This is a genomic window from Paenibacillus sp. HWE-109 (assembly GCF_022163125.1).
In the GTDB taxonomy this organism is placed as follows: Bacteria; Bacillota; Bacilli; order Paenibacillales; family NBRC-103111; genus Paenibacillus_E.
This window is the reverse complement of record NZ_CP091881.1, coordinates 5,879,142-5,993,419: the sequence shown is the minus strand read 5'-3', so window position 1 is coordinate 5,993,419 and position 114,278 is coordinate 5,879,142. Positions and strand designations below refer to the sequence as shown.

120 protein-coding genes (2 of these 120 cut by a window edge) are annotated in these 114,278 nt (G+C 46.7%); 90 read left to right on the top strand and 30 right to left on the bottom strand.

Annotated elements, in window-relative coordinates; all coding sequences use genetic code 11:
* Positions 1–1,720, top strand: the 3' end of a protein-coding gene (locus tag LOZ80_RS25510) for an endo-alpha-N-acetylgalactosaminidase family protein (protein WP_238167304.1). It extends 2,297 nt beyond the left edge of the window; the window shows 1,720 of its 4,017 coding nt (coding positions 2,298–4,017); the start codon falls outside the window, past its left edge; the stop codon is at positions 1,718–1,720.
* A gap of 493 nt (positions 1,721–2,213) precedes the next feature.
* Here LOZ80_RS25510 and LOZ80_RS25505 read toward each other — a convergent pair whose 3' ends face one another.
* Entirely contained in the window at positions 2,214–3,698 is a 1,485-nt protein-coding gene (locus tag LOZ80_RS25505) for an IS1182 family transposase (RefSeq protein WP_238166762.1), read from the bottom strand.
* Positions 3,699–4,513: 815 nt separating this feature from the next.
* Between LOZ80_RS25505 and LOZ80_RS25500 the strand changes: the two genes are divergently transcribed.
* Positions 4,514–4,747, top strand: a complete 234-nt coding sequence (locus tag LOZ80_RS25500) for a helix-turn-helix domain-containing protein (protein WP_238167303.1) — start codon at positions 4,514–4,516, stop codon at positions 4,745–4,747.
* Between the two features lie 40 nt (positions 4,748–4,787).
* Here LOZ80_RS25500 and LOZ80_RS25495 read toward each other — a convergent pair whose 3' ends face one another.
* Positions 4,788–5,366, bottom strand: coding sequence for a 50S ribosomal protein L25 (locus LOZ80_RS25495; RefSeq protein ID WP_238167302.1), 579 nt, complete (start codon positions 5,364–5,366; stop codon positions 4,788–4,790).
* 349 nt (positions 5,367–5,715) lie between these two features.
* On the opposite strand from LOZ80_RS25495, the gene LOZ80_RS25490 reads away from it, so the two are divergent.
* The 4 genes from LOZ80_RS25490 to LOZ80_RS25475 are packed head-to-tail and all read left to right on the top strand — an operon-like array spanning position 5,716 to position 10,042.
* On the top strand, positions 5,716–6,897 hold the full coding sequence (locus LOZ80_RS25490) for a glycosyltransferase family 4 protein (RefSeq protein WP_238167301.1): 1,182 nt from the start codon (positions 5,716–5,718) through the stop codon (positions 6,895–6,897).
* A complete protein-coding gene (locus LOZ80_RS25485) occupies positions 6,897–8,006 on the top strand; it encodes a glycosyltransferase (protein ID WP_238167300.1) in 1,110 nt (369 codons plus the stop codon). The genes LOZ80_RS25490 and LOZ80_RS25485 overlap by 1 nt, the downstream gene beginning before the upstream one ends.
* Complete coding sequence (locus LOZ80_RS25480; protein ID WP_238167299.1) at positions 7,999–9,078, top strand: mannose-1-phosphate guanylyltransferase; 1,080 nt, start codon at positions 7,999–8,001, stop codon at positions 9,076–9,078. Before LOZ80_RS25485 ends, LOZ80_RS25480 begins: the two co-directional genes overlap by 8 nt.
* Positions 9,079–9,097: 19 nt before the next feature.
* Positions 9,098–10,042 carry a DUF1861 family protein gene (locus LOZ80_RS25475; RefSeq protein WP_238173114.1) on the top strand — a complete coding sequence of 315 codons (945 nt, stop codon included), beginning with the start codon at positions 9,098–9,100 and terminating at the stop codon, positions 10,040–10,042.
* Positions 10,043–10,124: 82 nt separating this feature from the next.
* Here the strand turns inward: LOZ80_RS25475 and LOZ80_RS39570 are convergent, their stop codons facing one another.
* Positions 10,125–10,511 carry a collagen-like protein gene (locus LOZ80_RS39570; protein ID WP_443147082.1) on the bottom strand — a complete coding sequence of 129 codons (387 nt, stop codon included), beginning with the start codon at positions 10,509–10,511 and terminating at the stop codon, positions 10,125–10,127.
* 503 nt (positions 10,512–11,014) lie between these two features.
* On the opposite strand from LOZ80_RS39570, the gene LOZ80_RS25465 reads away from it, so the two are divergent.
* The 37 genes from LOZ80_RS25465 to LOZ80_RS25285 all read left to right on the top strand — a co-directional run bounded on the left by LOZ80_RS25465 (position 11,015) and on the right by LOZ80_RS25285 (position 48,973).
* The gene (locus tag LOZ80_RS25465) at positions 11,015–12,040 is read left to right on the top strand and encodes an HD-GYP domain-containing protein (RefSeq protein ID WP_238167297.1); all 1,026 of its coding nucleotides are present in this window, start codon (positions 11,015–11,017) and stop codon (positions 12,038–12,040) included.
* Positions 12,037–12,333, top strand: a complete 297-nt coding sequence (locus LOZ80_RS25460) for a helix-turn-helix domain-containing protein (protein WP_238167296.1) — start codon at positions 12,037–12,039, stop codon at positions 12,331–12,333. Before LOZ80_RS25465 ends, LOZ80_RS25460 begins: the two co-directional genes overlap by 4 nt.
* A gap of 207 nt (positions 12,334–12,540) precedes the next feature.
* Positions 12,541–13,308, top strand: a complete 768-nt coding sequence (locus tag LOZ80_RS25455; protein WP_238167295.1) for a YveK family protein — start codon at positions 12,541–12,543, stop codon at positions 13,306–13,308.
* Positions 13,289–13,954 (top strand): CpsD/CapB family tyrosine-protein kinase, encoded by a 666-nt coding sequence (locus tag LOZ80_RS25450; protein WP_238167294.1) that lies wholly within the window; start codon positions 13,289–13,291, stop codon positions 13,952–13,954. Before LOZ80_RS25455 ends, LOZ80_RS25450 begins: the two co-directional genes overlap by 20 nt.
* Positions 13,955–13,999: 45 nt before the next feature.
* Positions 14,000–15,283 carry an efflux RND transporter periplasmic adaptor subunit gene (locus tag LOZ80_RS25445; protein ID WP_238167293.1) on the top strand — a complete coding sequence of 428 codons (1,284 nt, stop codon included), beginning with the start codon at positions 14,000–14,002 and terminating at the stop codon, positions 15,281–15,283.
* A gap of 21 nt (positions 15,284–15,304) precedes the next feature.
* Positions 15,305–17,023 carry a hypothetical protein gene (locus LOZ80_RS25440; RefSeq protein WP_238167292.1) on the top strand — a complete coding sequence of 573 codons (1,719 nt, stop codon included), beginning with the start codon at positions 15,305–15,307 and terminating at the stop codon, positions 17,021–17,023.
* Between the two features lie 13 nt (positions 17,024–17,036).
* Positions 17,037–17,225 carry a hypothetical protein gene (locus LOZ80_RS25435; protein ID WP_238167291.1) on the top strand — a complete coding sequence of 63 codons (189 nt, stop codon included), beginning with the start codon at positions 17,037–17,039 and terminating at the stop codon, positions 17,223–17,225.
* A complete protein-coding gene (locus tag LOZ80_RS25430; RefSeq protein WP_238167290.1) occupies positions 17,222–17,491 on the top strand; it encodes a PqqD family protein in 270 nt (89 codons plus the stop codon). The genes LOZ80_RS25435 and LOZ80_RS25430 overlap by 4 nt, the downstream gene beginning before the upstream one ends.
* 211 nt (positions 17,492–17,702) lie before the next feature.
* Positions 17,703–19,643, top strand: a complete 1,941-nt coding sequence (locus LOZ80_RS25425; RefSeq protein WP_238167289.1) for an asparagine synthase-related protein — start codon at positions 17,703–17,705, stop codon at positions 19,641–19,643.
* Between the two features lie 14 nt (positions 19,644–19,657).
* Positions 19,658–19,792, top strand: a complete 135-nt coding sequence (locus tag LOZ80_RS25420; RefSeq protein WP_189009923.1) for a paeninodin family lasso peptide — start codon at positions 19,658–19,660, stop codon at positions 19,790–19,792.
* A 145-nt stretch (positions 19,793–19,937) separates the two neighbouring features.
* Positions 19,938–20,873, top strand: a complete 936-nt coding sequence (locus tag LOZ80_RS25415) for a phosphoenolpyruvate carboxykinase (ATP) (protein WP_238167288.1) — start codon at positions 19,938–19,940, stop codon at positions 20,871–20,873.
* Between the two features lie 2 nt (positions 20,874–20,875).
* Positions 20,876–21,190 carry a lasso peptide biosynthesis PqqD family chaperone gene (locus tag LOZ80_RS25410; protein WP_238167287.1) on the top strand — a complete coding sequence of 105 codons (315 nt, stop codon included), beginning with the start codon at positions 20,876–20,878 and terminating at the stop codon, positions 21,188–21,190.
* Positions 21,177–21,632 (top strand): lasso peptide biosynthesis B2 protein, encoded by a 456-nt coding sequence (locus LOZ80_RS25405; protein ID WP_238167286.1) that lies wholly within the window; start codon positions 21,177–21,179, stop codon positions 21,630–21,632. The genes LOZ80_RS25410 and LOZ80_RS25405 overlap by 14 nt, the downstream gene beginning before the upstream one ends.
* 18 nt (positions 21,633–21,650) lie before the next feature.
* On the top strand, positions 21,651–22,850 hold the full coding sequence (locus LOZ80_RS25400) for a nucleotidyltransferase domain-containing protein (RefSeq protein ID WP_238167285.1): 1,200 nt from the start codon (positions 21,651–21,653) through the stop codon (positions 22,848–22,850).
* Positions 22,850–24,646 (top strand): ABC transporter ATP-binding protein, encoded by a 1,797-nt coding sequence (locus LOZ80_RS25395; RefSeq protein ID WP_238167284.1) that lies wholly within the window; start codon positions 22,850–22,852, stop codon positions 24,644–24,646. Before LOZ80_RS25400 ends, LOZ80_RS25395 begins: the two co-directional genes overlap by 1 nt.
* Positions 24,647–24,813: 167 nt before the next feature.
* Positions 24,814–25,536 carry a glycosyltransferase family 32 protein gene (locus tag LOZ80_RS25390; protein WP_238167283.1) on the top strand — a complete coding sequence of 241 codons (723 nt, stop codon included), beginning with the start codon at positions 24,814–24,816 and terminating at the stop codon, positions 25,534–25,536.
* A 22-nt stretch (positions 25,537–25,558) separates the two neighbouring features.
* Positions 25,559–26,164 (top strand): acyltransferase, encoded by a 606-nt coding sequence (locus LOZ80_RS25385; RefSeq protein ID WP_238167282.1) that lies wholly within the window; start codon positions 25,559–25,561, stop codon positions 26,162–26,164.
* Complete coding sequence (locus LOZ80_RS25380; protein WP_238167281.1) at positions 26,157–27,392, top strand: glycosyltransferase; 1,236 nt, start codon at positions 26,157–26,159, stop codon at positions 27,390–27,392. Before LOZ80_RS25385 ends, LOZ80_RS25380 begins: the two co-directional genes overlap by 8 nt.
* Complete coding sequence (locus LOZ80_RS25375) at positions 27,389–28,501, top strand: polysaccharide pyruvyl transferase family protein (RefSeq protein ID WP_238167280.1); 1,113 nt, start codon at positions 27,389–27,391, stop codon at positions 28,499–28,501. Before LOZ80_RS25380 ends, LOZ80_RS25375 begins: the two co-directional genes overlap by 4 nt.
* A gap of 16 nt (positions 28,502–28,517) precedes the next feature.
* Positions 28,518–29,717, top strand: coding sequence for a glycosyltransferase (locus LOZ80_RS25370; RefSeq protein ID WP_238167279.1), 1,200 nt, complete (start codon positions 28,518–28,520; stop codon positions 29,715–29,717).
* A 2-nt stretch (positions 29,718–29,719) separates the two neighbouring features.
* Positions 29,720–31,273: a lipopolysaccharide biosynthesis protein gene (locus LOZ80_RS25365; protein WP_238167278.1), complete on the top strand. Its 1,554-nt coding sequence runs from the start codon at positions 29,720–29,722 to the stop codon at positions 31,271–31,273.
* Positions 31,274–31,304: 31 nt separating this feature from the next.
* A complete protein-coding gene (locus LOZ80_RS25360) occupies positions 31,305–32,420 on the top strand; it encodes an acyltransferase (RefSeq protein WP_238167277.1) in 1,116 nt (371 codons plus the stop codon).
* Positions 32,421–32,496: 76 nt separating this feature from the next.
* Positions 32,497–36,165: a fibronectin type III domain-containing protein gene (locus LOZ80_RS25355; RefSeq protein ID WP_238167276.1), complete on the top strand. Its 3,669-nt coding sequence runs from the start codon at positions 32,497–32,499 to the stop codon at positions 36,163–36,165.
* 340 nt (positions 36,166–36,505) lie between these two features.
* The gene (locus LOZ80_RS25350; RefSeq protein ID WP_238173113.1) at positions 36,506–38,335 is read left to right on the top strand and encodes a polysaccharide biosynthesis protein; all 1,830 of its coding nucleotides are present in this window, start codon (positions 36,506–36,508) and stop codon (positions 38,333–38,335) included.
* A gap of 13 nt (positions 38,336–38,348) precedes the next feature.
* Positions 38,349–39,224, top strand: coding sequence for a UTP--glucose-1-phosphate uridylyltransferase GalU (galU, locus tag LOZ80_RS25345; RefSeq protein WP_238167275.1), 876 nt, complete (start codon positions 38,349–38,351; stop codon positions 39,222–39,224).
* A gap of 9 nt (positions 39,225–39,233) precedes the next feature.
* A complete protein-coding gene (locus tag LOZ80_RS25340; RefSeq protein ID WP_238167274.1) occupies positions 39,234–40,388 on the top strand; it encodes a glycosyltransferase family 4 protein in 1,155 nt (384 codons plus the stop codon).
* Positions 40,373–41,482, top strand: coding sequence for a glycosyltransferase family 1 protein (locus tag LOZ80_RS25335; RefSeq protein ID WP_238167273.1), 1,110 nt, complete (start codon positions 40,373–40,375; stop codon positions 41,480–41,482). Before LOZ80_RS25340 ends, LOZ80_RS25335 begins: the two co-directional genes overlap by 16 nt.
* Before the next feature lie 4 nt (positions 41,483–41,486).
* Positions 41,487–42,371 carry a glycosyltransferase family 2 protein gene (locus tag LOZ80_RS25330; protein WP_238167272.1) on the top strand — a complete coding sequence of 295 codons (885 nt, stop codon included), beginning with the start codon at positions 41,487–41,489 and terminating at the stop codon, positions 42,369–42,371.
* 21 nt (positions 42,372–42,392) lie between these two features.
* The gene (locus tag LOZ80_RS25325) at positions 42,393–43,469 is read left to right on the top strand and encodes an EpsG family protein (protein ID WP_238167271.1); all 1,077 of its coding nucleotides are present in this window, start codon (positions 42,393–42,395) and stop codon (positions 43,467–43,469) included.
* 19 nt (positions 43,470–43,488) lie between these two features.
* Entirely contained in the window at positions 43,489–44,523 is a 1,035-nt protein-coding gene (galE, locus tag LOZ80_RS25320; protein ID WP_238167270.1) for a UDP-glucose 4-epimerase GalE, read from the top strand.
* Positions 44,524–44,547: 24 nt separating this feature from the next.
* Positions 44,548–44,694, top strand: a complete 147-nt coding sequence (locus LOZ80_RS25315; protein ID WP_189009887.1) for a YwzD family small protein — start codon at positions 44,548–44,550, stop codon at positions 44,692–44,694.
* 34 nt (positions 44,695–44,728) lie between these two features.
* Positions 44,729–45,661 (top strand): glucosamine inositolphosphorylceramide transferase family protein, encoded by a 933-nt coding sequence (locus LOZ80_RS25310; protein ID WP_238167269.1) that lies wholly within the window; start codon positions 44,729–44,731, stop codon positions 45,659–45,661.
* A 21-nt stretch (positions 45,662–45,682) separates the two neighbouring features.
* Positions 45,683–46,279 (top strand): sugar transferase, encoded by a 597-nt coding sequence (locus LOZ80_RS25305; RefSeq protein ID WP_238167268.1) that lies wholly within the window; start codon positions 45,683–45,685, stop codon positions 46,277–46,279.
* A gap of 16 nt (positions 46,280–46,295) precedes the next feature.
* Positions 46,296–46,946 carry an acetyltransferase gene (locus LOZ80_RS25300; RefSeq protein ID WP_238167267.1) on the top strand — a complete coding sequence of 217 codons (651 nt, stop codon included), beginning with the start codon at positions 46,296–46,298 and terminating at the stop codon, positions 46,944–46,946.
* Positions 46,946–48,112 carry a DegT/DnrJ/EryC1/StrS family aminotransferase gene (locus tag LOZ80_RS25295; protein WP_238167266.1) on the top strand — a complete coding sequence of 389 codons (1,167 nt, stop codon included), beginning with the start codon at positions 46,946–46,948 and terminating at the stop codon, positions 48,110–48,112. The genes LOZ80_RS25300 and LOZ80_RS25295 overlap by 1 nt, the downstream gene beginning before the upstream one ends.
* Before the next feature lie 30 nt (positions 48,113–48,142).
* Complete coding sequence (locus LOZ80_RS25290) at positions 48,143–48,493, top strand: helix-turn-helix domain-containing protein (RefSeq protein WP_238173112.1); 351 nt, start codon at positions 48,143–48,145, stop codon at positions 48,491–48,493.
* A 138-nt stretch (positions 48,494–48,631) separates the two neighbouring features.
* Complete coding sequence (locus LOZ80_RS25285; RefSeq protein ID WP_189009877.1) at positions 48,632–48,973, top strand: helix-turn-helix domain-containing protein; 342 nt, start codon at positions 48,632–48,634, stop codon at positions 48,971–48,973.
* Positions 48,974–48,994: 21 nt separating this feature from the next.
* On the opposite strand, the gene LOZ80_RS25280 is transcribed toward LOZ80_RS25285, so the two are convergent.
* Positions 48,995–49,174 (bottom strand): anti-repressor SinI family protein, encoded by a 180-nt coding sequence (locus tag LOZ80_RS25280; protein WP_229757509.1) that lies wholly within the window; start codon positions 49,172–49,174, stop codon positions 48,995–48,997.
* A gap of 199 nt (positions 49,175–49,373) precedes the next feature.
* Here LOZ80_RS25280 and LOZ80_RS25275 point away from each other — a divergent pair, with 199 nt between their 5' ends.
* Positions 49,374–50,240, top strand: coding sequence for a metallophosphoesterase (locus tag LOZ80_RS25275; protein ID WP_238167265.1), 867 nt, complete (start codon positions 49,374–49,376; stop codon positions 50,238–50,240).
* 44 nt (positions 50,241–50,284) lie between these two features.
* Here the strand turns inward: LOZ80_RS25275 and LOZ80_RS25270 are convergent, their stop codons facing one another.
* A complete protein-coding gene (locus tag LOZ80_RS25270) occupies positions 50,285–50,569 on the bottom strand; it encodes a hypothetical protein (RefSeq protein WP_238167264.1) in 285 nt (94 codons plus the stop codon).
* Between the two features lie 246 nt (positions 50,570–50,815).
* Here LOZ80_RS25270 and LOZ80_RS25265 point away from each other — a divergent pair, with 246 nt between their 5' ends.
* Positions 50,816–51,322 (top strand): tyrosine-type recombinase/integrase, encoded by a 507-nt coding sequence (locus tag LOZ80_RS25265; protein ID WP_238167263.1) that lies wholly within the window; start codon positions 50,816–50,818, stop codon positions 51,320–51,322.
* A gap of 152 nt (positions 51,323–51,474) precedes the next feature.
* Here LOZ80_RS25265 and LOZ80_RS25260 read toward each other — a convergent pair whose 3' ends face one another.
* Complete coding sequence (locus tag LOZ80_RS25260; protein WP_189009869.1) at positions 51,475–51,843, bottom strand: helix-turn-helix domain-containing protein; 369 nt, start codon at positions 51,841–51,843, stop codon at positions 51,475–51,477.
* A 138-nt stretch (positions 51,844–51,981) separates the two neighbouring features.
* On the opposite strand from LOZ80_RS25260, the gene LOZ80_RS25255 reads away from it, so the two are divergent.
* Positions 51,982–52,410, top strand: coding sequence for a hypothetical protein (locus LOZ80_RS25255; protein ID WP_238167262.1), 429 nt, complete (start codon positions 51,982–51,984; stop codon positions 52,408–52,410).
* A gap of 453 nt (positions 52,411–52,863) precedes the next feature.
* Here the strand turns inward: LOZ80_RS25255 and LOZ80_RS25250 are convergent, their stop codons facing one another.
* The gene (locus LOZ80_RS25250) at positions 52,864–53,292 is read right to left on the bottom strand and encodes a DUF2621 domain-containing protein (protein WP_238167261.1); all 429 of its coding nucleotides are present in this window, start codon (positions 53,290–53,292) and stop codon (positions 52,864–52,866) included.
* 122 nt (positions 53,293–53,414) lie between these two features.
* On the opposite strand from LOZ80_RS25250, the gene LOZ80_RS25245 reads away from it, so the two are divergent.
* The 4 genes from LOZ80_RS25245 to ppnP all read left to right on the top strand — a co-directional run bounded on the left by LOZ80_RS25245 (position 53,415) and on the right by ppnP (position 57,985).
* Complete coding sequence (locus LOZ80_RS25245; RefSeq protein ID WP_238167260.1) at positions 53,415–54,542, top strand: deoxyribonuclease IV; 1,128 nt, start codon at positions 53,415–53,417, stop codon at positions 54,540–54,542.
* 65 nt (positions 54,543–54,607) lie between these two features.
* A complete protein-coding gene (purU, locus tag LOZ80_RS25240) occupies positions 54,608–55,474 on the top strand; it encodes a formyltetrahydrofolate deformylase (protein ID WP_238167259.1) in 867 nt (288 codons plus the stop codon).
* A 93-nt stretch (positions 55,475–55,567) separates the two neighbouring features.
* Positions 55,568–57,589 carry a transketolase gene (gene tkt / locus LOZ80_RS25235; protein ID WP_238167258.1) on the top strand — a complete coding sequence of 674 codons (2,022 nt, stop codon included), beginning with the start codon at positions 55,568–55,570 and terminating at the stop codon, positions 57,587–57,589.
* Between the two features lie 78 nt (positions 57,590–57,667).
* Complete coding sequence (ppnP, locus tag LOZ80_RS25230) at positions 57,668–57,985, top strand: pyrimidine/purine nucleoside phosphorylase (protein ID WP_238167257.1); 318 nt, start codon at positions 57,668–57,670, stop codon at positions 57,983–57,985.
* Between the two features lie 883 nt (positions 57,986–58,868).
* Here ppnP and LOZ80_RS25225 read toward each other — a convergent pair.
* From LOZ80_RS25225 to LOZ80_RS25215, 3 genes are all read right to left on the bottom strand, one after another.
* Positions 58,869–59,243 carry a hypothetical protein gene (locus tag LOZ80_RS25225; protein WP_238173241.1) on the bottom strand — a complete coding sequence of 125 codons (375 nt, stop codon included), beginning with the start codon at positions 59,241–59,243 and terminating at the stop codon, positions 58,869–58,871.
* Positions 59,236–59,760 carry an ImmA/IrrE family metallo-endopeptidase gene (locus tag LOZ80_RS25220; protein WP_238167256.1) on the bottom strand — a complete coding sequence of 175 codons (525 nt, stop codon included), beginning with the start codon at positions 59,758–59,760 and terminating at the stop codon, positions 59,236–59,238. Before LOZ80_RS25220 ends, LOZ80_RS25225 begins: the two co-directional genes overlap by 8 nt.
* Before the next feature lie 180 nt (positions 59,761–59,940).
* On the bottom strand, positions 59,941–60,348 hold the full coding sequence (locus tag LOZ80_RS25215; protein WP_189009836.1) for a helix-turn-helix domain-containing protein: 408 nt from the start codon (positions 60,346–60,348) through the stop codon (positions 59,941–59,943).
* A gap of 163 nt (positions 60,349–60,511) precedes the next feature.
* Between LOZ80_RS25215 and LOZ80_RS25210 the strand changes: the two genes are divergently transcribed.
* The 18 genes from LOZ80_RS25210 (at position 60,512) to LOZ80_RS25125 (ending at position 75,633) form a co-directional block, all read left to right on the top strand.
* The gene (locus LOZ80_RS25210; protein ID WP_238167255.1) at positions 60,512–61,147 is read left to right on the top strand and encodes an ArpU family phage packaging/lysis transcriptional regulator; all 636 of its coding nucleotides are present in this window, start codon (positions 60,512–60,514) and stop codon (positions 61,145–61,147) included.
* Between the two features lie 262 nt (positions 61,148–61,409).
* The gene (locus LOZ80_RS25205; RefSeq protein WP_238167254.1) at positions 61,410–62,234 is read left to right on the top strand and encodes a minor capsid protein; all 825 of its coding nucleotides are present in this window, start codon (positions 61,410–61,412) and stop codon (positions 62,232–62,234) included.
* 11 nt (positions 62,235–62,245) lie between these two features.
* Positions 62,246–62,464 (top strand): YqzN/YkzM domain-containing protein, encoded by a 219-nt coding sequence (locus LOZ80_RS25200; protein ID WP_238167253.1) that lies wholly within the window; start codon positions 62,246–62,248, stop codon positions 62,462–62,464.
* Complete coding sequence (locus LOZ80_RS25195) at positions 62,464–63,927, top strand: phage tail sheath subtilisin-like domain-containing protein (RefSeq protein ID WP_238167252.1); 1,464 nt, start codon at positions 62,464–62,466, stop codon at positions 63,925–63,927. Before LOZ80_RS25200 ends, LOZ80_RS25195 begins: the two co-directional genes overlap by 1 nt.
* 12 nt (positions 63,928–63,939) lie before the next feature.
* A complete protein-coding gene (locus tag LOZ80_RS25190; protein WP_238167251.1) occupies positions 63,940–64,350 on the top strand; it encodes a phage tail tube protein in 411 nt (136 codons plus the stop codon).
* 18 nt (positions 64,351–64,368) lie between these two features.
* Positions 64,369–64,761, top strand: a complete 393-nt coding sequence (locus tag LOZ80_RS25185; RefSeq protein WP_079414104.1) for a phage tail assembly chaperone — start codon at positions 64,369–64,371, stop codon at positions 64,759–64,761.
* A gap of 35 nt (positions 64,762–64,796) precedes the next feature.
* Complete coding sequence (locus LOZ80_RS25180) at positions 64,797–64,937, top strand: hypothetical protein (protein WP_189010153.1); 141 nt, start codon at positions 64,797–64,799, stop codon at positions 64,935–64,937.
* Positions 64,938–64,942: 5 nt separating this feature from the next.
* Positions 64,943–66,376 (top strand): glycine zipper domain-containing protein, encoded by a 1,434-nt coding sequence (locus LOZ80_RS25175; RefSeq protein WP_238167250.1) that lies wholly within the window; start codon positions 64,943–64,945, stop codon positions 66,374–66,376.
* A 7-nt stretch (positions 66,377–66,383) separates the two neighbouring features.
* The gene (locus LOZ80_RS25170; RefSeq protein WP_238173111.1) at positions 66,384–67,016 is read left to right on the top strand and encodes a LysM peptidoglycan-binding domain-containing protein; all 633 of its coding nucleotides are present in this window, start codon (positions 66,384–66,386) and stop codon (positions 67,014–67,016) included.
* Positions 67,016–68,032, top strand: coding sequence for an XkdQ/YqbQ family protein (locus LOZ80_RS25165; RefSeq protein ID WP_238167249.1), 1,017 nt, complete (start codon positions 67,016–67,018; stop codon positions 68,030–68,032). Before LOZ80_RS25170 ends, LOZ80_RS25165 begins: the two co-directional genes overlap by 1 nt.
* Entirely contained in the window at positions 68,019–68,408 is a 390-nt protein-coding gene (locus LOZ80_RS25160) for a hypothetical protein (protein ID WP_238167248.1), read from the top strand. The genes LOZ80_RS25165 and LOZ80_RS25160 overlap by 14 nt, the downstream gene beginning before the upstream one ends.
* A complete protein-coding gene (locus LOZ80_RS25155) occupies positions 68,409–68,894 on the top strand; it encodes a DUF2634 domain-containing protein (RefSeq protein WP_238167247.1) in 486 nt (161 codons plus the stop codon). It begins immediately after the preceding gene.
* Position 68,895: 1 nt separating this feature from the next.
* Complete coding sequence (locus LOZ80_RS25150) at positions 68,896–70,002, top strand: baseplate J/gp47 family protein (RefSeq protein ID WP_238167246.1); 1,107 nt, start codon at positions 68,896–68,898, stop codon at positions 70,000–70,002.
* 149 nt (positions 70,003–70,151) lie between these two features.
* Positions 70,152–70,685: a YmfQ family protein gene (locus LOZ80_RS25145; protein WP_238167245.1), complete on the top strand. Its 534-nt coding sequence runs from the start codon at positions 70,152–70,154 to the stop codon at positions 70,683–70,685.
* 17 nt (positions 70,686–70,702) lie between these two features.
* The gene (locus LOZ80_RS25140; RefSeq protein ID WP_238167244.1) at positions 70,703–74,023 is read left to right on the top strand and encodes a right-handed parallel beta-helix repeat-containing protein; all 3,321 of its coding nucleotides are present in this window, start codon (positions 70,703–70,705) and stop codon (positions 74,021–74,023) included.
* A 14-nt stretch (positions 74,024–74,037) separates the two neighbouring features.
* Positions 74,038–74,574 carry an XkdW family protein gene (locus LOZ80_RS25135; RefSeq protein WP_238167243.1) on the top strand — a complete coding sequence of 179 codons (537 nt, stop codon included), beginning with the start codon at positions 74,038–74,040 and terminating at the stop codon, positions 74,572–74,574.
* Positions 74,575–74,650: 76 nt separating this feature from the next.
* Positions 74,651–75,049 (top strand): phage holin family protein, encoded by a 399-nt coding sequence (locus LOZ80_RS25130; protein WP_189009816.1) that lies wholly within the window; start codon positions 74,651–74,653, stop codon positions 75,047–75,049.
* Positions 75,046–75,633: a glycoside hydrolase family 73 protein gene (locus tag LOZ80_RS25125; protein WP_238167242.1), complete on the top strand. Its 588-nt coding sequence runs from the start codon at positions 75,046–75,048 to the stop codon at positions 75,631–75,633. The genes LOZ80_RS25130 and LOZ80_RS25125 overlap by 4 nt, the downstream gene beginning before the upstream one ends.
* Positions 75,634–75,670: 37 nt before the next feature.
* On the opposite strand, the gene LOZ80_RS25120 is transcribed toward LOZ80_RS25125, so the two are convergent.
* From LOZ80_RS25120 to LOZ80_RS25105, 3 genes are all read right to left on the bottom strand, one after another.
* Positions 75,671–76,462, bottom strand: a complete 792-nt coding sequence (locus tag LOZ80_RS25120; RefSeq protein ID WP_238167241.1) for a hypothetical protein — start codon at positions 76,460–76,462, stop codon at positions 75,671–75,673.
* Positions 76,463–76,932: 470 nt separating this feature from the next.
* Positions 76,933–77,607: a DNA-binding response regulator gene (locus tag LOZ80_RS25115; RefSeq protein ID WP_238167240.1), complete on the bottom strand. Its 675-nt coding sequence runs from the start codon at positions 77,605–77,607 to the stop codon at positions 76,933–76,935.
* A gap of 103 nt (positions 77,608–77,710) precedes the next feature.
* Complete coding sequence (locus LOZ80_RS25105) at positions 77,711–79,006, bottom strand: NAD(P)-binding domain-containing protein (RefSeq protein ID WP_337950974.1); 1,296 nt, start codon at positions 79,004–79,006, stop codon at positions 77,711–77,713.
* A gap of 126 nt (positions 79,007–79,132) precedes the next feature.
* On the opposite strand from LOZ80_RS25105, the gene LOZ80_RS25100 reads away from it, so the two are divergent.
* The 7 genes from LOZ80_RS25100 to LOZ80_RS25070 all read left to right on the top strand — a co-directional run bounded on the left by LOZ80_RS25100 (position 79,133) and on the right by LOZ80_RS25070 (position 83,724).
* A complete protein-coding gene (locus tag LOZ80_RS25100) occupies positions 79,133–80,488 on the top strand; it encodes a glucose-6-phosphate isomerase (protein WP_238167239.1) in 1,356 nt (451 codons plus the stop codon).
* Between the two features lie 166 nt (positions 80,489–80,654).
* Positions 80,655–81,296 (top strand): YigZ family protein, encoded by a 642-nt coding sequence (locus tag LOZ80_RS25095; RefSeq protein ID WP_238167238.1) that lies wholly within the window; start codon positions 80,655–80,657, stop codon positions 81,294–81,296.
* Between the two features lie 63 nt (positions 81,297–81,359).
* Positions 81,360–82,016: a TetR/AcrR family transcriptional regulator gene (locus LOZ80_RS25090; protein WP_238167237.1), complete on the top strand. Its 657-nt coding sequence runs from the start codon at positions 81,360–81,362 to the stop codon at positions 82,014–82,016.
* Between the two features lie 133 nt (positions 82,017–82,149).
* On the top strand, positions 82,150–82,374 hold the full coding sequence (locus tag LOZ80_RS25085) for a DUF1128 domain-containing protein (RefSeq protein ID WP_238167236.1): 225 nt from the start codon (positions 82,150–82,152) through the stop codon (positions 82,372–82,374).
* A 182-nt stretch (positions 82,375–82,556) separates the two neighbouring features.
* Positions 82,557–82,868 carry a hypothetical protein gene (locus tag LOZ80_RS25080; protein ID WP_238167235.1) on the top strand — a complete coding sequence of 104 codons (312 nt, stop codon included), beginning with the start codon at positions 82,557–82,559 and terminating at the stop codon, positions 82,866–82,868.
* Between the two features lie 332 nt (positions 82,869–83,200).
* Entirely contained in the window at positions 83,201–83,443 is a 243-nt protein-coding gene (locus tag LOZ80_RS25075) for a spore germination protein (protein ID WP_238167234.1), read from the top strand.
* Between the two features lie 23 nt (positions 83,444–83,466).
* Positions 83,467–83,724, top strand: a complete 258-nt coding sequence (locus LOZ80_RS25070) for a hypothetical protein (protein ID WP_238167233.1) — start codon at positions 83,467–83,469, stop codon at positions 83,722–83,724.
* 19 nt (positions 83,725–83,743) lie between these two features.
* Here the strand turns inward: LOZ80_RS25070 and LOZ80_RS25065 are convergent, their stop codons facing one another.
* The 9 genes from LOZ80_RS25065 to LOZ80_RS25025 form a co-directional block, all read right to left on the bottom strand.
* Entirely contained in the window at positions 83,744–84,094 is a 351-nt protein-coding gene (locus LOZ80_RS25065; RefSeq protein WP_189009785.1) for a hypothetical protein, read from the bottom strand.
* Between the two features lie 15 nt (positions 84,095–84,109).
* On the bottom strand, positions 84,110–84,577 hold the full coding sequence (locus LOZ80_RS25060) for a hypothetical protein (protein WP_238167232.1): 468 nt from the start codon (positions 84,575–84,577) through the stop codon (positions 84,110–84,112).
* Positions 84,578–84,585: 8 nt separating this feature from the next.
* Positions 84,586–84,804: a hypothetical protein gene (locus LOZ80_RS25055; RefSeq protein ID WP_238167231.1), complete on the bottom strand. Its 219-nt coding sequence runs from the start codon at positions 84,802–84,804 to the stop codon at positions 84,586–84,588.
* Positions 84,805–84,957: 153 nt separating this feature from the next.
* Positions 84,958–85,401 (bottom strand): Hsp20/alpha crystallin family protein, encoded by a 444-nt coding sequence (locus LOZ80_RS25050; RefSeq protein ID WP_238167230.1) that lies wholly within the window; start codon positions 85,399–85,401, stop codon positions 84,958–84,960.
* A 101-nt stretch (positions 85,402–85,502) separates the two neighbouring features.
* Complete coding sequence (locus tag LOZ80_RS25045) at positions 85,503–85,796, bottom strand: alpha/beta-type small acid-soluble spore protein (RefSeq protein WP_238167229.1); 294 nt, start codon at positions 85,794–85,796, stop codon at positions 85,503–85,505.
* Positions 85,797–85,817: 21 nt separating this feature from the next.
* Complete coding sequence (locus LOZ80_RS25040) at positions 85,818–86,264, bottom strand: GtrA family protein (protein ID WP_238167228.1); 447 nt, start codon at positions 86,262–86,264, stop codon at positions 85,818–85,820.
* Entirely contained in the window at positions 86,261–87,310 is a 1,050-nt protein-coding gene (locus tag LOZ80_RS25035; protein WP_238167227.1) for a glycosyltransferase family 2 protein, read from the bottom strand. Before LOZ80_RS25035 ends, LOZ80_RS25040 begins: the two co-directional genes overlap by 4 nt.
* Before the next feature lie 341 nt (positions 87,311–87,651).
* Positions 87,652–87,960, bottom strand: coding sequence for an ArsR/SmtB family transcription factor (locus tag LOZ80_RS25030; protein ID WP_189009771.1), 309 nt, complete (start codon positions 87,958–87,960; stop codon positions 87,652–87,654).
* Between the two features lie 98 nt (positions 87,961–88,058).
* The gene (locus LOZ80_RS25025) at positions 88,059–88,664 is read right to left on the bottom strand and encodes a DUF2087 domain-containing protein (RefSeq protein ID WP_238167226.1); all 606 of its coding nucleotides are present in this window, start codon (positions 88,662–88,664) and stop codon (positions 88,059–88,061) included.
* A 127-nt stretch (positions 88,665–88,791) separates the two neighbouring features.
* On the opposite strand from LOZ80_RS25025, the gene LOZ80_RS25020 reads away from it, so the two are divergent.
* Both LOZ80_RS25020 and LOZ80_RS25015 read left to right on the top strand, forming a co-directional pair.
* On the top strand, positions 88,792–89,430 hold the full coding sequence (locus LOZ80_RS25020; RefSeq protein WP_238167225.1) for a futalosine hydrolase: 639 nt from the start codon (positions 88,792–88,794) through the stop codon (positions 89,428–89,430).
* 1 nt (position 89,431) lies between these two features.
* Complete coding sequence (locus tag LOZ80_RS25015; RefSeq protein WP_238167224.1) at positions 89,432–90,277, top strand: 1,4-dihydroxy-6-naphtoate synthase; 846 nt, start codon at positions 89,432–89,434, stop codon at positions 90,275–90,277.
* 952 nt (positions 90,278–91,229) lie between these two features.
* Here the strand turns inward: LOZ80_RS25015 and LOZ80_RS25010 are convergent.
* From LOZ80_RS25010 to LOZ80_RS25000, 3 genes are all read right to left on the bottom strand, one after another.
* Positions 91,230–92,186 (bottom strand): D-2-hydroxyacid dehydrogenase, encoded by a 957-nt coding sequence (locus LOZ80_RS25010; protein WP_238167223.1) that lies wholly within the window; start codon positions 92,184–92,186, stop codon positions 91,230–91,232.
* A gap of 49 nt (positions 92,187–92,235) precedes the next feature.
* A complete protein-coding gene (locus LOZ80_RS25005; RefSeq protein ID WP_238167222.1) occupies positions 92,236–93,237 on the bottom strand; it encodes an RluA family pseudouridine synthase in 1,002 nt (333 codons plus the stop codon).
* A gap of 169 nt (positions 93,238–93,406) precedes the next feature.
* The gene (locus LOZ80_RS25000) at positions 93,407–94,450 is read right to left on the bottom strand and encodes a LacI family DNA-binding transcriptional regulator (protein ID WP_238167221.1); all 1,044 of its coding nucleotides are present in this window, start codon (positions 94,448–94,450) and stop codon (positions 93,407–93,409) included.
* A 139-nt stretch (positions 94,451–94,589) separates the two neighbouring features.
* On the opposite strand from LOZ80_RS25000, the gene LOZ80_RS24995 reads away from it, so the two are divergent.
* From LOZ80_RS24995 to LOZ80_RS24950, 10 genes are all read left to right on the top strand, one after another.
* Entirely contained in the window at positions 94,590–95,933 is a 1,344-nt protein-coding gene (locus LOZ80_RS24995; protein ID WP_238167220.1) for an FAD-dependent oxidoreductase, read from the top strand.
* Positions 95,934–96,071: 138 nt separating this feature from the next.
* On the top strand, positions 96,072–97,841 hold the full coding sequence (locus tag LOZ80_RS24990) for a sensor histidine kinase (protein ID WP_238167219.1): 1,770 nt from the start codon (positions 96,072–96,074) through the stop codon (positions 97,839–97,841).
* A complete protein-coding gene (locus LOZ80_RS24985) occupies positions 97,842–98,582 on the top strand; it encodes a response regulator transcription factor (RefSeq protein WP_238167218.1) in 741 nt (246 codons plus the stop codon). It abuts the gene before it with no gap.
* Positions 98,583–98,712: 130 nt separating this feature from the next.
* The gene (locus tag LOZ80_RS24980; RefSeq protein WP_238167217.1) at positions 98,713–100,038 is read left to right on the top strand and encodes an ABC transporter substrate-binding protein; all 1,326 of its coding nucleotides are present in this window, start codon (positions 98,713–98,715) and stop codon (positions 100,036–100,038) included.
* Between the two features lie 102 nt (positions 100,039–100,140).
* The gene (locus LOZ80_RS24975; protein WP_238167216.1) at positions 100,141–101,094 is read left to right on the top strand and encodes a carbohydrate ABC transporter permease; all 954 of its coding nucleotides are present in this window, start codon (positions 100,141–100,143) and stop codon (positions 101,092–101,094) included.
* Positions 101,084–101,926, top strand: coding sequence for a carbohydrate ABC transporter permease (locus tag LOZ80_RS24970; RefSeq protein ID WP_238167215.1), 843 nt, complete (start codon positions 101,084–101,086; stop codon positions 101,924–101,926). The genes LOZ80_RS24975 and LOZ80_RS24970 overlap by 11 nt, the downstream gene beginning before the upstream one ends.
* A 114-nt stretch (positions 101,927–102,040) precedes the next feature.
* Positions 102,041–102,268, top strand: a complete 228-nt coding sequence (locus LOZ80_RS24965; RefSeq protein ID WP_189009758.1) for a hypothetical protein — start codon at positions 102,041–102,043, stop codon at positions 102,266–102,268.
* 90 nt (positions 102,269–102,358) lie between these two features.
* The gene (locus tag LOZ80_RS24960) at positions 102,359–104,122 is read left to right on the top strand and encodes a B12-binding domain-containing radical SAM protein (RefSeq protein WP_238167214.1); all 1,764 of its coding nucleotides are present in this window, start codon (positions 102,359–102,361) and stop codon (positions 104,120–104,122) included.
* Between the two features lie 117 nt (positions 104,123–104,239).
* A complete protein-coding gene (locus tag LOZ80_RS24955; protein WP_238167213.1) occupies positions 104,240–104,665 on the top strand; it encodes a pyridoxamine 5'-phosphate oxidase family protein in 426 nt (141 codons plus the stop codon).
* 197 nt (positions 104,666–104,862) lie between these two features.
* Positions 104,863–106,362, top strand: coding sequence for an IMP dehydrogenase (locus LOZ80_RS24950; RefSeq protein ID WP_238167212.1), 1,500 nt, complete (start codon positions 104,863–104,865; stop codon positions 106,360–106,362).
* 141 nt (positions 106,363–106,503) lie between these two features.
* Here the strand turns inward: LOZ80_RS24950 and LOZ80_RS24945 are convergent, their stop codons facing one another.
* The 4 genes from LOZ80_RS24945 to LOZ80_RS24930 form a co-directional block, all read right to left on the bottom strand.
* Positions 106,504–107,469 carry a type I phosphomannose isomerase catalytic subunit gene (locus LOZ80_RS24945; RefSeq protein WP_238167211.1) on the bottom strand — a complete coding sequence of 322 codons (966 nt, stop codon included), beginning with the start codon at positions 107,467–107,469 and terminating at the stop codon, positions 106,504–106,506.
* A 71-nt stretch (positions 107,470–107,540) separates the two neighbouring features.
* On the bottom strand, positions 107,541–108,119 hold the full coding sequence (locus LOZ80_RS24940) for a tRNA 5-(aminomethyl)-2-thiouridylate-methyltransferase MnmM (protein ID WP_238167210.1): 579 nt from the start codon (positions 108,117–108,119) through the stop codon (positions 107,541–107,543).
* Between the two features lie 18 nt (positions 108,120–108,137).
* Positions 108,138–108,716: a c-type cytochrome gene (locus LOZ80_RS24935; RefSeq protein WP_238167209.1), complete on the bottom strand. Its 579-nt coding sequence runs from the start codon at positions 108,714–108,716 to the stop codon at positions 108,138–108,140.
* Positions 108,717–108,798: 82 nt separating this feature from the next.
* Positions 108,799–109,755, bottom strand: a complete 957-nt coding sequence (locus LOZ80_RS24930) for a tRNA modification radical SAM protein MnmL/YtqA (RefSeq protein WP_238167208.1) — start codon at positions 109,753–109,755, stop codon at positions 108,799–108,801.
* A 152-nt stretch (positions 109,756–109,907) separates the two neighbouring features.
* Between LOZ80_RS24930 and LOZ80_RS24925 the strand changes: the two genes are divergently transcribed.
* The 3 genes from LOZ80_RS24925 (at position 109,908) to trmB (ending at position 113,274) form a co-directional block, all read left to right on the top strand.
* Positions 109,908–110,546 (top strand): WGxxGxxG family protein, encoded by a 639-nt coding sequence (locus LOZ80_RS24925; protein WP_238167207.1) that lies wholly within the window; start codon positions 109,908–109,910, stop codon positions 110,544–110,546.
* A gap of 1,717 nt (positions 110,547–112,263) precedes the next feature.
* Positions 112,264–112,467: a hypothetical protein gene (locus LOZ80_RS24920; RefSeq protein ID WP_238167206.1), complete on the top strand. Its 204-nt coding sequence runs from the start codon at positions 112,264–112,266 to the stop codon at positions 112,465–112,467.
* A gap of 75 nt (positions 112,468–112,542) precedes the next feature.
* Positions 112,543–113,274, top strand: coding sequence for a tRNA (guanosine(46)-N7)-methyltransferase TrmB (trmB, locus tag LOZ80_RS24915; RefSeq protein ID WP_238167205.1), 732 nt, complete (start codon positions 112,543–112,545; stop codon positions 113,272–113,274).
* Positions 113,275–113,366: 92 nt separating this feature from the next.
* Here the strand turns inward: trmB and LOZ80_RS24910 are convergent, their stop codons facing one another.
* Positions 113,367–114,278: the 3' portion of an MGDG synthase family glycosyltransferase gene (locus LOZ80_RS24910; RefSeq protein WP_238167204.1), read on the bottom strand. 216 nt of this gene lie beyond the right edge of the window; only the last 912 of its 1,128 coding nucleotides appear in the window; its start codon lies off the right edge, out of view; its stop codon occupies positions 113,367–113,369.

The window sequence follows — 114,278 nt, the reverse complement described above, 5'->3', positions numbered from 1 at the left end:
TGTCTATGTGGCAACGGGCGGCAGCCGCAAAGCATACTTGGGCGTAAGCAACTACGGTGGTGCCGATGTTAGCACTTACGCGGACAGCTCGCTGTGGAAGAACTACATCGCAGCTGATTCCAAACATGATACGATGATGCAGCGCATGTATGTGTGGTTCGATGTTCCAGCAGGCGCGACAACAGCAACGCTGTATTTGAAAACGGACGCAGGCACGTCCACAGCGACGTTCGATGATGTACGCTTGGAGAAAATAACGAGAACAGCGAACCCGAATAATGATTATTTCGTTCAGGATTTCGAAAACGTGCCTGACGGCTGGTATCCCTTCGTCAAAGGCGCTGCGGGCGGTGTCAACGATCCCCGTACGCATCTGATGAAGCTGCATGCCCCTTTTTCACAAAAAGGATGGAATGGCAAAGCAATTGATGATGTATTAAGCGGCAATTGGTCACTCATGGCACACAAAGAATCGTCTGGTTTGTTGTACCAAACGATCCCGCAAATCTTGCGTTTCGCACCGGGAACGACGTATACGGTAACGTTCAGCTATGAGAATCAGGCAGCTGGCGATTATGCCTTCCTCGTGGGCGATGGCACCTCGATTGTATCGACAACGAGCTTGGGAACGGTAACTACGCCGACGACTTTCTCCAAGGTATTCACGGCAGGTGCTTCCGGCAATAGCTGGATCGGCATTCAGAAGGTGACGAGCAACGACACGGATTTCATCATGGACAATTTGAAAGTAACGGTGGGAGGCACTGTTCCTGTAGATCCAACAGTAATTCCCCAATCCCAGATGACGGCTGCGGCAACAAGCCAGGAGACTGTGAATGCGAGCAATGCTGCAGCGAATGTGCTGGATGGCAACATGTCGACCTTCTGGCATACCAAATGGGATTTATCCAACCCGCTTCCGCAGTCAATTACATTGAATCTAGGCGGCAGCTACACGGTTAATCAACTCAAACTGCTGCCAAGGCAAGATGGCGGAGCTAACGGGAACATTACGGGATACAAAGTTTACACAAGTACGAATGGAACAACCTTTACTCAGGCAGCTACAGGCACATGGGCCAATGATGCTTCAGAGAAAAGTGCAGCGTTCACAGCAACTACGGCAACATATGTACGATTGGAAGCTACGGCTGGAACAGGCGGCTGGGCTTCAGCAGCTGAGATTAATGTATACAAAGCAAGCGGCAGCGGTTCGGCGTATACGCAGGATTTTAACAGTGGAATCACAGGTTGGAATCGGGTTGTCGGTACGGGAACGGTCGGCGCACTCTCTGGTGGACTCAATATTAACGCAAATAGCAGCAGTACTGTTGCCATAGACAGCAACTCCCCAGCGAAATCCGACGGTGTCTACACGTTTAAAGTGACCCCGCAGAATGCCAATGGGCGCTTCCAGGCTGTGTTCCGGTACACGGGGACTAGCGCTTGGGCAGCGGTCGGTTATGATCTTGGCACTTCATGGGCCTGGTCGAATGGAGAGGGGCAATATGGCAATTTCACGGGACCTGCGCTAGCGAGCGGGACGACTTATTTGATCAAGTTACAGTTTACTGGTTCAACGGTTACCGTGTGGGTAGATGGCACACAAATATATACAGGCATAGTAGCCAACCTGCCAACGTCAGCAGGACAAATCGGTTTCCGCAGCTGGAATTCGGGCAATATGCTGTTTGACGATGTAAGCTACTCGGACAACTAAATTTGCGGAGAAGCCTCTAGACCACTTTTTTAAGTGGATGTAGAGGCTTTTTTTTGTTTGCGAAATCAATACAATTCGAACCAATTCTCGGAATGGCGACAGTAAGCGTCACTCAGCGGGTTTACGGAGGTCAGTGGAACTTGCTTGGCTCGTATCCTTTCGTGGGGGAACGGGCGGGAGCGTCACGGTTCGCACCGATGATACAGATGGGTTTGTAACGGTTGACGCGGTGAAGTTTGAGCTGATACCTTAGAGCGGACTCCTCATCTTTCAACTAGCTAGATTTTCCGCGTATGCACCACAGATAAGAGCCTCCAGAGGCTCTTATTCCCCGCCAACACCCACTTTCCGCGCAGATAGAAGTCTCCAAGAGTCTGTCCGACGAAAAGAATTAAAAGAGCACTCCATCGTGAAACTGAACGATGAGTGCTCTTTATGTGTAGCTTTGTAGCTTTTCCCTATTCAATCTGGTTTTTCCGTAGCCTACTCCCTCTCATCCAGCCACTCTTTGTTTACGGGCAGACCTCTCCCGTTTGTACAAAGTGGCTGGTTTGGGATACTTCGCCGCATGCAATTTGCGGATGTTGTGGCTTAGAGAGAGCAGTATGAACTCCCCAGATACTTTATCCTCGCCCCGCAAATGGAATTGACGAAATCCTTGAACCTCCTTCAACTGCCCCCATATCGGTTCAACGATCGCCTTACGCATTCGGTAAACGGCTGTTCCCTCATCACTTTGCACTTTCGTTCGCATTTCCTCTCGCAGGGGATCATGCTCGCTACGTGTGATGGAACGCTTCCCTGTTTTACTTTTTACACACTCGTCTCGAAAAGGACATTCGCTACAGACGCTGCATTCATAAACCCAAGTCGTTGGCTTATCTGCATCATTCGCATGCACGGTTCGTTTCCGTGTAAGCTCTTTGCCAGCAGGGCAGAGATAATAATCTAGCTCAGGTACATAAGTGAAGTTGGTCTTGTCGTAGGCATTATTCTTTTTTTTGTTTTCGCGATCGGCAGCAATGTAGGCATCCACTTCAGCCTCCAGCGCCGCTGCAATGTTGGACGCACTAAAATACCCTGCATCAGCACTCAGCTTCTGAGGCCTATCTCCTGTCATTGTTTTCATGGAATGAAGCACGTTTTCAAACTGCTGTTGATCGGTTGTTTGGTTACTCATTTGAAGTCCAACGATGAAGCCATGATCGCTGTCTACGGCAATTTGTGGATTGTAGCCTTGAATGACACCTTGGTTCCGCGTGCTCATGATGCGAGAGTCGGCATCGGTAAAATTAAATTGATCGCTCTGAGGAGATTCGGCCTGTTCCGCTGGCCGCTGTTCTTCCAAATTCTCCAGCGCAGATTTTATTTGCGCGATGCGGGCATAGCGTTCCTCCAACGATAGGGAAGGACTCGTCGGATGGGGTTCCTCCAACATTTCCTCGGTAGCAGAATACTCCAATGCTTGCCGGACTTCGTCTTCCAATTGAACGAGGCGTTTTTGCATACGCTCACGTGACATCGATTTATGTTTAGAGGCGCTTGCCTTTATTTTAGAACCGTCAATGCTCACATGCCCGAGCGAGATATAGCCCAGTTCCATAGCGATTTGTATGACTTGTTTGAATAAACCTGGAAGGGTATCCAGGTGGTTCTTCCGAAAGTCACTCAGCGTACGAAAATCTGGCAGGTATCCGCCACATAACCAGCGAAAAGGAATGCTTTCTTTCGTAGCTATTTGAAGTTTCCTAGACGTGAAGACGCCTGTCGCATACCCATAGAACCACAGTTTGAGCAGCATGGCAGGATGATAGGCTTCTTCTCCACGCTTGGAGTATTTGTTAGTAATGGCAGATAGGTCTAACTGCTCGACGATGTCGCTGACAAGTCTAACTTCATGATCATCTGTTACCCACTCGCTTAAATAGATAGGTAGAAGTTCACCTTGCTCTGTGGTATATGCTTTGAATTTAGCCATGCCTACGACACATCCTTTTACAGTCTTACTACTACTTATTCGGAATTGTTTGACTAATTCCTGTTTCGTCGGACAGACTCCCAAAGGCTCTTATTCCACATCACCCCCCACATTCCACACAGAGCAGCAAAGTTCAGCACCGCCAGGTCGTTGCCTAAGCATTCTGCATTCTAATGAACTGGATGATGCTTATAGACGGAAAATTGGCTGCTTTGGTGATCTAATGAACTGAATTGGGGTTATCGAGCAGTCTATAGGTGGAATGGTGGTCATTTGCTTGAAATAAGGTCTCGTGAATTCATTAAATTGTTAAAGTGAACCATTCTGATCGAATAGAGGTTATTGAGTTCGTAAGGGGAATAGCCTCAAAATTCCTTGTCTTGCAGCAGCCATATTCCACACCAACCCCCCGCATTCCCCGCAGATAGCAGTCTCCAGAGGCTCCTATTCCTGCAACTAGCTGGCTTTTCCGCACCAAACCACAGATAAGAGCCTTCAGAGGCTCTTATTCCCCGCCAACACCCACATTCCGCACAGATAGAAGTCTCCAAAGGCTCTTATTCTTTCAACTAGCTGGCTTTTCCGCACCAAAACCACAGATAAGAGCCTCCAGAGGCTCTTATTCCCCGCCAACCGCCACATTCCGCGCAGATAGAAGTCTCCAAAGGCTCGTATTCCTTCAACTAGCTTACTTTCCACCCTACGGAATACCGCGATCATGCGTCTGAAGTTTAATGACATAAGGAAACCTAGACAAGCCCAATGAATCAGGCTATTATTTTTACTATATCTGTTGATTAAATTGAGGTGTAGGCATGCCGGGGGTTCATAGCAATCTGAAAGAAATGATGAGAGAAAAAGATCCTAAGCTATCGATTCGTCAACTGGCCAAAGATATTGATTACCATTTTGATTCGGTTCGAAAGATGTACAAAGATGAGATGGTTCAGTATCCGAGGGACTTGGTATGGCGGCTTTGCAAGTATTTTAAGGTGACTCCAGGGCAGTTGATCGTTGTCGATTATGGAGAGGAAGACCAGTCAAATTAAAAAGGGAACCCTGCACAATGTGTAGGATTCCTATTTTTGTTTAGGCTGGAACGACGGCTGGTTCCTCTGCGTGGGCATGCGAGATTTTCACTAACATGGCCGTGGCGTCGGACAGGACTTCAATTCCTTCGTGAAAGGAAAGATCAGAAACGAGTAGATGATCGCCAATACCAAGTCCGCTAATATCAACTTCAAAAGCGCTAAGCAGCTTATCAGGCATGCAGCGAACTTGAACTTCGTACAACTCCACTTGAAGGATTCCTCCCTCTTTAACGCCAACAGGCTCACCAGAGAAATGAATGGTAACTTTGGAATCCATGCTTATATTCATATTCAGTTGATAGAAATCGACGTGAACAATCTTGTTGGAAATAGGATCTCTTTGAACATTTTGAAGGAGAACAGGCTTGCTGCCGTTTTGTGGAATAGCCGCATGAAGTATAGCTCGGGGATTCCGTTTCAAGGTGGAAAGGATGTCCTTTTCGCTTACTGTAACGGAGATACTGCCAACGTCAGTGCCATAAACAACGGCTGGAACCTGACCCTGTTTTCTCAATAGATTCATTTGTGACTTGCTTAGTTGGTCCCGTTCGCTTAACTGGATAGAATTGCTCATCATTGTGTTGCCTCCTAATCGAATGGGAAAAGATCATGCTTGTTTGCTGTCTTGCCTACAAATAAAAGACCGATTAACCATATCATGTTTAATCAGCCGAGGAAATGACCATATTTTCTTGTCATATGTTAATTTTATCACAAGTTTCCCGCTTGTCAAATTGCATGCCTGTTCATCGAGCCCGCATTGACAAGAAAATAAGGTCGTGCTAAGGTTTAAGCAGCAGATAGGAGCGGAACGGCAAGAGCAAGGGAAGCTAATTGGATAGCGATTTACGTAGGAAATAAAGTGATCTTTATTTCTTTTTTTCGTACTCATTTGTAATAATTTATAAAAAATAGGAGGAATTTCAATGATTTTAAAATCCATTAAACGCAATGTCGCTTTTTTGGGAACAAGCCTGCCAAGAGAGTGCGGGTTAGCTACATTTTCACAGGATTTGATGAACGAAATTGAACGGATTCATGATTTTAATTCACCACGAATGATCGCGGTTAACAATAACAAGTCGTATGTGTATGGCAACCAGGTAATGGGACAAATTAGCCAGCATCAACGAGCAGATTATAGCAAGACAGCACTGGATTTGAATCGTTCTGACATCGATATGCTTGTCATTCAGCACGAGTTTGGGATTTATGGCGGTGAAAGCGGCGAGTATGTGCTGGATTTGGCTGAGAAATTAAAGATTCCATTTGTTGTCATTTTCCATACGGTTCTATCGGAACCTAGTGATAAACAGCGATTGATCATGAAGCGGCTTGCCGAACTAAGCTCTAGAGTCATTACGATGGTTCAAAATAAAGTGCAGGATTTGCAGGACGTCTACGGCATCGAAAATGCGAAGATCACGATGTTTCATCATGGTGTTCCTTTCGTGGAGACGGCCTCAAGAGATGAGTTGAAAGACCGCTATGGGTATGCGAACAGGCAGATTCTATCGACTTTCGGATTTCTGAGCCCAGGCAAAGGGATTGAATATGCCATTGAAGCGATGCGCGGTGTAGTCGCGAAACATCCTGAAGCGCTCTACATCATTTGGGGCAAAACACATCCGGTCGTGCAGCAGGAAGTTGGAGAAGTCTACAGACAGAAGTTGATGGATCTAGTGTCGAAGCTTGGACTTGAGGCGCATGTCACTTTTGTAGATAAGCTTTTGACGCAGGAGGAAGTCGTTGAATCACTGGTCTTATCGGATATCTATATGACTCCTTATCTGGGCAAGGATCAAGCTGTAAGCGGAACGCTAGCCTATGGTATCGGTTATGGCAGAGTTATTATCTCCACCCCCTACCGCTATGCGGTGGAAATGTTGGCAGACGGCCGCGGATTGCTGGGCAATTTCCATGATTCAGCCTCGCTCGAGCAGCACATCGTGACTGTTCTGGATCATCCGGATTTGAAGCTGGAGATGGAGAACAGAACACAAGCGCTTGGAAGCACGATGATGTGGAGTGAAGTCGCCAAGTCTTACGCGGCGCTGTTTCGCGAAACGATTGCGAACCGGATTGTGATCAAAGGGAGTGCGGTTTGATGGGGAAGCTGGCGGTCAAGCCGTTCACAGCGGATTATTTGTATCGCTTAACGGATGATACCGGTATCTTCCAGCATACGAAATTTGGTATCCCTGATCGTTCCAAAGGGTACACGTCTGACGACAACGCAAGAGCTCTAATCGCTGCTGTTATGCTGTACAAGAACAGTCAAGAGAACAAGGTGCTGAATCTAATTTCGATTTATTCGGCCTTTCTTCATCATGCGCAAAATGAGGATGGCAGCTTTCGGAATTTCATGGATTATCAGCGGGTATTCATTGAACAGGTAGGCTCGGAGGATTGTTTGGGCCGTTGTTTATGGGCGCTCGGATTTACCTTGTCGGAAGTATCTGTCCCGGATAATATCCAGAATACTTGCCGATATATGATCAATCAGGCACTCTCGCATGTGAAGAGCTTATCGTCTCCGCGGGCTATGGCCTATGCGATGATTGGCTTGACGTATATGCTCGAAACGCCGCAATCTTTCACTTATCAATTCCCTTATCCGACTAAAGAACAAGGAAATTCCGCATTTCTTCCGCAAGCACAAATAGCTTCCTTGGTGGAGGAGCTGGCAATGCGGCTGCATACCCAATATCAAGCAAATAAAGGCGATGGCTGGTTGTGGTTTGAGGACAGTATAACCTATGGCAACGCGATGCTGCCTTGGGCGCTTTTCAAGGCCTCGCAGCTTACATCGCAGTTGCAGCACACGGAGCAATTCCGACTAACGGCTAAGGAAAGCTTGGACTATTTGGCGTCTGTTACCTTCGCTCAGGAAGGTTATTTCAAACCGATTGGCAGCCATGGTTGGCTGACGAGAGGTCAAGATGCAGCTCTGTTTGACGAGCAGCCGATTGAGGCATGCGAAATGCTGCTAGCTTGTATGGAAGCTTACAAGGCATTAGGAGAGACAACTTATTACGCCAAAGCGTTGCTCTGCTATGACTGGTTCCACGGACACAACTCACGTCAAGAATCATTGATTGATGCTCAGACCGGTGCCTGCTACGATGGCATTCATGCAACCGGCTTGAATCTCAACCAAGGCTCTGAAAATATCGTCTCCTACTGTATGGCTAGGTTGGTGATGCAGCATGAATAAATTCGCAACGATACTTGCCGGCGGCGGAGGAACCCGCTTCTGGCCGCTTTCCAGGCAGGAGCTGCCCAAACAGCTGCTGAATATCAGCGGCAATGATATTATGCTCAATGATACGATCCAGCGGTTCAATGGGGTGATCCCTATGGAGAATACGATCGTGGTTACGAATCGTTCTCAAGCTGTTTTGCTGGAAAGCATCATGCATACGAGTGTCCAGCCCGGCAATATTTTGGCGGAGCCTGTGGCCAAGAACACAGCGGCAAGCATTCTTCTCGCCGCCTTATTTATTGAAAAGCACCATGGCGATTCCCTTATGGTCGTTTTCCCTTCTGATCATCATATTACGGAAGAAGATAAATTCAAGAAAACGCTCGATCATGCCTGCCAAATTGCGATAGAAACCGGTAAGCTTGTGACGATCGGAATCAAACCTACGTTTCCCTCAACAGGCTATGGCTATATTTCATGTCAAAATGAAGCCTTCATGAGCAAGCCATGCAGTGTGTATGAGGTTGCTGAATTCGTAGAAAAGCCTAATTTTGCGAAGGCCCAGTCCTATCTTAGTTCAGGTCACTATTTGTGGAACAGTGGGATGTTCATTTGGAAAACGTCCAGCATTCTCGATAATTTCAAGCGATTTTTGCCGAGGCTCTACAAAACGATGCTGCCATTGATGGCCTACATGGGCACAAGTCAGGAAGTAAAAATGATTAACGCCATTTATCCTTCGCTGCAAAACATTTCTATTGATTACGGCATTTTGGAGCGCTGCGACGAGGTTGTCGTTATTGAAGGTGATTTTGGATGGAACGATATCGGAAGTTGGGATGCGCTCGGGGCTATTTTTCCTCCGGATGTAGACGGGAATATTGTGAAAGCGAACTACGTAGGGATTGAAACGCGAAATTCCATTATATATGGGGAAAAAAGATTAATTACCACGCTGGGTATTGATGGTTTGATTATTGCAGATACCAAGGACGCTCTGCTCATCTGTTCGAAGGAGAAAGCGCAGGATGTCAAGGAAATCGTTGCCATGTTGAAAGAAAAAGGCATGCTGGAATACACCTGAGAGAGGCTGAATGTCACCTATGATGAAATTGGAATGGCAAACGAAGACATGCAAAGAACTACTGCTTGACTATCAGCCTGCTCAGCACAAAGGCCGCAAACTCCATTTTGCCGGAGTCGGCGATCGGGATGTCTACAATATTACGGCTCCTTTCATGAATGAAGGGGAGCTTTATATCGCAGGCCGGGTCGAGGCACGGGATTCAGAGGAATCCGAAATCATCTTCTTTACCTGCCGGGATGAGGTCTGGACACCCAAGCTGGATCTGCCTAAATTTCAACTGCAAGATCCGTTCATTACCCAAATTAATGGCGAATGGATTTTCGGTGGCGTCGAGCTGTATTTCGACTCGGTGACGAAAAGAGCGATTATCGGTTGGAAAACTGTGCTCTACCGAGGGAAGAACCTGCATGAACTCAAACACGCTGCTTCGGGTCCGTGGAACATGAAAGATATCCGGCTGACGGCATTATCGGATGGACGGATTGGCGTATTTTCGAGGCCGTTCGGCATTGAGGGCACACGGGCTGTCATCGGATTCAGCATCCTCGACTCGTTCGATGACTTATCGGAAACTGCAATTATCCAGGCTCCCTTGTTCCGCGATCAATTCCTGAAGGACGAATGGGGCGGAGCCAATGAAATCCATTTGCTGACAAATGGGTTTCTTGGTGTGCTGGGCCATATCTCGTATACGGATGAAGAAGGACGGCTGCATTATCATGCCATGTCGTTCGTCCTTAATCCTTGGACGAGGGAGAAGTCGCCGGTCAAAATCATCGCAACCCGCAGCGACTTCCCGGACGGACCGGCGAAGCGGGCAGATCTGGCAGATGTGATCTTCAGTGGAGGCTTGGTCCGAAAGGCGAACAGTCGGGCGGATTTATATGTTGGAGCCAGCGATACCGAAGCCCATTATATGGAGATTGCGGATCCTTTTACAGAGTATGAGCAGATGGCTTAAATGCCTATCAGCCCCCGCCATGATGGTGGGGGCTGATGCGCTGAGAATAAGCTAGCGAACGTGCTTTTTCTGAACGGAAGATTTAACAAGTAAATGCGTCGATAAACCGCAAATCCATGCCAAAGTACATCCATGAGAAACCATTCCAACGGAAACCGCCTATGGACGTTGAGCCCACGAAGATAGGGAAGTACCAGAAGGACTGGCCATTGCGCAGCCACACGTATGTGAAATTAAACAAACAGCGAGCAATGCCGCCAGGATTAATGGCGAAGGCCTCGCCGCCAGCTGCAGTAAGCGGCTTTTGCGGGATGAAGGCTGGAGGCGGGGAGGTGGGAGCCTGCTGGTCGCCTCCTTGCGGTTGGCCTGGCACGGTTCCAGGTCCTGGCATGCCTGGACCTGGGAAACCGCCGCCAGGGAAGCCAGGTTGCCCCGGGAATCCGGGCTGCCCTGGGAATCCAGGCATCATCCCGCCACCGGGAAACCCGCCGCCGCCGCCGGGAAAGCCTGGGATGCCAATCATGCCGCCCAAGCCGCGCGGATCATAAACAGGCACCCAAGCGTAGGCTTGTGGTACAGGATAGCCGTATGGATAAGGCGCAGGTTGCGGATAGGCTTCATTAAAAGGCTGTTCCGTCTCAGGCTGTTGCACGCTTTGGGTATCTAGATCCAAGTCTCTGAGCTCTTGCTTTTTCTTTGCTGTCATAGTAAGTAAGTTCCTCCTTAGGTTAAAGCGGAATTGTCAATACTTACTCTATGCAGATGACTAGACGGATGTCACGGGGTGGGATAGAATGAATTTCATGTAATGACCAGATCAATAGTCCTAATATGGGTTATTGGTTTTTAGTCTATAGGCTCTTTATCCTAGTTTATACGTTTAAATACGGGCTATCTATCCCATAGATCCAAATAAAATTGTCGTATATAATTGAAATTGGTTATATTTTGAAATAATTGGGGCGAGCTTCTTTGAGAGAACTATTGGGTAAGAAGTTGAAATACGATGTCACAACAAGTTATGGACTTGTACTAGTACCAAGTCAATCCGTCCTCACGCAGGAACACCTGGATTTATTCCAGCAGCATCGTATTGACTTCATGGACATCATGACGACCATTGAAGAAGAAGAAGAAATTGAATCCGAATCATCCATTAATTCCTCCGAACACCTTGTCCAAAAAGCTTCTCAATATGCCAAGGATTTATTCGAGCGCATTCAATCACAGAAGAAAATCCCCTTGCTAGAAATCAAGAATGATTTGATTCCTATTGTTCAGCAAGCGGCAGAGAACCCCGATTTATACGAGTTGTTTCAAGCAGTCAAAGCGAAAGATGAATACACGCATCAGCACAATATTGGTGTTGGAATTCTGTCAACGCTGATTGGGAAATGGTTAAATCTCGATGATAAAGAAGTGGCGCTGCTATCTCTTGCTGCTACCATGCATGATGTAGGGAAGATTACGATAGCAGAAGAAATTCTGCTGAAGCCAGGTAAGCTGTCGAACGATGAATATGGCGAAATGAAGCAGCACACGGTTCGAGGCTACAATATGCTTAGAGAAACTGCGGGGATTCATTATAGGGTTGCCCTAGTCGCGCTGCAGCATCATGAACGGGCTGATGGCACGGGGTATCCGCTAGGTCTCAAGGATTCACAAGTAGATCGCATGAGCCGTATCGTAGCCGTTGCAGATGTCTTTCATGCTATGTCCTCGAAGCGCCCTTACCATGAGATGATGCCATTTTACGAAGTTGTTAATCGGATGAGGGAAGGCTTTTTCGGTGAATTAGACCCTCATATTGTCGCTGTTTTTCTGAATAATATGATCCAGAATTTAGTTGGCAGGAAAGTGAAGCTTACTGATGGTCGATGGGGAGAGGTCGTTTATATTAATCCTACGGATGATACGAACCCCCTTGTTAAGATTGATGATATTTTTGTAGATCTTAGTCGAGAACGACATATTCATATAAAGGAAGTTGTTGTATGAAGGAAATAATGGTAGAAGACAGCCAGCTATTGAATCAATTTTTTGCTAGTTATGGTTTAACCCAGCGTGAATCAGAGATTCTCGGTCTAATCGCTACACATGGCTACACGAATCGGGAAATTGCTGAAAGCTGTTGTATTAGCGAAAAGACGGTAAAAATTCATTTAGCGAATATCATGAGTAAAATTGGGATTGGATCGATGCGCAGATTGTTAGCCCTGCTCCTGCAACAGGCATTGACGCTCTCGAAACGATCAAATGAACTTAGTCGAATACAAGCCATAGGCAATTAAAACGATGAGAGAAGTCTCCGCAAGCGGAGAGCTTCTCTCTCTTTTTTTTACGTTGAATGCGTGATACGATTTGGAACTTAATCGCGAAAAATTGTATTGACATGATACAAAAAGTATCTTAAAGTATACCTATAACATGATACAAATAGTATCAAAGGTTAATTGAAACGGAACATCAAGCAAAGAAGACTTCTTTGGAGGGGAATCATGGAAATCAATGTGAAAGAGTACTTAATTATTATAAAAAAGCGTATGTGGCTAATTGCGATATGCGTGCTGGGGGTAACTATTCTCACAGCCCTGTATACCTCATCCAACTATCAACCTATCTATCAAGCATCCACGAAATTGATTGTAAATAAAACTGTTGAGCAGGATCAATTAGGCAAAGAACAAATTGATTATGGCGCCATAGGCGTTAATCTTGCTCTTATGAACACATTCAAGGAAATTATTAGAACTCCTGCTATTATGGATAAAGTCGTTCAACGTTACCCCGATTTAAATGTTTCCACGGATCAACTCATATCCATCGTTTATGTGTCTAACCTCAATGAAACGCAAGTAATGACCATCAGTGCTCGACACTTCTCGCATGAGAAGGCTGTGAAAATCGCCAATGCGGTTTCCGATGTCTTTCAACTGGAAATTCCCAAGATTATGAAGGTCGATAATGTCACGATTCTGAATAGGGCCAAAAGTCAGGATTATCCGATTCCTATCAATCAGAAGTCTAATCAATATATTATTCTAAGCTTTATTGTGTCCCTCGCTGGTATGGTTGGCTTAACGCTTCTCCTAGATGCCTTGGATGACACGATCAAAACGGATGAGGATGTCCGCGATATTTTCGCAGCACCAACAATGGCCTACATACCTAAGTTCAAAGACAAGGATAAAGAACCGCGTACCAAACGGAGTTATAAATCCAGTAAAAAAACAGGGGAAACGCCATATGCCAAAACCATCCACTAATGTTCCGATTATGATGCAAATCAACCCGCATTCTCCGGTATCAGAGGCCTATCGTTCTTTACGCTTTAATATTGAATGTTCGGCTTTGGGACAGGAAGTCAAAACCATTACGGTGACTTCGGCAAGTCGCGGTGAAGGTAAAACGACGACAGCGGTCAATTTGGCCGTTGCTTATGCACAGATTGGCAAGAAGGTCCTTTTGCTGGATGCCGATTTAAGAAATCCTTCCATTCATTCGGTGTTTAATAAGGAAAATACAGTGGGATTGACGACTTATTTAGGCAGCGAGACCTCTATGGAGGAAAGCATTCAGGAATCATTTATCGAAAATTTATGGATCATGACCTCGGGTGCTGGGCGGCAAAATCCTTCTGAGCTGTTAGCCTCCAAACGAATGGCTGCGCTTCTAACTGATTTCAAAGCCGGTTATGACTTGGTGATTGTAGATACGCCTTCGGTACTGACCTTAACGGATGCCAAGCTCTTGGCAGCGCAATGCGACGGGGTTCTTCTCGTTGTTGAATACGGCAAAGTGAAGCGCAATATGGCCAAGAAAGTGAAAGAAGAGCTAATGATGGCCAACGCCAAATTGATCGGTGTGGTCTTAAACGAAATCAAAGACTATCGTGCAGATGCTTATTTATAAAAGTCCGTTAACAAAATCAAAGTAAGGGGAGCGAGTTTATAGCTAATGAGACAAAAAAGATGTAAGCCGCGTAAAAAAACTGCAAGAACCTTCTGTATCTTGGCGCTAAGCATTGGCGTTTTGTCTGGATGCTCAGATACAGCTCCGATTAATTCCGATTCGAAATCTGTTTATAATGAACAAGGTCTGAAAAGTGTGAAAGCCTTTAAAGTCATTAAGCAAAAAATCGGCGATCCTCTCGAGCGTACCGCTGAAGTGCAATCCTCGGCTCAATTCGGCGTTGTGTCCAAAGCAGCTGGTGATGTGGAGCAAATTTTCAAGAAGCGCGGAGATATGGTACAAGAAGGCGAAGTTATCCTCAGACTCAAATCTGGAGATGTTGCCCTGCAAAGGCAAGTTGCTGAACTAACGGTTAAGACGGCGCAAGAAGCCATTGAAAAAGCAAGAGTGAAGGCCAAGAAAGAGACCGAAAATCAAAAGCTGGAAATGAGCAACTCGATTCAAAAAAAGGAATTAGGGATGACCAGCCTGCGCAGAAGCTATAACAAAATGAAGAATGATTATGATATTGGTTTAGTGACCAAAGCCCAGTTGTTCCAAATGGAAACTCAGATGATGGATGCTCAGATGGATCTGGATCAGCTCAAGAAGAAGTTGACGATGCTGGAGCCGATTGACATGACCTCGGAGCTGGAAACACAACTCAAGAATGATCAGATTGCCTTGCAGCAAATAGATCAAACACTCAAAAACTTTGAAATAAAGGCACAAGTCAGCGGTCTATTGACCGAGATGCCGCTGGAAGCCGGGATGTCGCTGCAGATGGGATCAGCGGTTGGGGTCATTATAAGACTGGATCCCATCAAGATCAAAGCGCAGCTGACGGAAGAAGAAACGAGACACTTGAGTGACAAGAAAGAATTGCCTTACTATTTAACGGGAACTACGCAGAAGTTCAAAGGGCCGATCAGTTATATCTCCAAGGTAATAGATCCCCAAACCAGAGCTTATGAAATCAATTTGGAAGTACCGAATAAGGATTTAGCCTTGAAGCCTGGTATGAAATTAATGATTCAAATGACGGAAGAGAAAGATCAGATCGTGCTCACCGTTCCTACGTATGCATTAGTTAAAGAAGGCGATGCCAACTATGTGTTCGTGGTTGCAGGCGATACGGTTGAGAAACGAAGTGTCCAGCTAGGTCGCTTGAATGAGCCTATTCAGGAAGTGATTTCCGGTCTTAAAGAGGGCGAACTTGTCGTAAAAACGAGCCCGAACCAATTAAGAGATAAAGAAAAAGTTCAAATGACGGCAGTTGAAGAGCAATAATGGAAAATGGAGTGACTTGAATTGAAAATAAACTGGAAACACACGATGGTCGTCCTTGTTTTGACAGCCTCCCTGGTTATACCTTCAGCATCTTTCCACGCGGCAGCCGATGAGAAGTATACCCAAACCTCTGTAGAGAAAACTTATCAGTTAACGGATGCTATTAAGGTGGAAGTGAAGGGGATTCTAAATGAATCCACTTCGGAGGGAACTCGAATTGCGGCAACGATTCGTTTATTTAATAATGGAGATCGATTGACCGGGGTGCCCGAGTACGAAGTTCGCGTCAAGACGCAAGAAGGACTGGAGTATATCATGCGTCCCAGTCAAGCGAATGCCAAGAATATTCAGCCCAAGGAGACCGTCGAACTTAGCTATATGAACGTCATAGACCGCTATGATAATTTCTCGCTGACCGAGCTTTCATGGCTGGATGTTAATGAATTCGTCTATCCCAAACAAGAAGAAAGAATTATTTCAATTCCTATTTCTTCCAATGAATGGAAGGGTGAGAAGGCTACACTTGCCAATCCCGCTGTGACGAAGAAATGGGAAGATACGTTCACAATTCCTGTGCTGTCCAGCACGTTGGAATTTAAGCCTGTTAGTTTAAATGAACAGAATACACCGGAAGGTCCGATGGTCATTGTAGGTTTACTTGTTACGAACCAAGGAGACAAGAAGACGACCATACCAGATTTCCGGATCAATGGCATTTCTGATAAGAAGGTCTACAATGGCAAAAGGCTGGAACAAGGCCCGCTCTCTCTGGAATACGGCGAACAGACGTATATTCATTATGCCATTCCTGCGAGAAACCGGTTAGAGATGAAGAGCTTATCGATTCTAACACCGGAGGATTTCGCGGGAGAAGACAAAACACATACGAATTATCTAATCGGTCGACTGACCATTACGCTGCCCGGGGCTAAGAGCACGATCGGTTATATTAATCAATTATCGCCGTATGAGTGGAATAAGCCGATCCACTTCGATCCCTTGTACAAGTTAATACGGCCTGAGGTTGACGTGTCGATGGTGGATCTTCGCTTGCAGGAAAGTGCTGGTGGTGGCTTCAAAGCGGCAGTCGCCAAATTCAAATTGCTTAATCATAGCGATACACCGATGCAGGTTCCACAATTTGATACGAAGTTAACCAGCTATAATGGCAATAGCTATATGGGAACCAGACAGAACACGCAAGTGGATACGCTGATTCCGAATATCAGTTATGTCATCTATTACTCCTTTATCATTCCGAGCTCGGAAACTGGCGAGCAATTAGTGATGGAAATTCTGGATGGCAAGAGTGTAGCACCGTATCATATTACGATGGCTGCGTTCAAGACGAAAGTGTTGGATACGAAGGAAGACAGTACCCTTGCCTTCTACCCTTTTCAGGCTACGCTGAATGATTGGTCGACCGCGGCTAATTATAATAACGGCAGTGGTTTGCCGTATTCGTATAAGCTTAATTTGGATTTTACGATCAAGCTTCAGGACGAAGTCGTTGTTGATCAAAGTTTTTCCAAGATGAGGCTTGAATTGGTTGATGCCAAAGAGCGAATCATGGTATCCAAGGTTCTTTCGTTTACTGGCGAGAACAAGCTGGTTAGCGGGGCCCAGACCATTAATTTTGACTTGGATCGATTCGAAACAACCGTCTTCCTGCGTATGTACGAAATTATTGATACCCCCTTCGGAGAAGCAAGAAGACTTATTCAAACGTGGAAAAGATAGGAGACGTACCTTTATGACAAAGGATACTCGCGTAAATACGAATGTGTATACACGTCCTATGGTGTTAAGTCAGCAGCCGGTTTATTTGGAGCCGGCTTATCGCTGGAACCAAGAGCAAGACAAGGTGAATCAACCTTTTAAGGGGGATGAGGCTATGAATCATCCCAATCTTGACCCAACATTTAGGGGGTTGCGTGTATGATTAGCCAGTATCTGCGTATGAATAACTATGAGACCATTCAGCTGGACATGGAATGGATTATCTTAAATACGGATGAATATACCCTAACGAAGTTAAACAGTGTGGGGGGATTCTGCTGGTCATTGCTGGGGGAAGTTCAGACGGTCAACTCAATTAGCGACGCGGTGCGTCAGAAATACGATTTCGTGGATGAGTCGGTCGAAGAGGATATTGCCTCCTTCTTGCATGATCTGATACGGCGTGGACTTGTGCAACGGGCTAGTTAGGGACTTGAAAAAAACATCGAAGAAATTGTTGACAGTGAAGAACATAGATGGTATTCTAAGGTTGTTCTCCATAAAGAACAAAAACGAATAGAATTTAGAATGAATTTCAAGTAATAGGATTAATGAGAAGAAATATAAATGGAAAACTAGGCTTTAATGTTCTTTAATGAGAACAACAATGTTTTCTAGCAGATCGTTTTGGAGGAAAATCATGAGTGCCATTACCGGGATCTTTCACTGTAATCAAGAGCCAGTTAGTACCGAGCATGGCCAAACCTTAATGCATGGACTAGCGAAATATCCATCGAACGATATCCGAACTTGGCACAACGATCATATTTTTCTTGGGTGTCATGCACAGTGGATTACACCTGAGTCTGTCCATGAACGCTTGCCATACCGTGACTCGCAAAGGGGATTAGTGATTACAGCCGATGCGATCATTGATAATCGAGATGAATTGTTTCAGCTCTTACAGGTAGAGCCGGGTCGCCGGAATCAAATGTCCGACAGTGAACTTATCTTACTTTCGTATCAGAGATGGAAAACGGACGCACCTAAGTATTTGGTCGGTGATTTCGCTTTTATGATCTGGGACGAAAGAAATCAGAAGCTTTTCGGTGCCAGAGATTTTTCCGGAAGTCGTACCTTGTATTACATCCACCATCGTGAACGGTTTGCTTTCTGTACGATTATTGAACCGCTTTTGACGCTGCCTTATATTCAGAAGAAGCTGAACGAACAATGGTTGGCGGAATATCTGGCCATATCGGCGCCAATCGACGGGGTAGACGGTTCCATCACACCGTACGAGAATATCGCGCAAATACCTCCCTCACATAGCATTACAGTAACACGTGAACATATTTCATTGCAAAGATACTGCACGATTGAAGCTAGTGAGCCCTTGAAACTGAAATCCAATGAAGAGTACGTCGAGGCTTTTCAAGAAGTTTTCCAGCAATCAGTGGATGCTCGGCTGCGCACGTTTCGTGGTGTTGGGGCACATCTAAGCGGGGGTCTGGATTCAGGTTCCGTCGTCAGTTTCGCTGTTAAATCGCTAAGTAAAGAGAACAAACGGCTGCAGACATTCAGCTACGTTCCCTCAAGTGATTTTAGAGATTATACAGCCAATCAGCTGATGGCTGACGAAAGCCCCTTTATTCAAATGACGGTGAAACATGTAGGCGGAATCGATGATCATTACCTGGATTTTAAAGGAAAGAATTCTTACTCAGATATTGACTCTCTGTTAGAAACAATGGAAATGCCGTACAAGTTTTTTGAGAACTCATTCTGGATACGGGGCATGTTTGAGAAGGCTCAGGAGCAAGATGTTGCCGTTCTCCTAAGTGGTGCTAGAGGGAATTTAAGCATTTCATGGGGATCCGCGTATGATCATTATGCAACTTTAATGAAGAAATTACGCTGGGTGCGGCTCTTGCAAGAACTTCAACAGTATAGTATTCATACTAGCGGAGCTCGACTGCGCAGCCTTCCAATTGTCGCAAGGGTGGCCTTTCCGTTCCTGGATCGTCTGCTTGAAAAGGGTGCCTCCAACCCATTTCCGATTTTAATTAATCAGGAATTCGCCAATAGGAGCCAAGTGTTTAATAAATTGAGCGGCTATGGCATAGACCGGTCAGGCTGGTTCTCAACTTCCAATATTTATGAACAAAGACATCGTCATTTTCATGATCTTTTTCACTGGAATGCCACCAATACACTGACTACCAAATTATCCTTGCGTCATTCACTGTGGCAGCGTGATCCAACCAATGATATCCGTGTCATTCGTTACTGCTTATCCGTGCCTGAAGATCAGTATGTTCAGAATGGCCTGGATCGCGCTCTGATTCGAAGATCAACGGAGAAACTACTGCCCGACACGATTCGGTTGAATCAACGGATTCGCGGCGTGCAGGGAGCCGATTGGGTTCATCGCATGGTGCCACATTGGGATTCTTTCCTCGATGAAGCACAGCAGCTAAGCACAGATTCGAACGTGCTCCGGTTTATGGACGGTGCGAAGATCAAGTCCGCATTGCTCAAAGTCAAGGCTGGAGCTCGACCTGAGCTGGCTACGGATTCAGAGTACAGATTATTAATGCGCAGCCTGATTGTGTATAGGTACATGAAAAAATTCGCTTGAGAGGAGGTGAAGATATGAAAAAAGAATGGAAAAAACCAGCGCTTGAGGTTCTTGAAGTAAGCATGACAATGGCTGATCCTAACAACGGAAACCATCTTGACTTTGCTTACCCATCAGGTACTCCGCGTGATCAATTAACTTATAGCTAATAGGAATGAAACTCGATCTGCTTGGATTTCAGTACATACGAAACCATGTGGGCAGCTGGTATTTTGGAGTTTATACGTAAAGGTCCTTATACAGCAAGTCGTATAAGGGCCTTTACCATAATTAGGGAAATGGTGGCGTGAATTGATGTTGGGAACGAAGCAGCATACGTGTTATCTGGCGTTTGGACTTACCATATCCAGCGAGTTGGATTTTCCGGAATTAAAACAACTGAATCAGGATATACCTGCTTATGATATGGACATTATTGTAGAAGATGAAGATAGAAATGGGCTGTATGCGGACGTATATGAGAAACCCAATACCTATCTCGTTGCGAATGATTCGGTCATGTTCTATGTCCCTGGTGTTGCCTTATTTGCTGCCCAGGCAGGCAAACGTATCGCTGTTACCCCGATGAAAGACGTGGAAGCGAGTAAATTGCGTTTGTATATCTTGGGAACTTGTATGGGCGCCATTCTGATGCAGCGAAGAGTGCTTCCCTTGCATGGCAGCGTTGTTGCAGTGGATGGAAAAGCCTATGCCATTGTAGGTCAGTCGGGGGCTGGGAAGTCTACGCTAGCTTCAGCTTTTATGCAGCAAGGGTTTCAGCTGCTTACCGATGATGTGATCGCCGTTGCATGTTCAGGTGAAACGCATGTTCCTTATGTCACTTCCTCCTACCCGCAGCAGAAACTGTGGCAAGAGAGTTTAACGAATTTTGGCATGGATGCTGGGGAATATCAGGCTATTTTCGGAAGAGAGACCAAGTATAACGTTCCCGTAGATTCACACTATTTCGCTGGAATGCTGCCGCTCGCCGGAATTATCGAATTGGTAAAGTCCGACCAGGATGAAAGCCAGATTCGCCCGATTGAACGGCTGGAACGATTTCAAATCCTTTTTGAACATACGTTTCGGAACTTTTTTATCCCGCAATTGGGGTTAACGGATTGGCACTTTCAGACCTCTGTGAACTTGGTGAAGCACATTGAGATGTATCGCTTACTAAGACCAACCACGGGTTTTACTGCTCCACAGCTGGTATCGACCATTCTGCAAGCCATAAACAAGGAGGAATAGCGATGATGAAGAACGACGTCGTTTCAGTTTCGCAGAAAAATGTTTTTGTTCAAAGCCAGGGGAATATTGTTAGTGATATGGGTGGCGAGAAGGTGATGCTGAGCATTCACAATGGGAAATATTATAACCTGGGTGAGATCGGCGGGAGAATCTGGGAATTATTAGCGGAACCATCCGAGGTTGCACAGATTGTTAGTTTGCTGATGGCGGAATACGAGGTTGAGCAACAGGAATGCGAGCAGGAGGTTATCACCTTTATTGAGCGGTTATCCAAAGAAGGATTGATCGAATTCGGAGAAGATCATGGGCATCTTTAGGAAAATCAATATCCTGTTTTCATTAAATTTTAGAACCATTGGTCTGTATGCAGAGGCTGCCTGTTATCTGGGTTGGGCGCGCATCCAAGTGGCAATTCCCTTCTCGAAGGTGGCTCCCAAGCTTGGAGTTCGGATGGAAGAAACATCGAATGATAGATTTGAGAAGCATCGCGCCGAGTTAATGAGCGTGCAAGATGCTATTCACTTGATAAGTCAACATACGATCTGGGAGAGCAAATGCTTGGTCAAAGCGATTGCCGCTTCGCGCATGTTGGAAAAGCGTCACATCGACAGCACGTTATATCTGGGAACGGCCCGCGATGAATCGGGCAAAATGATAGCTCATGCTTGGCTGCGCAGCGGTCCTTACTATATTACGGGAGCCGAAGGCATGGAACGGTTCGTCGTGATTGGTAAATTCGCCAAATATGCAGGTCAATAGAGGATGAAGGAGATTAAGATGACTACCCTTTCCCATTCGGATTCGACGCTCTTCTCCCAAGAATTAAATATGCTACTTTCCATTTTGAAAATGAAGATAGGCAAGAATGACCTGTCTGCTTATAGAGACTGTCCAAATGAGTTGAATTGGGATGAATTCCTGCAACTAGCCAGACATCATCGGGTTTTTCCTAATCTGTATGTCAAGCTAAAGCAAGCAGAAATAGCATGGATACCGCCGCATGTTAGTAAAGAACTGCAAATGTACTATCAGGACAATACCTTTGCGATGCTTCATTTAAGTGCAGAGATGGCCTATATTGCCAAAGTGTTCGCTGAGTCAGACATTCGTGCGATTATGTTGAAAGGTCCCATTCTGGCGAATGATTTGTATGGTGATATTTCCCTTCGGACTTCCGGTGATCTGGACGTCTTGGTGCCTATGGAAAGTGTGCAGCGAACCGAGGAACTTCTGAGCCGCCTAGGCTACGTGAAGGATGAGGAATATAAAAGCATTCTGAATGATTGGAAATGGCGGCATCATCACGTCACGTATGACCATGTGCAGAAGGGCATAAAGCTTGAAATTCATTGGCGACTTGGTCCCGGGCCTGCTAAGGAACCGGCTTTCGAAGAACTATGGGAACGCAGAAGAATCAGCTCCATTGTCAGCCATCCGATCTATTATTTGGGGAGCGAGGATTTGTTTCTATTCCTGGCAACTCACGGTGCTCGTCATGGTTGGTCACGACTCCGCTGGCTGCTTGATATCGACCAGTTAGCCAGGCAGAAGTTGGATGCTAGTAAGCTCCACGACTTGCTAAAGAAGAACCGTCAGCAGCATATTGGGGCGCAAGCACTGATACTGGCTGTGAAAGTTCTGCATACCCCGCTAACGGTAGACCTGGAGCGATTAACCTCGGTTAAACGAGCGGATCGCCTGGCAGAGGATGCCTATTTTTACATTCGGCAAAAGATCAACCTGCATACCTCCCCCGTTCCGGCCGATGTCTCCCGCTACCACAAACGTCATTTGTTTGCCCTAATGGCAACTTGGCAAAAGGTGCTATTCATCCTAAGTTTCCTGCATCCTTATCCAGAAGATGCGGAGACGTTGAAATTACCTGCGAAGCTGCACGTCCTCTATTTCCCGCTGCGTCCTCTTCTATGGGCTTGGAGAAAAACCAGAAAGAATGTTGTCACACAGGGAGAATTATAATGAAGCATCTATTGTATTTTACGAAGCAGCTGCATGCTTATGCAGGAAAGATTCTTTATATGAATTTGCTCGGTATGAGTTTCATAAGTTTACTGGAAGGGCTCGGGTTATTTCTAGTCATTCCGCTGCTTAGTATTTGTGGTATCCTGAACAGCAGCGCAGGAATAAGCTTGCCGCCAGCTTTCATGAATCTGTTGAATGGACTTCCTAAATCCGGAGCGTTGCTGCTGATTATGGGGGCATACCTGGTCCTGGTCTTTGCTCAAAGTCTCATTCAACGCAACCTCACACTGCGCGATGTTCGCATTCATACGGGCTTTATTAATTACGTTAGATTAGAGACGTACACGGCGATCATGCAGGCAAACTGGGATTTCTTCATCAAGAAGAGAAAATCAGATTTGATTAATTCTCTCACCGATGAACTAGGCCGTGTGACCAGCGGGACATATATGTTTCTTCAATTTGCAGCTTCAACCGTGTTTACATTGATTCAAGTGGGTATAGCTTTCTGGCTATCGCCGATGATGACCCTATTTGTAATTGCTTGTGGTCTGGCTGTGTCCTATTTCTCACGCATCTTCATTAAGAGATCCAAATTGCAGGGACAGCAAACCTCCGAGCTAGGAAGAAGTTATATCGGCGGGATGACCGATCATCTTAACGGGGTTAAAGATATTAAAAGCAATATGTTAGAAGAATCACGCATTTACTGGTTAATGACCTGGTGTCAGAAATTTGCGCAGGAGCGTTTGGCACAGGCCAAGATCAGTGCCAATTCGCAGCTCTATTTCAAATTATCCTCCTCACTCATCATCGTCATCTTCATCTGTGTATCGGTCCTGCTCTTTCAAACGCAGGGGCAGCAATTAATTCTGGTCGTTCTCATTTTCTCTCGCTTATGGCCAAGATTTGCGAGTATACAGTCGAATTTGGAACAAATTGCTGCAGCTGTTCCGGCGTTCAAAACGATGATGGAGCTTCAAAATGAATGCCGGGAGGCCAGAGAAATCAAAGACGCAGCCCGCTCCGTCTTACCGCTTCAACTCAAGCATCATCTAGAGTGTCGAGATGTCTCTTTTCAATACAACGCCGAGGAAGAACGCTTTGCTCTTCGTGACATTAATGTTCGTATACGATCCAAACAAATGACAGCTGTTATTGGGCGCTCTGGCGCCGGCAAGAGCACATTCATTGATATCTTAATGGGGCTGCTTCAGCCGCAGCGAGGACAAGTGTGGATAGATGGCGTGCCGCTTACCAGTGAGAATTTGTTATCCTTGAGGAAATCAATTAGCTATGTCCCGCAGGACCCTTTCTTGTTCAATGGAACCATCCGAGATAATTTATTGTTGATCGATGCGAATGCGACTGAAGCGCAGCTCTGGGAAGCCCTTGATTTTGCAGCATCCGCAGAGTTTGTAAGCAAGCTGCCGGAAGGTCTCGATACTGTTATCGGAGATCGCGGTGTCCGGTTATCTGGTGGCGAACGGCAGCGGATCGTGCTGGCTCGAGCCATCCTGCGCAAGCCATCGATTCTAATTCTGGATGAGGCGACCAGCGCCTTGGATCGCGAGAACGAAACCAAAATCCAACAAGCGTTAGAGCGACTGCAGGGGAAATTGACAATCATCGTGATCGCACACAGGCTGTCCACGATTCGCAAAGCTGATCAAGTTATCGTGATCGACAATGGCATTATCATTCAGAATGGCGGCTATGAACAATTGGCAAACGAACGTGGAGGACTATTTTCTAACTTATTAGGGAACCAAATAACGGCCATTCATTCCTAAATAGGCGATTTGGGCGTATTTACGAAAAATTATCTAATAATGTTCTCTATTGTGGTATCAATTCGTTGACAAGTTCTTTATAAAGAACTACTATGGAGAAAACGGATGTTCTTTATTAAGAATATTAGCTTTTGAGGCGTGAGCCGTCAAAAGAAGGAGATTGCGCGATGGGAATTCCCAAAATTATTCATTATTGTTGGTTTGGCAAGCAGGAGAAGCCTGAAATTGTTAAACGCTGTATAGCGAGTTGGTATCGTTATTTGCCCGGCTATCGTTTCATCGAGTGGAATGAGAACAATTTTGATCATACCTGTAATCCCTACGTTAAAGAAGCCTATGAGGCGGGGAAATATGCCTTTGTGAGCGATTATGCGCGGGTATTTGCCTTATATCATTTTGGCGGCATTTATTTAGATACGGATGTAGAAGTATTCAAATCGTTCAACGATTTGCTTCATCACGACTCCTTCTGGGGATTCGAACAAGAAAATTTCATTGCAACGAGCACGATCGGCGCAGCCAAGGAAAATAAGCTCATTCAAGCCTTTATGGATTCCTATCAAACCAAAAGTTTCCTCCTCGCGGACGGCACATTTAATTCCTTAACGAATGTCGCCATGATTACCGAAATCATCGGCGGCATGGGTATCATTCCCAATGGTAAATATCAGGAAATTAAAGGTCTCGGCACCTTTTATCCACAAACATATTTCTCGCCGTATGACTATATTAACTGCCAGAGCTTCAAAACTGACAAGACGTATGCGATGCATCACTTCTACAAAAGCTGGCTGCCGCGCAAAGCGCGATGGAAGGGACATATCAAGTTGCTGGCATCGAAAGTGATCGGTGGTCATAATATTGCTAGAATTCGCAAGCTGCTAAGCTAAATAATTCAATTGGGAGAACCGAATGATAAGTATTCTACGGAAAATAATGACCACACTGATTGCGGAAAGCCGCGGCAGAGGCTTGTATTACACCATCCTGATGAATCTATCCCATCTGATTGGCATTCTGAGAGCTGGATGTAATAAGCTTATTTATTTCAAAAATATTAAATCGTCCATCTTCTCACTCCAAGCGAATAGTAGAATTGAAGCCTTCAGCAAGCATGCCAGCATTCACATCGGGAAGTTCGTGTTTATACGCAAGAATGCCAGTATTCGTGTAGATCACTTTGGGGAGCTTCGCATTGCAGAAAAGGTTTTCATTAACGATAACTGCAACATTAATTGTGTGTATAAGATCACTATTGGCAAGCATACCAAGATTGCGCCTAATGTTAGTATCAATGATCATGATCACAACTATAAAAGCAGCACGGGTGATCACTTGATCAAAGGAGAAATTAGAATTGGAGAAAATGTCTGGGTGGGCTCCAATGTGGTTATTCTTAGGGATACAATCATTGGCGATAATGCCGTAATCGCAGCAGGCAGCGTTGTGAAAGGGAATGTGCCAGCCAATACGCTGTATCTAAATAAAAGAGAAAAGAGTTATATCCAATATGCCTAAAATCTTGATTACGGTCTTTGACATGGAAATTGGCGGTATAGAACGAAGCTTAATTAACATGCTGGAGAGCTTTGATTACGAGAATTATGAGGTGGATCTGTTTATCTGCCAGCATGCCGGTGACTTTCTCAGCTTAATACCCGAGCAAGTTCATGTGCTGCCTGAGCAAGCCCCATACACGGTTTTTCGTAAATCAATGCGCAGTTGTCTCAAAGAGGGGCATTTCTCAGCTTTCCTGATCCGACTAGCGAGCAAACTGATGGCAGGTTGGAAGGCGAAACGCCGAAAACTGAAAGAGGGCTCAGGCTACATTCAAATGCAGCTTGTGCTTAAGTTCACGTCTTATGTGCTGCCAAAGATAGACCAAGAATATGATTTAGCCATCAGTTACGCCTGGCCTCATGATATTGTTGCGAATAACGTAAAGGCAGCGAAGAAAATGGCTTGGATCCATACGGATTACAGCGAATTGGAAATAGACAATGAGATAGACCTTGCGCTCTGGAACAAATTCGATGCGATTGCCTCGATCTCAGACGCCTGCACGGAGGCATTTCTCAAGACTTACCCTTCGCTGCAATCGAAGATTATGCTAATCGAGAATATAACATCGCCTAAGTTTATTAAGCAAATGGCAGAAGAACCGCACCAAATCAATGGAGGTTTGGAAGAAACATTTTCCATCGTCTCTGTCGGGCGTTTGTCGTATGTAAAGGGATTCGATATGGCTGTTCAAGCATTGAGGCTGCTGCACGATAAGGGACTCACGGCTATCAAATGGTATATCGTTGGGTATGGCGGGTATGAGAACCAGCTTAAATCAATCATTGCCGAGAACAAGCTGGAGAACCACTTTATCCTCGCAGGCAAGCAAATGAACCCTTACCCTTATATGAAGCACTGTGATTTATACGTTCAGCCCTCCCGATATGAAGGCAAGGCTGTAACCGTTACGGAAGCCAAGATATTGGGCAAACCTGTCATGATAACGAATTATCCAACAGCCAGCAGTCAGATTGAGGATGGGGAGGAAGGCCTTATTTGTGAGTTAAGTGTAGAGGGTATCGCGGAAGGAATTGAGCGGTTGTATAAGGATGTCGTTCTAAGAGACAGGTTGGCAAGCCATTGCGCCAAGACAGATTACAGCAACACCGATGAGCTTAATAAAATTTATCACACAGTGGGGCATTCAGAACCGAATTTTGTAATGAAAGAAGTGACGGTATGAAGGTATGTACGATAACTTGTCATGATGTATATAATCATGGTGCATCTTTACAAGCTTACGGATTAATGAGATATCTCAAAACATGCGGACATGATGTAGAAATTATTGATTACAAGCCGGATTATCTAAGCAATCACTATAATATGTGGAGTATTAATCATCCTAAGTGGGAAAAGAATGCAGTAACCAAATTGTTGTATTTAACGCTCAAAATACCGACGAGAATTCGTGAACGTGCCAAGAAACGGGCGTTTGATAGATTCACGGCCAAGTATTTGCCCATAACGAATGTTAGGTATCGAACCAATGAAGAATTAAAGCAGGATATGCCAGATGCGGATGTTTACTTGTGTGGCAGTGATCAAATATGGAATTGCTTGCACAAGAATGGCAAGGATCCGGCGTTTTATTTGGATTTTGTTCCAGATAAAAAAGTAAAAGCAGCCTATGCGGCAAGTTTTGCCACAGACAGCATCTCTGACGAGTATCAGCCCGTGGTGAAGAAACGCGTAGAACGGTTAGATGCTGTAGGCGTAAGAGAGAAAAGTGCTGTGGATATCCTAAGCAGATTAAATATAACAAAAGCCAATCATGTTGTAGATCCGGTTTTCTTATTAGACTCAACAGATTGGGACCAAATTGGAAATCAAAGCTATCAAGAAAAATATATTCTAATCTATGATTTTGACAGCAGTGCATTGATCAAGAAGATAGCGATGGATGTTGCCAAGGAGAAAGGCTATAAGATCTATACGCTGCATTCAGGCAAGTTGAGGTATGCAGACAAATACTTTACATTGGACGGTCCTGAAACTTTCGTATCACTTGTGAGAAATGCTCAGTTTATTATATCGAACTCTTTCCATGCCGCTGTTTTTTCTATCCTGTATGAAAGATCGTTCGTTATTGTGAACAGGAACGAAGCTATTAACACAAGAATGAGAGATCTGTTAGATGATTTAGAGCTCAAGGATCGTTTAGTAACTGAAGATTATAGCCTGAAAGAAATCGTGAAGAAGATGGAATTTCAGCGAAGTAAGAAGCTTTTACAAGATAAAATCGACTTCTCTAAGAAATACTTGCAGGATGTACTTTCCATTCAGAAATAGGATGAGAGGACCGAAGATGAAAACGATATTATTCGTTATTGATTCCTTACATAGCGGCGGCGCAGAAAAAAGTTTGCTTTCCTTGCTTACATTATTTGATTACGAGAATTACAAAGTGGATTTGCTTCTGTTTTCACAGAAGGGACTCTATCTTCCTTTGCTTCCCAAAGAAGTTAATGTGCTGGAAGTGCCGCCGTTTCTCCAAAGACAGTCTGGTGGAATCAAGAGCTTAATTACCGCCAGAAGATTTAAGGACCTATATCTAAGCGTCAGAAGGTCAATATCGTTAAGACTTCCGGCTCAAACCAAGAGGCTGCACAGTGCTCAGATCAGTTGGGAATGGTTATCCAAAGGGATAGAACCTTTAGATGGCCATTACGATGTTGCTATTGCGTACAGTCAAGGTACACCGACCTATTTTGTTACGGAGAAAGTGAAGGCTGACAAAAAAATGTGTTGGGTGAATACGGATTATAAAATGGCTCCTTATAACAATGAATTTGATACAAAATTCTATGGACAATTCGATCACGTCGTCGCTGTCTCTGACTATAACAAAGACGTATTCACGGAAGAAATGCCCATAGCCAAAGAAAAAACGAGCGTCGTTTATGATATCGTCTCCCCAGGTCTCATTGTTTCTATGTCGGAGCAAGAGGGTGGGTTTCAAGATGATTTTGACGGAGTGAGGGTACTAACGATAGGCAGGTTAGTTGAGGCCAAGGGTTACGATCTAGCCTTAGAAGCTTGCAGCAAACTGATTCAAGAAGGATTTAAGCTTCGGTGGTATGTGATCGGGGAGGGGCAGTTGAAGGAGAAGTTAGTGAAGACGATACAATCGCTTCACCTGGAAGAGTATTTCATTTTCCTTGGCACCTTTCAGAATCCCTATACCTTTATCAAACAATGTGATCTCTATGTGCAGCCTTCCAGATTTGAGGGGTTTGGTTTAGCCATAGCAGAAGCGAAAATTTTGCAAAAGCCTGTCATTGCCACCAATTTCACCGTCGTTCACAATCAATTAACCGATGGCGAAAATGGTTTGATTGTTGACATGAATGCAAATGCGTTATACACGGGAATTAAGAAGTTGCTGTCTGAACAATCCTTAAAGGATAAAATACGCAGCCGTTTAGCCAAAGAGGAGCTTGGAACAGAACGGGAAATTGAGAAAGTATATGCAATGATTGAGTCCTACTCAAAGACGGTGAGCTAAACATGAGAGTCAAGAAGGCAAGTATCAATGTAGTTGTTAATTTATTGACCTTTCTATTAGGTCTAGTCCCTTCATTTATTCTAAGAAAAGTATTTCTGGATACATTGGGGAATGAACTGTTGGGGTTAACCTCTTTATACACGAACATAATCGGACTCCTGTCTATTGTGGAATTGGGCATAGGCAGCGCCATTATTTACTCCTTATATAAGCCGTTTGCTGAGGGCGATTATGTAAAGGTTAAAGGCTATTTAAATTACTATGCGAAGCTTTATAAGTTTGTCGGTTTTATTATTCTGGGATTAGGCCTAATCATGACTTTCTTTTTACATCTCTTTGTAAAAGATCAGGTCAACCTCGTCGATGCACAGCTATATTTTCTCTTGTTTTTGGTCTACACACTGACCAGCTACTTTTTCTCTTATAAGTTATGCATTTTAAATGTAGCGCAAGATGGATATAAGATATCTATTGCGACTACGTTGAGCAAATTACTTATTTCTATCCTTCAATTTATGATGTTAAAATTTCTTCCTGACTTATATGTCTATTTGTGGATTCAAATTATTATCAATTTTTTGTTTTACTTGTTTATGAACCTATACATAGGCAAAAAGTATCCATGGATAAGGAAAACACGGGGGCATATTACGACAGAGGAACGAACCTCTTTGATCAAAAACGTGAAAGCCCTGTTTTTACATAAGATAGGCGGCATTCTAGTTCTGGGAACAGACAACCTGGTGATTTCGTCTTTCATTAACTTAACGGTTGTTGGGGTGTTCAATAGCTACAGTATGATCGTAGGTGCCGCGCAGGGGCTTATTTCTACTTCCTTATCCGGAGTTGCAGCGAGTGTAGGAAACCTATTGGTGGATGGAAGCAAGGATGTCATTTACAAAATCCATAAAAAACTGTTCTTTTTAAGTTTTTGGATTGTCTCCTTTGCAACAATTTCTTTGATTAACACAATCCAGCAATTCGTCAGACTATGGTTGGGAGACAATCAAAGATTAGATAATTTAACAATTGTATTATTGTTGATCAACTTCTATTTTTTCCTGATGCGTGGATCTGTCGAGCGGTTTAAAGAAGGCGGAGGGATCTATCATCAAGATCGATTCGCGCCGTTGGTTGAGGCGTCCATTAATTTAATTGCTTCCATCATCTTTATTCAATTAATCGGGTTGCCAGGTGTACTGCTAGGTACCTTATTAAGCAATGTGACGGTCATATTCTGGATCAAACCCAAAATGGTGTATAAGTACATTTTCGAGAAGAAACTAAGGGAGTATTTCAAAATGTATGTGAAGTTTTTGGTTATTGGTCTTATTCCATTACTCATTACGTATTTGCTCACTTCTCAGTTAAAGCACATAAACAGTGTTTATGCACTTGCCGCGAACTGTATGGTTCATATCATTGTGATAAATCTTATTTATTACATCCTATTTAGAAAAAATGAAGAGTTCATCTATTTTAAGGGACTGCTTCTGGCTTTACTGGGGAAAATGAAGTTCAAATGGGGAACCCTGCGATTAAAAAAGGATATGTAAGTTTACTTTGTTCAATGTATGGGGGGATAATGTGGCGACAGAACCAATCAATAAAAGCAGATTTCCGGAATTAGACTTTATCAGAGCCATAGCAGTAATAGCCGTCATTGTCATTCATGTCACTAGTATTACACTAACAAAGACGGATCCAGATCAATTCACGCGACTATCAAGCGTACTCATCAATCAATTAAGCCGGTTTTGTGTGCCGGCATTTTTGTTCGTTTCCGGCATTCTTGCGTATCACAGCTTCCAAAGAAGGAGCACCTATTCAGGGCTTATCGTTAGCAAACTAAAAGCGCTGATTGTACCCTATATTGTTTGGACTACAATAGGGTTGCTTTTTTTTCTATCATTTTCAATTAATTATAAGGGAATCATCATGATCTTCCTGACAGGAAGCGGCCCCTTCTATCAGCTGTACTACATACCTTTATTGTTTCAACTGTTTGTTATTTTGCCTCTCATCATGAGAATAGAGTTAAATAAGCAGATGGTTGTACTCATATTCCTCATGACTTGTTTTCTGCTGGCTGGATATCAGGTCCTGTTGCTGAGTGAGTCAAGCCATGCAAGCGGTGTGATTGGTTATCTAAATACCCTGTTACAGTCGGCTTTTTTTAGTTGGTTTATTTATTTCTATTTAGGCTTGTTTGCAGCGAAATATTATGCTAATTTTCTTGAGTTTGTAAAATCGAAATCATTCGTATTTTTTGTAACTCTCTACGTCATATGTACCATCCTGCTTATAGCTGATGCGTATTATAGTACAATTATTCACAAGCAATCTGATTTAATGGGATACTTTAGAGTAACCGTTCTGTTCTATTCCTTAGCGACGATTCTTGTATTGATTAAATTAGGAATGATCATTCAATCACGTTTGTTGGAGAATATATATCGAAACTCTTTTGGTATTTATCTCATTCATGTAGCTGTTCTCAAACTCATCTATCTAGTCTCCAGCCATATGTTCGCTAATCCTGCAGCTATTGTTGCGAGCATTGTTTTAACTATGCTTATATCTTATGGGATGATTGAGGTCATACAAAGATCGCCTCTTTCTTGGTTATTGCTTGGGCAGAAAAGTATAAATGCAAGGAGAAGAACAAATATAGAGTCTACAGATCATAAATTAGTGCGCTAGCGGAGATGAATAGGCAAACGTTCGTAGCATAAGCACCTTCAAATGAATATCTTTTTAACATGGAGGTGTGTATATAATGGCAGATGGCGGTGATTACAAAGTTGAGTTGGATCGTTGGGGGATAAAGAATAATGGGACAGAAGCATTAAACACTAGCAAGGGGATCAACGATGCGTTGAAGTTTGCTTCTGATCAAGGTTACACAGAGGCCATACTTCCAAAAGGCTTATATCTGATTGATGAGAATACGCCTATTGAGCCTCAAAGTTACATGACATTAAACTTAAATGGATCTACACTAAAAATCCAGAGCAATGGTTTAGTGGGTTATGCCATCATCATGTTTCAACGAAATCAACAATTCTCAAGAGTTACAAATGGCATCATTCAAGGTGATAAGGATACTCATGATTACACGACCATTAAAAGTACCCATGAAGGCGGACATGGGATTTACGTAGATAATACCCCTGTAATTGGTTCTAATATTAGGTTCCTTACGCTTGATAACCTTGAAATTCTGAATTGCACAGGTGATGGGATCTCGCTTGGAAGTTTATACGGACAGATTGCTGGCTATACCTTTGATGGGAAATTTGAAAGTGGCAGAATCAGCCTCACAGATGGATCCTTGCAACCGGATAATAATCGAATTCGATCTTCGGTCAAAATCGACTTAAGTCAAGCGAATATCCTCAAGTGGGGTTACTTTGGACTCTATGGCGATAGTTACGGGGGACTTGGAGCAGGAATAACCTCTGACTTGTACGATGTCATTTTTTATAACAAAGATGATACATTTTATTCAGCCAAAGCGAACGTGCAATTTTATGATGAGGTTGAAGTCCCTAAAGGGCCAAGCTATGCGAAAATTGTTATTCATCAAGGTGCGGTACCAGCTGCAGGACAGACATCCATCACGCTGAAAGTGGTTGAGTTTGCCAAGAATGTATACATCGAAAAATGCCATATACATGATTGCAGAAGGTTAGGTATCTCAGTCAACGGAGCAAAGTATGTGTATATTAGAGGCAATGAGATTGACCATATTCAAGGAACTGCTCCGCAAGGGGCTATAGATATTGAGGATATGTATGATTTTAATCAATACATCTATATAGAGAATAACAACCTGCACGATAATAAATCTTATAATATCATTGCTGTCGCAGGTAGACATATTAATATAACGAACAACGCGATTAATGGGGGTACACTTGCAATTAATATTAGTGCGGATAAGGTGATTATGGAAGGCAATGATTTAAGAGATGTAGGTGCCCAGCTTGCCGGACAAATTAATTTCTCCAATAATCATCTCTATGGCACTAAACTCGTACTTAGTGCAGGAGATCGAGATATACTTATAAATGGATGTCTATTTCATAATAGTGTGCTCAACATAAATAGAGATAAGGCCTATAGTGTCGGCATTAATAATTGTAAGTTTAGCAATGACAAAGATTTCTTCAGCTCTTATGCAGGTTTAGGCGCTACGCTTAGTTTCTCTATCGAACCTCAAACCTTCTCTGATTGTGTGATTGAAGGCAGCGGCGTTATGGGCAGCGCTTTAACGTGGGTGGCTAATGAAACGAAGAATGGATGGATACTGAACAATATTACTTTTACCAACACCAAACATGATCAGAATATTATAACATGCTTGCCGCCAGGCAGGTATTCAGGTTGCAGGTTCTCTAATCCTGGTCCATTATCCATCGTTAGTAATCCTCAAGCAGAATATGTATTTGATGGATGCGGGTTTGATTGGGATACGTATACGTTATTTACAACCACTTCGGGTAAAAAAGTTGCCATGCTTCAGGTAAGCAACAGTACTTTTGCTGGCAAACAAAATCCTGCTTTTAATCTTGCGGATATAGGCGGGGAGATGATAGTTGCCCAGAATATTTTTAACTATACGACGGCTACTGCCAATGGAGCTATGATCGATTTTGCATGGGAGACCTTCATTAGTGAACGTATAATTCTTGATGGAAATAGATTCAAATCGGACGTTGCCATGAAAGCGATTAACGCAGGGGATTCCCGTGCTTCACAGACACCAATCATTTTTAAGAATAACGTGGTTCAGACGGCTGTAGTCAATATCGTAGAAAATCCTAAACACCTGCAGTTCAACAACGTCATTAATGGCATTCTCGATAGTAAAGATGACAGCTTCAATGGAACCATAGATGATATCATTCCGCCACTCGCGGTAACCAATCTCAAAGTCGGGAATGTAACTTCTAGCGCGATAACAGTAACTTGGATCCACTCAATCTCTTCCGATACGGCTAAATATGAAGTAGCTTACAGTGCGGATGGAACGAATTATACCATTGCTAGTGACTCTGTAGTTGGGACTTCATATAATTTAACAGGACTTAACGCCAGCAGGCTGTATGTGATCCGAATTACGGCCATTGACATCTCTAATAATCGTTCAATTGATAACCCAACCGTACAAGTCCTCACCTCTGCTGCCTCTAATGCCCCCAGCCCTGTAACCAATTTAAAAGTAGGGACACTCACATCTGTTTCCATTAATGTATCATGGATTCCATCGGCATCCGCGAATGTGATTATGACTGAGATTGCTTATTCTTCCGATGGCACGAATTATGCGGTAGCCGGCCTTATTGATAAGGCAGTTAGCTCGTATACCATTTCAGGTTTAATAGCCGGAAAAACATATACAGTTCGGGCGGTAAGCCTTGATGTATCTATTAATAGGTCCATTGCAGCCACAATCTCAGCTACGACAGCTAGCCTGGGTACTCCGGATACGATTGCTCCGGTTGTCAAAGCATATCCGGAGAGCATGACGTTTGCCTTAAACCAGACCGTATTCGTGAATTTAATTGCGAATAAAGCAGCGACAATCTACTATACATTGAATGGAGCTACCCCGACTATTGTAAGCTCTGTCTATCTCTCTCCGATTCCCCTTACTGCTACAACTACGTTAAAATACTTTGCCATGGACACATCACTAAATGCATCCATTGTAAAGACCTCAACCTATAGCAAGATGACATTCGCAATTCCGAATAGTACAACATTAACTAGTGGCCTGCTTCATAGCTATGACTTTAGTCAAGATACAGGTTCTACTCAAACAGACTTGGCAGGCGCTATGCCTTTGGTTCTTAACGGATACAATACAGATGGAACCGAAGGCAGGCAAGGTGCAGGTTTAAAATCCACGGGCACAGGCTATGCCAATAATCCCGATATAACGAACCTGGGAATAAGTATAGGCAGCTCCTTCACAGTCGTGGTGATGGGTGCAATTAATGTAGGCACGTTCTCAACTAATATGTTTAGCAGCAATAAGAATAACGCATCGATCGAGATAGGGACACCTCCAGCCAGCATTGTGGGAAGATTCGTAATAGGCACTTATAACGTTGGGGCTTTGCATGTCCATCCTCAGGTGGTGGTTGCAGACAGTACTAATGGCAATACAGTCATTGTCAGAGATGATGCCGCAACTGCTGATTCATCTATTGTGAATGGGAAGGTGTATGTGATCCAGTTAACCTATGATGCCACTAGCAAACAAGTTTCCTTGTTTCTGAATGGTTCGCTTAACAAGATGAAGGTGGTAAATAACCATCTTAAATTTGATGGCCTAACGCTCAGTAACAGCAATACAACGGTTTGTGCACTGCTCCTATATAACCGAATACTGACAAGTGCAGAATTAGTGCAAGTGAGCAAGGAGTTGTTAACTTGAACGTATGTTTTGGTTAGGGGGTAAGCGATGCTTACCCCCTATTTCGGCGTGATGCTTAAGGCAGCTGAAAGTGCGTATTTGTTCGAATGGTGATGATTCTTTATAATGAACAATTCTCCGTTATTTGGCACGGAAAATTTACAATTACGCTGTTGACATGTTCGATATAAAGAACTAGAATGAGTCTATACAGAATTGTTCTTTATAAAGAATTTCCCGCGTTTTTTGTTCGTTATTTGGTCACAGTTTATCCTTTTTTGTAATCGACAGGCAGAAAGTAAAAAAATTTAAACATTTTGTTCTATATAAAGAATTTACTATACGGAAAGGGTGGATTATTCTGTCATATCGTCAACGGTTATCGCTGCTCATCGCCATAGACTCCGTTATCGTGTTAACTTCGATTTTTGTTAGTCACTTTTTGTTAAGCGCTGATTTCCACTTAGTGTCGCTTCCTCTGGTTGTAAGCTCAATTACGCTGCTGCTAAGTCATCATCTCTTCTCGTTGATCTATAAGCTCTATAAAAAGGCATGGGAACATGCCAGTATAACGGAGCTGTTGATCATTTTCAAAGCGATCACGTTTTCAATCATAACCGTCGCTTTCGTGCAGCAAATAATTGTACATGACATTTACTTTCGGCTGCTGGCAGTGACCTGGATGCTGCATTCGCTGCTGATCGGCGGGTCGCGTTTCGGCTGGAGACTTATTTTGAGTACCTACATTAATAAATCTGCAAATAAGAAAAGAACGTTGATTGTTGGTGCGGGTTCGGCAGGGACGATGGTGGTCAGACAGTTAATTAAAAGCATTGATGCTGAACTCGTACCTGTTGCTTTTATTGATGACAATGTGAATATACATAGCCTCGACATTCTAGGCATTCCTGTCAAGGGAGGGATCGAGATGATCGAGCAAACGGTAAAAGATCTGAATATCGATCACATTATTATCGCGATTCCTTCTCTGGGCAAAAAGGAATTAAACACGATTTTCCAAGAGTGTACGAAGACCAAAGCGCGAACACAAACGCTTCCGATGCTGGAGGACCTTGTATCAGGCAAGCTTTCTGTCAATCACTTCATGGATGTACAGGTGGAGGATTTGCTCGGACGTCAACCGATTGAGCTGGATATCGAGAGCATCTCGGAGTATATCGCCAATCGCGTTGTGCTGGTGACCGGGGCAGGCGGGTCGATTGGTTCTGAAATTTGTCGGCAGGTGACGAAGTTTAATCCTCAGAAGTTGATTCTTCTAGGCCACGGTGAGAATAGTATTTATAGCATAGAAATGGAATTAAAGGATACATACGGACGGACAGAAGTCGAATTTATGACAGAAATCGCGGATGTGCAGGATGTCAAGAAAATGATGTCGATTATGAATAAATATCGGCCGAGTGTCGTCTATCATGCCGCTGCCCATAAGCATGTGCCGCTGATGGAGCGCAATCCCGAAGAGGCTTTTAAGAACAATGTCATAGGCACAATGAATGTGGCGATGGCTGCAAGTCAGTATGAGGTAGATACATTCGTCATGATATCGACGGATAAAGCGGTCAATCCGACTAGTGTAATGGGCGCTACGAAAAGAATGGCAGAAATGATTATCCAAGACATGGATAAAACAAGCAAGACGAAGTTCGTGGCTGTACGTTTCGGCAATGTACTGGGCAGTCGTGGCAGCGTGATACCTCGGTTCAAGCAGCAAATTGTCAAGGGCGGTCCTGTTTCCGTGACGCACCCCGATATGATTCGTTACTTTATGACGATTCCTGAAGCTTCCCGCCTCGTTATACAAGCTGGCGCGCTAGCAAGAGGAGGAGAAATTTTCGTGCTCGACATGGGAGAACCTGTGAAGATTGTTGATCTGGCTAAGAACTTAATCAAGCTTTCCGGGAATTCCTTAGAGGATATAGGTATCGAATTTACGGGTATGCGGCCGGGAGAAAAGCTGTATGAAGAGCTGTTAAAAGCTGATGAAGTGGATGGAAAGCAAGTGTTTCCGAAAATTTATATTGGCAAAACAGCAAATCTCTACATGGAAGAGATCAAAGAAATTATTTCGATCTATACCACATTGGATAAAGAAAGCTTGCGAACACAGTTGCTGGATTTAGCCAATAGCAAGGTCATTCCGATTCCGAAAAAACTAGTCTCGATTGGCTAAAAGGAGCAACGACATGAAAGTAAGAAAAGCGATTATTCCCGCAGCGGGTCTGGGGACACGATTCTTGCCGGCGACCAAGGCAATGCCCAAAGAAATGCTGCCTATTGTCGACAAGCCTACGATTCAATTCATTGTAGAAGAAGCCATTGAGTCTGGCATCGAAGATATTCTTATCGTCACTGGCAAAGGGAAGAGGGCCATCGAGGATCACTTCGATAATTGCTTTGAACTGGAGCAGAATCTGTTTGAGAAACAGAAATTCGAATTGCTAACGGAAGTTCAGAAGTCTTCCCGTGTAGAGATTCATTATATCCGTCAGAAGGAACCGAGAGGTCTTGGACATGCCATTTGGTGCGCGCGCAAGTTTATCGGCAACGAACCCTTCGCAGTACTCCTGGGTGACGACATTGTTCGGGCAGAACAGCCTTGCCTGGAGCAAATGATGCTGCAATACGAGAAGCTCGAAGCTTCTATCATTGGTGTGCAGCATGTGCCGCTTCAAGAAGTGTCGCGATATGGCATTGTAGACGGTCACGAAATAAACAAGCGGTTGTTCAGTGTCAACCACGTAGTGGAGAAGCCGAAACGGGAGGAAGCTCCTTCGAATCTGGCGATCATGGGCCGGTATATTCTAACACCAAGAATTTTCGATATTTTAAGCCATCAAGGGCCGGGTTCCGGTGGTGAGATCCAACTGACAGATGCGATTGCGGAGCTGAATCGGCTTGAATCTGTCTATGCATATGAATTTGAAGGCCAGCGATTCGATGTGGGGGAGAAGTTAGGTTTTATCCAAACTTCCATCGATTATGCGCTGCAGCGGGAAGATCTGAAATATGATCTGCTCAAATACCTTGCCTCTATTGTAGAGAAGGAATTAATTAAGTAGGGGATGCAGATGCGGAAGAAAGTACTGTTTTGTGCGACGGTTGATTATCACTTCAAAGCCTTTCATATTCCCTATATGAGATGGTTTCAAGAGCAGGGCTGGGAAGTCCATGTTGCTGCTAAAGGAAGTATGGAGCTTCCTTATGTAGATAAGAAGTATAATCTTCCGATACAGCGATCACCTTTTAAGTTAATGAACTTGAAGGCGTATGCCCAGCTTAAATCCATTATCAAGGAGCAAGAATTCGACATCATTCATTGCCACACGCCGATGGGTGGCGTATTAGCCCGATTGACAGCTCGGGCAGCGAGGAAGAAGGGGACAAGGGTCATCTATACGGCCCATGGTTTTCACTTTTGCCAAGGCTCCTCTCTGGCGAGTTGGTTGGTGTATTATCCATTGGAGAAAATTCTTTCTTATTTCACGGATTGCTTGATTACCATTAATGAGGAAGATTACCGATTGGCTGTTTCTCGGAAATTCCGCGCTCAGCACGTAGAGTATGTACGTGGCGTGGGTGTTGATACAGAACGTTTTAAACCTGTGGGTGAGGTGGATAAACGGGAACTGAAACGGTCTTATGGATTTCAGCCAGATGATATTCTGCTCTTCTATGCGGCTGAATTCAACTCGAATAAGAATCAACAGATGCTAATACGAGCGCTCTCCCTCATCAAAGCTGCTGCTCCTAGCGTCAAACTTTTGCTTGCTGGCGAAGGCACATTGAAAGAACAATGCCAGGAACTCGCTGATCAGCTGGATGTTGCCGGGAACGTCTCTTTCCTGGGATATCGCAATGACATTGATCAGTTATTGCCGATGTGTGATATTGCGGTAGCCTCAAGCCAACGTGAGGGGTTGCCGGTGAATATAATGGAAGCTATGGCCTGTGGACTTCCGATTATTGCCAGTAGAAACCGGGGCCATCATGAGCTGGTTCACGAAGAGCAGAATGGTTATCTGGTAACGCCTAACGATCATGAGGCGATGGCAGAGAAGATGAAGCTGCTTGTGCATAACAAGGAGTTAAGTGTTCAAATGGGCTTGCAAGGCCGCGAATTAGTGGAACAGCGGTATGCAATCCAGCAGATTTTGGCAGAGAAGAGCAGGATATACGCTCTATTCATGGACGAAAAGGTGGATGTCATGTGGGCAATCCAATAAGAATTCTACACGTAGTTGTGAATATGAACCGCGGAGGAGCCGAAACCCTCCTGATGAATTTGTATCGGAATGTGGACCGTACGAAGGTTCAGTTTGATTTCCTAACCTGCAAGACAGGCGCCTTCGATGCGGAGATTCAGGAGATGGGAGGAACGATCCACCGCATTCCCTATGTCTCGGATATTGGTCATAAAGGGTATATTCAAGCGTTGGATGACTTCTTCGCTGCCCATCCCGACTATAAGATCGTTCATGCCCATATGGATAAAATGAGTGGATTCGTGCTGCGCGCAGCGAAGAAAGCCGGAACACCGATTCGGATTGCACACAGTCACAATACGAGCAGTGAGGGCGGAGTTGCAGCGAAGGCTTACAAATGGTTCGCGGGAACATTCATCAGATCCTGCGCGACTCATTTTGTAGCATGCTCACGGAAAGCAGCCCAATGGTTATTTACCAATCAAGAGAAGAAAGCGCTCATTCTCAAGAATGGCATAGAAAGTGATAAATTTGCTTTCTCGCCTCTGGTAAGAGACCAGGTCAGAAGAGAGTTGAAACTGCCAGCAGATGCCTATGTCGTTGGACATGTCGGAAGATTCGCTCAGCAGAAGAATCATGCTTTCCTGATCGATATTTTTGCCCAATTGAATCGCGAGAAGCCAGAAACGCTATTGGTTTTAGCAGGTGACGGACCGCTAAGAGCGCTTATTGAGAAGCGAGTTAAAGCACTGAGTTTGCAAGACAAGGTTAGATTTCTAGGCGTACGAACGGATATTACGCGGCTGCTGCAAGCCTTCGATATGTTTGCTTTCCCTTCCTTGCACGAAGGGCTTCCGGTGACGCTCATTGAGGCGCAAGGCGCAGGGCTTCCTTGCCTGATATCGGATCGAATTACGCAAGAAGTGGATATGGACATTCATTTGGTAGAACGCTTGTCGCTGGGAGACAAAAAGGAGTGGGTAGACCGAATGAAGCAGCTCATTGCCGGAACATTCCCCCGCCAGATACCCGCTTCCTCCTTATCCAGCAAGGGATACGATATTAAGAGTACAGCAGCGTGGACCGAAGGTTTTTATTTAGGCATATCGGGGTGATGATGTGAAGCGGTTGACAGTGTTTACGCCGACGTACAATAGAGCCTATTGTCTGGGGCAATGTTACGAGAGTTTGAAACGACAGACGTCCAAGGACTTCATATGGCTCATTATTGATGACGGATCAGCGGATGATACGCGCGAGTTGGTGGCAGGCTGGATAGCCGAGAATGAGATCCAAATCCGTTATCATCAGCAAGAGAATCAAGGGATGCACGGAGCTCATAATACGGCATATCAACTAATCAATACGGAATTGAATGTATGCATTGATTCCGACGACTATATGCCGGATGAGGCTGTTGCCAACATTCTTGCGTTCTGGGCACAACATGGAAGCGAGAAGGTAAGCGGAATCGTCGGGCTGGATGCCTACACAGACGGTCGATTGATTGGCACGAAGCTGCCGGAAGATCGCAAGACTTCTACGCTGTTCGAATTGTACAGCAAATATGGTGTTACTGGAGATAAGAAACTTGTCTATCGAACGGAACTGACGCGGGATTATCCCTACCCCATTTTTGAAAATGAGAAATATGTAGGCTTAGCCTATAAGTACTATATGTTGGATCAGCAATATGAATTGCTGCTGATGAATCATGTGCTTTGCCATGTAGAGTATTTGCCAGACGGCTCCTCCATGAACATGCTCAAGCAGTATCGCAAGAATCCAAGAGGGTTTGCTTTTTACCGCAAAGAGCTGATGAAACTCCCCTTCGCAAGCTTGTTGTTTAAATTCCGGCAATCGATTCATTATGTATCCAGCAGCTTAACGTCGAGGAATCGCAGCTTCATGAAGGAAACGCCGGCCAAATGGCTGACCTTTCTGGCGATTCCCCCGGGCATCTTCCTCTATTGGTACATGATTAGAAAAACAAGAACCTCTTAAACATCCGAAAGGAACATTTGAATGGCTATCATATGGGTTAATCTGATTGTCGTCTACATCGCCTCCTTCCTTTCCCGCCAACTGGCCAAACCAGTGACGATCGGCTCTGGCCTCTCTGTGATGAAGCCTAATAAATGGTTGGCCGCCATTGTGATGGCAACCTTCGTTCTCATAGCTGGACTGCGCAACAACATTGGGGATACGTTCTTTTACATGTATGCCTACAAGCTCAATGCATTTACCTGGGATCAAGTGAAAGCTGAGAAAGATATCGGCTTTGGTGTCTTGCAAATGATCTTGAAAGCCTATACGGATAATCCGCAATTGTTAATATTTCTAACGGCATTAGTAACGAATGTACTGATCGTTTACGTGTTATACAAGTATTCCAAATTATTCGAAGTTAGCATTTATGTTTACATCACTTCAGGTCTGTACATTGTATCCATGAACGGGGTGCGCCAGTTCTTGGCATCCGCCATTGTGTTTGCCGCTACGAAATACTTATTTGCGGGAAGCTGGCAGAAGTATTTCCTCGTTGTCGCTTTTGCTTCAACCTTTCACGAGAGTGCTTTAATTCTCATTCCGATCTATTTTGTGGTGAGAAGGAAGGCTTGGACATCCTCGACATTCGTTCTTTTCGTTCTGGCGATCGTGCTGATTTTGGGATATAACGTTTTGTCGGATGCGATCTTCTCGGCCATTGCAGATTCCCATTACAGCGAATACAAGAATTTTCAGGAAGGCGGAGCTAGCGTCATTCGCGTAGCTGTTGGGGCTGTCCCACTGATTTTTGCTTATCTGGGCAGACACAAGTTGAGAGAAATGTTCCCGCAAAGTGATTACATAGTCAACATGTCATTGCTGAATTTTGTGATCATGGCTGTTGCCACACAGAACTGGATATTTGCCAGATTCACAATTTACTTCGGCCTATACAACGTTCTCTTGATTTCATGGGTCATAAGTTTATTTGTAAAAAGACAGCAGAAGCTGATTTACTACGCAATTCTAGGTTTCTATGCCGTTTATTTCTATTACGAGAATGTGATTACGCTAAATATTATTTATAAAAGTGATTACTTGAAATTATGGTAATGGAATGGAGGAAGAAAGAATGTCAATCCTTGTAACTGGCGGTGCCGGCTATATCGGAAGTCACACGTGTTTGGAACTGTTGAGTGCCGGCTACGACATCGTGGTTGTCGACAATCTTGCGAACAGCAGCTTGGAAGCCATCAGACGTATGAAGGCATTAACAGGCCAAGAATTCCCGTTTTATCAGACCGATCTCTTAGACAGACAAGGAATGGAAACGATTTTCGAACAGAATCAGATTGATGCTGTCATTCATCTTGCAGGTTTGAAGTCAGTAGGGGAATCGGTGCAGCAGCCTTTAAGTTATTACCACACCAATATGACAGGCACCCTCGTACTCCTTCAGCTTATGCAAGTGCACAGGGTGAAACGTATTGTCTTCAGTTCATCAGCGACCGTATACGGAACGACAGAAAGCGTGCCGCTTGCTGAGGATGCGCCGCTTGGGGCAACGAATGCGTATGGACGAACGAAATTGATGATCGAAGAAATGATGACGGATCTGCATGCATCCGATACGGAATGGAGTATTGCGCTGCTGCGCTATTTCAATCCAGTCGGAGCTCATAGCAGCGGACGTCTTGGCGAAGATCCGAACGGCAAGCCGAACAACCTGATGCCATTTATTACACAAGTAGCGGTAGGTCGATTGAAAGAGCTGCAGATTTATGGAAACGACTATGCAACGCCAGATGGCACGGGTGTCAGAGACTATATCCATGTCGTGGATTTGGCGCGAGGGCATCTGAATGCCCTGGAGAAAGTTATGGCAGGATCAGGCATAGAGGCCTATAACCTAGGGACTGGGCGCGGCTACAGTGTGAAAGAAATTATCACTGCATTCGAGAAAGCAACCGGTATATCCATTCCTCATACCTTTACGAATCGAAGAAAGGGTGATATCGGGATATGCTACTCAGACCCTTCCAAGGCAGAAAGGGAGCTCGGATGGGTCGCTCAGAAGGGGATTGAAGATATGTGTCAAGATGCTTGGCGCTGGCAAGCGAGCAATCCTTATGGTTATCAGAAAGATGTTTATCAATATCAAGTTTAACTAATTCAGAATGAGGTTGTATTCATGGATATTTCGGCGTTGACGAATCAGCAAATGAAAGAAATTGTTATGGATGTCTACCGTTTGGGCAAGGATTCCGAACATCTTCAAGCCAAAGATTTGATTGAAGAAATCAAAAAGCAAATCATTTCCGTCTTGAGGGGGACATAGATTGTCAGCCTTGAACAGGAGATCTCTAAGCAAAATGTACAATCTGCTTTCTCTGATGCAGAAGGGAATGGAAGATCAGATTTGGTCCATCAAGGTATTCCCGTCTGAAGACATGATTTCCGAATGCAACATTGAAGCGAATATGGATAGACCCTCTTTGCAAGCTTCCGATGTTCGTGATGTGCAAGCTGAATTTGTCGCAGACCCTTTTATCATCCAGCATAATTTGAAGTACTATTTATTCTTTGAAGTTTTTAACAAAGGGTCAGCACGGGGAGAAATCGGCGTAGCGATAAGCGAGGACGGAGATAAATGGGAGTACCAGCAGATCGTGCTGCGCGAGAAATTCCATTTATCGTATCCGCAAGTATTTGTCATCGGAGAAGAGATCTATATGCTGCCGGAAACGACAGGGGCAGATCGTGTTTTATTGTACAAAGCTAAGAAATTTCCTACAGAATGGGAGATTGATTGCGAGCTATTCGCAGGCCGCTACTTGGACCCCTCAATCGTAAAATATGAGGAAAAATGGTGGATTTTCGCAGGGTCAGAAGGAGGCAACCTTCACTTATTTCATTCGGATTACTTGCTGGGGCCATGGATGCAGCATACTCAAAGCCCGATGATTACGAATGATAAACGAATTACAAGACCTGGGGGACGCCTTATCGCCTGTGGAAGTCATCTCTATCGTTATACACAAGACGGTTCCCAATATTATGGAAGTTCTGTGAGGCTGTTCAAAATAAATAAACTGTCCGAATTTGAATATGACGAGGAAGAAGTATCGCTCATTCTGCATGGCACGAATAAGGAGAGCGATTGGCGCAAAGATGGCATGCACCACATTGATCAGCTCATGATCAGCAATAACCGGTGGTTGGTCGCCGTGGACGGACAGAAGACCAGGAAAAGAAATTATTTTGCCTGGAAGCTGGACCGCATTCGATCCAAATTATTTAGATGAGACTGTAGGAGTAGATAGCTGATGAAACGATTATTCGATTTGTTGATTGCCGTTCCGCTCTTTATCCTATTTCTGCCGATTATCGGCATCGTCGCTGTTCTGGTTAGATACAAACTGGGTTCACCCGTTATCTTCAAACAGATGAGGCCAGGACTCCATGAGAAACCGATTAATCTCTATAAGTTTCGAACTATGACGGATGAAAGAGATAGTGATGGCGTGCTATTGCCAGATTCGATACGATTAACCCCTTTTGGCAAATTGCTGCGCAAGTATAGTTTAGATGAGCTATTGCAATTAGTTAATGTCATCCAAGGTGATTTGAGCCTGGTAGGACCAAGGCCATTGTTAATGGACTATCTACCGCTTTACACGGAGGAGCAGGCGAAACGTCATTTGGTTAGACCGGGGATCACGGGGTGGGCTCAGGTAAATGGCAGGAATCAGATTTCGTGGGAAGATAAATTTAAGCTGGACGTTTGGTATGTGGAGAATCAGAGCCTTCTGCTTGATTTGAAAATCCTTGCTTTAACCGTTATGAAAGTGCTTAGATCTGACGGTATTAGTCATGGCAATCATGTCACGATGGAGAAATTCTCCGGATCCAATCTTTCCTGATAAGAGGTGAGGCAGCATGGATATTGTTGTTATCGGTGAAGGCGGTCACGGCAAAGTGGTGAAGGAACTCATTCATTCCAGAGGTAAGGACAGGATCATTGGCTTATTGGATGATCGTTACAATAATTTACAACTAGTTGATGGCGTCTACACAGGTCCAATTTCCTCTGCGCACTTTCTGATAGACCGAGTGAAGGAATTAAAATTTGTTATAGCTATCGGGAATAATGCCATTCGCAAATCGATCGTAAACAAGCTGGGCTTTCCACGAGAAAGCTACATTTCACTGATTCATGAGACAGCAATTATTAGCAAAAGTGCAACGATTGGCCATGGCACGGTTGTTATGGCTCATACGATTATTAATGCGGATGCTGTCATTGGCGACCACGCCATTATTAATTCCGGTGCAATTGTCGAGCATGATGCACGGATGGGAAACTATGTGCATGCCGCTCCGAAATCGCTGCTGACGGGGGCTGTCCGCGCTGAAGAAGGCGCCATGATAGGCGCAGGAGCAACCATCATCCCGGGAAAGAACATAGGCGATTGGGCGGTCATAGGAGCTGGTGCCACCGTGATTAGCGATATTCCCCCCCACATGACGGCAGTTGGGACGCCGGCTAGATTACTAATGAAAATTCGGGAAGGCTGTGAAACAACGTAATGACTGCGCCTAACAAAAAGATTTATCTCTCTCCTCCACATATGAGCGGGAATGAGATGTCGTATATCCAGGACGCTTTTGATACAAATTGGATCGCTCCGCTGGGTCCGCACGTGGATGCTTTCGAGAAGGAGCTTGCTGCGCACGTAGGGGTGAAAGATGCCGCGGCTGTCAGCTCAGGAACGGCGGCCATTCATTTGGCGCTGCAGCTGATTGGAGTCAAGGAAGGGGACACGGTCTTCTGTTCCAGTCTTACTTTTGTAGCGAGTGCCAATCCTATCGTTTATTGCGGAGCCAGACCGATTTTCATTGACTCTGAGCCAGAGACATGGAATATGTCTCCACAGGCTTTGGAATATGCGCTGCACGAAGCCGATCGGGAGGGTCATTTGCCCAAAGCTGTCATTGTGGTGAATTTGTATGGGCAAAGTGCCAAAATGGATGACATTATTGCGCTATGTGATGCCTATGGAATTCCAGTAATTGAGGATGCTGCTGAATCGCTAGGCTCATCTTACAAAGGTAAAGCCAGCGGCTCTTTTGGCAAATACGGCGTATATTCCTTTAACGGAAATAAGATTATCTCGACCTCGGGCGGCGGGATGTTGATTTCTGACGATGTCGAGCAGCTGCAGCGGGCCCGATTTTTTGCAACGCAAGCCAGAGATCAAGCCGCTCATTATCAGCACAGCCAACTGGGATTTAATTATCGCATGAGTAATGTGCTGGCAGGCATTGGCAGAGCGCAGTTAGCCGTGCTGGAGGATCGCGTTAGTGCTAGAAGGCGTGTATTTGATCGCTACCAAGAGGCGCTAGCGTACTTGCCAGGTGTCCAGTTGATGCCGGAATTAGCCGATACACGCTCCAATCGCTGGCTCACGGTTCTGACGCTTGAAGAGCGGGAAGCAGGTACGAGCGTCCGTGAAGTGCTTGCCGCATTGGGTGAACAGGATATTGAGGCTCGGCCGGTATGGAAGCCGCTGCATTTGCAGCCTATTTTCAAAGGAGCTTCATTCTACGCACACAGGGATAAAGACAATGTATCAGAGCGATTGTTCCACACAGGAATTTGTCTGCCTTCCGGTTCCCAAATGACTGAGGATGATCAGCACCGCGTTATCGCATGTATCCAAAAGACGATGAAACAGACCATTCACTCAAACTAAATAGGAAAAGGGAGGTTGTGTTGTGGCGTGATGGATGTCATGATCGGACAAAATATATCAAGTATTCGCAAACAACGGGGGTACACGCTGTCCGAGCTCTCCGAGCGGACCGGTATCTCCAAATCGTATTTAAGCAACATCGAACGAAATTTAAAACAGAACCCTTCGATCCATGTGATGGAACGAATTGCCCTGGTTCTGAAAGTAGATTTGAAAACGCTATTAAAAATAGCCGTAGATGTTGAAACCAACGCTCATCTGGATCAAGAGTGGATTGATTTCGTTGCCTATCTGAAACAATCCGGAATTGAAAAGGAACGCATACATGAATTCAAAATGTTGATAGAGTTTATGAAATGGCAGGACGATCAGGTAAAATAGATGGGGGTTGACAGCTGTTGATTACCCCATTTTTTTGCTTGATCGTTCTTAATAAGAAACAATATTTGTTCGTTGTAAGAAATTCTGTTATACTAACAACATGAGCAATTATTACTTCACGAAGAGGGAAGAACCCAAATGATTGGAAAACGTGTACAACAATTGAGAAAAGAAAAGGGCTTGTCCTTAACGGAACTAGCGGAACGTGCGGGCGTTGCCAAATCCTATATCAGCAGCTTGGAGCGGGATATTCAGAAGAATCCGTCCATTCAGTTTCTTGAGAAAATTGCATCCGTCTTAAAAGTTCCTGTCGAAAGATTGATCGACGATCAAGAAGAAATGGCCCAGAATGATCAAGAGTTGGATCAGGAATGGTATGCGATCATTAAAGAAGCCATGTCTTCTGGTGTGGATAAGCAGCAATTCAGGGAGTTTTTGGACTTTAATAAATGGAGAATGAAACGCCCTAACGATGAGTAGGCGATTCTTTATTATTGGATGTTATGAGGATGTGCAAGTATCGTTCACAAGGGAATGAAGTGGTTTTTTCGTGGGCTGATAAGGGCTTCTTAAGAATGCTCGGATATCCTCTAAGGAAAGACCCAATTTACGTGCACTCAGAATCAAATGAATCCATTCCGCGTCAAACTCTTCGGTTGTTGTCTGTTTTACCATGTTCATCAATAACCCCTCCATAGCAATCCGTTGTGATACGATTCGTATCTCATTGCTTATTATTGCATGTTTTTTCACTGAAATCAATCCTAATTATATTAATATTATACAAAGTGTATCATGTTATTTGTCGATTTCTTTACAAGTAAATGCCTGGTGCCGATATGCCGTCTTCATTTCTGGAGGATAGGAGGTAAATGATACGTTGAAAAGTAAAGGCCTAAGCCGCAGAGCGTTTCTCAAGCATAGCCTTTTTGCAATGAAAGCTCTTGTTACATTAGCTGGAGCGACTGGGGTATATGCGATATTCGGTGAACGATACTGGATTCAGAACAAGACGATTCGATTATCTTTTACGCGGTACCCGACTTCATTCCAGGGAGTCCGCATTGTTCAATTCAGTGATACGCACATTGGCAAATATTATAGTCTAGCTCGATTGCAAGAGATGGTTGAGCAGGTACAACGGCAGAAGCCTGATATCATCTGCTTTACGGGAGATTTATTTGATTCAACCTATGGTGAAATAAATCGTGACGTCATTCCTATTCTGTCGCAGCTACAAGCGCATCTTGGGAAATTCGCTGTACTTGGCAATCATGATATGCGTTTGGATGCCAAGGGCGTCGTCGACATCCTGGAGAAATCGGGCTTCACGGTCCTTGTCAACGAGAATCACTCCATCCTGCATGGAAATGAACGGATCCGTGTGGTCGGAATCGACGAAATGTTCCATGGCAAGCCTAATTTGCCTCTTGCCTTGCAAGGCGTAACCAAGGACGATTTCGTGCTTTTGCTCGCTCATGAGCCTGATTTTGCAGATACCTCGATCAAGTTTCCGGTTGATCTGCAACTGTCCGGGCATAGTCACGGCGGCCAAATTCGAATCCCCTTTTACGGTAGTCTCTTTACACCAGACCTGGGACAAAAGTATTCTATTGGTTTGTATACGTTTGCAGAAAGTGAGTTTCGTACCTACACGAACCGGGGGATTGGAACAACCTTATTTCCGATTCGCTTCAATTGTCGTCCTGAAATCACTAGTTTCATTCTGGAGTCGAAGATGACGTAGTCCCTAAAAGCTCCGCTGGCTGAAGCCAACAGAGCATATGTATGCTAATAGCAGAACCACTTCTTCCAAATGTCAAAAGAGTCTGGACAATCTTTATCATTCCACTTGATGTCATTATAAAATTTGGGATTCTTTTTCAAGAAATCTTCTACATCTTTTTCAACTACTTTTTTGTCGGAGAAATAGGAAAACAATTGTTTAATCGTTTGTGCAGCGCTTTTTTTGTTGCTCAATGAGTGGTTGGAGCCTGTTGAGGCGGATGCATAGGCAGGAAACATAATGGCACTGAAAAGCAAGAAGATGAGAGTGAGTCTAACGAACTTTGACATAGCAGTTGACCTCCTTTCCCGCATAAGTTATCATCTGGTATTGTTCGTTATTAAGAATTATACATGAAAAATTAGGATTTGAGAACTAGAAAAGGCATAGATCATTTTTAAAATTTGTGATACAATACGTATCATATAATACAAAAAGAGAGGTGATAGGGAAATTAAGGAAATAGACACTGGCATCTAGATACAAAAAGTATCGAAATTGGTGAAATTGATTAAAATTAATGTGAGGTGCAACTCATGCAAGTTGTTCAACCAATTAGAGAACAAGAGAAAATTGAAGAGATACAAGCGGTATTGAAAGAACAGTCGATTCGAGACTGGCTGCTATTCACAATTGGTATTAATTCCGGACTTCATTTAAGTGATCTTCTTTCCTTGAAAGTAAAAGATGTGAGGGATCGAACGACTGTAAGTGTTCGTGAGGAAAAGACGGGTAAATTAAAGACATTCCAACTCTCAGCGCAGCTCAAAGATTTTATTGAGGATTATATCAAATATATGGACGAAGGCAACTATTTGTTTCCATCTCAACGCACTGGCAACCCTATCAAACGTATTCGGGTTTATCGGATTTTGAGTGAAGCTGCCAAGCAGGTGGGGCTATCTGATATTGGTACACACACGCTCCGCAAAACGTATGGCTATCACTATTACCTAAAAACGAAAAATGTTTCTGTTCTTAGAGATTTATTTAATCAGTCGGCCCCATCTGTTACTTTAAGATATATTGGCGTGACTTTATAGTTAACCCTGTAGGATTATATCTGAACGCTGGGAGTGTTATTTCTTTATGAAAAATGAAGAAAAAATATTAGTGAACATTCATCAAGTTCTTGAACAGCTAGGGATCGATCCACAGAAATTTCAGGCTTCCGTAAGCATACAATCCTTGCAAACTACTCCAAAGAACGTTCAGCTCTCACGAAAGCTATGAATCTTTTGGCTTCCGCTGGCGTCAGTCTCCGGCCATCAACGGTGAGTGAGAACTTTTTCAAGATGCTCTCATCGGTTAAATCCAGGTGTTCAACGAATTCCCTTACATCACGGTCAAGAACCATCTCTGGCTGGTCTGTTCGTCCAAGCAAATAATCAACCGTAACATTAAAAAAGTTGGCGAATTTATTAATCGTTTCATAGTCAGGCTCTCGGCGACTTGTTTCATAGTGTGAAAGGGCCGCTCTGGAAATACCAATTTTATTGGATAACTCTTCTTGTGTTAATCCTCTTTTTTCACGTAGTTGCGCAATTCGATCTCCATACTTCAAGTAGGTATCATCCCTCACAATTTATTTTTTCCTTAACATTATATCCACTGCTTATAGGCTGTATCAGGAAATTATTATAGCAAAGCGGAGATTCATTTGACTAGATAAAAGATGAAATCATAAAGGAGAGTTCAATAAATGGCTGTTGAGAGTAGGGAAACATTATCATTGATCGAACCATTTAAAGGAAAATTGAACATTATTCGAATTCGAAATCAACTTATCAATAGCAAATTTACGATCATTGATATTTTCGAACTTGAGAAATATCATTTTATCTTTACTAGCTCTCTATGCTTGCCGACAAACCATGAAGTCACCTATGGCTTCGAATTTGCCCTGTTTAATCAGACCATTCAAGTTGTGGGTGAAATTAAGCTAGTCAACAATAATGACAACGAATACGTGTATAAGGCGATTATTAAAACGGATGAAGAAACGAGTACGGAAGCATCTTCTTTCATTAATCATCTGGCCGCTACTCAAAATAAAAAGTACGAAAAGCTTATAAAAAGCTACACCCAGGACAATTATTTAAGCGAGAATACGTTGGATCTGATTTGCTAAATGCTGATATTTCATAAAAAGTGGCTTCCCCTACTTGTAATGTTACATATCGTATCTTATAATCAATTCATATACATATTGTAACAATCGCTGTTTTTTGAGCACTCAAGGGGGAATATCATATTATGAATTCAGATAATGTTTATTGTATTCAATGCAATTCGATTATGGTAAAAGCGAGTGCAGAGAAGATTTTTAAGACTGGCTTTTATCATACAACGATACCGCTTTGTCTCTGTAAATCTTGTGCCTTCGTGCAAGAAAATACGCTGAGCATAGAAATTATAAGCAATTCACATAAATGTTATGCGGATTTTCATTTGCCTCAATCTTATCTAGTTGACGGGGTAACTGCTTGATCAGTCCTCCTATCCACTAGATAAGATTGAATTCGTCATGCCAAAGTACCAAGGAGCCATTCCTACAGCCATGTAGATATGGCTTTTTATTTTTTTACTGAAGCAAATGCTTATAAGCGCTGAAATCAATCTCCTGCTTCTCCAAGAAGGTAGTTAAGCTCTTGTAATCACGTTTGGGAGTAGCGAGGATGTAACCTTCAATGCAATGATCACGCGTCACTTGCTCGGCTTGCGCCTCCAAAGCAACCTGTCCGATGCGCGCCGCGATCGAGTGTTTGGCAATATCTCGAAAGGCTGTCGGCACTGGCGACACCAATTGATCGAGAAATACTTTGGAGTCTTCTGTCCATAGATGACGAGAGCTGTCTACATAATGATTCTGCCAGTCCAGCTTGGATTTGCCGTCTTCCTTGGGTAGAACCTTGAGAAATTTGCGAAACATGAAAAATCCGCCCACCGACATGAAAAAAAGCAGGACACATACCCAAAAAATAATGAACCACATGAAAAAATCATTCGCCATATATTTGTCACCTCACCAGTTTACGTCATTATCTGATAAGAATTATACCTTATTTCTAGATTTCTTGCGACAATCCTAGTAAAATAGGAGGGTAGAAGACACATACAAAGGAGTTATGGATCATGCCCAATATTGGCTCACACGTTTCATTCTCAGATAAAGGCTTGTTAAATGCAGCAGAAGAAGCAGTTTCATACGGTTCTTCCACATTTATGATATACACAGGTGCCCCGCAAAATACGCGCCGTAAACCGATCGAAGATCAATACATTGAAGAAGGCAAGGCGCTGATGGACAAGCATGCGATCGGCGAAATTGTCGTACATGCCCCTTATATCATTAACTTAGGTTCCTACAAAGAGGATACTTTCGAGTTAGCCGTGCGTTTTCTGCAAGAAGAAATTCGCCGGACCGACTACATCGGTGTTAAGAATATCGTCCTTCATCCAGGCGCGTATACAGACAAAGATGCTGATTATGGCATTGCCCGAATTGCTGATGGTTTGAATGAAGTATTAGCTGGCGTTAAAGATACGAATGTCAAAATCGCGCTGGAAACGATGGCTGGCAAAGGGACCGAAATCGGCCGCAGCTTCGAGGAAATTGCAGAAATTATCGAACGTGTCGAAGAGAATGGTAAAATCTCGGTTTGCCTCGATACGTGTCACATTCATGACGCTGGTTATGATATCGTGAACGATCTGGATGGCGTGCTGCACCACTTCGACAAAGTCGTCGGGTTGGAAAGACTCGGCGTTATCCACTTGAATGACAGTAAAAATTCGCGCGGAGCCAGCAAAGACCGACATGCGCCGCTAGGTTCAGGCTGGATTGGCTTTGAAGCGATGAATAATGTGGCGAACCATCCGAAGCTGCAGCATTTGCCGATGATTCTGGAGACGCCTTGGATCGGCAAAGAAGACAAAACGCAGCGCCCGATGTATGAAGTTGAGATTGCTTTGTTATCCGGCAATTTGAGTGGACGTTTTGGCGGCGAATTCTTGGATCAAGTTGAGCGTATGGGCCATGCTTTCAGCCAAAAAGACATTCATCACCGCGACTATGTGCTTGGCATCTGGGACGTTCTAAAGAATGACGCCAAAGCGAAAAAAGCGGACGGACGCGAGCCGTTGGAACGATTGTATGATATTCTGTTCGAAGAACGCGTCTTGGCGGATTTAACGGAAGAGCAGCTTAACCAACGGTTGATCGTATGGCTGGCCGGCAAAGATGTGCTCAAGAAAGCGTAATAACCATTGAGATTTACAGCTCCCTTAACAGGGAGCTTTAGTTTAGGCATATTAGGGGGAGAAACATGGCACTGGAGAGTAAAAATAGAGCAAGAATGTTGATTTCATGTCCCGATCAGCCGGGAATCGTCGCCGCCGTTTCACAGTTTTTGTTCGATTATGGCGCGAATATTGTGCAATCGGACCAATATACGATGGACCCGGAAGGCGGGATGTTCTTCATCCGGATCGAATTTGATCTTGAAGACCTGGCGAATCGTGTCGAACAACTAAGAGCGGATTTCTCCGTTATTGCGGGCAAGCTATCGATGGAGTGGAGCCTGTCCTTGGCGAGCCAGAAGAAGCGGATTGCGATCTTCGTATCGAAGGAAGACCACGCTTTGCTTGAGCTGCTGTGGCATTGGCGTGCCGGCGATCTGAACGCGGATATTGCGATGGTTATCAGCAATCATCCGGATATGCAGTCGTTGGTAGAGCCATTCGGCATCCCGTATTATCACATTCCGGTAACAGCGGATACGAAGGCTGAAGCAGAGCGCCGTCAGCTTGAAGTGGTCGGCGACAACGTTGACGCGATTGTCCTTGCGCGCTATATGCAGATCGTATCGCCGTCCTTCATTAAGCACTACGCGAATCGAATTATTAACATTCACCACTCGTTCTTGCCTGCGTTTATCGGCGGCAAGCCTTATGCGCAAGCACATAACCGCGGCGTCAAAATTATTGGAGCCACGGCACATTATGTGACGGAGGAACTGGATGGCGGACCGATTATTGAGCAGGACGTGCAGCGGGTAAGCCACCGCGACAACGTTGAAGATTTGAAAAGAATCGGTCGCCATATTGAACGTATTGTTCTGGCCAGAGCGGTAGCTTGGCATGTGGAAGACCGCATTATTGTGCACAATAATAAGACGGTAGTTTTTAATTAATGGGAATGGTACAATAATGCAAGCGAGAAATTTCACTTGTATGTACAAGCTACAAAGAATGATAATACAGAAAAAATAGGAGGGAATTCTCGAATGACAGTTGCAAATAAAACGATTGAACAATTAGCCGTAGATACGATCCGTACGCTCGGTATCGACGCCGTTGAGAAAGCCAAATCAGGTCACCCAGGTATGGTTATGGGGGCAGCCCCAATGGCTTACGTACTTTGGAAACAACATATGAAACACAATCCAGCTAATCCTAAATGGGTCAACCGTGACCGTTTCGTGCTATCTGCTGGACATGGCTCCATGCTGTTATACAGCCTTCTTCACTTGTGCGGCTATGATTTGCCAATTGAAGAGATCAAAAACTTCCGCCAATGGGGCAGCAAAACGCCTGGGCATCCTGAATACGGTCACACACCAGGTGTTGACGCAACAACAGGTCCTCTTGGACAAGGTATTGGTATGGCTGTTGGTATGGCGATGGCCGAAGCTCACTTGAGAGAGACTTACAACAAAGAAAACTTCCCGGTAATCGACCACTATACATATGCAATCTGTGGCGATGGCGACATGATGGAGGGCGTTTCCTCCGAAGCGGTTTCCTTGGCAGCTCATTTGAAACTGGGCAAATTGATCATGCTGTATGATTCCAACGATATCTCGCTGGATGGCGAGCTTAATATGGCATTCTCCGAGAACGTGCAAGGACGTTTCGAAGCTTATGGCTGGCAAGTTCTGCGTGTAGAAGAGCAAAATGATCTTGCAGCTATCTCCAAAGCGATTGCTGAAGCGAAAGCTGACACAACGCGTCCTACCTTGATTGAAGTGAAAACGACAATCGGTTTCGGCAGCCCGAACAAAGGCGGCAAGGGCGGTCACGTTGGTCCTCACGGATCCCCGCTTGGCGGCGATGAAGTGAAATTGACGAAGCAAGCGTATGGTTGGCCGGAAGAGCCGGATTTCTTAGTTCCGGACGAAGTAAGAGCACATTATGCTGAGATTTCCAAGGAAGGCGCTGCGGCTGAACAAGCATGGAGCACTTTGCTGAATGACTACATCAAAGCATACCCGGAACTTGGCAACCAGTTCAGCGCAGCTGTGAACGGTGAATTGCCAGCAGGCTGGGACGCAGACCTTCCGGTTTACAGCACTTCGGACAAGCCTATGGCGACTCGTGTTGCTTCCGGTAATGCGATCAATGCCATTGCAGGCAAGCTGCCGCAATTGATTGGTGGATCTGCGGATCTGGCTAGCTCCAACAACACGATGATCAAAGGTGAAGAGAACTTCACAGCTAGCAACTATGCTGGCCGCAACGTGTGGTTCGGTGTTCGTGAGTTCGGTATGGGTACTGCGCTGAACGGTATGGCTCTGCATAGCGGAGTAAAAGTATACGGAGCAACCTTCTTCGTATTCTCCGATTACTTGCGTGCGTCCATCCGCTTGGCTGCTCTTATGCAGCTTCCGGTTATCTATGTGCTGACACATGACAGTATCGCAGTTGGCGAAGACGGACCTACGCATGAGCCGATTGAACAATTGCCAGCGCTTCGCGTTATTCCGGGCATTACTGTGATTCGTCCTGCGGACGGCAACGAAACTTCCGAAGCATGGCGCTATGCGATTGCAGAAGCCAAAGGGCCGGTTGCGCTTGTGTTGACTCGTCAAAACTTGCCGATTCTTGAAGGCGCAGTTGAGGGCGCGAAAGCGAACCTGAGCAAAGGCGGATACGTCGTATCCGATGCAGCGAACGGTAAGCCGGACGCGCAGATCCTGGCAACAGGTTCTGAAGTGCAACTCGCTGTCGCGGCGCAACAATTGCTGCAAGCCGAAGGCATCCACGTTCGCGTAGTCAGCTTGCCGAGCTTGGAACTGTTCGAGAAACAGTCCAAAGAATACAAAGATTCCGTTATTCTGCCAGAAGTTAAGAAGCGTCTTGCAGTTGAAATGGCGTACCCGCTTGGTTGGGAGCGTTATGTAGGCGACGAGGGCTCCATTCTGGGCATCTCCACATTCGGAGCGTCCGCACCTGGCGACTTGGTTCTTAAAGAGTACGGCTTCTCCCCAGAAAATGTAGTAGCCAGAGTGAAAGCTCTGTTGTCTTAATTTCATTCAACAATGGTCCAAGCCCACCTAGGTGGGCTGACCGTTATTCATAGCCATTTTGAGGGGGAACTATTGATCATGTCCAGCTTTGAAAATGTAACCGTGTTAACGAAAGCCAACGTCTATTTCGACGGTAAAGTAACCAGCCGTACGGTGGTATTCGCAGATGGCACCAAGAAAACACTAGGTATCCTGCTTCCAGGTGCATATGAATTCGGAACAGACACCAAAGAAATCATGGAAATTCAAGCTGGTGAGCTAAACGTATTGCTTCCAGGCAGCAGCGAATGGATCACGATTAGCGGTCAAGGCGAATTCACTGTGCCGGCTAACGCGAAATTCAAGCTTGAAGTGAAAACCGTAAGCGACTATATTTGTTCCTATATTGCTGAATAAGGATATAGTTGAGGAATCCCATACATCTATCGGACATTATGCCGGGTAGATGTATGGGATTCTTTTGTGTGGGGTGCAAGAATAGCATGCCGCTCAGCCTTGGTTGCGATAAGGGCGTCTGATACGTGGCAGGATGCTAGTTGCTGGATGTTGAATGCTGGAGCTGAATTAGACAACTGAAGTTGCTTATTTGCTCGAATGGCACCTATTATGGCGGCATAAGCAAGGCTGGAGTGCTTACTACTCGTTTATATGCCCGGAATGCAAAGTAATGCGGCGGATATGCACGGCTTGGCAACTCCTTATTCTGTTTTCGCATCTGGCGGCTGTGGTGCTCTTGCCTTCTGATAAGAGCCTCCAAGGACTTCTATATTTGTGAAATGGCTACTTTTTGCGTAAATAGGAGCTCTTGGAGACTCTTATTGCTTCGTGGGGGGAGTGTACTGCTTGTTTCTCCAGAGATAAGAGTCTCCAGAGACTTCTATATGTGTAAAATGGCTACTTTTTGCGTAAATAGGAGCTCTTGGAGACTCTTATTGCTTCGTGGGGGGAGTTTGCTGCTTGTTTCTCTGGAGATAAGAGTATCCAGAGACTTCTATTCATGTGTAAAACTTCCAATTTTTGCGCAATTAGGAGCTGCTAAAGACTCTTATTGGCACATGGGGGCGGAGGGCTGCCAACTAGGCCATGGGACTTTGGGACGCGAGCGGTTTTTTACCGTGGGCATGCGTCGACGCAACAAAATGCACGCCGAGGCCGACCCTGACGCCGACCCCAACGCCAACGCCGATCCCGACCCCGACCCCGACCCGCCCACCGGGCAGCGCACGGGTCGGGGCAGCCGGAAAGTTACAAGATGACAGCCCCTCTTCTGGCGTAATGGTTAGTTGGGTGACCACGCATAGTAGGAACGGCTGTCCAACTGCAGCACCTCTTCGATGTCGCTCATGCGAATCCAGAGATGAACGATCGTTGGCAGGGTATCCGCTTGCGCCGCGTGTCTTTGTTGGATGGAGGAGAGGCTGATGCCAATGGAGTGAGGACGCTCGGGATGGATGATGAGATCATCCAAGAGGACGGTTATGCCGGCTTCGAGCTCTGGGATCTCTTCCATCATTAGCGGCTGAAAAGGGCCGTCTAGAGGGATATAGAGGGAAGATTTGCTCCAATCCAGCTCATGGGGTTGAAAGCGCAGTGCCATGATAAAAGGCCGGACATGATCCTCATGAAAATCGTAGAAAACCGTGCGCTTAGCCATCGATGGATGCTCCTTTCTGTTTCAATTGCTCCAGCTTGTTCATAATGGCACGGGTGGAATCGGACCAGTTGGCGGGGCTGTATCTCGTGAATTGGCTTTCCGTCAGCCGCTGATATTCTTGGTCCATAATCCCTTGGAGGACGCGGCGCTGAATTTGGACAATGCGTGCTTCCGCAAGCCGATACGTGACTTGGAATTCCTCGGATAATAGGGCAATCATTTCGTTCTTCTGCTCTGGCAGCGCAAGCTTCTTCAGCATCGCTAGCGGCATCGCCGCGTAGAGCTGGAAGTTCGTGGCATCCTGCTCCTGCCAATCGACGTAGCGATCAGGCATGACCATTTGGTTGCCGGAATGACGCAGCACATGGCAGAGCTCGTGCAGGAAGTCTTCCCACTGCTCTTTGGCCGATAGTCTGCGATCGACATTGATGCTGAATAGCCCGTTCTTCTCGACAGCCATACTGCTCATATCCATCGTATATACCCAGATGTTAAGCTTTGCTGCCAAATGAGTCATGGTCAGATGTCCGGGTACTATGATCCCGTGCTGGACATACAAGGCTTCGACCCACTGCTCCAGCGGGGTAGTTTGATAATGTGTAAACAGGACAAACACCTCATTATAGGAATGTATGTTCGTTTAAATATCCAAAAGAAAAGCCCGTACGGGCTTGGTAGATTCGTTAAGAAGTTCGGACTATTGCTCGCTGTCCGGTTTACGGGACTGCTGCTGCTCCTGAATAAAATGCCAGAAACGGAGCATTTCATCGCGGCGTTCTTTGGGCGCATTCTTAAAATCTTTGAAAAATAAACTGACCTCAGGGTCATCGACATCAACAAAATTACCGCCTGAATGGGGTCCTTCAAGTGCTTCTTCTTCTGTCGGAGCAAATCCGGCAAGCAGCAGAAGCTCGTCCTTTTCTGCGCTGTTAAGCGCATCGGCTAAGGCGATAACCGTTTCTCTGGATGGGCTGAAGCGGTTATTTTCTATGGAGTTAATAAATGAATAACTGACACCGGATCGTTCGCCAAGTTCTCTGAGAGAGAATTGGTTCATCTTTCGCAGATGCCGGATTCGTATGCCGAATTGCACCATATCTTTCATCGCTTCATCACCTTGTTCTATTGTAAATGGTTTGTGGTGCAAAAAACAAGAGGGAAGGATAAAAAAGTTTTGATATTCAAAACTTTTGTGTTGAAATTATACACGAGACGTCGTATGATTTGTTTAGAAATTCAAAACGACAAATATTAGGAGATGATCGCAGATGATGGATCGCATTATAGATATAGAGCAAGCTGACATCGATCAGAAAGCAACGCGCAAACGTGTGGAAAGAGTGCTTGAAATGGTGCGGATGTACCAGTCTATTGGCAGCATGCGCAAGGATCGGGGAGTTTTTGCTGGTTCCAAACCAGCGCCGAGGGCAGCAGATTTGAGAAGTTTGAATGAGGTCGATACCGCGGTAGATTTGAGAAGTTTGAATGGGGTCGATACCGCTGCTGATTTGCGAAGTTTGAATGAGGTCGATACCGCTGCTGATTTGCGAAGCTTGAATGGGGTCGATACCGCAGCAGATTTGCGAAGTTTGAATGGGGTCGATACCGCGGCAGCTTTGCCAAGTTTGAACGAACTTGATACTGCGGCTTTTTTGGCAAATTTGTGTGTGGAGGTTGAAGAGGTTGTCTCAAGGCTCGATGAGCAGGAACAGCAAATGATTCGCAGGCGATATTTGCAAAAGGAAAAGGTGTTTGATTTCTTGCTCTTCCATGAACTGAATTTGAGCGAACGCACGTATCGCCGGGTGAAGGCTAAAGCGATGAGCAAGCTAGCCTACATGATGCGATTGGAAGTAACCAGCAGGAAGAAGACGCTGGAAGGTCCCCAGCAAGTTGGCCGCTAGTTGGCAGTTCATCCATCGAAGGGGCGTGGTAAGATCGTTGTGTAGACCGATAAGGGAGGCGATGTTCCTGAACAGGCTTTGGTATAAATCGTTCTGACTTGTGTCGAGTTAGGCCCTCGGAAGGCTGCTTGGAGGACGAGCGGAAGGAGTGAAGCATGTGGAACGGCGGAATGTGTGCAGGAAAAGGTTGAAAAAGAAAAAAATGTGTTGAATTTCAAAACAAACGTAAGAGGACATGCCCGAAAGGAGGTGAGAGAAGTGAATGATTAATCTAGCTAATCAATTAGCGCTCTATCTTCAATCGGAGGGTGAAGGAACGCTGGGAAGCAATCTGTTCGTGGACAGCGTGCCGGCATCTCCGGATGCAGCCGCATGGTTCAGTCATGTTGGCGGCAGCGCTGAATTCAAGCTTGATGCGCCGCAAGGCTGGCGCAAGCTAAGCCTTAGTGCGAGGCACACAACGCCACAGGGCTCGCAGGATCGAATATGGAGCGCCATTCATAAGCTGCTTAATCCGCTAGCAGGCGTCATTGAGGTGGACGGACAGGCTTATACGGTACAAGTGACTTCGCTGCCTGCTCTGCAGGAGAAGGATGCGTCGGGCCGCTATATCATGAAGGCGGTTATGATTCTGAAACAGGTTGCACCTGTCGCAGAACCGTGGCTGGAAGCGATATCGCTGTTCACGGAAACAGCATTAGGGTCGCCATGGCGTGTCTATCGCGGGTTCAATGGGACATGCCGTCCCAGCGTCTCCTGGCAATGCATGAACGAGCAAAGCGCCGCAGCATCAAGAGGAGCCAACCAACTGACCAAACAGTTCGTTGGACAGCTTGCGGCAAGATCGGCAGGCGAGTACCAATTAGCTGCCCAGGCTTTGCTGTTGGGGCTTTCTGAACAAGCCAAGCTCCCTATGGCCGGTGTCGGCGGCAGGTGGCTAACCGTGTTGAATGCCGGCGTCAGCATTCGCGCTGGCGATTTGTCCACGGGGACGGTTAGCGTGACGTTAAGTGGTACTGCTGCAGTGCCGCAAGGGACATTCCCGCTCATTGCCGGCCTGCATACCGCAACACAAATCGATAATTGAGGTGATTCATTTTGAGACAAGGTACGACGAAAACAACGGGCAAACAGATAGAATCCGCAGAAGCGGCATCCTATCCCAAAGAGGAATTAATCGCTCAATCGCAAGCGCTGTTTGCTTGCCAACCGGAAGTGCTGATCGGCGCTTTGCATGGTAGCATTGAGACCGATTTTACGCTTGAAGCAGCGAATCAATGTATTCAAAACTTTTTACAAAGGAAGGTGCTGGCATAATGGCAGGTGGAACTTGGAGTCAAACGGATCGTCCGGTATTGCCGGGTTTTTATATGAATTTTGAGGCGGCGGCGTTAAGCGCCATTGAGCCTGGCGGGCAAGGCGTAGTAGCGATGCCTGTGAAAGCGAACTGGGGCGCGGTGCGGCAGTTTGTGGAAATTACAAGTGAGCAGGGCATCTATGATGCTTATGGGGTTGATCAAGGGGATACAGCTACGGCGCCGGTTGTGTTGAAGCTGGCTCTGCTTGGTAAGCCGAAGAAGCTGCTCGCTTACCGAATTGCCGATGCGGCAGCGGCCAAAGCGAGCGTGACCCTGAAGGACTCCGCAGCGGCCAATGTGCTAAAGCTTACCGCCAAATACGAGGGTACTCGGGGCAATAACTTCTCTGTCATCGTACAGACGAATGCCGTGGACGGGACCAAAAAAGACTTGAAGCTCCTTGAAGGAACCGCGATTCTCAAAGTGTTTACCTTCTCAGGCAGCACCATTCAAGCGGCAGCAGATGCGATGAATCAGGATGCCGGCAACGTATGGCTGACAGCATCGGTAATCGCTCCAGGCAATGGCACACTCGCGCCGGTCGCAGGCAGCGCATTAACAGGGGGCAACTCCGGTATCAGCAGCATCGCTTCCACAGATTATGTGAATGCGCTCAGCGCGCTTGAAACCCAGCAGTTCCATGTTCTAGCGCTGGATGGGTTATCGGATGCGAGCATTCAAGCTTCGACCGTTGCTTGGACGACGCGTTTGCGCAGCGAAGGCAGAGGCATTGTCACGGTGCTGGGCGGTTCAGCCGCCGACGATATTGCGGCCGATGCGGTCAGCCGAGCGACAGCGCGAAGCGCAACTTTCAATCACGAAGCCATCGTCAACGTGGGAACTGGGGCTGTATTGGCGGGGACAAGCTATAGTTCGGCGTATATCTCCGCCTATGTTGCTGGCCTCATCGCGGATCAGAAGTTAAGCGAATCGACCACCTACGCAGTCGCGCCATTCAGTGATGTGACACGCCGCTGGACGCGAAGCGAACAGGAAACGGCCGTGAAGAACGGGGTTTTCCTTTTGTACCATGACGGTCAGAAAGTAAAGGCGCTTCGCGGTATGAACGCTTTGATCAGCTTGCGTCAAGGACAGAGCGCGGCCTGGAAGAAAATCCGCACCATTCGTGTGATGGATACGATTAACAACGATCTGCTCCGCACAGCGGAAGACAGCTATATTGGCAAGGTGAATAACACCGAAGAAGGAAGATTGGCACTAGTGGAAGCAGCTAAGCAGTATATGCAGACATTGGCGCAAGCCGGTGTAATTGAAGCGGCAGACTTCGATGTGTATTTGAATCCGGCCTATTATGGTCAAGGCTCGGTGCTGACGCCGGCTGCCGACCAAGTGTATATCAAGTGGGAAGCGAAGCTGACGGACGTGATGGAACAAATTTTTGGCACGTTTATCGTAAATTAAGGGGGACTAGCGATGAGTTTAGATGCGAGCAGAGTTATTTTAGGGACGTATGGCCAGGTCTTTATTGCAGGGGAATGGCAATCGAATTTTAACCATTTGGAAGCCAATGTGGAAATTCAGAAGAAAGAATTGAATCTTGCCGGCGACCCTTGGGTGCGTCACAAGAAAGGCGCTATGAAGGGAACGGGAACGATGAGCGGGTTCAAAGTGACCAGCAAGATGATTGCCCGTGGCTTCGATAAATTCAGTCTCGTTTCCAAATTAAGTGATCCCGATTCCTACGGTTTCGAGCGGATTACATTGAATAATGTGATGCTCGACAAGCTGCAGCTGGCGAATTGGACGGCAGGTGAGGAAGTGAAGGAAGAAGTTTCTTTCACGTTCGAGGGCTACACACTGAATGACCCGATCAGAGATATCTAAAAGAGGAGGAACACGATCATGTTAACGGATGAACAGATTCTGCAAAAGCTGCTCGACGCGGATCAATTGCCAGAAAAGACGGTGACCCTTTCGAGGGTCGGCGTCCCGATTATTCTGCGCGGATTAACCGGGAAGCAGGTGTTTGCGCTGCGAGAGCGCTGCACGGAACGTTCGGATCGCCGAGGCGTGCACACCGACCGCTTGGATGAAGAGCAGTTCAACGTCGCGTTGATAGCTGCTGCCACCGTGTCCCCCAATTGGGGGGACTCGAGGCTGCTGACGAAGTATCAAGCCAGCTCCGGCGAGGAAGTGATCAAGCGGATTTTGCTCGCAGGCGAGCTGTCTGCGCTTGGGGATGAAGTGCTGGATCTAAGCGGTTTCAACACGACGCTGGATGAAGTAAAAAACTAATTGCCTCCGGGGGGCTCCCGGCGATGCTCCATGCGATGTGGACGCGTCACCATCTGCGCCCCGGAGCATTCTGGAAGCTGCCTCGCGGTGAGCAGCAATTCCTGCTCGCCAGCTTGGAACTCGAGCTGGAGCAGGAACAAGCGCTGCAGCGAGAGCGCGATCGCGCAAGGAGGTGAGAGCGATGAGTGAAACCGTATTAGTTGGCAATATGGCCAAAATGATGGCTGCGCAGGATCGATTGCGCAGTATGGTAGACCGGACGGGCGCATCAACGAGGCGTCTGGAAGATATGTTCGGCAAGGCTGCTGAGGCCAGCGCAAGATTAAGTCAGATTACCGCCAGACCGACGATTGCGATCAGGGATTACTTCTCCTTCGTGATTGACCGTCTGCTGCTGCAATTGGCGGATTTGCGCCACACGAAAGTGGATTTGAAGCTGATGCTGGGTGAGGACATCCTCAGGAACGCCAAGCAGCTTCGCGATTTGTTGAAGGGGCTCGGCGGCAGTCTATCCATTGACGTGGAGGCGAAGGGAGCGGCTCAAGCGTCGGCTTCCGCTTCGGCATCCGTGACGATGCTGAGCGTGACCACCAAACCGGATACGAACCCGATTGATACGTGGATTGATCGAATTCTGAAAATCGCCGAGGCGATTAAAGCTTTGGGGGAGGCCTTCCAAGCTTTTGGGGCAGGCTTTAAAAGTTTTGCCCAGGGGATCAAAATCCTCAAGGAGCTGTTTACGGGAAAAGGCAAGCAGCCTGCGGGAGATAAAACCAAGCCAAAGGCAGGCGGGAAGACCGATCCTTGCGCCAAGGAGAAGACGAAGTGCAAGGGCGGGGATAAGACCAAGTCCAAATCCGGTTCGAAAACGAAGAGCAAAGGCGGCAGCAAAACGAAACCGAAGACAAGCGATGCTGCACCCAAGAGCAAGCCGAAGGGCAATAAAGCGGAAGCTAGTGCAGGGGAAAGAGCACGTGGAACTCCTCCACCGGCGCCGCCCGCCTCAGATGTGATACCGGAAGGAAATCCGGCAGCTCCGAAAGGAGGGCGCTTGGGCAAGTTGTTCAAAAAAGGCTCCAAGCTGCTGAAGATGGGTGGAAAAGTGTTGAAGCCGCTCGGTATCGGACTATCTGCCGTAGATATTTTGACCTCCGATAATAAGGCGGCGGCAGCGATTCAAGCAGGTTCAGGCGCAGCAGGCACTGCATTGGGAGCTGCGATCGGGTCATTTATTTTACCAGGTGTAGGGACAGCTGTTGGCGGTATTGTGGGTGGTTGGCTTGGTGATAAAGCCGGTTCCTATATTAATGATAAATTATTTGGGAGTAAGGATGCCTCCCAGGATCAGGAATCCAAAACAGATCTGCTGCCTGCGGGTCGCGAGTCTGCGGCTGCTGATCCCTTGCAAGCGAATACCTCAGGAGGGAACGGGGGGAGTCAGGAGGCTGCACCGCCTAACCAATATGAGATTACGGTGGACGGGATCACGATTAATTTTCCCAAAGAAGAAGTGAATGAGGAAGAATTGGCCCTCACCATCGGGCATCAAATCGCCTCGCAAATCAATGCAGCCATTCAAAATCGCGTAGAGAACGGAGGGGGCGCTTATGGCTGATAAACAGATGGATTTTACGCTGGAAGATCCAAGCGGCTTGAAACTCCATTTCCCTGTCAATCCGTCTGAGGTGAACTTTCGCCGGGACAAGAGCTTTGAAACGATCACGATTATTCGTGGCGGTGAACTGGATGTGCCGCAGGGAGTGAAGGTGAAGGAAATTGCCTTCTCCTCTTTTTTTCCGGCGGATTATGATGCCAGCTACTGCAAGTATAAACCGCTGCCTAATCCACAAACGGCGATGAATCAGTTGAATACGTGGATGGAGAGCCAGGAACCGCTGCGGCTGATTATTACGGAAACCGATGTGAATGTGCTGGTCATGCTTTCGGCGCATAACAGCAATTTTAGGGGCGGCGAGCCCGGCGATGTGTATTTCGATGTGACGTTTCGTACATGGAATGACTATAAAGTAAGAACATTGGATGAGCGGTTGGGCAGCTCAGGCGGGGAGGCGCGTTCTGATATTAAACCGGTGCCTCCTACTTATAAGGTCAAGTCCGGCGATTCTCTATGGGCTATTGCCAAAATGAACCTAGGCTCCGGCGGCCGTTGGCGGGAGATTTATGAAGCTAATCGGGCCATTATCGGTGATAATCCCGATCTGATTCAGCCAGACCAAGAGTTGGTGATACCGTGATGACCGCACAAAGGTTGGCAGGTGCTTATGATATTTGGCTGGAGGATCGGTACGCCTTTCAGGATTTGATTTATGAGCTGACGCTGGAAGAGGCGTTGGATGAGATTTCCTACAGGGCCCAGGCGACACTGGTTGTATCACCGGATTTTCCGGGGATGAAGCCAGGACAAGCGGTTCGTGTGTTGGGGGTTCCTTTTGGCGGGAGCGAGCAGGTTGATTTGCTGAATCCCGCCGTTGTTTGGCAGTGTGAGAATCACTATGAACGCAGCGACCGGCTGACAGTCACGATGTATGATCGCACGATTTATTTGGCCAAATCCGAGGATGAATATGTGTTCCCGGCTGGGATGACGGCGAGCGAGCGCATTCGCAAATACGCCGATGATTGGAACATTCGGTATGACCGTTTACCGGATACGGAAGTGAAGCTGGCAAAGGCGCTTTATCGCGCGGAGTCGATCTACGGGATGATGATGAAAGATTTGAAGGAAACGGCCAAGAAAGGCGGTCCGATGTATCGCCCCCGCATGACAGTCGAAGGCTTGGAGCTTGTGCAAATTGGCAGCAACAGGGTGGTTTGGTCGTTAGAGCCAAGCGAGAATGTGATAAGCATTATGCAGAAAAGGACGCTCGAAGGCGCTGTGACCAAGGTAAAAGTGCTGGGCACCAAAGAGGCTGGTGACGATGCTGCCGCACAAGTATTAGCCGTGGAAGAAGGAGAAATTGCAGCACTGGGCACCTTGCAGAAAATTGTGCAGGACAGCAGCTACAACTCTGTCAGCGAAGCCAAAGAGGCCGCACATGCGCTGCTGGCGGGCGTGCAGGAAACCATCAGCGTGACATCGCTGGATATCAACACGATTCGCGCAGGCGATAAAGTCGATCTGGCTGGCAGCGGGATGGAGCTGATCGCGATGTCCGTCCGGCATGAGCTGGGCGACCCCGGCAAAATGGTGCTGGAACTGGGCAGCCCCGAACTGGTAAGAAGGAGGTATTACATGAATGAATCCGTATAAAAAGCTCGCGACTACGCTTGACAATCGGATGTCTGGACATGCGGCATCGGCTATCACAGGCCTGCCTGCGGAGCTGGGAACGATGACGGCCGGGGGACTCAAGCTGGATCGTTTTAAACATGAGATTGCTGACTATTATGTGGCGGATTGGATGGCGAAACTGCATTTGCCTGCTTTTACACTAGGTGGGACTGTTACTGGATTGACCAGCGGCAGCGGGGCTGTGACCGGGCAGGGGACGTTTGCTTTTGGCGAGTCCGAGGTGGAGGATGTGCGTTTGGAGTTTCAGCATGGCTTGAAGTCTGGAGACCGTGTCTTGGCGATTCCTATCAATGATGGCAATGACGCTGTGATCATCTGCAAGGTGGTGAAATAGATGCCGAATTTATTTCCGCAGGTTGGGGCAGGAGTGGGAACTGGGACAGGAACTGGAGCAGGTGCAGGAACCCTTGTTGGGGAGAAGCGCAAAGGAGCGGTTAAGTTTGGGCGCAGCCCGAAGTTTGACCATTCACTCGGTGAATTCGTAACGACCCAGACGGGGAGAATTGCCGAATGCACGGCTACAGAAGCATGGCTGGAATGGTGCCAAAAGGCGCTGCGTACGGAGCGCTACGCGCATCTCGTATACTCACGGACGTATGGTCAGGAATTTGAGGATTTGATTGCTCGGCATTTGACCAGGCAGGCGAATGAAATGGAAATCGCCCGGATAACGACGGAAACGCTGAAAGTCGATCCGCGTACAGCGGATGTACGCCATTTTACATTTCAATGGAAAAATAGCGAGTGCTCGTTTCAATGTGAAATCACCAACGTGCGAGGCGAGCAAAAGAACATAAAGGGAAGTGTGGTGATCAGTTAATATGGCTAGTTTACCGGATTATTTGACCGAGCAGACCGAAGAAGCCATTCGGGGGCGCATGCTGGATAGGCTTCCGTCCGATCTGGACCAATCCGAGGGATCGTACATTTGGGATGCCTTGGCTCCGGCTTCTATCGAGTTGGCGCAGGCGGCTATTCAGTCGCAGGAGGTTTTGCGGCGAGGTTTTGCAGGGACGACCTTTGGCCCGTATTTGGATTTGCGTTGTGCGGAGCATGGCGTTTTTCGCAAGGATGCCGTTAAGGCCTCAGGGGCCGTTGAGTTTGGAGGAACGTCGGGAACCGTTGTGCCTAAAGGAACACGCATCGGAACGCTGGCGGATACGTATCATGGGACGGCTTCGATTATTTTTGAGACACTGGATGTGGGCGTTGTAGATGGCTCGGGGCGTGCTGTCGTGCTGGCATCTGCTGTGAATGGCGGGACAGGGGGAAATGTACCCAGTGGTGCAATTTGCCTGTTGATTTCGCCTATCGCTGGGATTACAGGTGTGAGTCATGCCTTGCCGATGGCGGGTGGAGCTGAAATAGAAGGAGATGCAGCGCTGCTCAATCGCTATTATGCTAAAGTCCGCTCTCCCGGAACAAGCGGGAACAAAGCGGATTATCTCAACTGGGCGCTCGATGTCGCAGGCGTTGGTGCAGCTCAGGTGCTGCCTTTGTGGAACGGTCCAGGCACCGTGAAAGTCGTTGTCATCGGTACGGACAAAAGAAGTGCTTCGCCTTCCGTTGTCGCTGCTGTGCAGCAGTATATTTATCCAGTGTCGCCACTGGTTGGCAAAGCGCCTATCGGTGCAGCGGTTACCGTCGTTGCGGCTTCCGAAATTTCGGTAGGCATCACGGCAAGTGTAACGTTGAATGGGAGCCGAACCTTAGCGCAGGTTAAAGCTGATTTTGTGGCGACTGTTCGCAGCTATTTAGCGGAAATAGCATTCTCAGTTGATCCATATGTGCGCTATGTGCGCATCGGCTCCTTGCTGCTCGACACGCCGGGCGTGCAGGATTATGCCGGCTTGCAGCTGAACGGCGGCGGAACCAACATTGTGATCGGCGCTGGGCAAGTTGCTGTCATTGGGGCGGTGACGCTGTGAGTGTGAATACGGATTTGAGCGCGAGTATGAATGCTGGTGTGAATGCGGGTACGAACGGGAGTATGAATGCTGGTGTGAATGCGGGTACAAATGGGAGTATGAATGCGAGTGCGAATGCGGGTATAAATGCGAGTATGAGCGGGGTCAGGATGAAGGGATATTTGCCTCGCTATTATGAGACCTCGCGGATCATGGATGGCATTCTGCAAGCGCAGGGCGCGGAGCTTGATCTAGTGCGTGTCTCCCTGGAGGAGACATTGGCGCAGTTCTTCGTCGGCTCCGCCACGTGGGGGCTCGACGCTTGGGAAGCCGAGCTCGGCATCGCGCCGGTGCCGGGCAAGCCCGACGATCAGCGGCGATCGGTCATCAACGCCAAGCTGCGCGGCGTTGGGACCGTCACCGTCGAGCTGATCGAGAGCGTGGCTAGCGCGTACAGTCGCGGCGCGGTAGAAGTGACGCAGCAGCCGGCTGCGTATCAGTTCACCGTGCGGTTCGTGGACGCGCTCGGCACGCCGCCGAATCTTGGCGATCTGAAGGCGGCGATCGACGAGATCAAACCGGCACATTTGCAAGTTGTGTACCAGTACAAATACTTCTTGCTCAATCAGCTGCACCAAACGATGACCATCAATCAAATTCAAACGAGGAAAATGACCGATTTCGCGCCATTCATCCCCGTTTAACCAGGAGGGAAACGCATATGCCGAGCTCGACAACGAATATGGGGCTTTATAAGAAGAACCCGTCTACGGACGGAAATGACACGTTTGATATTAACACGATGTTGAATGACAACTGGGATCGGATTGATTCACAGGTTGGGGGGCAGTTGGCTGATTCGGCGCCTATGGCGGTGAATTTGGTGAATGGTTTGCAGGTTGTTACGGCTCCGAAGGCGGCGCCGTTTAATGGGATAAACATTCGTGGGCGCACTTTGGTTAACTTGTTGGGGCGTGATGGGGGTTGTACGTCATTGGCTCCTATCTCTGGACAATTTAACGTAACTGCCGCGATAGATACAAGTACTTACTCTGCAGGAACATCCAGCATGAAAGTTGTTTTAAATGCTAGTCAAACTTCGGGAAACACTGTTGGAAATTATGTTTCTTATGACACGACAAAGCGCTATATCATGATTGCTGACATTAAAAGTATAGGTGGCGCTTCATGTAACGTTAAGATGACAAATAACGGAGGCGCAACCACAACAAGTGTTACAGACACAACGAAGTTTAACACGGTTTGGGCTAAGTTTATCCCGAATTCGAGCAATGCATCATACCCTGCTTGCCAAGTGACTGGAGCTACAGGACAAGGCGGCTACTTTGATTCTATTCGCGTTTACGAAATCACACAAGCTGAATACACGGCAATTGACAGTATGACAACTGCACAAGTTTCAGCTAAATATCCATACGTAGATGATGTAAAACATGTGAATGCACCTTATGTAATTAAGTATGGTGAAAACTTGTTGCCTACGTTTAATGAATGGACGATAGGGGTTGATACGGGAACGTATACCTTAACAGAGCCATATTCCGGTACACTTACAACTGTTTCAGCTACAGGCGCATACACGCAACAGCTATCTGTTAAAATACCTGTTAGGCCAAATCAAGATTATACTTTAAGTTTTACAGCATCCCCAAATTTCGGCAGTGCGATAATTGATCCGATTGGTGGAATTATCTTAGGATGGGCTACAGGAACACGTACATTTAATAGCGGTATTAACAGTTCTATCACAGTTTATCTAGGCAATACTGTTTCAGGCGTAGGAAGTTATATTTTCTCTAACCCAATGCTAAATCTTGGCACCACAGCCAAACCATTCAAACCACGGAATGACGATCTGCTTGTTTTCCCTAACGTACAACTAGCTTCTTCTATGGACGGTAGCGTCTACGATACGCTGTTCAAACGTGATGGGAAATACTTTCTTGAGAAGCGGTTTAAGGATATGGCACTTGATGGTAGTTTGTCTTGGGTGTTTAGCGGAGACTTAACTGGTTGGAAAGAAGTCAAAGTCCCTATATCTAATGGCTTCGCTAATAGTGAAATAGTCGTAAAGTATGACGGTAAAATATTAACACATGTACCCGCCGCACCTTCTGGAGCAGACCAATCACAACTAAATTCAAATGGTTATTTATTTATGGAAGTATCCGACACAGACAGTGGTTGGGGAGAAAGTTATATACCCACAGTACAAGAGATACAAGCGTATTTCTATGGTTGGGTTATGACTACACAAGAGTCATGGAGTACGGCACCAGTACCATATAACGGAACTGGAACAAAGGGTTGGTTAAGACGTTGGACACCTACAACGGGAGGTGCACAAAACACCGTTGGCACACTTGGTTCATGGATAAACGCGTCTGGTGTTGGTGCACTTCCTACCACTCCATCTAGCGGATTTACTACGTACAGGCTAACCTATCAACTAGCTACACCGACGTTTGAAGAAATCCAAGTAGATGCAGGAATGTCCTTACATGAGGGATTGAATCAGATTGAAGTAGGGCAAGGGGTTATAGTGCGAGAAAAAGTAGATGCTTCTTTTATATCTGTTGGCTTTAACCAAATTAACACACTGTCGTCACCACTTAAATATAGAAACAGTAGGTTGTTAAGAGTTTACAAAAATGGGCGTGATGACGCTTGGTTTATCGGATCAAGACCTGTAGGAACAGCAACGATAGAACAATTAGGGTACGGTTATGCACAAAAAATACCGAGTGCCTACGACCCAACAGCAACATACGAAATATCATATATTGCCCTCGACCAACATCTATTGTCTGCTCCAATAACAGGAGTTTCTGGAGAAGCAGCAAGCAACTTAAAAACCGTTGTTGATACATTAGCAATTAATCAAGCAGACCAAGACGCACGAATTAGTGCTAATGAGATTCTAGCTAGACAAATATATAATGTGCCGCAAAAAACTACGGCAAATATGACGTTATATGTGGATGCTACAAATGGTGCAGATAATGGTGATGGAAGCGCAGTAAAACCATATAAGACTATCCAATTTGCTATTAATCAAATCCCACAAGTTATAAACCACTTTGTTACCGTGAATGTAGCAGCAGGAACTTATGCTGAATCAATTATTATTAACGGCTTTGTCGGTCAAGGAAAATTACTAATATCATCTAATAGCGGTGCTAACGTATCTCAATTTTACAGTATTATTAACAATACCACGGAAATAGCCTTGTCAGGCTTAAACATAACCACTACAACGGGAACAGCAATTTCATCAAATAACAGTTCTAGGGTTATTGTTTCAGGTTGTAATATTACTACATCAGCACTATCACAAATAGGTATACAAATGAATACTGGCATGATGTATGTCGTTCAAACTGTAATATCTAATAGAAATTATGCCATTTTAGCTAATTTAGGTAAACTTATCAGCGATTTGAATTCTGGTACTAATAATACCTTTAGCCTCGCTTCTACTTTAGGGGGAGAAATTGTTAAAATTAATTCTCAGCCGTCTGGTTTAGAAAGTCTTGGAACAGGAGCTGAGATTCGCGGCGCAATTATTAATCCTTGGGGAGATAACACACAAGCAAATAGAAGCGCATTCCTTGCATATCAAACAGGAGCTTCGAACCAAGTTTTCTCAGCGTCAACCATTACAAAAGTAAATTATTCTCAAGCTACTTTTTACGATAACAAATCGGAATTCACTTTAGCAACATCTACATTTATAGCTAAAGATAGCGGATTATACTTATTTACAGCAAATTTGCGTATAAATTCCATGCCTGCAAACAGTAATGCTTACATGTCTTTATATATTAATGGTGCAGAAGGTTTTAGGCCAAATCAATTTGGGACAGTAGCTACTGTTACATCGTATCAAATTGGGATGACTCAAACAGTAAAACTTAACGCAGGTGATATGGTAAATGTGTACTTCTGTTGTTCAAATGCTGTCGTAGCCGATGCATCACAGACAGTTTTCCAAACATTCACAGGAACACGTATCGCATAAAGGAGGAAACCCAAATGAACATACCACAAGCAATCATGCACCTACACCCACAAGCCAATCCCCTAGCCGACTTCATCGTCCAAGACGACTCAGACGGAAACGGCCCATACATCGCAAAATGGAACCTAGAATCTCCCGAGCCAACGGAGGAGCAACTCCAATCCGCATGGGAAGCGATGCAGCCAACTCCAGAGCAAGTTTTGTCACAATCGAAGCAATCAAAGACTGAAGAACTCAACTCCAAATGCAACACAACAATCCTTAGCGGATTCAAGTCGAATGCTCTCGGCACTGAACACACTTACGACTTCGACTACGAAGCCCAAACTAATCTCAACAGCACGCTAAATGCAATCGCAGCAGGCATAGCGACAGAGCCCATCCTGTGGAAAGCCTCCGGCATGCCACAGCCACACTCTTTTGAACAATTCAAAGCCCTCAACGCAGACGGGCTAGCCCACAAAAACGCCAACATCAGCAAATACTGGGAGCTAAAAACAGCACTTTCAGAAGCAAAAACTGAAGAAGAAATCTCATCAATTACATGGTAATTATTTGCGAAAGGCTACCCAGAACCTACAATCTCGGTGGCCTTTCTCCACCTATTAAAGAAAGGAGCAACTACACATGAATCAGATCAATTTTAATATGATTTCAGCGGTGTTTGGAACGATGCTAACTTATGCATTCGGCGGTTGGAATGAGTTGATGGCCCTGTTTCTCATGGCAATTCTCGTTGATTATTTGACGGGGATGGCTGCCTCGATGAAGGAACAGCGTGGACTGAATAGCCAGGTCGGTTTTTGGGGACTCGCGCGCAAAGGGTTGATGCTGCTGGTTATTATGCTGGCGCATCGGATGGATCTGCTGTTTGATACGGAGTTGATGATGACGGCGGCGATTTATTTTTATTTAGCCAATGAGTTGATTTCCATTACGGAGAATTATGGGCGGTTGGGCCTTCCGCTGCCGAACTTTCTTAAACAGATGATTCAAATACTACGCAGCAAAGGGGAGGGGCTATGAGCAAGGAAAATTTTATTGATCAAGTGGCGCCGGCGGCGCAAGCGGATATGCTGGCTTATGGGATTTTGGCGAGTGTGACGATTGCGCAGGCGATTTTGGAAAGCGGCTGGGGGCGCTCGGCACCTGGGAATAATTTGTTTGGCATCAAAGGGAGCGGGCAGCAGCAAGCGACGCAGGAGTTCATTAACGGCAAGTGGGTGCGAATTGTTGATGGTTTTAGAGTGTACGAGTGCTGGGCGGATAGCATACGCGATCATTCGCTTTTGCTTTCGCAGAATCTACGCTACAAGAATGTTTTGAATGAACGCAATTACCAAATTGCAAGCAAGGAACTACAGCGTGCAGGCTACGCCACGGATCCCAAGTATGCGGACAAGCTTATTCAAATCATAGAAGGAAGTGATCTCGCTCGTTTTGATCAGTTGGAGGAAAAGGAGGAGTATATGATGAGCGCGGATGATGCGAACAAGATTATTCATTTTTTATCGGCCGCTTGGATGAGCACTGAGGATGTAGAAGCTAGAGAAGAGTTCCATCGACTTGCCAATGAGCTGCGTAAGGCTTCCAAGCAATTAGAAGTTTAAAAATATAAAGACTCAAAATAAGTAGTTCTGAAGAGAGCTACTTATTTATCTTCAACTCACCGTTTTCAATGATGTATTCAAACTGTTTTTCTAGATTGGAGAAGTTAGCAACGAAAGAGGATGATTCAGGCCTATATTTTACATTTAATGCTCCCAGTAATTTATTGATATCTGTTGAAGTTACTTTGGAATTGTTCACACGATAAATGTTACAAGTACTAGGCATTCCCCAACAACCAATAATTTCGGAGATTCCATCATGATCGATGTCAGATTCGAAAGCGGATTGTTCCACGCGCAATAGTACAGCAGGGGCTTTTTCAGATAGGTCAAAATAGACAACAACGGGGCACATGGCTCCGCAAAATCCTTCAATTTTGAATGCTTCCTTCTGATTCCCAAGGTGAATGGTCTTGAATGCCATTTGCTCTAAATTATCATTATTTCCATACGCGATAACTCCGTAATCCCAAACCAATTTCTCTTGTTGGGCACCCAGATAGAAATTATGAGTATCAGGCTTGTCGGATTTCTTTGAGAATACGAAATAGGTGATTCCTTGATGTTCGGTAAAAATGGATGTTTTGATGACATCGGATAAAGGGAATAGGGGAAATGTATCATTATTCTTCATGGCTTCAAAGAGGATAGTTTTTTTTTCAGGAATAGTGCTAACAATTTGTTCCAAAGTGGACCCTATCTCAGCAGGTGATTCCGCTTGGATGAGGGTGTTCAAAGGGATGCTTTCGCAATTCGTACACGTGAAGAGGATGATTCCTAAGTAAACGGCGGGAAGAAGAAAACTATCTCTAAGAAAACGCTGAAGCATGATTGATCGCTCCTTCACTATTGCTTGATACTCCTCATATAAGACGTTGTGGTGCTGGGAAATGTTCTTTATTCACCGTACGGAATACAAATAAGAGCCTCCACAGGCTCTTATTTGTGCGAATTCTCTTCATTAGAGGTGAATAGAAGACGTAAAAGACTCTTATTAGCTCGGATTCCCTAGATTCGGCCAGTATTCTAACATATAGAAGTCCCCAGAGGCTTCTATTCTCTCTTCAAACCGTATATTTGTCCAAATAGAAGTCCCAAAAGACTGCTATTCTCAGCTACCAGCCAACCAGCCAACTAACGAACCAGCCAGCCAGCCCCACTTATGCCCCACCAGCCACTAACCAGCCACCAACCACCAACCACCAGCCACCAACCACCAACCACCAATCACCAATCACCAATCACCAGCCACTAGCCACCAACTCACCCCCGACGCACCACCAATCCGCGCCAACTCCGTCAGAATCCCGACCATTCCCGCCCCGAAGGGGCGAGCACATAAGATCTAACCCGCTGCACGCCGCTAGCAGGCTTGATAATTCCTTTCCCATGCAAGCTGCGAAGCCATTTGCGTGCATGTTCCACGCGGATGCCCAGATGTGCTGCCACGGCTTGCGGTTTAAGCGGGTCTACGGCGCTGGCAGCCAGCCGAGTGATCTCTTTCTCTCGATTGGTGAGCGACCACATCTCGCGACCGCAATCATCGGCATACCATCGTCCCATCATGTTCCAAATAACCTGCTGACAGCGCCGCTGATGTCCTGTAATATCGTCAACGGAAAAGCGTAGAACCTTCCAATCATCCAGCATCAACTGGTTCTGCCGCATCAGGTTATCGCCGAAGCGGGTTCGGTCAATATCTCGGGCGTGGGGGCCGAACCCATCAATCTCGATGCAGATCCGATGGGGCGGCCGCAGATAAACAAAGTCAACAAACCGCGTGTTGTCTTGAAAATCCCTTACTTCATATTCCGGATGCAGATAGCGCAAATGCCCAACAACTGGCCACCAGATGTGCTGCATGAATAACTTTTCCGCATAACCATGTCCTTCTTGCAATCGGCGCAGACGCTCACCCGAACGTCGCAATTTATGATGCTGAACAAAGATTTCATGCTCTTGATAAAAATCCATCCAGTCCTCCTCCTTGTAAACCCTAAGCAGGGTAAAAATAAAAAAACCGCCTCTCCCTAAGGGAAAGACGGCATGTTCTTCACGCACGTTTCATGCTATTCACTTACAAAGCATACTCAATATGATCCTCAATATACTGCTCCAGCTTGATCCGCACATAAGGCGGCAGCGCGGAAAGCATGCAGCCGTAGCGGAAATTGCTGCCATGCGTTTCGATGCGAATCACGCGAGCCGTGATTGGCGGGAGTTCCGCTTCCTGCGGGAAGTGGATGACGATGAACATGTCCGGCGCAAGCGGTGCCGCCGAGGTGATTTGCAGGCCGCTTTCCGACAAGTCGTAAAGCGTGCCGTCGATGTTCTGGCCGGAGAAGGAGCCTTCCTGCTCCCACTGGTAGATGGACAGCTTCAGGCTGATGTCCAGTTTCACGCGGGTGTTCCGGCGGCGTTCGCGGCCGGAAAGCGGCGAAGCCTGCTTCTCCGCAGCAGAAGCAGCCTCGACGGCAGCCTCGCTTGCTCGCGTGACTTTCACACCCATCCAGTCCTCATAGCACTGGATGACGGCGCTCAAATCTTCTTCGCCAAGGCCTTTGCTCAGGCCCATCTGAAACAAGGTTGTTGCCGAATTCAACATCGGCGAAGGCAGTTGGAACTTGTTGGTAAGTTCCTGCGCGAGCAAAAGATCTTTCAGCATCAGCTTCAGGGAGAATTGATTGCTGAAATCGCGATCGATAATTTTATCGGCTTTCAGTTCGACTTGCTTGCTGTGCGCTCCGCCGGAGCGCACAATCTCTAAGAATTGAGCAGGGTTAATGCCTGCTTTGGTTGCTATGGATAAGCCTTCGGCTAAACCTGCTAAGTTAATACCCACCATCGTGTTGTGGGCAAGTTTGGCATTCGAACCCGAGCCGCTAGGCCCGAGGTATAGGGCTTTGCTGCCCAGAGCCGAGAACACGTCTTGCTGTTCGTCGAACACTTCTTGGCTGCCGCCGACCATGAACGTAAGCGTGCCAGCTTCAGCGGCAGGTTTGGTGCCGGTGACAGGCGCGTCGAGGAAATCAACGAAATGTGCTGATAGTTCCTCCGCCAGCTTTTGACTTGTTTGTGGGGACACGGTGCTGGAGTCAATAATCGTGAGAGCGGGATGAATACCACTCAGAATGCCATGCTCACTGTAGAAAGTCTCCAGGAGTGAAGCGTCATTGCTAAGCATTGTAATCAAAACATCCGAACTGCGAGCAGCTTGAGCGGGGGTCTGAGCGACTTCAGCGCCAAGACGAGCAAGCTCGTCCGCTTTTTCAGCAGTACGATTATAGACCGTTACGTTAAAACCCTTTTGAATAAGGTTAGCAGCCATGGGTTTACCCATTGTGCCAAGTCCAATAAAGCCGATACGTTTCATGATCATTCACCTCTAGGTTCATTTTATCATGCGAAATAGAACCTGTGAATGCCTTCTTTACTTGCATTTGTACAGGCAAATAAGTATGCTAGGAAAAGGAAAAATATAGAGGTGGAGGCGAGCATAGTGAGCAAAAAACTACAGTTCGATTACAGCAAGGCATTATCTTTTCTATCCCAGCATGAGGTTGATTACTTGTCAGCCCAAGTGGAATTAGCCCACGAACAATTACATAACAAAACAGGTGCAGGATCCGATTATCTAGGTTGGGTGGATCTTCCTGAGAACTATAACCGTGAAGAGTTTGCACGCATTCAAGCTTCAGCCAAACAAATTCAATCCGATTCCGAGGCACTTGTAGTGATCGGTATTGGCGGTTCCTATTTGGGAGCACGTGCAGCGCTGGAGATGTTGTCCCATTCTTTCTATAACATTTTGCCCAAAGATAAACGTAAAACGCCTGAGATTTATTTTGTAGGAAATAATATCAGCTCTACGTATGTGACGCACTTGCTTCAATTGTTGGAAGGGAAAGATTTCTCCGTCAACGTCATTTCCAAATCCGGTACGACGACGGAGCCAGCGATTGCTTTCCGTATTTTCCGTGAGCTGCTGGAGAAAAAATATGGCAAAGAAGCGGCACGCAAGCGGATCTACGCAACTACTGATCAAGAAAAAGGCGCGCTCAAAACACTTGCCAACGTTGAAGGTTACGAGACTTTCGTCATTCCAGATGATGTAGGCGGACGTTATTCCGTACTAACGGCTGTTGGTTTGCTGCCAATCGCGACGGCGGGCATTGATGTGGAAGCCATTATGAAAGGCGCGGCAGATGCACAGCAAGAATTCTCCAATCCCAAATTAAGCGAGAACCAAGCGTACCAATATGCAGCCGTTCGCAACTCCCTGTATCGCAAAGGCAAAACGATTGAAATCCTCGTGAACTATGAGCCGTCCTTGCATTTCGTATCGGAATGGTGGAAGCAGTTGTTCGGGGAAAGCGAAGGGAAAGATTACAAAGGGATTTACCCTGCGTCTGTTGATTTCTCCACGGATCTTCACTCCATGGGCCAATTCGTGCAAGACGGCAACCGGATTCTGTTCGAAACGGTCATCCAAGTGGATCAAGTTGCTGACCACATCACGATTGGTACGGATGCGGATGATTTGGACGGGCTTAACTTCCTGAGCGGAAAAACGATGGATTTCGTGAACAAAAAAGCGTTCCAAGGCACAATGCTGGCACACACAGACGGACACGTTCCGAACCTGATCGTGACTTTGCCGGACATGACACCTTACTCCTTCGGTTATATGGTTTACTTCTTTGAAAAAGCATGCGGCATCAGCGGGTACCTGATGGGTGTGAATCCTTTCGACCAACCAGGTGTTGAAGCATACAAAAAGAACATGTTTGCCCTCTTAGGAAAACCGGGTTATGAGAAGGAAAAAGCGGAATTGGAAGCACGTTTGCAACAATAAAAATGAACGAATGTAAAAAAACGATCAATCCTATCGGATAGGTCGTTTTTTCGTTCCAATATTCCCATTATTTATGTGGTAAATTTTCTTTCTATATTGTCGAAGTCTAAGGTTGTGTGTAGAATATAGTGAAACAGATGTTTCCTTCTACCAAGAAAGGTCGGCTATGCTAGCACATTTCAAAACTATCCAATCGTACGGATCGTCGGAAATCATCATCAAGAAGTCGCGTTTCATCGGCCATGCGAGGCCGGTAGAGTCAGAAGAAGAAGCTACCCAATTTATTGAAGCGATCAAAAAAGAACACAAAGCGGCTACACACAACTGCAGCGCTTATGTTATCGGCGAGAGAGACCAGATTCAGAAGCAATCTGATGATGGGGAGCCGAGCGGCACCGCAGGCAAGCCGATTCTGGAAGTGATTAAGCATCAAGGGCTCAAGAACATTGCTGTTGTAGTTACCCGTTATTATGGCGGCATCATGCTTGGCGCGGGCGGACTTATCCGGGCTTATACGGATGGAGCCGTGATAGGCATTGAGGCTGCACAGCCCATATATAAAGTGAACCATCAGAAGGTGCTTATCGAGGTTGATTACACGTGGTATGGCAAAATCGAGAATGAGCTAAGAAATCAGGGGATGCTCCTCGGAGACATTCAGTTTACGGATAAAGTAACTGTAGCTTGCTATCCATTGGCAGCGGCAGCGGAGACATTTATCAACTGGGCAACAGACATTACACAAGGTCAAGGCATGATAACAGCTGGAGAGAACACGTATATCGTTCATAAGAACCTGCCTGAATAGGCGGGTTCGAGATTGGACAGTTTCACCTAATTTCATAAGCTAAGGATGCGGAGGGATAGAAGAATGGCTAGGAAAGCAGTCGCGCAAGAGCTTAGCAGAGAACGAATACTTACCGAGGCGCGGGATTTATTCGCTACTTTTGGCTATCGTGCTTTAACGATGCGCAGCATCGCAAAAGCAATGGGTTACAGTCACGGAGCGTTATATTACCATTTTAGTGAGAAAGCTGAACTATTTTATGCGTTAATTAAAGATGACTTTTCCTTACTGATGCAGCGTCAGCGGGAAATGATCGTTCGTGAGCATGGGTTTAGCGTGAACCTGCTTCAGAAGCTGATGATGGAATTCGTTTGGTTTGGTTTAAGCAATCCGAATCATTACGAAATGATGTTCATGCTGAACGAACCGGAATTAGCACATTATTCTCGTACCGAGCAAGCACAGTGTTTAGAAATGTTTGCTATTGTGATTAGACAAGTCATCGCAGATCAACCCGCTTATGAAAATAGGAAGTTTACACTTCCGTGGAACTTGTTTATGTCTATGCACGGCCTTATCTCCTATTGTATTCAATTCAAACAAACCTATGAAGAAGCAAGAAGACTGGCAGAAGAGCACATCCGTCTGATTTGTGTGAGCCTGGATTTTGATTCTCATGAGCAGCAGCGTCCGATTGTTAAAATGGTGGGTCCTAATTTGCCGATTACAAATGCCATCTAATCAAAGCGTGAAGGGAGACGAGTGTCTCTCTTTTTTTGTTATTTTCAAAGGCGTAGACAATGTTCTATTTTACATTCTGAGGCAGGTGCTTTAGAATAATGACAAGAGAAGCAAGGAAGGATGACACTAACAGATGGATTTGAATACGTGGTCGGAAGCGAACGTGGAATTTATGTTTGAAGAAATTAAGAAGAAGCTGCGCATGGCGACAGGCGGATCGATCAAGGCCTCCAACGTGAAGGAAGAGGTTTATGAGGATCTGAAGGATCTGTACAACATGGTCGCGAGTAAAGATAGATTCAGCATCAGTGAGATTGATGCGATTACGACAGAGCTAGGCAATATCCGTAAAGCTTAGTGGTGCTGTTATGCAAAATGAAGAAGCCGTTTTTTCAGCCTGATGAGGGTTGGAAATACGGTTTTTTTATTGGGCTTCTGTGCATTTATTTATAGAAATGGACAGCTATCCAAGCGAACTCACCTATCCAGTCGTACACTATAGAGCAATGTATCCCTGGTGGCTGAAGGAGGTGGACGTTTATGGCGTCCAAAGTTCGTAAAGAAGACGTTCGTAAATTGGTAGGTAAACATATTTTTGCTTTGAAGAAAGATGGAACCAGCGTAGCAGGTAAATTGGTGCGTATCAGCGGCAACACGTTGATCGTCGCTCCTCAAAATGGCAAAAAGGTTCAAGTTAAGGCGGTCATCCCCTTGGTCCTGTTTGACCTCTTAGCGATTGGCACATCACCTTTTGCGTTTGGCCCGTTTGGATTTGGCGGCGGTTTCGGTGGTGGGTTTGGCCCATTTGGTGGATTTGGCGGCGGTTTCGGCGGCCCAGGAATCTGGTTCTAAGATTTGCGAAGGAAGAAGGAAGATCCTTTCCCGCTGGGGAAAGGATCTTTTTTTGTTAGCTCGCTTGAACATCAGCCAAGCTTATACGCTCTCGTGCCAGTAGAATCGCCCCTCCGATTGCCAATAAGAGTCCCTGGAGACTCCTATCCCGCCGAAAAAGCCTCTTTTCGCACCAATAGAAGCTCCCAAAGGCTCTTATTCGCTCCTCGCGCCGGTAGAATCGCCCTTCTTCTTCACTTGGAACGCCGTTGTCACCAAGCGGGCACTCTGTGAATAGGCTAACATACAAGTCACAATGGTAAGCTATCCATGGACAGGAGTGAGTGAGCGGCATGCCGAGTTCCATCGTTTTTAACATGATTAACATTAACAATCAGAATACGAATGCCACCATCGGGATCGGTGAGAATGTACAGTCCAGCTGGGACTCGCATAGTAAGAACAATTATGGTACCGGCGAGTTTATCGGCAATACGATCTCCGTTAATATCGTGAATGTCCTTTATGATAATGACTTTATCGATGCTCCGATTAATGATCAGGACTTTAAACCAACTGTGGCGAACCAAGTCTGATGAAAGAGTGGGGGAATGCGATCATGCATCTGCAAGGTCCACAGGACCCGCCAGTCATTCAATTCGACTCCATTCATGTGAATACAATTACAGATGCGTCCGGCATTTTCGTTGGGACGAATATGCAAATTCTTTGGACAACAAGCGGCAAAGCGAACAGTGGAATGGGAGAAGTTAGCGGGGAAAACAACTATGTGATCAACAATGTGAATACGGTGTATGACAATGATATTATCGATGCGCCGTATACCAAAGGAGATTTCATTATTGGACGTGTGTAAAAGAATGCTCCGCAGCTGCTTAATCAGCAGTTTGCGGAGCATTTGTCACAGCGGGTTCAGTCTCTGACGCGGCAGAGGATGTGGTGAAGCCGGAGGTCTGAGCTTGATTGACTATCATCTCTTGCAGCCAATCCGGTGTCTCATTGTCACCGATATTGAGCATATCCATGAAATCGGAATCGTTCAGCATGGAACGTGTGCCGACTAACTGATTATTATCGCCTTCAACGGCGCCAAACCCTTGCACAGTCTTCTGATTGCTTTGGAAATCGGTCGGCCAATTGTTGCCCATATTGATGCAGGACGCGCTTTCGACCGATCCGATACGGATCGAACCGATGATGAATGACGGTGACATGAACGAGGACATGGATGGATCACCTCTTTACTTTTTGAATTGTGGCGTATACCGATAACCCGTTGCGGTACGCTCCGGCTCTGGAGGAGGCGAAGAGGTGTCTTTAGCAGCTCCGCTATTACCGTCTTTGGTTACCTGCGCACGTTGAAAGGCCTCGTCCAAGGGGCCTTTTTTCTCCGTAGGCTTGGCGCCAAAATTATTGCCTAAATTCAAGGAGCCGCTAAGCTCCTTAATGTCTAGATGATCTAAGCGGAACGTCAAATTCTCCAAAACAGGCTGATGAACATGCAGCACATCGATATGAATCTGCGGATGCTTGGTGACTAGCTTAGCAAGATCCTCTTCCAATTGTTTCAGACGTTTTTCTAATTGTTGAACATTAGGCGGCGTTTGATCGGTTGGAGTTGGGTTCCAAGACGATTCTGGTATAGGTTTAGGTTTTGCAGGCGAGTGCAGCGGCGGATTCGGATTCGTTTTTTTCTTTTGAAACCACATAATGGCAATTAGCTCTTCTGTGTCGGATGTTTCATATCAAATCTATCACTGTCCTGAACAACATGCTTGCCGCCGAGAATCACATTGTGTTCGCCTGCTACTTCCCCGAGCCCTTGGTTGACTTTGACCGAATGACGTCTGCCGATGATCCGATTGGTCCCCTTGTTCACGCTGGATGTCTCTGCGATGGCATCGATATGGATCGATTGGAATTGAATGCGTACCATGATAATCCCCTCCATCTCCCATTTCCTTACTGATCTCTTCCTCATTATATGGGGACAAAGGGAGATTCATTTCTCTTTCTGAAAACAAATAACGCTCAGCAGATTCGACAAGCAGTGGAAGATGATCACCTGCAAGGCTTATGCTGCTGAACGTTATGTGAATTGAATGGGGATGACTTTCTCACCGTCAGGGGGAGAAAGAGGGATGCGAACAATGAGTAAACCATTCTGATAGTGTGCCCGCATGTGCTCGGTTAAGGCTCTGCCGGGTAAACGAATCGCTCTCTCGAAGACGCCGAAGAAACGCTCGGAGAGCCGCATCTGCTGATCGGTCACTTGATAAGGCCTTGCGAGGTTTCCCCGCATGTGAAGCGATTGTTCACGAAAAGAAAGCTGAATTTGCTCAGGGGAAGACAAGCCAGGAACTTCTGCCACAACGACAAGCTCCTGGGGTGTTTCATACATATCGATTCGTGGCCCGGTAAGCGGGATGATACTGGCAATGTCCTGCCAGAATTCAGGGCCTAGCACGTCGCCGGCTTGCGCCGACAGCCCTTTCCAATCGGGCCCCTGTGAACGGTTGCCTGGGGGGTTCATCGGCCATCATCACCTGACTTTTTTACATAGAAAGTAGCGCTGCAAGCAGCTTGCTATTAGTCTATGTAAACCTGCGGCGGATTATGGCATTCTCGGCTAGCTTACCCTTGAGGGGGGCGCTGCTGGGAGAGCTGCTGCTGAGCCATACGCACGAGTTCTCGCACCATTGCTCCGCCGATGGGACCTCCGACCTTGCCGGCATCCTCAGAGCTTAGTTGACCGTTGTAGCCTTGCTGCAGCGGAACGCCAAGCGTTCGGGCTACTTCATATTTAACCAAATCAGGACGTTCCATATTGACGTTGTAACCTTGATTTTTCATAACCTGAGCTTTAAGCAGTCCGAGTCCATGCTCGGAACCAGGTACCATGGCTTTGTGGCTTCTTCTGCGTGCCATCGTAGCATCACCTCTTGGCGATTAGGATACCCCGCGCACGTTCGTCTCATTAGTGCGAAATGTAAAATATTTATGCCCGATGTAATTACCAATCGTATATAGTCCGTTGCCGACGAGAATAGCAGCATTATGCCGCCATTCAGCGCTAATGACAGGAAAGAGCTGTCCGGCGGCCTCAGCTAGCAGATAACTCGCGCCATACGAAAGACCATAGCAGCTGAGAATAACGACAGTAAATTTCCACCAGCTGCTGCCGACGCTGGCCTTGGAACGAAACGTAAAGGTTCGATTCAAGGTGTAACTAACGATCGCTCCAATCGTATTTCCGGTGAACGTAGAGAGCCAATAATTCAGGTGAAGCAGATTGAAGAACAGGAAACTGGCCGAAAGGCCGACGAGAGTGTTGAACACTCCGACGATCAGGAAGCGGGCAAAGCTGCTGGAAAGCAGAGTTTTGAAGCGATTCATGGTCCGTATCTCCGCCCAGAAGCGGTTTGTCCGGCAGGGCTGCTGTCTTGGAGCAAAGAGGTCTGTACAGCGTTCGACGCCTGCTCTGTCAAATCTTTTTCGATGACGAACAGTGGACGCTGCTTCACTTCTTTGTAGATTTTCCCGATATACTCGCCGATTAAGCCTAGAGCCAGCAGCTGCACACCGCCAATAAACCAGACGGATACAATGAGAGAAGTCCAACCCGTCACATTGGCGCCGACCATTTTGCCTATAACGGCATAGATCCCAGCAAATACACTGAGAATGAACAGGAGAAAGCCCATCAAAGTAACGAATCGAATCGGTGTCACACTGAAAGAGGTAATGCCGTCGAAGGCGAAAGCGAGCATTTTGCGCAGCGGATATTTGGATTCCCCGGCGAAACGTTCCTTGCGATCATAATACACTTGAGTGGAAGGGAAGCCGAGCAGCGGAACCATGCCGCGAAGAAATAAATTAACCTCTTGAAATTTCTCTAAATTGTCGAGCGTACGTTTGCTCATTAAGCGGAAATCCGCATGATTATAATGGATTTTCACACCAAGCGAAGTCATCAGTTTATAAAAGCCTTGTGCAGTGGCTCGTTTGAAGAAAGTGTCCGCCGAGCGGTCTTGCCTAACCCCATAGACAATATCGAATCCTTCATGGAATTTGACAACAAATTCACGAATAGCATCTGTGTCATCTTGCAAATCGGCATCGATGGAGACCACGCAATCCGAATAGGCTTTAGCTTTCATCAGCCCGGCTAGCAGGGCGCTTTGATGACCGGCATTTTTGGCAAGTTTAAGACCGGTAACGAAGGAATTAGCAGCGTGGAAGCTTTCAATCAGCGCCCATGTCGCATCCTTGCTGCCGTCATCGACCAACAACATCGTGCTCGTGCCCGCAATCAGGTTGTCCGCAATTAGAGCATCCAGCACAGCGCTGAGTCGGAATACCGTTTCGGGAAGTACTTCTTCTTCATTATAACAAGGGACCACAATGGTCAAATTCGGAGTTGCCACAATTCCTCGCTCCATCCTGGATAGGTATGTATCATTGACTGATTAGTGAACTATTACGATTATAGCTTAAAAGGTATCCAAAAAGTAAGCGACCAGAACGGAAAACATCGCCCCAGCCGCTATTTTCCAATTACCAACCAAATCCGAAAGTACTAAGAACGATAACCAAGAGGATGTATAAAACGAGGACTACAGATGTGCCAGTGTAAGGTACTGATGGTCCGCAACCACAACTCATGTCAATCCCTCCCTTCACACAATTAGGATATGTTACAAATGCGGAGGGCGTATGGATATTTGCCCTGTATATTTGAAAAAAAGCTCCCCATCGCCATGGTCAACCATGGAACGGGAAGCTATGATGTGCTGACTAGCGGTAAGATGGTGTCCAGCAGACCGGGAAATCTGGCTTGCAGATCATCGCGGCGCAATGATGTATAACGAAGGGTGCCTTCCATACGCGTATGGATCAACCCGGATTCACGTAAAACCTTCAGATGATGGGATAGCGTGGATTTGGGAATATCTATTTCGATAGCGCCGCAATACAACTCGCCGTGTTCATGGAGACGTTTAATGACTCTCAAACGGTTGTCATCACTGAGCGCATGTAGAATAGTTGCTAATTCAAGATCGCCCCGAGCAGGATGGAAAAGAGGTCTCATCTGCAGTTTCACCTGCCTTTTTGTAAAATGTATCTCTACAAGTAACTATATCATATTTAGCATAATCATGAAATGTGGCGAATCACAGGTATCGACTTTTAAGATAAGGTTTCCCATTTCGTCCACATTTCAGCGGGGTTCAATTCATAAATGTTATTTTCCCTAAACATGAACTGATGCATGATGAACTCTCGGCGGATCGTGGCGAAATCGGGATGAAACTGCTCGATCCAAACATTCAGTTCTTTTTCCGTATAGCTGCGTCCTTTATCCAATTGCTCGATCAGATGCTTCAGGACAATTAGCTTTTTCTTGAGCTGGGCAGGGATATGCTTGAGTTTACCATCTTGGGTGAAAAAATTGCGAATGATGGATTGCTGAACGTTGCTCTTAGCTTCTTGATCGTCCATGGGGGCCGTTCCCCCTTTCTTGTTTTTATAGATGAGATCGATGGTCGCGTTGGCATGGCTGCGTATAAAGTACTCATTTAAAGCGAAATAAATCGTATTCTTGTCTCTGCGTTCAAAAATAAGACTGGCTTCCCTAAGTTTGGCAGCGTGATGCGTGATGGTCGCAGGCGTGATGCCCAGTTTCTCGGCAAGGGCTTGGCCGTTGCTTTCACCTTCAGCCAGCAGAATGAGTATTCGGATTCGTGTCGGGTCAGCTAGCGCTTTGTGGTAGGTGATGATTTTATCCAACTGCATGTGTGGTCACCTCATCTAATTAGAAGTATATCTAATTAGATATTAATCAAATTAGTTGGAATTGTCAAACGCAGTCATGTAAAATAAAGAGAAGATTTCTTTTTGTACAAAGGAGATAAGCTTAACGATGCGTATACTTGTAATGACGGCGGTTGCGCCTGAAAGAGACGCTGTCCAGCGTGGTCTGGGCCATGATAGCCGCTTTGAATTTGCCTTGGCTGGCGTGGGACTTGCTGCGGCGGCGGTTAACGGAGCTTTGGAGCTTGCAAAAGCTGAATATGATTTGGTTATTATTGCTGGTATTGCTGGCGGATTTGTAGGAAAGGCGGAGATAGGCTCGTTGGTAGTTGCCAACGAAATTATTGCCGCCGATCTGGGGGTAGAGCTGCTGGATGGCTTCAGCAGCTTGGACGAGCTCGGCTTCGGCTCAACACGCGTTAGCGTTGACGCCGCATTGGCCGAGCGCGTAACGGCGGCGCTGCAAGTCGCCGGATTGTCCGCGCAAGCGGGGCCGGTGCTCACCGTCGCGACAGCCACCGGCACGGCGGCGACTGCTGCGGCGCTTGCCGCTCGCGTGCCTGGGGCGGCAGCCGAAGCCATGGAAGGCTTCGGCATCGCCACGGCCGCCGAGCAGCGCGGCGTGCCGGTACTGGAGATTCGTGCGATCTCGAACGCGATTGGTCCACGCGACCGCGATGCCTGGCGCATCGGGGATGCCTTTAAAGCTTTAGAAGCAGCAAGTTCAGTCCTAGCGGAGGTGCTTTAAGATGAAAATTGCGTATTCACCCTGTCCCAATGATACATTTGTCTTCCATGCGTGGGCGCACGGATTAATTCCGGGTGCGCCTGAGCTTGATGTCCAATATGCGGACATCGATATTACCAATCGGTTGGCTGCCGAAGGCACAGGCCCCGATGTCTTGAAAATCTCGTATGCAGCGCTCCCCTGGGTGCTGCAGGATTACGCGCTGCTGCCTTGCGGCGGCGCTTTGGGCAGAGGCTGCGGCCCGCTCGTGCTGACGCAGCCGAGCAGTGAAGGCGCAGCCGCAGACCCGGCCGCGCTGAGCGGCCGCCGGGTCGCGGTGCCGAGTGAGCGCTCGACCGCGTACCTGCTGTTCCGCCTCTGGGCGGAACAAAATGTCCCCGGCGGCGTGGGGGAGATCGTGGTCATGCCGTTCCACGAGATCATGCCCGCGGTGCGGGACGGCCGCATCGATGCCGGCCTTGTCATTCATGAAGCGCGCTTCACTTACCCGTCGTACGGGTTAGCGCTTCTCACGGATCTGGGCAGCTGGTGGGAAACCGACACCGGCCTGCCAATCCCGCTCGGCGCCATCATTGCGCGGCGCTCGATGGATCTTGAGGCGCTTGCCGGCTGGGCTCGCGCATCGGTGCAGTACGCGTGGGCGCATCCGGAAGCTTCGCGCGACTATGTCATGCAGCACGCGCAAGAGATGGATCCGCAGGTCGCTCAGCAGCACATTGACCTGTACGTAAATGAGTTCACCGCTGATCTGGGTGAAAGCGGCTATGGCGCCGTCTTGACCTTGCTGGAGCGCGCAGCCCAAACAGGGCTCGTGCCGCAGCTGGATTATGCGGCTTTGTTGAAATAAATGGAAAAGAGGCTGTCTCCCAAGGTTGAAAACCTTGGAAGCAGCCTCTTTTTTAATAATAAAGTATAAATTTTTGGGTGGATTTAAGGGGTTCTCCCTTTTTAGTTGACGTTCACCGCAGCTCTTTATGCTTTAGAGGTTTTCGGTCTTGAGTGGCATCTAATGAACTGTAGGATGCTTATCGACGAGAAAATGGCTACTTTGGAAATGTAATGAACTGGATTGATGTTACCCGGTACTTTATTGGCCGAATTGTGATCAATTGCTTGAAATAGCGCATCTGGTATTCATTAGATTTTCAGAATGAGCGATTTTGGCTGAACAAAGGTTGTTGAGTTCGTAAGGAGGCTTGCGAAGGTGTAGGGGCTTGAAGACCTAGCCGCAGGCTGGGTTTTCTTAGTAATCACCACCTACCACCTACAACCCAACCAATTCAAATCCTACACCCAAACTCCCCCACACAGACAAATAAGAGCCCCTAGAAGCTCTTATCCGCGCCAAAAACAGCTCATTTTTGGGAATAGAAGTCTTTGGAGACTCCTATCGTCACTCAAATCCGCCCAAACTCCCCCATTCAGACAAATAAGAGCCCCTAGAAGCTCTTATCCGCGCCAAAAACAGCTCATTTTTGGGAATAGAAGTCTTTGGAGACTTCTATCGTCACTCAAATCCGCCCAAACTCCCCAACCAATCCAAATCCTACACCCAAACTCCCCCACACAAACAAATAAGAGCCCCTAGCTAGAAGCTCTTATCCGCACCAAAAACAGCTCATTTGTAGGAATAGAAGTCTTTGGAGACTTCTATCGTCACTCAAATCCCCCAAACTCCCCAACCAATCCAAATCCTACACCCAAACTCCCCCACACAGACAAATAAGAGCCCCTAGAAGCTCTTATCCGCGCCAAAAACAGCTCATTTGTAGGAATAGAAGTCTAAATCTGTGAAAGGGTTACTTAATTACATTCACAGGCGAGCCTGCCGCATAAGCACGAACATTGCTAACCGCAATGCCCATCAATCGTGAGCGCGCTTCCTGTGTTGCCCAAGCAATATGCGGTGTGATAATCACATTGCGTGCATGAAGCAACGGATTGTCCGGTTTCGGCGGCTCAACGGTCAGAACATCCAGACCCGCACCGGCCAATCGGCCTTCATTCAGCGCCTGCGCGACATCCGCTTCATGCAGAAGCCCGCCTCTGGCCGTGTTGAGCAGAATCGCCGTCGGCTTCATCAGCGCGATCCGCTGTGCATTGATCAGTTGGTTTGTCTCTGGCGTCAGAGGGCAGTGCAGGCTGACAACATCAGCCCGCTGCAAAAGCTCATCCAGCTGCACCCACTCGATGCCCGCGATAGGCTCCGGCACACGCTTGCCGCTGCCTGAAGCGATGACGTTCATGCCCATGGCTTGGGCAATGAGGGCTGTTTGTTTGCCGATTTGCCCGAGGCCGACAAGTCCCATCGTTTTCCCGCCTAACTCCATCAGAGGGGAGCGGGTGTAGCTGAAATCGATCGAAGCCGCCCAGTCCCCGCGCAGCACGCTGTCGCTATGCTGCTGGGTGCGGTGGCAGAATTCCAAAAGCAAAGCAAAAACCAACTGAGCGACGGAATGCGTGCTGTAAGCCGGAACATTCGTGACCACGATGCCTTTGTCCCTAGCTGTCTGAGTATCAACGATATTGTACCCGGTCGCGAGTACGCCAATGTAACGGAGATGAGGGAGCTGCTCGATGCTTTCGGCCGACAAAGGTGTCTTATTCGTGAGCACAATTTCCGCATCCAAGGAACGTTCAACGATTTGAGACTCCGCTGTCCGGTCATACAAAACAACCTCACCGAGTGCTCGCAGCTCTTCCCAATTCAGATCGCCAGGATTGAGCGTATATCCATCAAGTACAACGATTTTCATCTGTCCCTGTCTCCTTTCATCTGTCCCTGTCTCCTTTCTACTGTCAAACTTACTTCTTCCCGGGCACTTCCCGGAAAGGATTCATAAACAACTTAGGAATGCTCGTCTCGTAGCGCAGAAGTTGACCTGTCGTCGGATGCAAAAACGCAAGCACACGCGCATGCAAGCCAAGCCGGCCGATCTCCTTCGTTTTTGAGCCGTATTTCTTGTCGCCAACCACGGGATGACCGATATCCTGCATATGGACGCGGATCTGGTTCTTACGGCCCGTCTCCAAATTGACCTCTAACAGAGAAAAGCCTTTGTTAGATTGCAATGTTTTGTAATGCGTTACGGCATGCTGACCGTCATTGGGATAGGGGGTAGAAAACATTTTCAGCGATTTCGGATTCTCTTTGAGCCAGGACGAGATCGTTCCTTCGGGTTTCCGCACCATGCCTTCAACTAAAGCGACATAGGTGCGCTCTTTGACACTTTCCTGCCAAGTGTTCTGCAGATGCTGTTGGGATTTCTCATTTTTGGCAAACATCATGACACCGGAAGTGTCCCGATCCAGGCGATGAACGACGAAAATCCGTGCTTTGGGATCATGGTTGCGCACGTGCGCAGTGAGCTGCCGATAGGCTGTTATTTCATTTTTTTCCGCATTGGCTGCGATCGACAGAAGCCCTGCATCTTTTTGAATGACGATGACATCTTCGTCCTCATGCAGAATGATCATACCCGCCAAAGGGATATCTTCTACGACTTTATCCTTGTTAATAGTGACGACTTGATCCGGCAGCAGCGGATGGTTGTAGGCCGTTACAGCTTTCCCGTTGACAGCAACTTGTCCGCGCGCGAGGACCGCTTTTACCGCATTTCGTCCCAGACTCGACAACTTCTCAATTAAAAAAGGCAAAAGCTCCACAGGCTCTTTCACCGTATATTGACGGGTATTCTCTGGCGTGATCCTTGGCAGGCTCGGGCTTGAGCTTGATTTCTGTTTAAAAGTTGGTTTTTGACTATACGTTTTTTTGGGTTTTTGACCCTTGTCTGGCTTTTTTTGCATGAAAAAAGACCTCCTATTGCGATCGCTTACCTTCCGGTCAGATCATTTAACTTACAATATACCACGTAAGCAAAAGCAAATGAAACGAGTTTAAGAAAGTCGGCGGCGCGAATTGCCATCGGCTCGAGCTGCTGCCAGTTGTGGGAGGGGGAAGGTTGTTGAAATACACCTAGCCCCCGCCCTTCCCCGGCACCTTCTGCAAGGTGCTGCCCACCAAAAAAGTGCCCTGCAGACGCACGTGCTCATAAGGCAAATGCGGATTGGCAATCCGCCAGAGCATGCGATCCGCTGCCCGGTAGCCGGTCTCGCGAATGAGCAGATGCGGGCGCGAGCAGAGCGGAAGCGTGTCGCTCTGTTCATTCAGCAGCGCGACGAAGGAGCACTGCTGCGGAATTGCTGCGCCGATGCGGCGCAGCGTGTGATACACAGGTGCGGCCTCCTCATCGATGCCGCATATTACGGCCGTAGGCAGGTGTGTCCGGTACACCTGCTCCAGTTCCCCAAGCCACCGCTGCGTACCGTCACGGCGCGTGATATGCGCCTGCGGATCTACCGGCAGGCCGGCTTTCCCCATGGCCTCGCAGAAGGCCTGCCAGCGAATGACGAAGCCCCGTTGATCCTTTGTGTCTCCCACGTACATAATCCGCTCATGTCCCAAGCGCACAAGTCTCCGAACGGCTTGGTACACCGCCTCATAGACGTCCCAAATGACGCTGTCGACACTGGATTCCGGCGGCGGGAAGTTAAGCAGTATGCGAGGCAGCGGCAGCTCCAACAGTTTCTGCTCCAATAGATCATGACTCATCCTTGGAGCAATGAAGATACCTTCTGCATAGAGCAGCCCCTGGTCCTCGGCCCACGCCTCGAATTGCGGGGGTTTAAGCTGCGGCGGGATCAGAAGAGGCTGCACGGTATGGCCGAATTCCATGAATCGCTCATGCAAGCCTTGCAGCAGCAAGCGGTTGAAATTCAGCGATTGCTTGTTTTGCACGAGCACGAATCGGCGCTGCACAACGGGGTAGGGCGAGATATGATCAAGCTGGAGCGTCTGCTTCTGGTCTTTGGTCATGTAGCCAAGCTCACGGGCAAGACGGAAAACCTCGCTGCGCGTCTGTTCGGACATGCCAGGCAGTCCACGCAAAGCTTTGGAAACGGTTTGTATAGTTAAGCCCAACTGGTCGGCTAAATCATGGAGGGTTACTCGTTTGCGCATAAGCTGGGAAGCTCCTTTTTTGCGAATGATTGTCCACTAATTTTAAACTAAAGTTAAACTAAAATGAAGGTTAATTTTAAACTATACTGAGGGAAGCAAACGAGTGAACTTATCGACTAAGCAGAGGGAGCGAATTCATATGAGTAAAATTATAGAAGCAGATATCGTCGTTGTAGGCGGAGGACCAGCGGGCGTGAATGCAGCGATTGCGGCAGGCCGGAGCGGGGCTAAGACGGTATTGATCGAGAAATACGGCTTTATTGGCGGGATGTCCACCGCAGCCCTGGTGTATCCGTGGATGACCTTTCATACAACGGATGGCAAGCAAGTAATTAAAGGATTGGCCCAGGAAATCATCGATCGTCTGATGGCGATGAATGCGTCGCCTGGACATCTTCGGGACACGGTTGGATTCGTCAATACGATCACTCCCTATCACCCTGAGATCTATAAGGTGCTCGCGGTTGATATGCTCAAAGAGGCAGGCGTTAAGCTGCTGTTCCATAGCTTTGTAGATCAAGTTGAAACGGTTGACAACCGGATTCAGTCGGTTCAATTAACGTCGAAGTCGGGCCGAATTGATGTGTTGGGCAAGGTATTTATCGATACGACAGGAGACGCGGATCTTGCTTATTTATCGGGAGCGCCTTGTCTGCAAGGGCGTGATGGCGATAAACTGACGCAGCCGATGACGATGAAATTCCGGATGCGTGGGGTTGATTTGCCTGCGGTGAAGCAGTATATGATCGATAATCCGGATGAATTTTATAAGAAGACGCCTTTCTCTGAGCTGGCTGATTTGCCTTTGTCCGGTGTTCTCGGCTATTTCAAGCACTGGAAGGAAGCCAATCTGCCAATCAATCGCGATCAAGTGCTCTTCTTCACAGGACCGGAGGATGACGAAGTGCTGGTCAATACTACGCGTGTTCAAGGATTGGACGGAACCAACGTGGAGGACTTAACAGAGGCAGAGGAGCTGGGACGCAAGCAAGTCTTGATGGTCGCCGAGTTTATGAGAAATAACTTGCCTGGCTTTGAAAAAGCCTCGATCTCATCGGTAGGCGCTCAAATCGGAATCCGTGAAACACGTCGTATTGACGGACGGTACGCCCTTCAGGTGAGCGATGTTGTAGAGGGGCGTCATTTCGAGGATGTGATCGCGCGGAGCGGCTATCCGATTGACATCCATGATCCGTCAGGCAAAGGGGTAACCGCTGCTTGGGTCAAGGGAGACGGAGCTTACGATATCCCCTACCGTTGTCTGCTGCCGCAAAAGATTGAGAATTTGCTGACGGCCGGACGCTGCATTTCCACGACGCATGAGGCTCTCGCAACTACGCGTCTTACGCCAAGCTGCATGGCTACCGGTCAAGCGGCAGGCTCAGCGGCAGGGCTTGCGATCAAGCACGGCGTTCAGCCGGGGCAGATTAACATCGCTGAGCTGCAGGCTGTCCTCGTGGAGGATGGAGCACTCTTAAGCTAGTCGGCGCATCCTCCCATTTAGCCACAGTACTCGCTTCAGAGTACATGTGGTTTTTTGCATAGTTAACCATTTACTTCGAACATGCTACTGATTAGACTGAGTGTAAGTTTGGCTACAGGGAAAGCTGGAGGAATGCGTATGAGAGCTTATCGCTCCCTTTTTATCTCACTGCGAACGAAATTTTTAGTTTTATTTTGTCTGATGATAACGATTCCCTTTCTAATCAGTGGTTTTATCACCTATCAGAAATATAAAGCGAATATGGAGCGGGATGCAGAGGCTTACTCGGCCCAGGTGACAGAGCAGGTTTCGATCTCGCTAGACCGGTTTGTGAAAGAGATGGAACGAACGACAACATCGCTCTATTTTGATGATCTGGTGCTGCAGATCCTGCATTCTCACAAAGGTCCTTTTCGCAAGGACAACTATTTGAAAGTAGATGAAATCGGCAAAATGAATCAGTTGATGGCCTCAGCGGTGATGGACCACTCCGAAATCGAAGGGATCTTTGTTTTCGCACTGGACGGCAGCTTATTCAGTAATTTGCAGGAGACGGTTAACCAGAGTTGGAACGCCAGTCAAAATTTGTGGATGATCAGGGCGAAGGCCAATGATGGGGGCTTAACCATTATTCCGCCGCAAAATGAAAGCTATTACAAAACCGAATCGCCCAAAGTGATGTCGCTCACACGATTAATTAAGGACCCCATTACAACGGAAGATTTGGGCTACGTAAAAGTAGATTTGACAAGTAAAGAGTTCGAACAAATTCTCTCAACGGTGAAAGTCACCAAGAGCAGCAAGTTGTATGTCTTTAATGACAGTTCGCAGCAAATGTACCCGTTTATAGAGGAACCCGGCGAGCATGAGCAGCAAGAAGTCGCTGCGGATTCCAGCAAATTCATGATTTCGGAGCAAACGACCAAATACGGAGGGCTGCGTGTAGTCAGCATGATCCCCAAAAGCGATGTGCAGACGGAAGCGAGGCAGTTGATCAGTTTTACCATATGGATATCCGTGGGGGCTATCGTTGCTGCTTATTTTGCCGCGATTATGACATCGAACCGCATGGTGAAGCCAATTCTGCATCTCCAGAAGAAGATGCGCCGTGTGCAGAACGGCGATTTTCATGAACGAGCAGATAGCGGTGGGCCGAACGATGAAATTGGACTATTGACCGAAGGGTTCAATATCATGGTGTCGCAGCTTGAACACATGATCAAAGATATGTATGAATTGCGGCTGCGTGAGAAGGAGTCTGAGCTAAGTGCTTTGCAGAGCCAGATCAATCCTCATTTTCTGTACAACACATTAGAATCGATCCGTATGGTGGCTCAGAAGGACCACAAGGACGAGTTATCCCAAGTGATAACCAGTTTAGCCAAAATGCTGCGCTACACGGTTAATAAACAGATGCGGCTGGTTTTTTTGCAGGAGGAATTGGCATTTGTCGAAAGCTACCTGGACATTCAATCGTTTCGTTTGGAAAAGATGCTGGAGCATGAAATCCATGTGGATTTCTCCCAAGAAATGGCGCTTGTGCCCAAGCTTCTCTTGCAGCCCCTTGTCGAGAATGCCATCGAGCACGGTCTGGGGTGTGAGCCTCTGCGTATCCTGATTGCGACGAAGGAATCCGAAGGGGACTTGTACATCTATATTACAGACAATGGCACAGGGATGAATCAGGCGCAGCGGCAGATGGTCGAAGACCGCATGAACGAATCCAGCGGTATGCAGACAGCGCCTAGCCGGGAAAATGGCAGCAGATCCAAGGGATTCGCTTTGCGCAATATACAGCAGAGGCTGAAGATTTTATACGGGGATGCCTACGGTTTGACGATCGAGCAGTCAGGGCCGGAGGGCACGACATTTTGTATTTGTATACCTTTTCAATGGGAGGATGCGTAGATGAGAATCTTGATCGTAGAAGATGAAGTGAAAATCAGACAGGGCTTGCGGGCGATCATTGAAGACGTCATCCCTTCCGGATGTTTGATTAGAGAAGCCAGCAACGGGAAAGAAGCTTTGGAATGGCTAAAGACGCAGGATAAGGTCGATTTATTAATTACCGACATTCGCATGAACGAGATGAACGGGATTGATCTCATGAAGCGGGTGAAGCCGCTCTATCCGGGGATGTCAATTATTGTGATCAGCGGGCATGATGAGTTCGTCTATGCCAAGGAGGCTATCCGCTATGGAGCCTTGGATTATTTATTGAAGCCGGTGGACCGTGTGGAGCTGGCAAACTTATTGAATCGTGTCAAGGAAGAATGCGGCCTCGTGACCCAGAATCTTGAGGTGAATAAGGAAGAGGGGGAACGCGCGGAGAAAGGCCGTCTTTTGATACGACAAGTGAAGGAAATCGTGCACCAATCGCTGGATCAAGACATCTCCCTGCAGTTTCTGGCGGATCGAGTTTATTTGCATCCTAAGTATTTATCGGACATCTTCAAGCGGGAAACCGGACAGAACCTGTCCGATTATGTCACGGAGAAACGGATGGAGAAGGCGAGACGTTTGCTGCAAACAACCACGCTCAAAATTGCCGACATTTCCCTGATGTGCGGCTTTGCCAATCATAAGTACTTTGCTTCCATCTTCAAACAGCAAACCGGATGTACGCCAACAGAGTATCGAGATCAGTAAATGAGGGAATCCTAAACACCTTCCGATTTCGAACCTTTTATGGATATCGTGTCCTTATGGGGGGGCGATATTTTCTTTATAATCAGAATTGTAAACGCTTCAAATCTACGAAAAGAGGGGAAATATAAACATGAAAAAAGCATTGACCGTTGCGGCATCTGTGGTTGTAGTCAGCAGTTTACTCGCAGGATGTGGTTCCCAGAATACGCCCGCAGGAACAACGACCCCGGCAAACTCGAATGCCGCTGCCGCTTCCAAGGCGCCTGCCAAAGATGTGAAATTGACGTTCTCGATCTGGGGAAGCGACGCCCATAAGAAAATGTATGAGGACTTGATCGCCAATTATAAAAAGATTAAACCGAATGTCAGCGTTGAGATTATGACGATTCCGGCTGCTGATTATCAGCAAAAAATCTCGGTGATGATGGCTTCCAAAACGGCGCCGGATATCATGTGGATGCTGGAGCGAGCAATCCCGCAATTTTTGACGGCGGATCAAATTGAGGACATTTCGGCAATCAAAACAGATGCTGCCTATGACTTCAAGGATGTTATTCCATCCACGCTGGATCTTGTAACGAAAAATGACAAGCTCTATGGCGTTCCGTTCTCAACACCGCCTAACATGATTTACTACAACAAGAACCTGTTTAAGGAAAAAGGGCTGAAAACGCCGACAGAGCTGTACAAGGAAGGCAATTGGACATATGAAGAAATGGCCAAAGCGGCGCAAGCTATTGCTCAGCCGGACAAAGGTGTATACGGTTTCAACTTGATCCGTCCTGCAGGCTGGGGCGCAAGCTGGATTGAATCGCTTCAAACATTGGTATGGGCGAATGGCGCGGACTTCTTCAGCAAAGACGGCAAGAAGTTCACGCTCAATTCTCCAGAAGGCCAGAAAGCGCTGCAATTCTTCAGCGATGCCATGTTCAAAACGAAGATTCATCCGAAACCAGGAGATCAAACAACGTTTGAATCCGGCAAAATCGGCATGCAGCAGGATCTGCTCAGCTATATGGGCAAAGCCAAAGCAATCAAAGATTTTGTGTGGGATATTGCGCCAATGCCAAAAGGTTCAGGCGGGCAAGGTACTACGCTGGGGTACGCCGCTTATATGGTAACCAAAGGCAGTCCTAACGCGGCTGAGGCTGTTGAATTCCTGAAATTCCTCAGCAGCAAAGAGAATATGACGGTCACTTCGCAATACTTCGTGCCAGGCCGGAAGTCCGTACTGGAATCCGATGGATTCCTTAAGCAAGGTCCGTCGCCTGAGAGCATGAAAACAGCTGTACTTGATCAAATGGCGCAAGGCCGCGTACGTCAAGGTTTCCAAAACTTCCAGAAAATCGATGACAAAATGAAGCTTCATTTCGATGCAATTTACACGCAAGCAGGCACGATTCCAGATATTTTGAAGAAAATGGAACAAGATGTTTCGCCTATTTTAGCACAGTAAATTTAAAGTTTGCGGCAGTTGCCAGGCCACCTGGCTTGGCAATCGCCAGCAAGCAACATGAAGCCTATGATTGGTGAAATACGCTAAGGAGTGGAGAACATCTTGAGCACTTATCCTGCTTCCGCCCTTGAGGCGAAACCTACTGAGATATTGAAGACAAAGAGTTCCAACCAAAGTCGGCTAAAACGCAGAAATGCTTTATATGGCTATTTGTTTATCTCCCCTATGATGCTCGGATTCCTCATCTTTATGGCGGGACCGATTCTGGCAGCTTTTGTTTTAAGCTTGACAGACTATTCGCTGCTGCATCCGTCGACGTTTGTTGGTGCAGATAATTACGCGCAAGTGCTAACCAAGGATGATCTTTTCTGGACATCGATCAAGAATACGTTGTATTTCTCAGCGGGATTAATCCCCCTGAATTTGGGGTTGTCCTTAGCTCTGGCTATCTTGTTGTCCGCGAAGCTGCCCGGCATGGGGATTTTCCGTACGGCGATTTTTACGCCTGTCGTGACATCCATCATCGTTTGGGCGATCGTATGGAAGTATGTATTTGCGACAGATGCCGGATTAGTCAATCAAATACTGGGCTTTTTCGGTGTAACAGGACCTGCTTGGATGTACAATACGCATCTTGTGATGCCGGTTGTTATTCTGGTCAGCGTACTGAAGAAAGTCGGGATGAACATGGTCATCTTTCTGGCAGCCTTGCAGGATGTGCCCAAAATGTATTATGAAGCGGCAACGATTGACGGTGCCTCGAAGTGGAAGCAATTCACGAAAATCACATTGCCGATGATTTCACCTTCGTTGTTCCTAACGCTCATTATTACGCTGATAGGCTCGCTGAAAGTCTTCTCGCAAATCGTGGTCATGACCGATGGCGGTCCAGGCACGAGCACCAATGTGTTAGTTTACTACATCTACAAACTGGCGTTCAAAACCTTTGATTTAGGCTATGCATCTGCGGTTGCTTTCATCTTGTTCTTCCTAGTTTTGGCGCTTACCATCGTGCAATGGTATTTCCGTAAAAGGTGGGTGCATCATGAAGAATAGATCTCTGCACTTCCTAGGCAATGGGATTCGCTATCTACTGCTGATTGTCGTATCGCTCGTGATTCTGGCTCCGTTCCTCTGGATGATCACCACATCGCTCAAGGATCAATCCAAAATATTCGATTTTCCGCCGCAGTGGTTCCCGAGCCCGATCGTATGGTCCAACTATGCGGATGTGTTCAAGGATCAGCCGCAGTTCCTGCTGCATTACTGGAATAGTCTCTACATTGCAGTGCTAGTCACCGCAGGAACGTGTATTGTCGGAGCGCTGGCCGGGTTTGCTTTTGCCAAGATTACGTTTCCGTTCAAAAATACGCTCTTCTTGATTCTCCTGAGCGGTATGATGATTCCAAATGAAGTGACGATCATTCCGAACTTTATCTGGTTCTCCAAGCTGGGCTTGGTGAACAATCATTTCCCCTTAATCATTCCACCGATTCTGGGGGCGGGCGGTATCTTCGGAGTTTTCCTGCTGCGCCAATTCTACATTACCATTCCGAAGGATCTGGATGAGGCGGCCGAAATTGATGGCTGTACGCCGTGGCAAACCTTCTGGCGAATTATGGCGCCGATGGCGACTCCAGCCTTTGCGACCTTAGCGATCTTCACGTTCTTGAACAGCTGGGAGGATTTTCTGGACCCGTTAATTTATATCAGCTCCTCCAAGCAATTCACGCTGCCGATCGCGATGAAGCTGTTCACCGATACCGCAGGTACTTCTTGGCATTTGCTGATGGCCGCTTCGGTCATGTCGACGGTTCCGCTGCTGCTTGTGTTTTTCGCGGCTCAGAAGAAATTTATCGATGGCATTGCAACAACAGGTTTGAAATAGCATTACGCGCCTTGATGGATACTTGATCCGTCAAGGCTTTTTGGTATGTAATGGGCACCGCCGGGCAAGACTAGCAGCTACAACCTTATGCTCTGAGAAATGGTGGTAATCCCAATGCTCTTATATCAATTGACACAATGGTTTGAGGAACGGACGACCTTGCAGCAGGAGCTGCAGCGCGGCTCGGATGGCGAGCACACAGGTGAGCTTCAGCAAAGAATCAAGGAAGTCGAAGATCAACTCTACAGTCACGCTGAACGCTGGAAAAATGCCATCCAGGAAGCTTCCTATTTACAGTTTCCGTATGAAAACCCGCTTTTGGATGACGATATGATTCTTTAGCAGGCTTGGAGGCTTGTCTTTGTATTTCCTCGGTTTTCGTGTAGAATTGAGAAAGAACGAAAAACGAGAACAGAACGAGGTTTTTGGCGAATGAAAGTACTTGTATCTACCTTAAATGCGAAATTCATTCATACCTCTTTGGCACTGCGCTATTTAAAGGCGTTTTGCGAGAAGGATTTTGACGTGGAAATTTCGGAGTATACGATTAAAGATCCCGTTATGAATGTGGTGTCGGATATTTATCAAAAAGCCCCGGATGTGCTGGGTTTTTCATGCTATATTTGGAACATTGAAGAGACGATTACGATTATCAAAATGATTAAAAAGATTCGACCGGATATTCTGATCATGCTGGGCGGTCCCGAAGTGTCCTACGATACGGAGTACTGGATGAACCGCATCCCAGAGGTCGATTTCATCGTCATGGGCGAAGGGGAAGAGACCTTCCACCAGCTGCTCACGGAAATTTCGACAACGCGCAAATATCATTTCGTGTACGGGCTCGCTTACCGCAAAGGCGAGGAAGTTATTCTGATGCCGGGCAGGCCTAAGCTTAAGCTTGATGACATCCCATCCCCGCATCGTTTTGCGGAAGATGTGCCAAGCTTGGCGAATCGGGTCGTTTATTTTGAAACGAGCCGCGGCTGTCCATTCTCCTGTCAATTCTGCCTCTCGAGCATTGAGGTGGGCGTGCGCTATTTTGACATGGAACGAACGAAGTCGGATCTGCTGTACTTGATCGATTCAGGGGCGAAGCTGATTAAGTTCGTTGACCGCACCTTCAATATCAAGCGGGATTATGCGATGGAAATCTTCGAATTCCTCATTGCCAACCACCGCGGCACGGTGTTCCAGTTCGAGATCACGGCGGACATTATGCGTCCGGAAGTGCTCGATTATTTGGCGGAAAATGCGCCCCCGGGAACTTTCCGCTTCGAAATCGGCGTGCAATCTACGAATGATACGACCAATGATTTGGTGCAGCGCAGACAAAACTTCTTCAAGCTGAGCCGCACGGTGTCCAAAGTGAAGAACAGTTTGAAAATCGATCAGCATCTTGATTTGATTGCCGGCTTGCCCGAAGAAGACTATAATTCGTTCCGCAAGACATTTAACGATGTATTCGAACTTGGACCGGAAGAACTGCAGCTTGGTTTTCTGAAAATGCTGCGCGGAACCGGCATGCGTAATGACGCGCATAAATATGGCTATATTTATATGGATCATGCTCCTTATGAAATCTTGGGCAACGACATCCTTCCGTTCACCGATTTGATTCGCATCAAACGCGTCGAGGATGTGCTTGAGAAATATTGGAACGCGCATCGGATGGATCATACGGTCAAATATTTGATCAAACACGAGTTTGCCTCTGCGTTTGATTTCTTCCAAGAGTTCGGCGACTTCTGGGAAGGCCGCGGCTGGCAGAAAATCGGGCATCAGCTTGAGGACCTGTTCACACGTTTGCGTGATTTCCTGATGTCCCGCGAAACGATTGACATGCACATCATTGAAGGCCTGATGAAGCTGGATTATTTCCTGGGTCATAAATATAAGCCGCGCAAAATCTGGTGGGACTTCACGCTGGAGAAGTCCGAGCAGAACCGCTACTTCAAGCTGCTGGCGGAGCAGCCTGAGCTTCTCAGCGGAGATTTCCACCTGCTGCGCATCAACGAGAAAGACCTCCATAAGCATGTTATGCTGGAGGTCATGCCGTTCTCTTTGCAGACGTATCTGCAAAGCGGGGAGATCGACGCCAGCAGCAAGGAGCTGCTCGTCGTGCACTTCCCGCCGGACGCGCAGCAGCCGGCTCAGTACTACACAATGCCGCTGCACCAAGCGGCCACGGTTTAGGAATACGCCCCAGACGATTGTTGTCTGGGGCTTTTTGATGTTTGAAAACACAGCTTCAAGGGTAATCTATGGTAGTTGAGTTTAACCTAACAGGATACCCGAGAGGAGAGTTTCGAGATGATTGAAACCAAGAACAAGCAGTTGGAAGAACAGATCGCAAAGGTGCTGGATGCCAATCAGATTTGCTCTTTTGCTACTGTCGACGGGAAGAAGCCTAAAGTGAGATACATGGCGCTATTTCATGATGGATTAACCATTTATCTAGCGACCAACAAGAAGACGGATAAAGTGGACGAGCTGCGTGACAATCCGAATGTACATATTCTGGTCGGATATGATGGCAAAGCATCATCGGAAATTTTGCAAATTCAAGCAACGGCTGCGATCAGCAATGATAATGCGCTCAGGGAGAAGCTGTGGAATGATGAATTAAAGCAATGGTTCGAAGGACCTCATGATCCTGAGTTCGTGGTATTGGAGATTTTGCCGTCTTCAATCGAATACACGAACGGAGACTCCAAGCCTCAAGTTTGGCAGAAATAAGAGAGCCGAAGAAGAAGCTTCTAAAACTACGCTAAGTAGAATTGGAAGCTTCTTTTTTTGGTATTTACGTGAATATACCTATAAATTCATTGGAATTATAGGTATATGATTCCCTGAAAAATCCATTGACCTTTCGGTAAGGTTAGTGATAAGATTGAAAAAATTTACCTATGGATCGATGAGGAGGAAATCGCAAAGTGGCCACGTATTACATGGAACCATCCCGTACGTTTAGTGAGTTTCTGTTGATTCCTAATCTTACAACGAAGGAATGTACACCAGCGAATGTGAAGCTGAAGACGCCGTTAGTCAAGTTCAACCAAGGTGAGGAGCCTGCCATCTCACTGAATATCCCGTTTTCATCTGCTGTCATGCAAGCCGTATCCGATGATGGAATGGCGATTGCTTTGGCGCGTTGTGGCGGGATTTCGTTTATTTTTGGCTCGCAGTCCATTGAAGAAGAAGCGGCAATGGTACGCAAGGTCAAAGGATACAAAGCCGGCTTCGTCGTTAGCCGCAATAACTTGACGCCGGATCATACCCTTAGCGATTTGCTTGCTTTGAAGGAAGAAACAGGACACTCCACAGTTGCTATTACGGACGATGGTACAGCGAACGGGAAACTGCTTGGTATTGTAACGGGAAGAGATTATCGCCTTAGCCGCGACCCGCTGAATCGTCCAATTCATCAGTTCATGACGCCTTTCGAGAAATTGATTTACGGAAAATCAGGGATTACCTTGTCGGAAGCGAACAATCTGATCTGGGATCACAAATTAAACTGTTTGCCGATTGTAGATGAGCAGCAGAAGCTGGACACGCTCGTTTTCCGCAAAGACTATGATGAGCACAAAGAGAATCCGCTAGAGCTTCTGGATAGCAATAAAAGCTATATTGTTGGCGCTGGTATCAATACGAAGGATTATCAAGAAAGAGTGCCCGCTCTTGTTGAAGCGGGAGTAGACATTCTGGTCATCGATTCATCGGACGGCTACAGTGAATGGCAGCGTGAGACCGTTCAGTATGTCAAAAAGAATTTTAACGTAAAAATAGGTGCAGGCAACGTGGTAGACCGCGAAGGTTTCCTATACTTAGTAGAATCCGGCGCTGACTTTATCAAAGTGGGCATCGGCGGCGGATCGATCTGTATCACGCGTGAACAAAAAGGAATCGGCCGCGGCCAAGCCTCCTCCATCATGGAAGTCGTCGAAGCCAGAGACCAGTACTTCAAAGAAACAGGTACTTATATTCCAATTTGTTCTGATGGTGGTATTGTACATGACTACCATGTTACTCTCGCTTTGGCGATGGGCGCTGATTTCGTTATGTTGGGCAGATACTTTGCCCGTTTCGATGAGAGCCCAACGCGTAAACTCAAAGTCGGCAATAACTTCGTGAAAGAGTACTGGGGCGAAGGCTCCAACCGTGCACGCAACTGGCAGCGCTATGACACAGGCGGCAAGAGCAAGCTCTTGTTCGAGGAAGGCGTAGATTCTTACGTTCCTTACGCGGGCAGCCTGCAGGAGAACCTGGACAAGACGATTGGTAAAATAAAATCGACCATGTGCAACTGCGGTTCCTTGAACCTGGATGAGCTGAAACAGAATGCGAGAATCGCTCTCGTTTCCGCTACCAGTCTAGTCGAAGGCGGCGCGCATGACGTTATCCTCAAAGAAAGCAGCTTGTCGGAAGAATAGCTGCTAGGACGAGGCATCGGAATAATGAAGAGGCTGTTCGCTAGGTTTTCAACCTGGAGGATCGCCTCTTTGTTGTTTCTATCACCCCAAAAAAGAAAAACCCCTCAATCCAAATGAAGTGGATCGAGGGGCTTGAAGGGGTTAAGGCAAATAACTGCGAATCACGGTCATGCTGCCTTCCAAGGCATAGCTGCCGAGATCAGCGGGGAGCAGGAAGCAGTCGCCTGGCTTAGTGGCAATGCTGCCATCAGCCCATTGCAGCGTACCATTTCCGTCCGCGATAACTAGGATGACGAAGCTTTCAGGAGAAGTGTTGAGCTCCCACTTAGGTCCAACGAGACCTTTTTCCACAGTGAAAAAAGGAGATTCAGCCAGCGTAAGCCAAGTACCTACAGTAGCATTATCGGTTTTCATCCGCGTGGAGCCGGATCCCTCATAGGCAATGACATTGAGTGAATCCTCAATATGCAAGTCACGAGGCTTGCCATCCAGTCCTGGACGGTTGTAGTCATATAGACGATAAGTCGTATCTGAGTTTTGTTGAATTTCAGCAACCAGCACGCCTGCGCCTAAGGCATGGACAGTACCAGCAGGGATGTAGAAGGAATCACCGGCTTCCACGGGCACTTCTTGCAAACAATCCAGAATGCGGTTCTCTGCAATGGCTTGAGCCAGGCTTTCGCGGGTGACGCCTTCTTTCATGCCATATATAATTTTGGCACCGGGTTTGGCGTCCAGGATGTACCACATCTCTGTTTTGCCTAACTCGCCGGCAGCCAGATTCTTGTAGTGATCGTTGGGATGCACTTGCACGGAAAGATCGTCTTCACAATCGAGCAGTTTGATCAAGAGCGGGAAGCGGCCATTTTTCTCCGAAAAGCCTTTGGAGCCGAATAAGGTTTTGCCGTATTTTTCGCGAATTTCATCCAGGCCAAGACCGGCTAACTCGCCGTTAAGTACTTTCGTTGTGCCATTCGGGTGATCGCCGATCATCCAGCCTTCGCCAATCGCGCCTTCCGGAAGCTGAAAACCAAATCTCTCCAGGGCTCTTCCTCCCCAGACGCGTTCTTTCATTTCAGGTTGAAATTGAAGCGGGTACGATTTCAAAACTATCCCTACTTTCTCTATGTTCTTCTGTACCAAATACTGCTACCACTCTCTAGCATTATATCATGCGTCTATCTTTTTTCTACAGCTAACAGATAGGGCGCGTGTGCGCTTGTATTTAAAAATTGGTAGCGCAGCACCTGAAAGGCTGCGAGCGGAAGCTGCTGCGACCAGTTTTCGACGGCAGCGGCTTCTTCGGACCCGCCATCGTGCCCGCTATACAGCACGATGGTCACGATTCCTCCTTTGCGGAGCAGTCGGAGGGCGGCTTCCAGCGCAGGAATCGTCGATTCCTGCGTAGTGATTGTACTTGGATCGGCACCTGGCAGGTAGCCGAGATTGAAGGCCACCGCCGCAACCTTGCCGTGGCGGTCTTGCGGCACAGCCGCTTCCATGAGCGCATGGCTGCATAAGCTCATGTGTACATAAGAAGATGCGTCTGGAAGTTCTTTGTCCAGACGCATCTTGGTTTGATCCAGCGCTTGCTGCTGGATGTCGAAGCCGTATACACTGCCGCGGCTGCCCACCAGCTTTGCCAAGAACAAGGCATCGACGCCATTGCCAAGGGTCGCGTCAATCACGGTATCGCCCGACTGGGCACGCTGCCCGATGAGTTGATGAGCAAAGCCTAAAACAGAAACAAAACCCATGCTAGATAAGCCTCCATGCTATTTTTTGGCGGCCAGCCAAGTGGCTAGCGCCTCGATTTCATCGGATTTCAATGCGCTTTCGAATGGCGGCATATCGCCTTTGCCTTTGAGAATCTGCGCAGCGATTTCATCCTTGGTTTTGTGCGAACCGACTTTCGTCAGGTTCGGCCCAAAGTCGCCAGCAAGCCCTGCCCCGTGGCAGGCCATGCAGTTGTCCTTGTACAGCACCTGCGCTTTGGCAGCGGTGCTGGTCGCTCCTTCGTCCGCCTGCGGCTTGGCGGATGGTGTAGGCGCCGCGCTGGCAGGCGCAGGCGCTGGTGTGGGCGACGGCTTCGGCGTAGCCGTCGCCACTGGTGCTGCGGTCGCTGCCGCAGCACTTGGCACCGGCGCGACGCTAGGCCGCGGCGTCGCCGTAGCAGCCGGCGTCGCAATTGCCGCTGGCGCCGTTGTCGGCCCCGCACTCGCCGTCGGTGCCGCACTATCACTAGCGGTGGCAGTAGCCGCTGCCGTCGGTACCACGTTCGAAGCCGATTCCTTCGCACACCCCGAACCAACGATCATCAAACTCAACACAGATGTCCAAATCCACAATTTCATCGCATCCATCTCCTTTTTCATTCTCACTACTAAAGGAAACGGAGCAAATGTCATTTTGGTTTTATATCTTCACTTAGTATCATCACTTTTTCCCAGTCCAAAGCTTGCCTTGCCATGTATTGCGTTCCTTCAACATATGATCAAACGCATTCAATACTTCCCATTTCTTGAGGCTCCACATTGGCCCGATCAATAAGTCTCTAGGCGCGTCACCAGTTAAGCGATGAACAATCATTTCCGGTGGGAGGAACTCGAGTGTATCTACGATTAGCTTCACATATTCATCTTTTTCGAGGAATTGCAGCAAGCCGGCTTCATACTGTTTAACCATCGGTGTTTTGCGCATTAAGTGGAGCAAGTGAATCTTGATGCCCTGCACATCCATTTGTGCGACGGCCCGTCCGGTGTCTAGCATCATCTCGTGTGTTTCGCCTGGCAATCCATAAATAATGTGCGCACAGGTGCGAATGTTATGCTTGCGAAGCTTGGCAACCGCATCCAGATAGCACTGCGTGTCATGCGCTCGATTAATGAGTTGAGAAGTAGATTCATGTACGGTCTGCAAGCCCATTTCCACCCACAAATACGTACGTTCATTAAGTTCAGCCAAATATTCAATCACATCGTCGGGCAAGCAATCGGGTCTGGTAGCGATGGATAAGCCAACGACACCTGGCTGTTGGAGAATCGTTTCATAATACTCGCGCAATTCCTCCACAGGTGCATAGGTGTTAGTGTAAGCCTGAAAATAGCCAATATAGCTCGCTTCCGGCCATTTTTGGTGCTGCAGATCCCTGATTTTGTTGAATTGGGTAACCAAATCATCGCGGCGGCTCCCCGCAAAGTCTCCTGAACCCCGCGCGCTGCAAAATGTACAGCCTCCGGTGGCAATGCTGCCATCACGATTGGGACAAGTAAAACCGGCATCCAGCATAACTTTAAATACTTTTCCGCCAAAAGCCTCGCGCATTTCATAATTCCATGTATGGAAACGTTTGTCCCCCCATAATTGAGGCGACTCCTGAAGGATGGTCGACATGAGTTATTGCTCCTTTCTTTCCATCTTATTGTAGCGAAAAAAAACGATGAAAGCGACCCCTGCCTTTCCAACAAGTTCCCCGTTAAAAGTGGCGTCTAAGGAGCATGATAACTTTGCACCACCATTACATGTCGAGAGGGGAAATGGACAGGATGAAAAAGCTTCAGACCATTACTTTGACGTTAGCACTAACGACTGCATTGAGTTTTGGGGCTGTGGGTGCTCATGCCAATACGAGTGCAACGACTACGATGAACACGGATATGGGGAATTCGGGAGTAACGGGAACGGGGACTACGACAACATCGGGATATACAGGCAGCAATTATGATGCTACGGTCGGAACAGGTACTGGAATTACAGGATTGAACACAGGAACGGGGACAACTAATTCCTATTCAGGGAATACGATGAATGGCACAACAAACACCTATGGGACAGGAACAAGTACGAGTCCAGGTGCTTACAACGCCACGGGAACGAGTTCCTATTCTAACAATGGAACGGGAACCAGCACGTACTCCAATAATGGAACAGGAACGGGTGTTTTAGGACAAATTAATGGATACAGTCATAACATGATGGACCGTATGAGCACGAAGCTTCATGGAACGAGCACGACGAGAGGTACCAATAGCGGCAATTATGACACATCATCTTATCGGACATACGCTACTACGCCAACAGAAACCAAGAGTAGTATGAATTGGGGCTGGCTTGGATTAGTAGGACTACTTGGGTTAGCGGGCCTACGGAGCAATAACAAACGTAGAGACGAGAGCTACAAATAACATTAGCTGTGTTGAGGGCTGTTCTCAAAGGTCGATAGACCTTTTGGGAAGCCCTCTTTTCTTTTAAGCAAGCCTACATCTTAGGAACCCCATAATTCTTATTTCTTCAAAATGGCTGGATTTGAAATTATAGTGAATTCCAGATGCGTTATTGCAAGGGAAACATCGAAATTCCGCTCAAATTCTGCTCCATAAAGTGCCTGCAGTTCGTTAATTTCACAAAGTCGCCATTTTAGCGTCTATAAGGACATTCCAGTTCGTTAATTGCCGCCAGCTACGTTCTCAAAGGTCGACAGACTTTTTGGGGATGTTTGGGAAAGCTCTCTTTTCTTTACGTGGTGTAAATAAGGCAGCTAAACGTGCTTATTTGCTCGAAGGCATCTTAGGAACCCCATAATTCTTATTTCATCAAAATGGCTGGATTTGAAATTATAGCGAATTCCAGATGCGTTATTATTGCAAGGAAAACATCGGAATTCTGCTCAAATTCTGCTCCATAAAGTGCCTGTAGTTTGTTAATTTTACAAAGTCGCCATTTTAGCGCTTATAAGGACATTCCAGTTCGTTAAGTGCCGCCAGCTACGTTCTCAAAGGTCGATAGACCTTTTGGGGATGTTTGGGGAAGCCTTCTTTTCTTTTACGTGGCGTAATTAGGCAGCTAAACGTGCTTATTTGCTCGAAGGCATCTTAGGAACCCCATAATTCTTATTTCATCAAAATGGCTGGATTTGAAATTATAGCGAATTCCAGATGCGTTATTGCAAGGAAAACTTCGAAATTCCGCTCAAATTCTGCTCCATAAAGTGCCTGCAGTTCGTTAATTTTACAAAGTCGCCATTTTAGCGCTTATAAGGACATTCCAGTTCGTTAAGTGCCGCCAGCTACGTTCTCAAAGGTCAGACAGACCTTTTGGGGATGTTTGGGAAAGCCCTCTTTTCTTTACGTTGTGTAAATAAGGCTGCTAAACGTGCTTATTTGCTCGAAGACATCTTAGGAACCCCATAATTCTTATTTCATCAAAATGGCTGGATTTGAAATTATAGCGAATTCCAGATGCGTTATTGCAAGGAAAACATTGGATTTCCGCTCAAATTCTGCTCCATAAAGTGCCTGCAGTTCGTTAATTTTACAAATTCGTCATTTTAGCGCTTATAAGGACATTCCAGTTCGTTAAGTGCCGCCAGCTACGTTCTCAAAGGTCGACAGACCTTTTGGGGATGTTTGGGGAAGCCCTCTTTTCTTTTACGTGGCGTAAATTAGGCAGCTAAACGTGCTTATTTGCTCGAAGGCATCTTAGGAACCCCATAGTTCTTATTCCATCAAAATGGCTGGATTTGAAATTATAGCGAATTCCAGATGCGTTATTGCAAGGAAAACATCGGATTTCCGCTCAAATTCTGCTCCATAAAGTGCCTGCAGTTTGTTAATTTTACAAAGGCGTCATTTTAGCGCTTATAAGGACATTCCAGTTCGTTAAGTGCCGCTGCTCCCCCAATCACCTTGCCTCCTACCGCCCCCGCACCGCGCACCCGCGCACCCACACCGCGCACCGTCCCACCACACCGCCCACATCACACGCACTTGCACCCTTGCCATGTACTAAAACCAGTCCCCGTCTCAGCTCGCATCGCCAACTGGAACATTCTGTTAATCATAAAGACCTCCAGCTAGACTAAAACTAAGGGTAACAATCTTTATAAAGAAAGAAGGTAATGGCATGATACTTGGTTCGACTCTATCGGCAGATACAGTTTCTGTTGAGCTTACAGTTAAAGAAGCGCAGGCACTTAGCGCTGGTCTGAAATTTCCCGCAGATCCGCAAATATCCAAAGAAGCCAGACGCAAAGTCAAGCGTTCGTTGGATCAAAAGCTTTTCAAATCATCGTCGAATACGATTGCCTATCACTTGTTGGATGTGTAATTCCCTTTGATTTTTTCCCTAGAATGGTCTATGATTTGTATTCGATAGCATGTACGTGTAGGAGGCAAATTGTAAATGCGTTTACGGGGAAGAAAAGGAATTCGGGAAGATATAGAACGTCAGAAAGAACTCGTTGTTCTGAACGCCAAAGACCACAAGGGGAAATGGGCGGAATTATTCGGAAACAACAATCCGATTCATGCAGAGCTTGGCATGGGCAAAGGTCGCTTCATTAGTGAAATGAGCAGAAAGTACCCACACATTAATTTCATTGGTGTCGATATGTATGACGAGCTTATTCGCAAAGCAAGTGAGAAAGCTAAGGTTGCTCATGAGATTCAATCAGAGGAAGAGTCGGAGTCCGGCTTCAATATTCCGAATTTGAAGTTGATGCTGTTTAATATTGAGCATATTGAAGAAGCTTTTGCTGAGGGGGAGCTGGAACGGGTCTATTTAAATTTCAGTGATCCGTGGCCTAAGAAAAAGCATGCGCGCAGACGCTTGACGCATCCAGGCTTTGTTGAGAAATATAAGCAAATTCTGAATGCGAATGGCGAGATTCATTTGAAAACCGATTCGCAATCTTTGTTTGAATTCTCGCTGAATTCTTTTGCGGATATGGGGCTGAGAATGCGTAATATTTCGCTGAACTTGCATGTGGATGGCATTCATCCTGATCATGTGATGACGGAATATGAAACGAAATTCGCCGGACAAGGCATGAACATTCACCGTTGTGAAGTAGTGATTGGTCAAGATGCGCTTGCTGCCCATCTAGATCAGCTTAGCAAACCAGCAGCCGAGTAGGTTTCTGTTTGATCGTGTTTTAACTCAAATAAAGCTATCCCACTGAAGCATGCGCTGCAGGAGGATGGCTTTTTTCATTTATTCATTTGCGGTTAGCCCATTACCTGCAGGATGACGTCGGAACAATCAATGTGAGGCTCTTTCATTCTTCGATGGAAATTAGAGATGCGCTTCGCTTCCACATCGGTATAGCGGCTAGCCAACATCGTCAGCCAACTGGCAATGGTAGCGGCCGATCGGATGCGTTCACCCAATCCTTGCTGGGTAAAATAATGCACATTCTCTTCCTCTTGTCCAGGGATCGGATCGTAGAAGAGCATTGGAATCGATTTGGCTAGGCCCTCCGAACAGGTCATGCCTCCGGGCTTCGTCACAAGCAAATCGGAAACTTCCATCAACTTGTCAATCTCCTGCGTGAAGCCGAGCAAATGGATGTTTGGATGCTGATAGCGTGTATCCATAGCTAGTTTGGCCAATGCTTTTTGATTGTTGCCCAGACAAAATATGAATTGAATACGGTCTCTCCAAGCGACCAAATGCTCGCTAAGCGAATCTCCGCCGATGAGGCCCCAGCCGCCGCCCATGACCAACACTGTCGGCATGGCAGCTAATTGAAATTGCTGTCGAATATTCGCTTTATCGTGCGCTTCCCGGAAGCTCGGATGCACGGGAATTCCCGTAATTTCGACTTGTGTGTCAGCAATGCCACGGCCAAGAAGTTTACTTTTGACACAGGCTGTTGACACCATATATTTATTGACTTCACGACTTACCCAAGTGCCATGCACATCGTAATCGGTAATAACCGTGCATAACGGAATTTCGAGGCCAGCCCTTTTTAAGCGGGATACGACCACACTGGGAAAAGGATGCGTACACACAATGGCTTGCGGCGACCAATCTTGGATGATGGCTGCGGTCTGTGCATAGAAGATGCGGTGCAAGGCCAATTGGGTCAAACGGTTCAAAGATTTCTTGTACTGTGAACGGTACAATCGTCCATA

Excerpts from the sequence above, each read along its gene's own strand:
- LOZ80_RS25105 (WP_337950974.1), bottom strand. The coding sequence starts at position 79,006 with ATGAAACGTATCGGCTTTATTGGACTTGGCACAATGGGTAAACCCATG.
- LOZ80_RS24995 (WP_238167220.1), top strand. The coding sequence starts at position 94,590 with ATGAGTAAAATTATAGAAGCAGATATCGTCGTTGTAGGCGGAGGACCA.
- LOZ80_RS24980 (WP_238167217.1), top strand. The coding sequence starts at position 98,713 with ATGAAAAAAGCATTGACCGTTGCGGCATCTGTGGTTGTAGTCAGCAGT.
- LOZ80_RS24930 (WP_238167208.1), bottom strand. The coding sequence starts at position 109,755 with ATGTCGACCATCCTTCAGGAGTCGCCTCAATTATGGGGGGACAAACGT.
- LOZ80_RS25045 (WP_238167229.1), bottom strand. The coding sequence starts at position 85,796 with ATGGCACGCAGAAGAAGCCACAAAGCCATGGTACCTGGTTCCGAGCAT.
- galE (WP_238167270.1), top strand. The coding sequence starts at position 43,489 with ATGTCAATCCTTGTAACTGGCGGTGCCGGCTATATCGGAAGTCACACG.
- LOZ80_RS25115 (WP_238167240.1), bottom strand. The coding sequence starts at position 77,607 with ATGGATTTTTATCAAGAGCATGAAATCTTTGTTCAGCATCATAAATTG.
- LOZ80_RS25445 (WP_238167293.1), top strand. The coding sequence starts at position 14,000 with ATGAGACAAAAAAGATGTAAGCCGCGTAAAAAAACTGCAAGAACCTTC.
- LOZ80_RS25400 (WP_238167285.1), top strand. The coding sequence starts at position 21,651 with ATGACTACCCTTTCCCATTCGGATTCGACGCTCTTCTCCCAAGAATTA.
- LOZ80_RS25000 (WP_238167221.1), bottom strand. The coding sequence starts at position 94,450 with ATGCGCAAACGAGTAACCCTCCATGATTTAGCCGACCAGTTGGGCTTA.
- LOZ80_RS24940 (WP_238167210.1), bottom strand. The coding sequence starts at position 108,119 with ATGGGTTTTGTTTCTGTTTTAGGCTTTGCTCATCAACTCATCGGGCAG.
- LOZ80_RS25310 (WP_238167269.1), top strand. The coding sequence starts at position 44,729 with ATGTACAATCTGCTTTCTCTGATGCAGAAGGGAATGGAAGATCAGATT.
- tkt (WP_238167258.1), top strand. The coding sequence starts at position 55,568 with ATGACAGTTGCAAATAAAACGATTGAACAATTAGCCGTAGATACGATC.
- LOZ80_RS25005 (WP_238167222.1), bottom strand. The coding sequence starts at position 93,237 with ATGCAAAAAAAGCCAGACAAGGGTCAAAAACCCAAAAAAACGTATAGT.
- LOZ80_RS25010 (WP_238167223.1), bottom strand. The coding sequence starts at position 92,186 with ATGAAAATCGTTGTACTTGATGGATATACGCTCAATCCTGGCGATCTG.
- LOZ80_RS25025 (WP_238167226.1), bottom strand. The coding sequence starts at position 88,664 with ATGCAGTTGGATAAAATCATCACCTACCACAAAGCGCTAGCTGACCCG.
- LOZ80_RS25300 (WP_238167267.1), top strand. The coding sequence starts at position 46,296 with ATGGATATTGTTGTTATCGGTGAAGGCGGTCACGGCAAAGTGGTGAAG.
- LOZ80_RS25065 (WP_189009785.1), bottom strand. The coding sequence starts at position 84,094 with ATGTCCTCGTTCATGTCACCGTCATTCATCATCGGTTCGATCCGTATC.
- LOZ80_RS25490 (WP_238167301.1), top strand. The coding sequence starts at position 5,716 with ATGATTTTAAAATCCATTAAACGCAATGTCGCTTTTTTGGGAACAAGC.
- LOZ80_RS25215 (WP_189009836.1), bottom strand. The coding sequence starts at position 60,348 with ATGAAAGATATGGTGCAATTCGGCATACGAATCCGGCATCTGCGAAAG.
- LOZ80_RS25405 (WP_238167286.1), top strand. The coding sequence starts at position 21,177 with ATGGGCATCTTTAGGAAAATCAATATCCTGTTTTCATTAAATTTTAGA.
- LOZ80_RS25460 (WP_238167296.1), top strand. The coding sequence starts at position 12,037 with ATGAAGGAAATAATGGTAGAAGACAGCCAGCTATTGAATCAATTTTTT.
- LOZ80_RS25280 (WP_229757509.1), bottom strand. The coding sequence starts at position 49,174 with ATGAACATGGTAAAACAGACAACAACCGAAGAGTTTGACGCGGAATGG.
- LOZ80_RS25150 (WP_238167246.1), top strand. The coding sequence starts at position 68,896 with ATGGCTAGTTTACCGGATTATTTGACCGAGCAGACCGAAGAAGCCATT.
- LOZ80_RS25265 (WP_238167263.1), top strand. The coding sequence starts at position 50,816 with ATGCAAGTTGTTCAACCAATTAGAGAACAAGAGAAAATTGAAGAGATA.
- LOZ80_RS25085 (WP_238167236.1), top strand. The coding sequence starts at position 82,150 with ATGGATTTGAATACGTGGTCGGAAGCGAACGTGGAATTTATGTTTGAA.
- LOZ80_RS24925 (WP_238167207.1), top strand. The coding sequence starts at position 109,908 with ATGAAAAAGCTTCAGACCATTACTTTGACGTTAGCACTAACGACTGCA.
- LOZ80_RS25255 (WP_238167262.1), top strand. The coding sequence starts at position 51,982 with ATGGCTGTTGAGAGTAGGGAAACATTATCATTGATCGAACCATTTAAA.
- LOZ80_RS25500 (WP_238167303.1), top strand. The coding sequence starts at position 4,514 with ATGCCGGGGGTTCATAGCAATCTGAAAGAAATGATGAGAGAAAAAGAT.
- LOZ80_RS25070 (WP_238167233.1), top strand. The coding sequence starts at position 83,467 with ATGCATCTGCAAGGTCCACAGGACCCGCCAGTCATTCAATTCGACTCC.
- LOZ80_RS25050 (WP_238167230.1), bottom strand. The coding sequence starts at position 85,401 with ATGAACCCCCCAGGCAACCGTTCACAGGGGCCCGATTGGAAAGGGCTG.
- LOZ80_RS25155 (WP_238167247.1), top strand. The coding sequence starts at position 68,409 with ATGCCGAATTTATTTCCGCAGGTTGGGGCAGGAGTGGGAACTGGGACA.
- LOZ80_RS25095 (WP_238167238.1), top strand. The coding sequence starts at position 80,655 with ATGCTAGCACATTTCAAAACTATCCAATCGTACGGATCGTCGGAAATC.
- LOZ80_RS25220 (WP_238167256.1), bottom strand. The coding sequence starts at position 59,760 with ATGACTCATTTGGCAGCAAAGCTTAACATCTGGGTATATACGATGGAT.
- LOZ80_RS25370 (WP_238167279.1), top strand. The coding sequence starts at position 28,518 with ATGAAAACGATATTATTCGTTATTGATTCCTTACATAGCGGCGGCGCA.
- LOZ80_RS25450 (WP_238167294.1), top strand. The coding sequence starts at position 13,289 with ATGCCAAAACCATCCACTAATGTTCCGATTATGATGCAAATCAACCCG.
- LOZ80_RS25030 (WP_189009771.1), bottom strand. The coding sequence starts at position 87,960 with ATGAGACCTCTTTTCCATCCTGCTCGGGGCGATCTTGAATTAGCAACT.
- LOZ80_RS25140 (WP_238167244.1), top strand. The coding sequence starts at position 70,703 with ATGCCGAGCTCGACAACGAATATGGGGCTTTATAAGAAGAACCCGTCT.
- LOZ80_RS25375 (WP_238167280.1), top strand. The coding sequence starts at position 27,389 with ATGAAGGTATGTACGATAACTTGTCATGATGTATATAATCATGGTGCA.
- LOZ80_RS25090 (WP_238167237.1), top strand. The coding sequence starts at position 81,360 with ATGGCTAGGAAAGCAGTCGCGCAAGAGCTTAGCAGAGAACGAATACTT.
- LOZ80_RS25415 (WP_238167288.1), top strand. The coding sequence starts at position 19,938 with ATGTTGGGAACGAAGCAGCATACGTGTTATCTGGCGTTTGGACTTACC.
- LOZ80_RS24920 (WP_238167206.1), top strand. The coding sequence starts at position 112,264 with ATGATACTTGGTTCGACTCTATCGGCAGATACAGTTTCTGTTGAGCTT.
- LOZ80_RS25210 (WP_238167255.1), top strand. The coding sequence starts at position 60,512 with ATGATGGATCGCATTATAGATATAGAGCAAGCTGACATCGATCAGAAA.
- LOZ80_RS25480 (WP_238167299.1), top strand. The coding sequence starts at position 7,999 with ATGAATAAATTCGCAACGATACTTGCCGGCGGCGGAGGAACCCGCTTC.
- LOZ80_RS25190 (WP_238167251.1), top strand. The coding sequence starts at position 63,940 with ATGAGTTTAGATGCGAGCAGAGTTATTTTAGGGACGTATGGCCAGGTC.
- LOZ80_RS25185 (WP_079414104.1), top strand. The coding sequence starts at position 64,369 with ATGTTAACGGATGAACAGATTCTGCAAAAGCTGCTCGACGCGGATCAA.
- LOZ80_RS25380 (WP_238167281.1), top strand. The coding sequence starts at position 26,157 with ATGCCTAAAATCTTGATTACGGTCTTTGACATGGAAATTGGCGGTATA.
- LOZ80_RS25425 (WP_238167289.1), top strand. The coding sequence starts at position 17,703 with ATGAGTGCCATTACCGGGATCTTTCACTGTAATCAAGAGCCAGTTAGT.
- LOZ80_RS25395 (WP_238167284.1), top strand. The coding sequence starts at position 22,850 with ATGAAGCATCTATTGTATTTTACGAAGCAGCTGCATGCTTATGCAGGA.
- ppnP (WP_238167257.1), top strand. The coding sequence starts at position 57,668 with ATGTCCAGCTTTGAAAATGTAACCGTGTTAACGAAAGCCAACGTCTAT.
- LOZ80_RS25130 (WP_189009816.1), top strand. The coding sequence starts at position 74,651 with ATGAATCAGATCAATTTTAATATGATTTCAGCGGTGTTTGGAACGATG.
- LOZ80_RS25180 (WP_189010153.1), top strand. The coding sequence starts at position 64,797 with ATGTGGACGCGTCACCATCTGCGCCCCGGAGCATTCTGGAAGCTGCCT.
- LOZ80_RS25135 (WP_238167243.1), top strand. The coding sequence starts at position 74,038 with ATGAACATACCACAAGCAATCATGCACCTACACCCACAAGCCAATCCC.
- LOZ80_RS25055 (WP_238167231.1), bottom strand. The coding sequence starts at position 84,804 with ATGGTACGCATTCAATTCCAATCGATCCATATCGATGCCATCGCAGAG.
- LOZ80_RS25080 (WP_238167235.1), top strand. The coding sequence starts at position 82,557 with ATGGCGTCCAAAGTTCGTAAAGAAGACGTTCGTAAATTGGTAGGTAAA.
- LOZ80_RS25485 (WP_238167300.1), top strand. The coding sequence starts at position 6,897 with ATGGGGAAGCTGGCGGTCAAGCCGTTCACAGCGGATTATTTGTATCGC.
- LOZ80_RS25195 (WP_238167252.1), top strand. The coding sequence starts at position 62,464 with ATGGCAGGTGGAACTTGGAGTCAAACGGATCGTCCGGTATTGCCGGGT.
- LOZ80_RS25435 (WP_238167291.1), top strand. The coding sequence starts at position 17,037 with ATGACAAAGGATACTCGCGTAAATACGAATGTGTATACACGTCCTATG.
- LOZ80_RS25020 (WP_238167225.1), top strand. The coding sequence starts at position 88,792 with ATGCGTATACTTGTAATGACGGCGGTTGCGCCTGAAAGAGACGCTGTC.
- LOZ80_RS24990 (WP_238167219.1), top strand. The coding sequence starts at position 96,072 with ATGAGAGCTTATCGCTCCCTTTTTATCTCACTGCGAACGAAATTTTTA.
- LOZ80_RS24960 (WP_238167214.1), top strand. The coding sequence starts at position 102,359 with ATGAAAGTACTTGTATCTACCTTAAATGCGAAATTCATTCATACCTCT.
- LOZ80_RS25250 (WP_238167261.1), bottom strand. The coding sequence starts at position 53,292 with ATGGCGAATGATTTTTTCATGTGGTTCATTATTTTTTGGGTATGTGTC.
- LOZ80_RS25385 (WP_238167282.1), top strand. The coding sequence starts at position 25,559 with ATGATAAGTATTCTACGGAAAATAATGACCACACTGATTGCGGAAAGC.
- LOZ80_RS24965 (WP_189009758.1), top strand. The coding sequence starts at position 102,041 with ATGCTCTTATATCAATTGACACAATGGTTTGAGGAACGGACGACCTTG.
- LOZ80_RS25325 (WP_238167271.1), top strand. The coding sequence starts at position 42,393 with ATGGCTATCATATGGGTTAATCTGATTGTCGTCTACATCGCCTCCTTC.
- LOZ80_RS25390 (WP_238167283.1), top strand. The coding sequence starts at position 24,814 with ATGGGAATTCCCAAAATTATTCATTATTGTTGGTTTGGCAAGCAGGAG.
- LOZ80_RS24985 (WP_238167218.1), top strand. The coding sequence starts at position 97,842 with ATGAGAATCTTGATCGTAGAAGATGAAGTGAAAATCAGACAGGGCTTG.
- LOZ80_RS25270 (WP_238167264.1), bottom strand. The coding sequence starts at position 50,569 with ATGTCAAAGTTCGTTAGACTCACTCTCATCTTCTTGCTTTTCAGTGCC.
- LOZ80_RS25355 (WP_238167276.1), top strand. The coding sequence starts at position 32,497 with ATGGCAGATGGCGGTGATTACAAAGTTGAGTTGGATCGTTGGGGGATA.
- purU (WP_238167259.1), top strand. The coding sequence starts at position 54,608 with ATGGCACTGGAGAGTAAAAATAGAGCAAGAATGTTGATTTCATGTCCC.
- LOZ80_RS25060 (WP_238167232.1), bottom strand. The coding sequence starts at position 84,577 with ATGTGGTTTCAAAAGAAAAAAACGAATCCGAATCCGCCGCTGCACTCG.
- LOZ80_RS25160 (WP_238167248.1), top strand. The coding sequence starts at position 68,019 with ATGAATCCGTATAAAAAGCTCGCGACTACGCTTGACAATCGGATGTCT.
- LOZ80_RS24955 (WP_238167213.1), top strand. The coding sequence starts at position 104,240 with ATGATTGAAACCAAGAACAAGCAGTTGGAAGAACAGATCGCAAAGGTG.
- LOZ80_RS25285 (WP_189009877.1), top strand. The coding sequence starts at position 48,632 with ATGATTGGAAAACGTGTACAACAATTGAGAAAAGAAAAGGGCTTGTCC.
- LOZ80_RS25455 (WP_238167295.1), top strand. The coding sequence starts at position 12,541 with ATGGAAATCAATGTGAAAGAGTACTTAATTATTATAAAAAAGCGTATG.
- LOZ80_RS25040 (WP_238167228.1), bottom strand. The coding sequence starts at position 86,264 with ATGAATCGCTTCAAAACTCTGCTTTCCAGCAGCTTTGCCCGCTTCCTG.
- LOZ80_RS25035 (WP_238167227.1), bottom strand. The coding sequence starts at position 87,310 with ATGGAGCGAGGAATTGTGGCAACTCCGAATTTGACCATTGTGGTCCCT.
- LOZ80_RS25295 (WP_238167266.1), top strand. The coding sequence starts at position 46,946 with ATGACTGCGCCTAACAAAAAGATTTATCTCTCTCCTCCACATATGAGC.
- LOZ80_RS25410 (WP_238167287.1), top strand. The coding sequence starts at position 20,876 with ATGATGAAGAACGACGTCGTTTCAGTTTCGCAGAAAAATGTTTTTGTT.
- LOZ80_RS25245 (WP_238167260.1), top strand. The coding sequence starts at position 53,415 with ATGCCCAATATTGGCTCACACGTTTCATTCTCAGATAAAGGCTTGTTA.
- LOZ80_RS25495 (WP_238167302.1), bottom strand. The coding sequence starts at position 5,366 with ATGATGAGCAATTCTATCCAGTTAAGCGAACGGGACCAACTAAGCAAG.
- LOZ80_RS25420 (WP_189009923.1), top strand. The coding sequence starts at position 19,658 with ATGAAAAAAGAATGGAAAAAACCAGCGCTTGAGGTTCTTGAAGTAAGC.
- LOZ80_RS25475 (WP_238173114.1), top strand. The coding sequence starts at position 9,098 with ATGATGAAATTGGAATGGCAAACGAAGACATGCAAAGAACTACTGCTT.
- LOZ80_RS24970 (WP_238167215.1), top strand. The coding sequence starts at position 101,084 with ATGAAGAATAGATCTCTGCACTTCCTAGGCAATGGGATTCGCTATCTA.
- LOZ80_RS25170 (WP_238173111.1), top strand. The coding sequence starts at position 66,384 with ATGGATTTTACGCTGGAAGATCCAAGCGGCTTGAAACTCCATTTCCCT.
- LOZ80_RS25430 (WP_238167290.1), top strand. The coding sequence starts at position 17,222 with ATGATTAGCCAGTATCTGCGTATGAATAACTATGAGACCATTCAGCTG.
- LOZ80_RS25305 (WP_238167268.1), top strand. The coding sequence starts at position 45,683 with ATGAAACGATTATTCGATTTGTTGATTGCCGTTCCGCTCTTTATCCTA.
- LOZ80_RS25365 (WP_238167278.1), top strand. The coding sequence starts at position 29,720 with ATGAGAGTCAAGAAGGCAAGTATCAATGTAGTTGTTAATTTATTGACC.
- LOZ80_RS25505 (WP_238166762.1), bottom strand. The coding sequence starts at position 3,698 with ATGGCTAAATTCAAAGCATATACCACAGAGCAAGGTGAACTTCTACCT.
- LOZ80_RS25205 (WP_238167254.1), top strand. The coding sequence starts at position 61,410 with ATGATTAATCTAGCTAATCAATTAGCGCTCTATCTTCAATCGGAGGGT.
- LOZ80_RS25340 (WP_238167274.1), top strand. The coding sequence starts at position 39,234 with ATGCGGAAGAAAGTACTGTTTTGTGCGACGGTTGATTATCACTTCAAA.
- LOZ80_RS25145 (WP_238167245.1), top strand. The coding sequence starts at position 70,152 with ATGAAGGGATATTTGCCTCGCTATTATGAGACCTCGCGGATCATGGAT.
- LOZ80_RS25015 (WP_238167224.1), top strand. The coding sequence starts at position 89,432 with ATGAAAATTGCGTATTCACCCTGTCCCAATGATACATTTGTCTTCCAT.
- LOZ80_RS25175 (WP_238167250.1), top strand. The coding sequence starts at position 64,943 with ATGAGTGAAACCGTATTAGTTGGCAATATGGCCAAAATGATGGCTGCG.
- LOZ80_RS25125 (WP_238167242.1), top strand. The coding sequence starts at position 75,046 with ATGAGCAAGGAAAATTTTATTGATCAAGTGGCGCCGGCGGCGCAAGCG.
- LOZ80_RS25290 (WP_238173112.1), top strand. The coding sequence starts at position 48,143 with ATGGATGTCATGATCGGACAAAATATATCAAGTATTCGCAAACAACGG.
- LOZ80_RS39570 (WP_443147082.1), bottom strand. The coding sequence starts at position 10,511 with ATGATGCCTGGATTCCCAGGGCAGCCCGGATTCCCGGGGCAACCTGGC.
- LOZ80_RS25120 (WP_238167241.1), bottom strand. The coding sequence starts at position 76,462 with ATGCTTCAGCGTTTTCTTAGAGATAGTTTTCTTCTTCCCGCCGTTTAC.
- LOZ80_RS25165 (WP_238167249.1), top strand. The coding sequence starts at position 67,016 with ATGACCGCACAAAGGTTGGCAGGTGCTTATGATATTTGGCTGGAGGAT.
- LOZ80_RS25225 (WP_238173241.1), bottom strand. The coding sequence starts at position 59,243 with ATGGCTAAGCGCACGGTTTTCTACGATTTTCATGAGGATCATGTCCGG.
- LOZ80_RS24935 (WP_238167209.1), bottom strand. The coding sequence starts at position 108,716 with ATGAAATTGTGGATTTGGACATCTGTGTTGAGTTTGATGATCGTTGGT.
- LOZ80_RS25075 (WP_238167234.1), top strand. The coding sequence starts at position 83,201 with ATGCCGAGTTCCATCGTTTTTAACATGATTAACATTAACAATCAGAAT.
- trmB (WP_238167205.1), top strand. The coding sequence starts at position 112,543 with ATGCGTTTACGGGGAAGAAAAGGAATTCGGGAAGATATAGAACGTCAG.
- LOZ80_RS25315 (WP_189009887.1), top strand. The coding sequence starts at position 44,548 with ATGGATATTTCGGCGTTGACGAATCAGCAAATGAAAGAAATTGTTATG.
- galU (WP_238167275.1), top strand. The coding sequence starts at position 38,349 with ATGAAAGTAAGAAAAGCGATTATTCCCGCAGCGGGTCTGGGGACACGA.